Below are 114,346 nucleotides of genomic sequence, written 5' to 3'. Positions count from 1 at the left end.
TTTCCGTGGTACATCGACGAACCCTTGCAAACAACCCTATTGTCATCCCAACCTAATCCAACTCTTTTCGCCGACACAACCCAGCTGCCGCTGCGGGAAGACGAACGGCTGGATGATGCGTGGCATGGCCAGTTCTGGGCAGGAACACCGGGCTGGCATTCGCTTCAAACGGACGCGTCTTCGCTTCATTATTATGTGAGTGAAAAGGGAGGTTGGAATTCGCTGCGTCAAAATATACAGCGCGAGCAAAATCAGTTGGTGTCGAGCGCCAGCAATTCAAGTGGAGAGCCGGTGTTGGTGCAGAAGGAGCTCCCGGCGTTGTATTTCTTCCTGGCCTTCGTAGCGGCCGCTGGATTTTTGTGGTTCGCACCCAAACTTTAAGGAAACGCGACGTTTCCCCGAGAACAATTCTCAACCTGGTTCAACTATTTTTGAAACTTCAGTTCAGCTTTTTGGCTTCTTCGGTGCAGGTTTAGGATGCTGCTCGATGGTGTCTTCCAATTCCTTGTACCACGCCTCCCCGTATTTACGGACCAAGGGTCCCTTCAGAAACTTATAGACCGGCACCTGCAATTCTTTTCCCAGCGCACAGGCCGGCGAGCAGATGTGCCATTTATGATAGTTGAGCGCTTCGAAATTTTTCTTTTGCGTTACGCGGATGGGATAAAGATGACAGGAGATCGGTTTTTTCCAATCGACGACACCATCATTATAGGCCTCTTCGATGCCGCACTTTAGAATTCCTTTTTTGTCATAGATCGCATACACGCATTCGCGGCCGGCAATCACAGGCGTGCAAAGTTCACCTTCGTCATCGACCACGTGGGTGCCGTGTTTTTCTATTTCCTTGATGCCTTCCGGCGACAGGTACTTTTTGATCTTGGGATAAATTTCATCGAGAATGGGGATCTCCTCTTTCGACAGGGGGGCTCCAAAATCGCCCTCTACGCAGCAGGCACCTTTGCACTTCTCCAGGTTGCAGACAAACTCCTTGTCGCGGATGTCGTCTGAGACCAAAATTTCTCCAATTTTCATCATAATTCGTAAAGGTACGGACAATGCCGCGTATGTTCATCATTTTTTCAAGACATCCCCTTGGCCTTCATGGCAATACCCTCTCCTCAACCAAATAGGTCAAACTGCAAATGGTCGCTCACATTCACATCGCGCTGGATGGCTTGGGCGGAGAATTGCCGGGTGAAAAATCCCATGTAGAAGACGGGCAGGTTGATGAGATGTGACTCCAGTTTGTGCACCGACAACGCCGTGTTCATGCCCATCACCAGCATGTTGTTTTGATAGAGTCGCACCAAATGTTTGTAGAACTGGATGTTGCTGGTCACTTTCGACAGGCTGCCGAACCCCGTGCCGCCGATATATTTCCGCAACGTGTCGGGGTGGTCTTCGGTGTAGTGCTGGTAGGTGAGCCGGTCGTTGAGGACAAAGGTGAACGGCACCACAAAGCTAAAGCCCAACTCGGACCACTTCTCCATGAGGCCTAAGGGCATATCCAGCGAAAACGGGTCGACCAGGCAGAGGACTGCAACTTTATGACCTCGTTTTGGTGTTGGTAGCGTAGTTCTGAAGCGGTCGGTCAGCTCCGGCAGCGCGTCCGTAAAAACCGAGACGTTTTTTTCAGGCCCATATTTCTTTACGCGCGCCTGCAGGGCATAGGCCTGTTCCGGGTCGCGCTCACAAAATATCCACCGATGGATGGGAAGATCGCCGGCCAGTGTTGCGAGTGCAACGCTGGGAAAGATCGCTTTTTGGTGACCTGTCGAATACAGACCGCTACCGGAAAATGCATCGACAAAAATAATTTCATCGGCCTTGGCCGCGGCGTTCATGATGAAGGCCTGAAGGTAACGTTGAACAAGTTGAACCTTTACTTTAAACCAGGGTTCGGCGGCGGTGATGCTCAATCCATCGGCTTGAAAATTCAGCGGAACGACGGGCGTTTTTACGTTCAAAAAGTTTTATGTTTAGCGTTTTTCGTTATCAAAAATAAAGAGACAAAGCGGTCTGTGAAAGGCCGGCGGGAAGTATCTGAAAAACCGTGAGAAAAAAACACGGCATACCGGGCATTCCCAAATCTCTACTCTAACTTGCACCCAATATGACGACGGATTATCTCGATAGTTTAAATGAGCCCCAACGCGAAGGGGTTGTCAATACCGAAGGACCTTGCATGCTCATCGCCGGCGCCGGCTCGGGCAAAACCCGCGTGCTCACCTACCGCATCGCCCAACTGATGAACAAGGGGGTGGACGCGTTCAACATCATGTCCCTCACCTTCACCAACAAGGCTTCACGCGAAATGCGCGAGCGCATCGAAAAAGTGGTGGGCCACGATGCCCGCAACCTGTGGATGGGAACCTTCCACTCCGTGTTCGCCCGCATCCTCCGCGCCGAAGCCCATCACCTGGGTTACCCCAACAATTTCACCATCTACGATACCGACGATTCCAAAACCCTCATCAAGAACATCGTGAAGGAAATGGGACTGGACGACACGGCCTACAAGGCCAGCACCGTCTACAACCGCATCTCCGCCGCCAAGAACAGCCTCATCGGCTGGGAGGACTACCTGCAAAACGCCGAACTCATGGGCGACGACGCCGCCAACCTGCGTCCCGAGATCGGCAAGATCTACAAAGCCTATGCCCTGCGCACCTTCCGCGCCGGCTCCATGGACTTCGACGACCTGCTGTTCAACACCGACAAGCTTTTCAAGGAGCACCTGGAAGTGCTCAACAAATACCAACAACGGATTCACTACATCCTGGTGGACGAGTTCCAGGACACCAACCTGTGTCAATACTACATCATCCGTAAACTGGCCGCCGTGCGCCAAAACATCTGCGTGGTGGGCGACGACGCCCAAAGTATCTACGCTTTCCGCGGCGCGGACATCACCAACATCCTGAACTTCGAACGCGACTACCCCGATTTGAAGGTGATCAAGCTGGAGCAGAACTACCGCTCCACCCAAAACATCGTGGAAGCGGCAAACTCGGTCATCAAAAAGAACCGGGCGCAACTTCCCAAGAACGTATGGACAGCCAACGAACAGGGACCGCTCATCGAACTGATCAAGGCCGTATCCGACAACGAAGAGGGCCGGCTGGTGGCCGGTTCCATTTTCCAGGAGCGCATGCAGCACCAGCTCAAGTTCAGCGACTTTGCCATTCTCTACCGCACTAACAGCCAGTCGCGGGCCATTGAAGAGGCCCTGCGCCGTATGAACATCAAGTATAAAGTGGTGGGGGGCCTCTCGTTCTATCAACGCAAGGAGATCAAGGACCTGCTGGCCTATATGCGCTACGTCATGAACCAGCAGGACGAAGCCTCCTTCCGCCGGATCATCAATTTGCCCAAGCGGGGCATTGGCGATTCCACGGTAGATAAGATCGTGGTGGCCGCCAACGACCACAGCATGACCATCTGGGATGTATTGCAGAATGCCGGGCACTTTGTGGGTGGCCGGTCGGCAGCCCCCATCGAGGATTTTGTGGCCATGATCAAACGGTTCACCCTGGAGATCGAGCGAAAAGATGCCTATGACGCCGCCTTCGAGATCGCCAAGGGTTCGGGACTGCTCCGCGAACTTTATGAGGACAAGACCGTGGAAGGCCTGAGCCGCTACGAAAACGTCCAGGAATTGCTGAACGCCATCAAGGAATTTGTAGACGACCCCGAACGCCAGGAGAAAAGCCTCGGCTCCTTCCTCCAGGAGGTGTCGCTGGTCACGGGCCAGGACGAGGACAAGGACAAGGATCCCGACAAAGTAACGCTCATGACCATCCACATGGCCAAGGGCCTGGAGTTCCGGTACGTCTACATCGTGGGCCTGGAAGAAGACCTCTTCCCTTCCCAAATGATGCTGAGCAGCCGCGCCGAGTTGGAGGAAGAACGCCGCCTGTTTTATGTGGCCATCACCCGTGCCGAGAAGCGACTGTTCCTGTCTTACGCCCTCACCCGCTATCGCTTCGGACGACTAAAGAACTGTGAACCGAGTCGTTTTCTTGACGACGTGGATCAATCCTACATCAAGGTAAGCAGCAAGTTCGGTGGCCTCGAGTCTGCGCCGCCCACCAGTCAGTATGCCAAAACCCTGGTGAACGGCATAAAGAAAACCATTGCCTCCACCCCCGTGAGCAAGCCACCCTCGGGCTATAAACCACCGGCCGACTTCGCTCCCAGCGACACAGCTGCTCTCAAAGAAGGCATGAAAGTCGAGCATCCCAAGTTTGGGTTTGGCACCGTATTGCAGATGGACATGAGTGGCGCCGACCGAAAAGCGCGCATCAACTTTGGGTCCGCCGGAGAGAAGACGCTCTTGCTTAGTTTCGCGAAACTTCGAATTGTAGAGTAAAATCTTACATAAAACTTTTTCGCATCATTTTTTACAGCAACGCTCAAGAGGTGTAATGTACTTTTATAGCCTGCCAACCGTGGCAGGCAAAACCCTCTTGACTCTCAATGAAAAAAGCTGCCTTCTTCCTTTTCGGTTGTTTCCTGATCTCCTGTTCCGACGAAGAAAAGTCACCTTCTATCCTTACGATCACCCCGAACGTCGCCGACTTCGAGCAGACGGTCACGATCGCCGGTTCGAATTTCAGCACCAGCCTACTGGACAACGAAGTGAGCTTTAACGGCACACCCGCCACCGTGACGTCGGCCACGGCCACCGAACTGGTGGTAACTGTACCCATCAACAGCACCTCGGGAAAGATTTCCATTAAAAGCCAGGGACGCCAGGTGATCAGCGCCACGGATTTTACCGTGACCTGTGGAACCTGGGCTTCGCGCGCAGCACTTCCACAATTCGGAGAAGGCGACAATGCCGCCATCTTCACCACCCAGGGCAAGGCCTTTGTCATGCTCGGCCAGGTTAGCGTCGGCGGCGCCCTCCAGGATGCCGCGTTGTTCCAATTTGACCCGACCAGCAATAGCTGGACACCCAAAATCATTTACGATAAAGAGTTTTTCCCCAGCTCCTTTGCCAGTTGGGGATCGAACGCCGGGAAAGGCTTCGTGCTGGAACCCTATGGCGGCGACCTGCATGCCTACGACGTGGCTACCGATTCATGGTCGATAAAGAAAAGTCCCTATACGGTTGACAATGGCGACAAATACCCCGTGGTGGCCTTCAACATTGGCGACGATGGCTATGTCGTGCTTTCCGATAACAACGTCTGGAAATACAATATCACAAACGACAGCTGGACAACCCAGGGCGTATTCGCCGGTGAGCTCGATTTCTCCCAGGAAATTTACGGCCTGGCCACCAGCACCAAGGGTTATCTCGGCAACGGCTCCAACCTTTGGGAATTCGATCCCATCACCAAGCAATGGACCAAAAAAGCAAGTGTCTCCGCCCAAACATTTCTGATGTTTGCCACGAGTGACCATGTGTATGCGGCCGACTACACCGAAGGCAAAGGGCTTTGGGAGTTCAACGCCGGCAACAATGGCTGGACACGGAAGGCAACCTTGCTGGGCAATCAACGGTATTCGCCGCTGTTTTTCGGCTTGGGCAACAAAGGATATGTAGGCGCCGGCAGCCAGACCTCCAATGACCAGTTATTGAAGGATTTCTTTGAGTACACACCTAGCGGAGGTATAGACTGATCCCGGCCTGGTTAGGCTGATGCCGCGGGGAAAAATCACCCCAATCCTTTCCCTTCCAGAAGAAAAACTTCAATTTCATCCGGTTTAGACGATTTCGCGGCTGCCAGATTTTCGATTTTCGAACCGAAACAGTATACTTGCTGTTCCAAATCGTAGGTAATACGCGAATTACAAGTCCATTTTTAATAAGCCAACGCGTTTTTTTCGTCACATTAACGTCACGCTTTCACATTTTACGCTTAACACAATCATGATCGGAGAATACAATTCATCGCGCCCGCATATTATTCTGAAAGAATACGGTCGCAACGTCCAAAAGCTGGTAGAATACATCAGAAGCCTTCCCAGCATCGAAAAGCGCACCGAGCTCGCCTATACCCTGATCGAGCTCATCAAACAACTTACCCCCAGCATCAAAGAACAACCCGACAACCCCCAGCGGCTGTGGGATGATCTATACATCATCGCCGACTTTGACCTGAGCGTCAACAATCCCTATCCGGTTCCCGAACGCGAGATCCTGTTCAAGAAACCCATGCGGATGGAATATCCCAAAAACGATGTCCGCTTCCGTCACTATGGCAAGAACATCGAGAAGCTGGTGAAAGAAGCGTTGAAGAAGGACGATCCGCAAGAGCGCGAAGAGTCCATCATCTACCTGGGCAAGCTCATGAAAACGTTCTATGGCAACTGGAACAAAGAAACCCTGGACGACTCGGTGATCCTCCGCGATATCCAGGCCATGTCGGGTGGCGCATTGAACATGACCATCGAAAAAGTGCGCGACGAAAACCTGTTCGAGAAGCTTTACAAGGAACGCAAGAAAGTGCGTCCCCAACAAGGACAGGGACAAGGCAACAGCACGCATCAGCAACCCCGTCATTCCGGTGGTGGCGGTGGTGGCCATCGCCCCTTCAACAAGAACAACAACAAAGGCGGCAACAACAATTTCCGCAGAAGAAGAGATCAATAATAGCAGTCGGGCGCAGACCATTCGGTGTGCGCCTATTTTTTTTCTGCCGGTACGATACCCAGTACTAATTTTTTAAGTCACCCCATGAGCATCTTCAAGATCAAAGGAGGAAAAAAGCTGAAAGGCGAAATCATTCCGCAAGGCGCAAAAAATGAAGCGCTTCAAATCCTCAGTGCCACCCTGCTGTCGGCCGAGCCCATCACCATCCACAACGTGCCCAACATCGTGGACGTGAACAAGCTGATCGAACTCATCGGCGACCTGGGAAGTAAAGTGGAGAAACTGGGACCGGAATCGTATCGCTTCACCGCGTCGAACGTGGACATCAATTTCCTGGAGACAGACACCTACCGCAAGAAAGCCGCCGCCCTTCGCGGATCGGTCATGCTGCTGGGTCCCATCCTCGCCCGCTTTGGTAAGGCCACCATGCCCAAGCCCGGCGGCGACAAGATCGGAAGACGTCGTCTGGATACGCACTTCCTCGGCTTCCAGAAACTGGGCGCCAAATTCAACTTCGATTCGGAAGAGCACCTCTTTCATATCGATGCCTCGGAATTGAAAGGATGCTATATGCTGCTGGACGAAGCCTCCGTGACCGGCACTGCCAACATCGTGATGGCCGCCGTGCTGGCCAAAGGAACCACCACCATCTATTACGCGGCTTGCGAGCCCTACCTGCAACAGCTTTGCCTCATGCTCAACCGCATGGGTGCCAAGATCAGCGGCATCGGCTCCAACCTGCTCACCATCGAAGGCGTGGCAAAACTTGGAGGAACCGATCACACGTTGTTGCCCGACATGATCGAGATCGGCAGCTTTATCGGTTTAGCCGCCATGACGCAGTCGGAGATCACCATCAAGAATTGCCGCATCGACATGCTGGGCATCATCCCCGAGATCTTCAAACGCCTCGGCATCAAAATGGAATTCCGCGGCGACGATATCTACATTCCCTCACAGGAGCGCTATGAACTGGAAACGTTCATCGACGGCTCCATCCTCACCGTATCGGACGCTCCCTGGCCAGGCTTCACACCCGACCTGATCAGCATTGTGCTGGTCGTTGCCACGCAGGCCAAAGGCAGTGTGCTGATCCACCAGAAAATGTTTGAAAGCCGCCTCTTCTTTGTCGACAAATTGATCGACATGGGCGCACAGATCATACTTTGCGACCCACACCGCGCCAACGTGATCGGCCTGGACCGCAAGCAACAACTGAAAGGCATCAAGATGTCATCCCCCGACATACGCGCAGGGGTGGCGTTGTTGATTGCCGCACTGTCGGCCAGCGGCACCAGTGAAATTTCCAACATCGACCAAATCGACCGCGGCTATCAAAATATCGACCAGCGTTTGAAAGCGTTGGGAGCCGATATCGAGAGAATTGCCTAACCTGTTTTTCGTATAGCCATCGTTGCTTTTCATGAGATCTTCAAATACCCGCGAAGTCTTTCAACGCTGGTTTTAAATTTTAAGAACAAAACACTACAATCTCTCGGATGTGGCGCAATGCTGCCAGGGAAGTACTTCATTTGAAAAATTCCTTCATTCCGCGTCCATGCCACCCGTGATTTTATGAATTCGCATGCAAATCTTACACCGGCGACGAGTATTGCTGACACACCGGTTCGTTCTGCTATCTTTACCTCGCAAAGGAACCAACGATGTTAGCAACGCTATCCGACCCGATCGTTATTGGCCATTTTGTTGTTTACTATAACCTGTTCATGAAAAACGTTTTAATTATTTTCGTTGCGCTCTGCGCCATTCCCGCATTCGGTCAAAATTTCAAACCAGGCTACGTACTTCAGCAAGGTGACACCCTTCGCGGCTTAGTGTCATTCCGTGAAACAATCGCCCCACCGGAGCGATGCCTATTCCAAAAAGAAGGCCAGCCCGAAACTACCTTCTACCCCGACAATCTTGAAGGCTTCGGTTTTGATGGCCGACACTTCCGCACGCTCAAAAACAAAGGCGCCGCACACTTCGCCGAGGTGATCGTGGACGGAAAAGCAAAATTCTATCGCGAAGGATTGTCGTATTTCGTTCAAAAAGACACGGCACTCATACCCCTTTCGACGGTCACTCAAAAAATTACCGTATCGGGCCATGAATACACCAAAGAGGATAAGACCTATGCCATTCGCCTGAAAAGTATTTTCTCCGATTGTTCCTCACTACCATCGGCTTATGAGCAGACCGAGCTTTGGACACTAAGCCCCTCATCAATTGAGAAAAAATATTCAAAGGTGGTTGCCAAGTACAATGCCTGCTTTGGCGACTCGTCGTCACATTACACGGCCACGAAAGGCAAGCCCAGGCTTTCGTTCGGGGTGTTGGCAGGGATGATCAGCTCGCCCAATTCGGCCAACGGCAAAAACCAGGTTGTGCACAGCCTCGACTCCAGTTTCCCGGTAAGCTTCGCCGCGGGATTTTTCGTGGATCAGGTCAATCCCCGCATCAGCGACCATTGGCACGTCCGCCTGGAGGCCATGTATTTCCGCACAAAATTCACCAGCATCGTTGCAGCATCATATGACCCGGCAAAAGAGATCGAACTTCGTTACACAACGTTCAAATTTCCGGTTAGCGTAGCCTATCATTTTAACACCGGTCGCGCCTTCTCACCCTATGTGAGAGGCGGTCTCAATTTTCTTATTTTCACCCAAAGGTCGTTTGTAGAAACGACCGACTATGTCATGGGAGCCTATCAGAGTAAAGTGCTGGATTTGAAAATCAAGACCAATACGTTCCTCGCCGGTGTTGGCGTTGAATACAAAGTCGGACAAAAACATACGCTGTTTGCCGAGTTGCGATACGATACAGGCTTCAATATTTTGAGTAGCTCGACGAACGACAAACTCAAAGTTCGCAACATCGGCCTCAATGCCGGGTTCTGTTTCTAAAACTGTCCAAGCGGACCAGCGATCGCGAAGAGAATCTACTGACCTGACAAACAGTGCCTGCAGCTTCTTCGCTGGGTTGGGAATAGCGTTAAGATCTGCGCTTCTAAAATTCGATGTTCAACGCCACCGGGCAATGATCCGAACCCAGGTATTGATTGTAGATCAACGCATCTTTCACATTACCCATTAGCGATTCGCTCACGAGGAAATAATCGATTCGCCATCCCGCGTTCTTGGCCCGTGCGTTGGTCACAAAATTCCAGTAGGTATACTTTACTTCTTCGGGATAAAATCTGCGGAACGTGTCCACAAATCCCGCTTCCAATAGACGCGTGAAGCCGTCGATCTCGCGCTGCGTGTAGCCTGCCGACTTGTTATAATTTTCCTTTGGCCGGGCAATGTCGATCGGCTGATGCGCCACATTAAAATCGCCACAGGCAATAACGGGTTTGCGGCGACTGAGCCACTGCATGTACTCCATGAACTCGCGGTCCCAGCGCTCGCGGTAGTCCAGTCGTGCCAGGCCTTCGCCAGCATTCGGCGTGTATACCGTGACCACAAAAAATGTCGGGTACTCCGCCGTGATCACTCTCCCCTCCTGGTCATGTTCTTCCAAACCCATATCATACGTAACGGACATGGGTTCTGTCCTGGAAAGAATGGCCGTGCCGGAATAGCCTTTGCGGGCCTTGGAGGAGTTGATGTAAGTATGATAGCCCGGCAACTGCTCCAGTGCTCCGCGCGCGTCCTCCACACCCGCCTTGGTCTCCTGGAAACAGAGGATGTCGGGATTCATCTCCGCGATGTCCTTCAAGAAATCCTTTTTGATGATGGACCGTATTCCGTTCACATTCCAGTTGACGAGGTGCATGGGCAGGGGTTGATGTTAGAAGGCGTAAAATAAAAAAAGTCCCGCTCTGGCAGGACTTTTTCAATATTTTAAAAGGAGGAAAGATTAAGCTTTCTTCGCTTTGAATTCTTCTTTGATCTTTTCTACATCCACGTTCTTGATCACGGGCTTGAAGTTTTGATTCTTCAGCGACTGACGTCTTACTGCGGATACTGCCTTATCTTTGCGGCCTTTTCTCTTAAGTCTGGTTACTGCCATGATTGAAATTCTTTAAAAGGAGCGCAAAAATAACCGCTAATTCCGGTTTTGCAAAGGCCCTTCGCCTTTTTATTGAAGAAAATCCCGGAGAAGCCCCAAGGTCTCATCCCAATCCGGCCTCCGGCGTCGAAATACGCTTGTTTTCGAGCTCGATCCTGAAATTGATTTTGGCCTTCAGTGCATCAAATATCCGCAATACGGTACCTACAGTCACATTGGTGGCGTTTTTTTCCAGTTTTGAGATCTGTGCCTTCTGGACACCCACCAGCTTGCCCAATTGCTCCTGGGTTAGATGCCGCTGCTGGCGCGTGGTCTTGATCATCTCCCCCAGCAACTCGAGGGTGAGTTCAAATTCGTATTCGTCGCGCCGGGGTGTGCCCCGTTTGCCGATCATTTCGTCCTTGACCTGGTCGAGGGTGTAGGTTTTCAATTTCGATTTCATGTGTATTGTTCAATATAAAGCTGCCTTAGACTATTTGCCTTTTTTATCTCCTCACGGGCCACCTTGTCGGTCTTCTTCACAAATCCATGCGTGGCGACCACCAACGTTGGCTTTTGTTTTACGTCCCAGAAAGCCAGCAACCGGTATTGCAACCCCTGGTATAGTGTTTCTGAATTCCCAGATCTCCGGCGTCAGTTTCTTCAGGAGGCTGACATCGTTCAGAAATCTGGCTTTATCCATGTTATACAGGATCTTACGCTGCGCTTTTTCATTTATAGACCCTATAAATGAACGCGCTTCTTCCAGGAAAACAATGTCAATTTTGCCTCCATCTGGTCATAGCTAACGAACACCCAAACCTACAAAAAGTTTCCATAAATGGAAACTTTTTTCAATTTTTTTCTCCCGCTTTCCGAAAGTCCCCAATTCCCCCAAAACGTCGCGCAGGCCCCTTCAAATCCCCGATTTCCTTTTTAGCTTTGCGGCCATATTATGGAAAAACCCACCTTACCCAAAGGCACGCGCGATTTTGGCCCTGCCGTGATGGCCAAACGGCAATTTATTTTTGAGACCATTCGAAACGTATTCCAGAAATTCGGCTTCCAACCCCTGGAAACTCCCGCCATGGAAAACCTGTCCACGCTCACCGGGAAGTATGGAGAGGAAGGCGATCAGCTTCTTTTTAAGATCCTTAACTCGGGCGATTTCTTAAAGGACGCCGATGCCGAGTTGTTAAGTACTAAAAGCTCAAAACAGATCACGTCCAGCATCGCCGAAAAAGGCTTGCGCTATGACCTCACCGTTCCCTTTGCGCGCTTTGTGGTGATGAACCGGAACGAAATAACTTTTCCTTTCAAGCGCTACCAGATCCAGCCGGTCTGGCGTGCCGATCGTCCCCAAAAAGGACGGTACCGCGAATTTTACCAATGCGATGCCGACGTGGTCGGGACCGATTCATTGCTCTGCGAAGCGGAGATCATCCTCATGATCACCGAAGCCTTCAAAGGCCTGGGCATTGTCGACTACACCATCAAGATCAATCACCGCGGAATTCTTTCCGGCATTGCAGAAACCATCGGTGCAAAACAAAACGAGACCTCGTTGTTTGTGGCCATCGATAAGCTGGACAAGATTGGAGAGGAAAAAGTAAAAGAAGAGCTGCGCCCCAAGGGCTTCTCCGAAGAAAGCCTCACCACCTTGTTCGAAATCCTCCATGTAAAAGGCTCAAACACAAACAAGAGCGCCTTCCTGCAATCACGCTTCGACGCGAGCGAGAGCGGCCAGAAAGGTTTGCGCGACCTCCAGGAAGTTTTCAATTTGCTTAAGAACTATAACGCCTCCGACAATCACGTGGAGTTTGATGTCTCCCTCGCCCGGGGCCTCAGCTACTACACCGGGTGCATCTTCGAAGTGAAGATCAACAACGTAGCCATCGGAAGTGTCAGTGGCGGCGGCCGTTACGACAACCTGACCCAAGCGTTTGGTGATAAGGAGAATTTGTCCGGAGTAGGATTTTCATTTGGTGTCGACCGCATTTACGACGCCATGGAAGAATTGAATCTTTTCCCCAAAGGCGCCACGGCAACGTCGAAAGTATTGGTCTGTCATTTGGATGATGACAGTCTCTACTATGGCCTGGGTGTATTATCGGCACTCCGGGCAGAAGGCATTGCCTCCGAGATCTATCCCGACAACGCCAAGCTGAAAAAGCAGTTGGATTTTGCCAATAAAAAGGCCATCCCCTACACGATCGTGATTGGCCCGGATGAAGCACAAAGTGGGCTACTGGCCTTTAAGAATATGGACCGCGGCGAACAGGAAAAACTCCCGATCGAACGGATTATTGAAAAAATAAAACAACCTTAGCAGGCGCCGACAACGACTATGGTGCATTACATCTCCAGCGCGAAGCTAACCCTGCAAGATCTCTCCCGCCTGCACGAAGGCAAGCTCACCGTGCAACTCTCCGAAGAGGCACGCGACCGCATTGCCCGTTGCCGCGACTATCTCGATAAAAAATTGCAAGGCACCACCCAATCCATCTACGGCATCAACACCGGGTTTGGGTCTTTGTACAACAAAAACATCTCCGCCGATCAACTGGAGCAACTGCAGGAAAACCTGGTGAAGTCACACGCCTGTGGCACCGGCCCCGAGGTGCCCGAAGAGATCGTGAAGCTTATGTTGTTCCTCAAGATCCAGTCGCTGGCCTATGGCTATTCCGGTGTGCAGACCGAAACCGTAGACCGTCTGGCAACGATGTTCAATCGCGACGTGCTCCCGGTCATTTACGAGATGGGTTCGCTGGGTGCATCGGGCGACCTGGCACCGCTGGCACACCTGACGTTGCCCCTGATTGGGTTAGGCGAAGTACACCATGAAGGAAAGCGGATCACCGGCAACGCGCTGCAAAAAGCAATGCAATGGCCACCACTCCGTCTGCAGGCAAAAGAAGGCCTGGCGTTGCTCAACGGCACGCAGTTCATGAGCGCCTATGGTGTGTGGTGTACGCTTCACGCCCATCGCCTGTTGCAATTGGCCAACATCGTCGGGGCGCTTTCGTTGGATGCTTTTGATGGTCGCATCGAACCGTTCCTTCCCCAGGTGCATGCCATTCGTCCGCATGCTGGACAAATGAGGGTGGCCGCACAAGTAAAAGATATTTTAGCAAACAGTGAGTTGATCCTGCAGGCCAAGAAACATGTGCAGGACCCCTACTCCTTCCGTTGTATCCCGCAAGTGCACGGCGCGAGTGCGGACACGATCGACTATGTGACGAACGTCTTCCTGGTGGAGGTCAACAGCGTGACCGACAATCCCAATGTGTTCCCCGACGAAGACACCATCATTTCGGCGGGCAATTTCCACGGCCAGCCCCTGGCCCTGGCCCTCGATTTTCTGTCGATTGCCCTGGCGGAGTTGGGCAGCATTTCGGAGCGCCGAACGTACCAACTTATTGCAGGATTGCGCGACCTGCCCAATTACCTTGTGGCCACTCCCGGTATCCATTCCGGACTGATGATCCCGCAATACACAGCCGCCTCCCTGGTAAGCCAGAACAAACAGCTCTGCATGCCAGCCTCCGTCGACTCCATTGTCTCGTCGAACGGACAGGAGGACCACGTGAGCATGGGCGCCAATGCGGCCACGAAGGCGCTCAGGGTAGTGAACAATCTCTATTCCATCCTGGCCATCGAACTGCTCACGGCCGCCCAGGCGCTCACCTTCCGGCGGCCTTTGAAAACTTCTCCGTATCTTGAAGATTTTGTGGATACTTTCCGAAAGACGGTGCCGTTTATAGAGGAAGACCGCGTATTGCATGATGACATCAAAAAAGCAGAAGAATTTCTGAAACACTGGAGCCCCTCGCATGAATCGTAGATCCCTCATACTGCTTTTCTTCTTGTTCATGGGCATCCTGGTGGCACATGCACAATACGTCAGCAATGATGGCAACTTCACGGTGGATCAAATCAAGGGATGCGCGCCCCTCACAGTGAACGTGGTGAGTACCGTTCCGCCCTGCAATGCCACGACACCCTGCGACATGGACTATGAGGGAAATAACAACTTCCAATCCCTGGCGTTCAGCCACGTCTACACACAACCCGGCACGTACACATTGAAAGTTCTGTTCCAAACCCTGGGTTTCGATGAGATCACCATCACGGTGGTGCCCAACATACAACCGGCGTTTGACCTGTATACCTGCGGTGGCAATGAAGTGCAGGTAAAGGTCTCCGACACCAACTACAATCAGTATATCATCAGCTATAGCGACGGCGTCGTGATGCCCCCGGTTCCGTCGGGCAGCCTGGCGAAAGACACACACGCGTTTGCGTCGTCCGGCAATAAAAGTGTCAGCGTGAAGGGCGTGAACCTGGGTGCCGCCGACAATTGCAATGCCGCCGTCCAATCTGTCGATGTGGTGCCGACGCTGGCAACGCCAACCATCACGCAACTGACTGTTTTAAGCGCCGACCAGATTCAATTGGATTTTAACGACGTTCCCAACACCCTCTACAAACTGGACATCGCCACCAATGCCGGCAATTTCCAGCAGTTGCAAACCGTCTACAACGCCACGACGACCACGGTGAAGAACCTGATCGCCGATGACAACTACTATCGTTTTCGGATGGGTGTTTTCGATCCCTGTGTCAACACCACGGTTTACCCCACAGACGTGATTGCTAGCGCGAATTTTGACGTGTCGCCACAAAACAACGTCAACAAGGCCACGTGGACTACTTCGGCAACCGGCATTACCGGCTACTCACTCGCCAAAAGTACTACAGGCCCCATCGCGGTCGCCGCGGGCGCCACGTCCTATGACGACACGGCCATCACCTGCGGAACGGAATATTGCTACCAGCTCACATCAAACTACGCCAACGGCAGCAAAAGCATCTCGCTTCAAAAATGTGCCACGGCCATCTCCACCAATATCCCCACCGTTGTGGAGGATGTTTCCGCCGTCGTGAGCGACAATTCCGTCGCCCTTCAATGGACGCAAGACCCGGCCTTCAACGCCAAAACCTACACCATCACAAAAGGGACAAACGGGAACTACATCCCCCTGGGAACGTCGACCACGCCTTCATTTACCGATGACGCCTACGCCACCGACGCCACCATCTGTTACCGGATCGGCTACCAGGATGTTTGTGGCAACAGCAGTCCCGCAAGCCCGGATGTTTGTCCGATACAACTTTCCGGCACGGTGCAGTCCGACAACAGCATCAACCTTTCGTGGACGTCCTATGGCGGCTGGAAAAATGGTGTGGCCAACTATCACGTAGAAAAATTCGACGACCAGGGACAACTGCTCCAGACTTTCGACACCGGCACGGCCACCACGCTGCTGGACGATGCGGAGGATTTCACACACCAGGTATACGTTTATCGTGTCACGGCCACCGCGGTGGATGCGGGCATTCCCGTGTCGGTGTCCAATGTGATCACGCTCATCAAAGAACCGAACCTCTTCTATCCCTCTGCTTTCACACCCAATGGCGACGGGTTGAACGATATCTTCAAAGTGGTGGGGCAATACACGTCGCGGTTCGAATTCAAGATCTTCAACCGCTGGGGTGAACAGCTATTCTTTACCGACAATGCCACGCAGGGTTGGGATGGCACCTACCGGGGCAACATCATGCCGGAAGGCACCTATGTGTTCAAGGCAAAGATCACCGACCTCATCAACCGCACCTCCGAACGATCGGGCACCATCGTGCTATTCCGAAAGCAGTAAAATCAAGGTTCTCAGGGACCCGGCAGAATGTATTGGATTTTGCCCACACCATTTACCCACAATCCTTTACCTTTACCGGGAAGAAAGCCATTCACAAAACCGAAACGAGCAAGCTATGTTTGATATGATGAAAATGATGGGCAAGGTAAAAGAATTCCAAGCCCGTATGAAAGAAGTGCAGGACAACCTGGAGAAGCTCCAGGCGCAAGGCGAATCGGGTGCCGGCATGGTGAAAGCTACGGTTACCGGAAAAAAAACGCTGATCGCTCTCGACATCGACCCCGCTCTCCTCAAGGGTGAAGACAAAGTCATCCTGCAAGACCTCGTGGTGGCGGCCGTCAACAAAGCCATGGATGCGGCTGACGTTATGGCCAAAGAAGAAGTGCGCAAGAATACGGATGGGCTGTTGCCCAACATTCCGGGTATGGACCTCGGCAGTTTGATGGGATGAGCCAAACGGCAGTTGTCATTCTCAACTACAACGGCGCCGCGCTGTTACCGAAGTTCCTGCCCTCGGTGCTGCAGCATTCCGGAGGTGCCGAGATCGTCGTGGCCGACAACGCCTCCACCGACAACTCCCTGGCCATACTTCAAAAGGATTTCCCGTCGGTTAAACGCATTGTGCTGGATCAGAATTACGGCTACTGCGGCGGCTATAACCGGGCGCTGTTGCAAGTTCAGGCGGACCATTACGTGTTGTTGAACTCCGACATTGAAGTCACCCCCCACTGGTTGTCCCCCCTCACCCAACTCCTGGATTCGGATGAGACCATTGCTGCCGTGCAGCCCAAGATCCTGTCGTATCGCCAGCAGAACACCTTCGAACACGCCGGGGCCGGTGGCGGGCTGATCGACGCCCTGGGCTATCCGTTTTGCCGCGGGCGCTTGTTTGATGTGGTGGAGCAGGATACCGGGCAATACAACGATACCACTGATGTGTTCTGGGCCTCCGGCGCCTGCCTGGTGATCCGGGCCGATGCGTTCCACGACATGGGCGGTTTCGACGAAGACTTCTTCGCCCACATGGAAGAGATCGACCTGTGCTGGAAGCTGAACCGCGCGGGCCTCCGGGTTTGCTACTGTGGACAGAGCACCATCTTTCACCTGGGCGCGGGCACCCTGGGTTATGACAATCCCAGGAAAACGTATCTCAATTTCCGTAACGGACTCTCGCTGATCTATAAGCATTTCGATCGCGCGGAGTTGTTCTACAAACTTCCGCTCCGCCTCGTGTTGGACTGGCTGGCCGCGGTGGTCTTCTTGCTCAAGGGCCAACCGGGAAATTTTAACGCCGTAGGAAAGGCACATTTACATTTTATACGGCACTATGCCAGGGATAGACGGAAGCGTCGAGCGATTCACGAACAATACCCAACGTATCCCCGAAAGGTAGTTTACCCGGGCAGCATTGTGTTGGATTTCTATGTGAAAGGGAAGAGAAGGATGGGTCAATAATCCCACACGGGGGTGCGCTTACGAAGGTGCTTGCGCATGTTCATGATAAAGGCCAGCGACAGGTAGATGATGACCGGTGACCCGAACGTGATGAAGCTCGCATAGATGAAAAAGAGGCGAATGGAGGATGTTGCAACACCTAACTTCTCCCCCAGGTGTGTACACACTCCAAAGGCGTAGGTCTCAAAGAAAAGTTGGATTTTATCTGCTACACGGTCCATATATGCCCTTTAGTATACTTTCGACTTCCCAAAAAGTTGATTTGTCGACCAAAAGTTCGGCTCACAAATATAACGCGCCACCCCCCTCAAAATGTCGGGGTCCTTCATATTTTTTTGAGTATAATTGCAAAAAAATACACATAAGTATAGTTTTGCAAACCTGTTTAAATCAACCAATAAATCTAAATCCAATGAGAAAAGTAGTTTACTCATTTCTGATCTTCGCAGTACTTACCCTCGCGGGCTGTACCCTGCCCAAGATGGTGAAAATGTCAAAAGACCAGCAATTGACGGTTACTCCGAACCCGCTGGAGGTTCACAAGGATACGGTTGCCTTCGATATGGCGGCTAACCTTCCGGTTAAAATGTTGAAGAAAGGAACCGTCTACACGGTAAACACCTTCTACAAGTATGGCACCAACGAACTGGCGCTGGACCCCATCCCGTTCAAAGCTGAGGACTATCCTAACAGCAAGACCGAGCCTCCCCGTGTAACCAAAAGCTTCTCATTCCCTTATCAACCCGCATACAAAACAGGTACTGTGGAAGTTGAAGGCGTAGCTTCCAAAGGCGAAAAAGCCAAGAAAACTCCCCGTCTCCCGGTAGCTACCGGCATCATCACCACCTCTAAACTGGTGAAACCCGTATACTTCGCTGCTTTCGCAGAACATGGTTATAACAACCAGGAAGAACTTGTTCCTGTAGTGATCCCTGATTTCATCTTCGAACAAGGCAGATCCGTACTGAGACCTACCGAAATCAAGAGCACAAAAGGTAAACAACTGGATGCCTTCATCGCTTCCAAGAACGCTACCCGTACCGTTACCATCACCGGTACCCACTCCCCTGAAGGTGCTGAGCGTATCAACGCTAAATTGTCGCCCGATCGCGCTGCTGCCATCGAAAAATTCTATCGTGCTGAAATGAAGAAGTACGACTACAAAGGCAAAGCCGATTCGATCAACTTCATCCTGAAGCCTGTTATCCAGGACTGGAACGAATTCAAGAACACACTCTCTACTTACGAAGGCATCACTTCCGAAGAGAAAGCTGAATACCTGAACATCATCAACGCTGGCGGTTCTTTCGAAGATGTTGAAAAACAATTCAAGAAACTGAAGACCTACAAGAAAGTGTTCAAGGATGTATATCCTAAATTGAGAACTGCTAAGACCGAGATCCTGGTGGTGAAAGACAAGAAGACCGACGCTGAAATGTCTGTTCTCTCCAAGCAAGTAACACAAGGCGCGATCTCTGCCGACACCCTTTCTTTCGAAGAAATGATGTACGCCGCTACGTTGACTCCTTCCCTGGAAGAAAAAGCAGCGATCTACGAAGCCGCTACCAAGAAAGGCTCCAACTGGAATGCTCACAACAACCTCGGTGCCGTATACATTGCACAAGCTATCGAAAACCCCAGCAACGCTGCTGCCCTGGCCGACAAAGCTCAGGCACAATTGGAAATTGCTGCTAAGTTGAACGAAGCTCCCGAAGTACACGCCAACCTGGCTTCTGTAAGCATGATGAAAGGCAACGCTTATGCTGCCTACAACCACGCTACCAAAGCTCTCGGCGCTGGCCTGAAAGGCGACAATGCTGCCGGTGTGAACGGTGTGAAAGGTGCTGCTGAAATCGTAAAAGCTCAGTACGCTGCCGCCGTTAGCTCCGAATCTGCTGCTGCCGACAACGCCGACAACCTTTTCAACAAAGGCTTGGCTCAAGTGTTGAACAAAGACTACCAAAATGGTCTGACTTCCTTCAAGGAAGCCACTGCCAAGAACAGCAACCTGGCCATCGCTTACTATGGTGCCGCAGTAGCTTCTGCCCGCCTCGGCAACGCCGACGACGTGGTGAGCAACCTGAGCAGCGCTGTGAAAGCCGATCCTTCATTGAAAGAAGCCGCTTTGAGCGACCTGGAATTCTCGAAATTCGCCGCTACCGAAGCCTTCAGAAATGCATTGAAATAATCGATCTCATTGGTTAAACAGAGAAGCCCCGGCCAAAAGCCGGGGCTTTTTGTTTTGGGGCTCCCCAATAAAAAGTGGGGAATGCTTTTATCCTGTTTGTCCGGCCCCTATTTTTACGCACTTTCTGAAGAAATGCTATGAGAGAAATCCAGTTTAGAGAGGCCCTCCGCGAGGCCTTGAACGAAGAAATGCGCAGAGATCCCAGCGTTATATTGATGGGGGAAGAAGTGGCAGAATACAACGGCGCCTACAAAGTGAGCCAGGGTATGCTGGACGAATTTGGACCGGAACGCGTCCTGGATACACCCATTTCCGAACTGGGCTTTGCCGGCATCGGCGTGGGAGCGGCCATGAACGGCCTTCGCCCCGTGGTGGAGTTCATGACCTTCAACTTCTCGCTGGTGGCGATCGATCAGATCATCAACAGTGCTGCCAAGATCCTTTCCATGTCGGGCGGCCAATACAGTGCCCCCATGGTGTTCCGTGGCCCTACGGGCAACGCGGGCCAACTGGGTGCCCAACACTCCCAGAACTTCGAGAACTGGTTTGCCAACACCCCTGGATTGAAGGTGGTGGTGCCTTCCAACCCCTACGACGCAAAAGGCCTCCTGAAGTCGTCCATCCGCGACAATGACCCCGTGATCTTCATGGAGTCGGAAGTGATGTATGGCGACAAGATGGAAGTGCCCACAGAAGAATACCTCATTCCCCTTGGCGTGGCCGACATCAAGAAGCCCGGCACGGATGTGACCATCGTTTCGTTTGGCAAGATCATGAAAGTGGCCCTGGCCGCTGCTGCCGAGCTGGAAAAAGACGGCATCTCCGCCGAGGTGATCGACCTCCGCTCGGTGCGCCCCATCGACTATGCGGCCATCGTGGAGTCGGTGAAAAAGACCAATCGCCTGGTGATCGTGGAAGAGGCCTGGCCCCTGTCCTCCATCGCTACGGAGATCACCTACCACGTGCAAAAGCATGCCTTCGATTACCTGGACGCCCCCATCCAACGCGTGAACAGCTTCGACGTGCCCCTGCCCTACGCACCCACGCTCATTGAAGCCATCCTGCCCAACGTCAGCAAGACGATAAAGGCCGTGAAAGGCGTACTGTACAGAGATTAAGATTTACTTTGATTAGTTAACATATGAGAGGCTGCCCCAAAAAGGCAGCCTCTTCTCGTTCGTTCCAGATTTTGACCTGGAGTATACCCCAGCCGTTGCTGATGGGCGCCGAAAGAATACTCACCCGTATTTCTCAAGCTAACAGGATGCTCCACGCTTCCTCTACACGGCCTTGTTTCAAATACGCTTGTGCCAGCCGGTGAATCGCCTCCCCACCATTTGTCCGGGCTTGGAGAAAATCCGGTTGGTTTCGGATGGTCTGTAGAGACAACTCACCTGGCAATTTTTCAACGTTCCCCAGCATGCCGAGGTCATTTCCCGTGAGGACCTTACTGAGCCGGATATGTTCCGGGATTTGATCAACACCGATGCCAATGGTCTGCAAGGGCTTGGGCACTTTAAAAATAGATTCCGGTCCCACACGACAATACCAGTCGCCGCCCAGCCGGGCCACGGCGTCGAGCTTGAAGGGATCGATCTTTCCTTGTTCGTCGAGGATCTCCTCCTTGATGTGCATCAGCATCACCTGGCAGAGCACCAGGTTGCCGGCACCGGCCTGGTCGCCCGTGGCAATGACCTGTGTCACTTTACATTCAAACGACACGGGCGCTTCACCCACCCGTGGAGGCTTGACCAGGGTGGAAGCCACCGGCGTGAGACCAGCCTTCACAAATTCGTTGACCCCGCGTGGATATTCAACGCTGGCCAGGGAGGCTTGCTGCACCATGGCGTGGTTCACGATGTTGATGACCACTTCCGGCACCTCCAGTACGTTTTCATACGTGTCCTTGGTCGTGTTGTCGCGCCCTCTCCGGGAAGGCGAGAAGATCAGGAGGGGTGGATTGTAGCCAAAGCAATTGAAGAAGCTAAAGGGGCTCAGGTTCACGTTACCGCTTTTGTCGACCGTGCTGGCGAAAGCGATCGGCCGTGGGGTAACAGCCCCCAGCAAATATTGGTGGAGTTGAGGCAATGGTATTTTTGTGGGATCCAGGGTCAGCATAACATCAGGGCATGGGCGTGATATCTTTATTGGCCGGAACACCGGGGTTGAGCGGCGACTCCGGGAAGACTTCATCCGGTTTGGGGAGCTTCACCAGCGCATAGGTAAAAAGCACGATCAATAGTGTAGGCAACAGGTAGGCACCAAACCGAAAACGCAACCCCGTGTGACTGTAGGTCCAGGTCGAAAAATCCATACCTGTTTTGACAAGCGCGGCAAAAGAAACGGCTATGAGGAGGGCCAGCACGATGGTTCCCAACGCCCGCTTCAACGTTCTCCGTTTCACCAAAAAGCTGATCAGCTCGGCCAGAACAAAAGCGACGACCACCACGATAGACACCGTGAGCAACGTGCGGGGAAAGGTGCGCAGGTAGTGATACTTATAAATGATCAAGCCGATCTTGCCCAGCAAATTGGGCTTGGAAAGCAGAAAGCTGTCCACGATAACCAGGGCGATGAGGAAGAAATAAAATGACAGTTTACGCATACACGTTTCGTTTATAGCGAGGGAAGTATTTTGCCGCTGCACGCTCCAAAGCCAATGCGAACCCCGTCGCGTTCGGCGTAAGCGTGCAGCGTCACCGTGTCGCCGTCGCGCAGGAACGTGCGCTCGGTGCCATCGGCCATGTGAAGGGATTTTTGTCCATTCCAGGAGAGCTCCAGCAGCGAGCCGAACGAACCGGGCGACGGGCCGCTGATCGTGCCCGACGCATAGACATCGCCAACTTGTATGTTGCAGCCGTTCACGGTGTGATGGGCCAGCTGTTGATTTACATTCCAATACATGTACTTGAAATTCGTCCGGCACACCACGGATGCCTCCACGCCTTCGGGCTGGATGAGCGCCTCCATCACAATATCAAAATTCTTTTTCCCCGCATAAGAAAGATACGGAAGCACATGCGGATTTTGCGATGGCCCTTCCACCCGAAAGGGCTCCAAAGCATCCATCGTGACGATCCAGGGCGACAGGGTCGATCCAAAGTTCTTTCCTAAAAATGGCCCCAGCGGAACATATTCCCATTGCTGGATGTCGCGTGCAGACCAATCGTTGAACAGGGCAAAACCGGCGATATGTTCCTCGGCTTCGTGGGTATGAATGGGATGACCCAGCGCTGTTTCGCTGCAGGTGATAAAGGCCATCTCCACTTCAAAATCCAATTTATGCGAAGGGCAAAAAACGGGTGGCTCCTCTCCCATCTTCACCTGGCCGCGCGGCCGGCGAATGGGTGTGCCCGACACCACGATGGAAGAAGCGCGACCGTGGTAGCCCACGGGCAAATGTTTCCAGTTGGGGAGCAATGCATTTTTCGGATCGCGAAACATAGACCCCACGTTGGTGGCGTGTTCTTCGCTGCTGTAGAAGTCCGTGTAGTTCGGCACACGAACCGGCAAGAGCAAAGTCGCAACGTTTTGGGGGATCAATACCTTGTTTACACTTTCGTGTGATGATAGTTCTTTGTTGTCGTGACGCAGTAACTGCGAAATCCGCTCCCGCACATTGCGGATCGTTTTCTTTCCCAACGCAAAAAAGTCGTTGAGGGTAGATTGACTAAAAATGCCGGATGGCAAATTCAGCGTCTTGAAAAACCCAAGCTCCGCTAAAGCGGCCAGGTCCACGATCACGTCACCTATCGCCACGCCTGCCCGCGGCGAGGTGCTGGCCGTGCGGAAAATGCCGAAGGGCAGGTTTTGGATGGGGAAGTCGCTGTGCGGGGGCACAGGCACCCAGCTTTTAAGAATAGGGTCGTTTGGGTTGGTCATACAAAAGCCAAGTTAGCCATTTCTCAAAACTGATCTTCAACTCGTCGTGATCAAATCGATAAATCAAATGCAAAGCGCTAATTTGCCCCGCTAACAAAAGGAATGCGCCAGGCCGGCGTGCTCTCGCGACGTATCCAGACCCCTTAATTTTTTTCATGAGCGATACCCAATTTCCACCGTCATTTGAGCTGCGCATGCGCGAGCAATTGGGTATGCGCTGGGATGACTTCAGCGCAGCCCATCAGCAACCTTCGCCGGTGAGCATTCGACTCAATCCAGCCAAACTGCAACGTCCACCCGCCGGCGCCCTGCCCGTGCCCTGGACGACGTCGGGATATTATCTGAACGAACGGCCCTCCTTCACACTCGACCCGCACTTTCATGCGGGTGCCTATTATGTTCAGGAGGCCAGTTCCATGTTCCTGGAGCAGGCTTTCCGGCAGGTGGTTGACGCACAAAAAGCGATCAACGTGCTGGACCTTTGCGCGGCACCTGGTGGCAAGTCAACGCATTTGCTCAGCCTGATGAATGAACAGAGTCTGCTGGTGTCCAATGAAGTGATCCGGTCCCGGGCGAACGTGCTGGCCGAGAACATACAGAAGTGGGGATACGGAAATGCCGTGGTCGTGCACAATGATCCGCAGGATTTTCAGCGCCTCCCGGGTTTCTTTGATGTGATGGTGATCGATGCCCCCTGTTCGGGCGAGGGATTGTTTCGCAAAGACAAGCACGCCATGGAAGAATGGTCGCCCGACAACGTGGCCCTCTGCTCCAAACGGCAACGCCGCATCCTGAGCGACGTATGGCCCGCCCTGAAAACCGGCGGCCTCCTCTTCTACTCCACCTGCACCTACAACCCCGACGAAAACGAAGACAACCTGGAATGGCTTCGACAAGAACACGATGTGGAATTCGTACCGCTGATGGTGAATGAACAATGGGGCGTTGAGGCCGTCGACCACCATGGCATTCCCGGCTATCGGTTCTATCCGCACCGCGTAAAAGGCGAAGGCTTTTTTCTTTGCGTGATCCGCAAAACAGAGGAGGCGCGGGAAAGCCGGGTGAGACATAAAAATTCGTTCACCGGTCCTTCAAAAAAAATAATCGAACAACTAAGTGCCTGGGTAAAGAACGGCGCCGAAAAAACATTCATCCTCCGGCACGACCAGGTGCAATGCTTTCCCCAAAATAAAACGCCAGACATCGACTTCCTCGCTAAAAATCTCTACCTCATCACGGCCGGCATCGTCATGGCCACGGTGAAGCACGAAAAACTTATTCCCGAACATCCCCTGGCTTTGTCAATAGACCTGCAACCGGAAAACTTCCTCCGGCTTGACGTGGGCCTCCCGGAGGCGCTACAATATTTACGAAAAGAACCCTTGACGATCTCCACAGAAAAAAAGGGATTCACCCTAATCTATCACAACGACATCCCCCTGGGATGGGCAAACGTGCTGGATAATCGCATGAACAATCTTTATCCTTCTGATTGGAGGATCCGAAAAGGGTCGTGACAACCCGCTTCTTCGCAGAAGATTTTGTCGTGATCAGCTACTGTGGTGTCAACTAAAAAAGAATGGCCGGTCAGAAAACCCGACCGGCACATTCTCCATAAACCAACCGTTGTTTATATTTTAGAAAGCCTGAATAGATTCCAGAATACCATCCGGCAATGCCACTCCGCTAAAAAATATACCGACGCAAAAAACTTTATCGTGAAAGGAAGCCCGCTGGATCGCCATGGGCAGGGAACTCACCGACAGGGACGTGAAGGCAGCCGTAAACAGGAGCACCATCACAACCACCACGACCGTCGACTGAAAAACAAAGACTGACAACATACTGGCCATGATCAGCGCAAAGCTGATCCAGAAAGATCTTTCCAGGCCGTATTTGTTCACCAGGTTGCTCACAGGCCACGAGATGAGTGCGGAAAGAACCAGGATGTTCACCAGGATGATCTTGCCCTGCCAGCCATTGAACAACACGCCGATCTTGGCTTCCAGTATGTCCGGGAACAAGTTGAACAACACCGTGGTGGCCGTGCCGAGCACGACGCCCATAAAGAATATAAAACCGTAGCTGGACTTTTCCTCAACCGGTGCGGCCGCAGGAGCTTCGTCCTTCTTTTCTTCGTGCAGGGAGAACAGCGTAAGCGAATTCTTCTTTAGTGCCAATCCCGAAACAAAAACAACTGCGCCACCCGAAATGAAGGTGAGCGGGGCGCCGATGTAGTCGATGATGTCGACGATGACCGGTTCAACGGCATAGATGAGGTTGGCCACGATGGTGAGGATGGCCATGGCGCGGGGCAGTTTATCGACGGGCGAGAAAAGCTCCATCGTCGACAATGCCGGGCTGGTGAAGATGCTCATGGCGATGAGCCAGAAAATGATGAGCACCGGCAATATCCAGCGGAAGATCTCGCCGGGATTGGTGAACAGGGTGAACGCCACGGCCATAAAGACCATGGAAGCAAAGCTGATCCCCGCGGTGATCACAGGAATGCGGTGCCCCTGTTCGAACCGGTAGCGGTCGCCTATTTTGCCCGCCAGGGGTGGCGTGACCACCAGGATCACGGCTTGGGCCAGGGTGAGCAAGAACGTGAAATCATCGAAATGGAACTGGACCAGCAGTTTGGGCTGGTAGTTCTGATAGGCGATCCAGCCGATAACGATCGAGCCGTATAGCGCGGCCAGACTCAGCATTTGTTTCCATTGGATGGTCTCCTTTTCGGGAGCCAGCAGTACAGCTTCCATGAGCTTGGGTTCGTTTGACATGCGATATACGAGGTATTGTAAAGGCCGGGATTTCGGAGGGCGGAAATTCCGTATTCAGGCCAATTTCTTTATTTTTACGCCCATTTTGAATCATTTTCAACCAACTGTACCGCCGTCGCCCCATGCTATCAACCAAATACAACCCTTCTGAAGTAGAAAATAAGTGGTACAGCTACTGGATGGAGCACGGTTTCTTCCATTCCGAGCCCGATCCCTCCAAGGAACCGTATTGTATCGTCATACCCCCCCCAAATGTAACCGGTGTGCTTCACATGGGCCACATGTTGAACAATACCATCCAGGACATCCTGGTGCGAAAAGCCCGGATGCAGGGCAAAGAGGCCTGCTGGGTGCCCGGAACGGACCATGCCTCCATTGCGACAGAGGCCAAAGTAGTGGCCATGCTGCGCGAACGGGGCATAAAAAAATCGGACCTCACCCGCGAGGAGTTCCTGAAGTATGCCTGGGAATGGAAAGAAAAATATGGCGGCATCATCCTGGAGCAGCTCAAAAAGCTGGGCGCCTCCTGCGACTGGGAGCGCACCAAGTTCACGATGGACCCCGACTACTACGAGGCGGTGATCGATGTCTTTATCGACCTCTACAACAAGGGAAACATCTACCGCGGACTGCGCATGGTGAACTGGGACCCCGCCGGAAAGACCGCTTTGTCGGACGACGAAGTGATCCATCGCGACGTGCCTTCCAAATTGTATTACATCAACTATCCCATCGAAGGGAATCCCAACGAATTTGTTACCATCGCCACGGTTCGTCCCGAAACGATCATGGCCGACGCGGCCATCTGTGTGAACCCCAACGATGAACGCTATAAACATCTCAAAGGAAAAAAAGCCCTGATCCCGCTCATCAACCGGGCCATCCCCATCATCGAGGACGACTATGTGGCCATGGACTTCGGTACGGGCTGTCTGAAGGTGACGCCGGCGCACGACATGAACGACAACATGCTCGGATTGAAGCATAACCTGGAAGTGATCGATATCCTCAACGAAGACGGCACCTTGAACGACAAGGCACAGATCTTTGTAGGGGAAGACCGTTTCGTTGCCCGCAAAAAGATCGCCAAGGCCCTGGAGGAGAAAAGCTACCTGCAAAAGACGGAAGACTATACCAGCCACGTGGGCTTCTCCGAGCGCACCGACGCTGTGATCGAACCACGCCTCTCGCTGCAATGGTTCCTGAAAATGCAGGAGATCACCAAGCCGGCCTTGGAGCACGTGATGAATGATGACATTCAGCTCATTCCTTCCAAGTTCAAAAACACCTATCACCATTGGATGGCCAACGTTCGCGATTGGTGTATCTCGCGCCAGCTTTGGTGGGGCCATCGCATACCCGCGTGGTATGACGAGGAAGGTTTTTATGTAGTCGCGAAGACGGAAGAAGAAGCTCACAAAGTATATCAAACAAAGAAACCCGGAGCACCCAAACCCAAGCTGACCCAGGAAAGCGATGTGCTCGACACCTGGTTCTCCAGCTGGCTGTGGCCGATTGCTGTGTTTGATACATCCGTATTCAAAGGCGACGGAAACAAGGGCAACAAAGATTTAAATTATTACTATCCCACAAACGACCTGGTAACGGCCCCTGAAATTCTTTTCTTCTGGGTGGCCCGCATGATCATTGCCGGTTATGAATACCGGGACAACCTACCCTTCCGTAATGTTTACCTCACGGGGATCGTGCGCGACAAGCAAGGCAGGAAAATGTCGAAGTCGTTGGGGAACTCGCCCGATCCGCTGGACCTGATCAGTAACTTCGGTGCCGATGCAGTGCGTACGGGTATGCTGTTCAGTTCGCCGGCAGGCAATGACCTGCTGTATGACGAGAGGCTAATTGAGCAAGGCCGCAACTTTGCCAACAAGATCTGGAATGCCTTCCGCCTGGTGAAAGGTTGGACAACCGACAGTCTTCCACAACCAGAAGAAAACAAAGTAGCCATCGCCTGGTTCGAATCGAAATTCAATGCTTCGCTGACGGAGTTGAATGACCATTTCAGCAAGTTCCGCATGTCGGATGCGTTGATGACGGCGTATAAATTGATTTGGGATGACTTCTGTGCGTGGTACCTGGAGATGATCAAACCGGAGTTTGGCAAGCCCATCGACGAAGCCACTTACCTCACGACCGTCGATTTCTTCGAGCGTCTCATGAAAGTGCTTCACCCGTTCATGCCTTTCATCACCGAAGAGTTGTGGCACGAGCTAAAAGAGCGCGTTCAAAGCGAATGCATCATTGTAGCCCCCTGGCCCACACCGAACGACCAGAACGATATTCTGCTAGCGGATGGCGTTTTTGCTTTCGAGATCATTACGGAGATCCGGAATTTCCGGAATGGCAAAGGTCTTTCCCCGAAGGAAGCCTTAAAGTTGATTGTGAAAGCTCCTGAAGGATCGCTGGTAAAATCTTTCTGGCCTGTCATCAAAAAACTCTCTAACCTCAGCGAAGTTTCGTTCACGGCTGACAAGATCAATGCATCGGGCTTCGTGATCAAATCGACGGAGTTCTTCATTCCGGTGGAAGGTAAGATCGATGTCGCCAAAGAACGGGAGGCACTGTTAAAAGACCTGGAGTATCAACGTGGATTTATGATATCGGTAGACAAAAAACTGTCTAACGAAAAATTCGTAAACAGCGCGAAGCCAGAGGTTGTAGAAATAGAACGCAAAAAGAAAGCCGACGCCGAAGCAAAGATCCGGTCACTGGAAGAAAGCCTGGGCCGACTTTAATTCGCTGTGATCAAGCCATTGTAGTGATTGAAGATCGTGACCAGGTCTGCTTCGCGTGAGACCGTGAGGTTTTGATCCTGTATGAACTTCCCGATCGCCTCAGCTTTGTCGCCAAAGAGTGGCAGTAGCTTCTTTTTGGACGATGGAAGTTCCATAACTTGACCATCCCTCGCAAAATACAACTCTGTTTTTTTCAGGATCTTGTCATCGCGACTGCCCACATCGAACTGGACGCTGTAATCTGCTTTCTTAACGTACACGGTGGTCTGCTTCAGCAACGGCAGCGGCCCGTCCACGACTACCTGGAAAAATCCCGACAGCGTTGTTTGGTCTTTGTCTTTAAAATCTTTCGCGTTCACAAAGTAACTGGGCACGCGACTAACGGAATCGATCCAGATAAAGCTCTTCACTTTATCGCCACTCACGATTTTTATACCACTTTGCGTCTTTACTTCTATTTCGTTGGCGCGAATATCGTAGCGAGTCAGGAAACCCTCGACCATTTTTTCATCCTTGTACAAAAGAATTGTTGAGGCTTTCCATTGCGTGGAGAAGTACGTGTCGCCTACCACTTTCCCTTCCGGTTGAGGAATGCCATACAGCATGTCCGTGCGTCCCAATCCATCGGGATCATAGAGCTTTTCGAGTGTATTTACGGAGCGTATGTTATTTGGAACAACATTGGGCTGAGCCAGGACCAGCAGACCAAGTGAGAGACCCAGAAAAATGAGGACCGGCTTTTTCATAACCCATAGGTGACAACCAAACTTACAGGTTAAAAAAAGGAGATCAATACCCCGTATTACGGGTTATTCGCCAGTCAAAAAACTCGAAAGAAGTGCAGAAAAAATCAGAACCGGGCAGCCAAAAGCAACTCGATGTTCTTGTGCTTCAAGCCAAATTTTCGCGCCACATGCTCGTTTGTCAATCCACCCTTGTAGGTGTAGACGCCCTTCATAAACCACTTGTGCGAAAAGATCATCGCCTCCACGCCACCCTCTTCGGCAGCGCGCAAAATGGTAGGCGTAAAAATATTGCTCAATGCATTCGCCGCCGTGTGGGCCACCCGTGATGCCACGTTTGGCACACAATAATGAATCACACCGTGCTTGCGGAACACCGGCTTACTTAGCGTGGTGATCTCTGAAGTCTCCACACATCCGCCCTGGTCGATACTAAGGTCGATGATGAGCGAATCCACTTTCATCTGCGTGACCATCTCTTCCGTGATCACATGGCGAGGTCTTCCTTTTTCTGCGCGCAAGGCGCCTACAACCACATCGGCGGTCTTTAAGGTGTCGCTTAAGGTGATGGTATCGATGGTGGAGGTATAGATCTGTTGGCCCAGCAAATGTTTGATGCGGCGCAACTTATACAAATGATTATCGAACACCTGGACATCAGCGCCCAACCCCAGGGCCGCACGCACGGCATATTCTGCCACGGTGCCTGCACCAATGATCACTACTTTTGTCGGAGGCACACCGGTGATGCCGCCCAGAATAACACCTTTCCCATTGTTGGCCGTGCTCAAATATTCGGACGCAATCAAGAGCACGCTGCTGCCCGCAATCTCGCTCATGGCGCGAATGATGGGCATGCCGCCCACCTTATCTTCAATGAACTCGTACGCCAGCGCGGTGATTTTCTTTTTCATCAGGGCTTGCAGGCTCTCCACTTTCAGGTGGCCCAATTGCAACGCCGAGATCAGCGTCTGTCCGGCATGCATCAACTCGATCTCTTCGAGGGTGGGTGGTTCGATCTTGAGGATGACGTCGGCCTGGTATACTTCCTGGGGCGAGTACACGATCTTCGCGCCCGCGTCACTGTATTGTTTGTCGGAAAATTTCGAGCCGATGCCGGCCTTGGCTTCCACCCACACTTCGTGGCCGTTGTTCACCAGCAACGCGACGGCGTCGGGGGTGAGGCTGATGCGGTTTTCCTGCAGCGATATTTCTTTGGGCAAGCCAATAAAAAACGTGTGCCGTCTCTTTCGTACTTCAAGCAACTGCTCTTGCGTTTGCATGCTGGCTTTGGCTAGCGCCTCAAAGCCCGTTTTCTTCTTCTCGGTCATGGACTGAAATCACTATGGTTCGTTCTGTATTACTGTCTACCTGGATGGACACTTCCGCATATCGCGGGGGGATTAGGGAAGGGATCTTTTCCGGCCATTCTACAAAGCAAGGATAGCCCGAATAAAAATACTCCTCTGTTCCAATATCATATGCCTCCGCTTCGTGCTTTATCCTGTAAAAGTCAAAATGAAAAATCTTGGTATGCGCCAGTGTCTCATATTCGTTTACAATCGAAAAAGTGGGGCTGCTCATAGCATCCTGCACGCCGGCCAGCTTGCCGATCGCCTTGATCAGCGTCGTTTTGCCGGAGCCCATCTCACCATGAAATAACCATACCGGGAACGCCTCCAGGCGCCCGATCACGTTATGTGCCACTGCTTCTAAACCCGATTGTGTTACCGAACGGAACACGGCCTCCTCTACGATCATGACGCATTCTTCGAAGTTAAGAAAATTATGGGTATGATGATCTCCTCCATGCTCACCCCGCCGTGCTGAAAGGTGTCTTTATAGAAATTCACGTAGTAATTGTAGTTGTTCGGATAGGCGAAGAACTGGTCCTCGATGGCAAACACATAGGAGGACGACACGTTGAGTTTTGGCAAAAAGAGGCGCTCCGGCTTCAGCACGGTCATTACTTTCTCGCCTTCATATCCCAGGTTCTTGCCCTGTTTATAGCGCAGGTTGCTGTTCACACTCCGGTCGCCAATGATCTTGAAAGGGCGCTTGACGCGGATGGTGCCGTGGTCGGTGGTGATGACCACTTTCACATCTTTCTCTGCGATCTTTTTCAGAATGTCGATCAGGGGAGAGTGCAGGAACCATGATTTCGTGATAGAGCGGTAGGCCGATTCGTCCGGCGCCAACTCGCGCACCATCGCCATGTCGGTGCGGGCGTGCGAGAGCATATCCACGAAGTTGTAGACCACCACATTGAGGTCGTTCTGAAAAAGATTGTTCACCGTGTCGGCCAGGCTTCTGCCTTCCTCCAGGTTCTTGATCTTGTGGTACGACATCTTCACGTTCAGATTGTTCCGGCGAAGTTGTTTGGACAAAAATTCGGATTCAAAATTATTCTTGCCCTCATCTTCGTCCTCGCCTACCCACAGGTCGGGGTTGGTCTTTGCCATTTCGGAGGGCAGCTGTCCGGAAAAGATGGCGTTCCGGGCATAGGCCGTGGTGGTGGGCAGAATGGAATAGTAGGTTTCTTCGCTGGTTACGTTGAAATATTCCGTAAGCACGGGCTCGATCACTTTCCACTGATCGTAGCGCAGGTTATCGATCAGGATAACAAACACGGGTTTCTTACCAATCTCAGGGAATACTTTTTTCTTCATGAGCTGGTGCGACAGCAAGGGCTTTTCGGCCTTGGGGTCGTTGAGCCAGGAATCATAATTCCGGATGATGAACTTGGCGAAGTTGGCGTTGGCCTCCGTCTTTTGCATGTCGAGCACCTCGCCCATGTCCTGGTTGTCGGCGTGGTCCATTTGCAGCTCCCAGAACACCAGCTTCTTGTAGATGTCGGCCCACTCTTCGTGGTTCATATTTTCCTGGAAGGCCATGCTGATCTTGCGGAATTCCTGCTGATAGTTCAGGTTGGTCTTCTCGATGATCAGGCGCTTGTTGTCGAGTATTTTTTTTACGGCCAGCAGGATCTGGCTAGGGTTGAGCGGCTTGATGAGATAGTCGGCGATCTTCGAGCCGATGGCCTCTTCCATGATGTGCTCTTCCTCGTTCTTGGTGATCATCACCACGGGGAGGTTAGGCTTATTATTTTTGATCTGGGTGAGCGCTTCCAGGCCCGACATGCCGGGCATATTTTCGTCGAGGAAAACCACATCAAAGTGCTTGTCGTCTGTGAGCTCCACCGCCTCCGTGCCGTTGTTTACCGGCGTGATATCGTAGCCCCGTTGTTCGAGAAAAAGAATATGAGGCTTCAACAAATCAATTTCATCATCCGCCCACAAAATGCTATATCTTTGCATAGTTGAAAATTTCACCAATTTAACCATTAATCGTTATCCGCTGACACGATCATCAGATAAAGGATTGACGTAGAACCCTGAAGGATGAACAAAAAGAAGATCATTAACGATCCCGTGTATGGATTTATCACCATCCCGACGGAACTGATCTTCGACATCATCTCTCACCCCTATTTTCAACGGCTCCGCCATATTAAACAACTCGGTTTGACCGATTATGTTTACCCGGCCGCCCAGCATACCCGCTTTCAGCACGCGCTTGGCGCCCTTCACCTGATGGGACTGGCTTTGGACGCCCTCCGGCTGAAAGGCGTCGAGATCTCGGACGAGGAATACGAGGCCTCCCAGCTGGCCATCCTCCTCCACGACCTGGGTCATGGCCCTTTTTCGCATACGCTGGAGTACTCACTCCTGCCCGGCATCCGCCACGAAAGCCTGTCGTACCTGATGATGGACAAGTTGAATGCCGAATTCAACGGCGCATTGAACCTCACCCTGAGGATCTTTCGCAATAGCTACCGGCGCAAGTTCTTCCACCAACTCGTATCCAGCCAACTGGACATCGACCGCCTGGACTACCTGAAACGCGATAGTTTTTTCACTGGCGTGCAGGAGGGCTCTATTGGCGTGGACCGGATCCTGTCGATGCTCACCGTGCACCGCGACCAGGTGATGGTGGAGGAGAAAGGGATTTACAGCATCGAAAACTTTCTGAATGCCCGCCGCCTCATGTATTGGCAGGTGTATCTTCATAAAACCACCGTGAGCACGGAGCGCATGTTGGTGAACCTGATCCGCCGCGCCCAGGTGTTGGTGCGGGGAGGCGAGACGGTGCCGGCCAGCCGGCCGCTGATGTCCTTCCTGGAAAACGAGTTCACCCTGGCCGACTTCAAGGATACCAAGCTGCTGGACGCTTTTGGCCGTTTGGATGACAATGATATTTGGGGCGCGCTGAAGTTTTGGCGCGACCACAACGACCGGATCCTTTCGCTGCTTTCGGAGATGCTGATCGAACGGAAATTGTTCCGGATCAAGCTCAGCGCCGATCCGATCCGCAAAAGCCAGGTAGAAAAAATACGGGTGGCCGTCATGCGCAAATATGGAACCCTGCGCTCGGAGGCCGCCTATCTTTTTTCGCACGGCACGGTCAGCAACGAGGCTTACGCCGAAGGGCACCAGATCAATATCCTGATGCGCAGCGGCGAGGTGCTGGACATCGCCCAGGCGTCGGAGTTGCCCAACATCAAGGCGTTGAGCAAAATCGTCAAAAAAAACTATCTGTGCTGGCCTAAAAATGTATCTTTGTAGATTCGTTATGCTGTGACCCCGCACGCTTTAACCGATAGCACAAACTTGGCTTTTGTCTGAAATCTGAAAGAGGAATAACGTATCGACGAACGATTTAACCATTGAAGGAATGGAATTTACGGTCAATCAAATAGCCGCGATGCTCGGCGGAGAAGTTAGTGGTAATGGCAATGAAAAGATCAACATGCTGGCCAAGATCCAGGATGCCAAGCAGGGCCAGATCGCTTTTCTTTCCAACCCCAAATACGAACAATACATTTACACCACGCAGGCCACGGCCGTTATTGTAAAAAAAGACTTTGTCCCCAAAAAAGAGGTTGTTTCAACGCTCATCCTGGTGGAAGATCCCTACATCAGTTTCACACGTCTGCTGGAGGAATATCACAAGCTGATCAGCTTTCAGAAGAGCGGCGTGGAGCAACCCAGTTTTATGTCAGAAAGCGCGACCATCGGCAAGGACTTCTATCGCGGCGCCTTCTCTTATATCGGCAACAACGTGAAGATCGGCGACGGTGTAAAGATCTATCCCCATGCCTATGTTGGCGATAACGTGGTGATCGGCAACCATTGCATCCTGCACAGCGGCGTAAAGATCTATGCCGACACCAAGATCGGCAATCACTGCGTGATCCATTCCGGTTGTGTGATCGGCAGCGACGGTTTTGGATTTGCTCCCCAGGAAGACGGTTCTTATAAGACCATTCCTCAACTGGGCACCGTCATCATTGAAGACCACGTGGCCATTGGCGCCAACACCGTCATTGACTGCGCCACCTTGTTTGGCGACGCCACCATTGTCCACCAGGGTGTGAAGCTGGACAACCTGATCCAGGTTGCTCATAATGTAGAGATCGGCAAAAACACGGTCATCGCGGCCCAGGCGGGCGTGTCGGGTTCGACCAAAATCGGCGAAAATTGCATCATTGGCGGCCAGGTGGGCATTGCCGGGCACCTTGTCATTGCCAATCACACGGGTTTGGGCGCCCAAGCGGGCATTTCCAAATCCATTAAAGAAGAAGGTCAGAAACTCATGGGCTCTCCTGCCTACGACTACGGGGAGTACTATAAGTCCTATGCCGTCTTTAAAAAGCTTCCGGACTTCCAACATCGCCTCCGCGAGTTGGAAGACAAGGTCAAAAAGTCGGAAAACACTTCGCTTTCAGTGGATTAAGGGGCTTTTCAAGGGGCTGTAAAGGGGGTGTAAAGGCAAAATTGGATAATCTCCTGTTTGCAGTTAACTTTGCCCACTTTTGCAACACTAAATGCTCAATATCAAACAGCAAACTATCCAGAAATCCGTAGCCCTTTCGGGTGTCGGACTTCATAGCGGGGTGCAGACCAACATCACTTTTGTGCCCGCCAAACCCAACCACGGCATAAAATTCCAGCGCATTGACCTGCCCGGATCTCCCATCATCGAGGCCGATTGCGACAATGTGGTGGATGTCTCGCGTGGAACCACCATTGAGCAAAGCGGTGCCCGCGTAAGCACCATAGAACACACCCTGGCCGCCTGTACAGGCCTTGAAATCGACAACGTACTCATCCAACTGGACGGCCCCGAGTGCCCGATCATGGATGGCAGCTCCATCGAGTTTGTAGACGTGTTGAAAGCCGCCGGAACCGAAGAACAAAATGCCCTGCGCGACTTCTTTGAAGTGCAGGAACCCCTGTTCTACCGCGAAGCCGCCCGCAACGTAGAGATCGCCGCCCTTCCGCTGGACGACTACCGCGTGACGGTGATGATCGACTATAATTCCCCCGTGCTGGGCAGCCAGCACGCTTCGATTACCGACATCCGTCAATTCGAAAAAGAGATCGCCTCCTGCCGCACCTTCTGCTTTTTGCATGAGTTGGAGATGCTGTACAAGAACAACCTCATCCGCGGCGGCGACCTGAACAACGCCATCGTGATCGTGGATCGCGTGGTACAAGAGAACGAACTGGAAAACATTGCCAAAATGCTGGGCAAACCTAAAGTTGCCGTGAAGCAGGAAGGCATTCTCAATAACATCGAGCTTCGTTACAAGAACGAGCCGGCCCGGCACAAGCTGCTGGACATCGTGGGCGACCTCACGCTGGCCGGAAGACCTTTGAAGGCGCAGATCCTGGCCGCACGGCCCGGTCACGCGGCCAACGTAGCGTTCGCCAAGAAGCTGAAGAAGGCCATGCAGGAGTCGGACAAAAAGGGAAGACCCAAATACAATCCCAGCTTGCCCCCGGTGATGGACATCAACAAGGTGGCCGCCACCCTGCCCCACCGTTATCCCTTCCTGCTCATCGACAAGATCATTTACCTCGACAACGAAAGCGTGTCGGGCGTGAAGAATGTTACGGCCAACGAATATTTCTTCCAGGGGCACTTTCCTGGAAACCCCGTGATGCCCGGCGTGCTTCAGATCGAAGCCATGGCGCAGATCGGTGGGATCCTGGTGTTGAACACCGTGCCCGACCCGGAAAATTACTGGACGTATTTTCTGGGCATTGAAAATTTCAGATTCAGAAAAATGGTATTGCCCGGCGACACGCTCGTGATCCAGTGCGACTTGCTCGCACCCATCAAGCGCGGCATCGCCAAAATGACCGGCCGCGCCTACGTAGGCAACACGCTGGTGTGTGAAGGTACCATGACTGCTAGCATAGTTCGTAAAGACGCATGAGCCGATTCCCATTGACCAACGTACACCCCGACGCCATCATCGGCGAAAACGTGACCATCGAGCCGTTTGCCACCGTTCAAAAGAACGTCGTGATCGGTGACGGTTGCTGGATCGGACCCAACGTCACCATCATGGAAGGTGCACGCATCGGCAAGAACTGTAAAATATTTCCCGGCGCCGTCATCAGTGGTGTACCCCAGGATCTGAAATTCAGGGGCGAAGAAACCACAGCCGAGATCGGCGACAACACCACCGTACGCGAATGTGTGACCATCAACCGCGGCACGGTAGACAAATATAAAACCGTGATCGGCTCCGACTGTCTCATCATGGCCTATGCCCACATCGGGCACGACTGCATCATTGGCAACAATTGTATCCTGGGCAACACGGTACAGCTGGCGGGCCACGTGGTCATCGACGATTTCGCCATCTTTGGTGGGGCCTGTGCCGTGCAACAGTTCTCCAAGATCGGAGCGCATGCCTACATCGGCGGAGGCTCGCTGGTGCGCAAAGACATTCCCCCGTTTACAAAAGCAGCACGTGAGCCGCTTTCGTATGCCGGTATCAATACCGTGGGTTTGCGCCGCCGGGGCTATTCGTCGGAGAAGATCAACGAGATCCAGGAGATCTACCGCATGATCTTTATGAAGGGACTCAACAACTCCAAGGCCATCGAAATGGTGGAAAACGAGGTGCCCAGCAGTGAAGAGCGCGACTACATCCTCGATTTTATCCGCAATTCCGAGCGGGGCATCATGAAAGGTTACGAAGGCAACGACTAAGCCGTGACCCCCGTCAACACCCCGCTATCGATCCAGGTCCAGCAATTGGGGAAGAAATTTAACCGCGACTGGATCTTTCGCAAGTTCGACTACACCTTCCAATCCGGCCAAACGTACGCCATCACCGGTCCCAACGGATCGGGGAAGTCCACGCTTTTACAGGTACTTTGGGGACAAGTACCCCCCAGTGCCGGCACCGTTACCTATACCACGCACAACGGTAGCATACCCGCCGAAAGCATTTTTCAGCATCTTGCCATTGCCACCCCTTACCTGGACCTTATCGAAGAGTTCACCTTGCGGGAACAACTGCGTTTTCATTTTAAACTAAAACCCTGCCGCCAGGGATGGAGCGAGGCGGAAGTATTGGAAAAGATGTATCTCACGCACGCCCGCGACAAATACATTTCCAACTTTTCGTCGGGCATGAAGCAGCGTTTGAAGCTGGCCCTGGCCTTTTTTTCACAGGCGGACATCGTGTTTCTGGACGAGCCGGGCACCAACCTGGACCAGCAGGCATTCGACTGGTACCAGCAGCAATTGGCGGCCCTGCCCCCGCAATGCCTGGTGTTTATTGCCAGCAACCAGCCGTCGGAATACCCGGCCAGTGCTCAGAAAATCGACATCATGCGCTTCAAATAGCGGTTACAACCGGGGACCGGAAGCCATTAAGATATGTTTCATCCCCGCAAGGGGATACGGTTTGATTTTATTATTTTTACTGGCATCTTCGTAATATTAACAGTTAACGCATGAAACATTTGAACCGAGTATTTACCCTTTTGATCCTTGTTAGCGCAGCGCTCTCTTTCAATGGTTGCAAGAAGGACGAGAACAAGCAATCCGAAGAGGAAACGCAATTAAACAAGCTCAAATCCGATCAGTGGACGCTCACCTCAGCCGCAGATCCCTCGGACCGGACGGCAGAATATCCCGGCATGAAACTCACCATTTCTGGCAATTTCACCGAAGGCGGAACCTATCACTACACCAGCACGGCCACCTCATGGCCCAGTGTGAGCCCTTGGAAAAAAGAAGATGACTGGAAATTCCAGCCTGCCGCGATCAGTTCTGGTATCGTGCGCCAAAGCGATCTGCAGGCCATGGACTATACACTCTCCAACTCCGACAAAACCCTGACCATTCACTTCACCTACTCCGGCCCGGGCTTTAACAACGGCCGCACGGAGTCAGTGGAAGGCGATTGGACGTTTGTCTTCACAAGACCTTAAGGTTTTTATACCCTACAGAAAAGCTTCCTCGAAAGGGAAGCTTTTTTTGTGGATGGAGGCCATTTTGTTTATCGCAAAAAGGTCATGCCCTTACTGGCTAAACTATAACTTCTAACCCCACACGGGTTGTCTAAATGATATTATGAAAACATCCACGACGATCTGGATTATTGCTGCCGTGGCCTGCCTGGCATGGGCTTGCAGCGTTGTAAAAAAGGAAGCTTCAGAAAAAGAAATCCGCGTTTTTCTTTCGTCGTTCCAGGCGTCGCTCGGCCAGTCGGACGAGGTGATCCTGAAACAGTTCACCAACAAGCAATCGCGTGAGTCGATCCTGTCGGCGATTGGGATCCTGCAAAACAAGGAAAAGGAATATGTTACCTGCGAAGCCTTTTTTGACAATGCCGCCATCGAAGTTGTTGCCACGGGAACAAAAGTGACGGTGCCCGTAAAGCTTCATGCCAACTTCCCTCCCGGCGTCGACTTTGGCGATGAAGACGATGGTTCGTCCTCGTTGGTGCTTTGGCTTTCGCTCCGCAACGGCGCGATCGTGATCGATCAGTTGGATGGTGATGAATTCTACAGCGACTTCGCACGACTCAAGAATCAGATCGAATGGTCGGTCGACACTGAAAAGGAAATTGCAAAACGCGCACCGTTCTATGAACGCGCCAAGGCACTGCAGCAAAACTTCGATTCGGTGATCTGGTATGCCACGTATAAGGCCAAGAATTATTACTATGTCGTGCAAGGAAACTGGGTTCTCGCAGAAGATAAGGGCAAGCCCGCCACAACCGACTACACCATGGGATTGGTCGATGAAGCCGGAAGCACCATCATCCCGGTCGAATATGAATTGATCGGCACCCTCGGGTTCGACAGCCCGAACGTTGTGGAAGTAATAAAAGGTGGCAAGACCGGGTACTTCAACATTGAAACCAAACAACTGACCATACCCGCCACCCATGACATGATCATTCCCTATGGAAAGGACAATATCGCTTACCTCGTAAAACAGGATACAACCTATGGCTGGTATAACGACACCTTGGAGTACCAAGTGGGTTTTCCCAATGACACCCTCCAGACTTGGGTGAAAAGCTTCGGTTTTTTACCCCGTGAAATGCGCTTCGCCAATGGCAATCAAACGTTTTGCGAAATACCCAACCGGGCCCACGCGGGCAGCGGCATTCTGATGCTCCCGTCGTATCTGGTGACAACCGGATTGTTCGATAGGGTCATTTCCGGCATTTCCACCACTCCATTTGCCATGAACGGGTGGACCGACTACATCGAGACGAAAGGGTCGCTCTTCCAAACGGTAACCGACCAGGTTAGCGCACTGGTTTCCACCATCCGCAACAGCTACATCGAAGGGCGGGAAGAATTTTATACCGAAAACCGGCTTGTCTTATTCGATAACAAAAAAAATGATACCCTTACGGTTACTACTATTTCGGCAGAGTCGGTTGAACACATCAAACGGGTCAGCGATAATTTACTGGAGATAAAATACTTGCCGACCTACTGGTGGGAGGAAGAGTATGAAGAAGAGAACCTGCCGCAATATTCCTATTTCTCATTGAATGAGGATTTTTCCATCGCCGCGCTACCCAGCAACAGAACGTTTGCGCAGACGCAGTTCATCAAATTAGATAGCAGTTATGTATCCGGCAAATTCACGACCCGCGACAAAAGAAACCTGGATTTTATTTCATTGGAAACTGCCATGTACCTGTACGACGACATTTTGGCCAGCTACGGCCTCAGCTATCCCGAGGAACAACGATACAAATTCCCTCAAAGCTACAATCCGCGCTATTCGACAAAACAGGAGTTCGACGATCAACTTACCGAGATCGACCGGCACAATATTGCGTTTCTACAAAAAATCATCACAGCGCTGTTAAACGCAAAACCGGCGGCATAGAAGAATTTATTCATGAAACGCTTATTGTGGGTTCTGGCATTTTTCCTTACCATGCTGCTGGCCGGCAACGCCCTGACCTATCTTAATTTCGACCCAACGTACAGTTTTCTCCGTTTGAAACAGGCGGCCATTGCCACGGGCTGGTACTTGCCCGCCTACTACGCGCACGTGCTGGTGGGCGGCGTCATTTTAGTGGCCGGTCTTTTCCAACTCCATCCCAAATCCAACCAAAAATTCAAAAAGACCCATCGCTTTCTGGGATATGTCTACGTAATGGGCATCCTCTTTTTTGCCGCGCCGGGCGGCCTCGTCATGAGCCTGTTCATTCAACGTGGCCCCTGGGTGTTGACGAGCTTTCTTCTCCAGGCAAGCTTGTGGTTTGCCTTCACGGCGCTAGCGCTCAACCGCATCCGCAAGAAAGATATCGCCGGTCACCGTCGATGGATGATCCGAAGTTATGCTCTGACGTTTGCTGCCGTAACTTTGAGATTGTATGTGCTCATCAGCTCCTTTCATTACAGCCTGAATGTTCCAGAAGCCTATGCCACCATCGCCTGGCTGAGTTGGGTACCTAATCTCCTGATTGCCGAACTTGTGATCCACCAAACTATTCCGGCGAGTCATCGCACGCATCATCCATCGCATACGCACCGCACGAACTGATATCGATCTTTGATTTTAGTTCCATCGCTGCCGACCGTCTACGTGTAGGTCAAGCGTTATCGACGTATTTCATGCCCTGTTTTCTGCCAATTTTACAAACTGCAAAAATATTGCAGCGTGGAGATACATTTTTGATTCGCGCATAGGATTGCGCGCGATTTAAAGCCATGTAACCCCACTTGTATGAATTTTGACAATCTTATTACGAATGACCGGCGGCGAAAGATCTTCGATGCCGTGATGTCGCAACCCGGACCTTTTACCATCAAACAAATTCTAAGCTCTGTTCCCAACGAGGGCTTCAATTACTATATGGTCCGGGAGTTGCTTCAAGCGCTGACCTACCGCGGATTTTTGACGGAAGAATCAATTCGCACCAACAAATCGAAGGGCGGGCGCCCCACTACGCTTTACATTCTTTCAAAGGCCAGCCAGTAGCTTTTGCTTCGCGCGACGCATCGATGGAAATAATTTTTACGGGAGGTGTTACTTGACGGTGGCCATAAATGCGGGCTCATTTCAACACTACCACGGTAATACCATCCCCCCCTCTTTCGATGTGTTCGTCTTTGATGCTGGCCACTTGTTTGTAGGTTTTCAGGTGATCGCGCACCACTTTTCTTAAAACACCCTCACCCTTACCGTGCAGGATGCGAAGTTCGCCCTGGGCCAGCAAGATGGCCGTGTCCATGAATTGGTCGAGTATGCCAATGACCTCATCGACGCGCTTCCCACGGATGTCGAGGGTGCTGTTGAATTGTGTGCGCTTTTCGTGGACGTTGATACCGGCCGACCGGAGCTTGGCGGCGATTTCTTTTTCCACCGTGGCCGTGATCTTTTCGAGTTTGTCGAGTTTGGTGATGGACTTTAGCAAACCGAATTGCACGGTCGCGTTTTTTCCCTGGATGTTGAGGATCACGCCACTGCCCTCCTGGCCTGTGATTCGCACCCGGTCGCCTTCTTTCAGTTCTACCTCCGGCTTCTTTTCTTTTTTAGGAGCCTCGCCTACTTGTTGCGTGAGGGTCTCGAGGTTCTTTCGCACCTTGATTGTCTCCTTCTTTTCCGCTTTGTTCTCCTTGATGTGACGGATGGTCTTCTCGATCTCGCGGTTGGTGTTCTTCAGCAATTGGGCCGCGTCTTCTTTGGCGCGGTTGATGATCTCCTTCTTGCGTGTTTCCAGGTCGGTGGACAGCGTTTGATATTTGGCCAGCGATTGTTTCAATTCGGTTTCCTGGCGCTCCATGCGTTTTATTTTTTCGCTCAGCTCATGGCGTTCTTTTTCCAGCGAGCGCACCATGGTCTCGAATCCGGCCAGGTCCTTGCCCACGAGCTTTTCGGCCTCTAGCAGCGTCTGTTGTGGAAGGCCGGTTTTGCGGGCGATCTCCAGGGCGAACGAGCTTCCAGGCTTGCCGATGTCGAGAATGTAGAGGGGCTCCAGGTGCTGATCATCAAAGCGCATCGCAGCATTGCGAATGCCGGGTTGCTGGCCGGCAAATAATTTCAGGTTATAGTAGTGGGTGGTCGCCACACCCCACACGCGTTTCTGGAGCAAGGCGTCCAGGATGGCCTGCGCGATGGCACCACCAAAATCGGGGTCGGTGCCAGAGCCCATTTCGTCCAGCAACACGAGCGACTTATCGGCGGCCGACTGAATGAACACGTTCATGTTTCGCAGGTGACTGCTATAGGTGCTCAGGTCGTTTTCGATGGATTGCTGATCGCCAATATCCAGGAAGATGTCTTGAAAAATTCCCGCCCGCGAGCGGTCCGACACCGGTATGAGCATGCCGCATTGCAGCATGTATTGCAACAGTCCGACGGTTTTCAAACACACGGACTTCCCTCCGGCATTGGGACCAGACACCAGGAGCATCCGCTGTTGCGCATTGAGCTCGATGGTGAGTGGCACCACATCGCGTTTGCCTTTCAGACTGAGGTAGAGCAAGGGATGCCGGGCAACGTACCACACCATCTCGGGTTTTGTTTCCAGGATGGGCAGGTCGGCGTTGATCTCGACCGAGAATCTGGCCTTGGCGCGGATGAAGTCCAGTTGCGACAGGAAGCGGTAGGCGCTTTTCAGTACGGGCAGTTGTTCACGGAAGTCGTCGGTGAGGGCTTTCAGGATGCGGATCACTTCGCGTTTCTCGGCGTGTTCGAGGTCGCGGATCTCGTTGTTGGCATCCAGCATTTCGGCGGGTTCCATGAATACGGTTTGGCCGGTGGCCGACTCGTCGAGAATGAAGCCCTTCATGCGGCGTTTGTGTTCGGCCTGGATGGGGATGACCACCCGGCCATCGCGGATGGTGGGCAGGGCGCCTTCGGGCACCCAGTTTTCGCTCACGGCGGTGCGGAAAATCTGGTCGGCCAACTTTCGCAGGCGACCTTGTTCATCGCGAAGTTTCTTCCGGATGCGACCCAACTCGGCGCTGGCCGAGTCGCGCACCTGTGCTTTGTCGTCGACGGTTGAAAAAATAGATTGCACCAGCGCTCCCGTTACCCTGACGGGCTCGGTCATGCGAAACAGTTCGGGGTAGATTTCGGCGGCCTTGGTCAGGAAGTTCTTGCAGGCCATGATGGTCTCCAGCGAATAGGCCATGCGCAGGAATTCGTCGGCATCGAGCCAGTTGCCTTCCACGCTGATCTTCTGGATCCATTCGGTGGCATCGAGGAAATATTGTGTGGGGAAGGCCTCTGCTTTTTCGAGGATCTGGCGAAATTCCAGGTTCTGTTTTAGCAGCACGCGTATAAATTCGGGCTCGGAGCTAAAGCGCATCCGGTCCACCCACTCTTCGCCGGCGGGTGAATGGCAATAGCTCTTCAGCTTTGCGCGGATCTGGTTGAACCCCAGTTTTTCTTCGAACGACTCGGGATAGATCATTTGGGCTGGCCTGAAAGAATGCGTTGCTCCCGGAGGTTCATGGAGTCAACCAGTTGGGAATAGATGCCCTCCATGATCTTTGGGCGATCGATATAATAATCCATTGACAGGCGAAAAATGGAGTCGGTGGTGCCGGCCTTTTCGAAGACCTTGTCTTTCAGTTTTTCAAAGATCAGGTCGGCCGTATCGCGTTTCAGCCCCAGGCTGTTCACTTTTTGTTCCACCACATAAATATCCGACAGCAGTTCGAGCATTTTCTCCTCGGGGAGTACCCCCTGCGAGACGCCTCCCCCTTTTCCGCACGAAAACAGCACGGCCACCACCAGGGCAAAACACCAGGGTGTGATGGGCAGATGCAGCAGGCCTTTCGCAGATTTTCTCAACCTATATTCAATTTTGGATCGGCAAAATACTCATAATTGTTCTATTTTTGGCCAATTCCCTATTATGGAAGGGCCTTGGTGGGCGGAAACTTGTTTCTTCCTGCGGGGTTTTAATCAAATTCAGTACCAATCCGGTGAAAGCGCTTTTAAAAAAACTACGTCGCTACGAGATCCAGATCCGCAAGGCCATCAACAGCCAGATGCAGGGTGACTTCCACTCTGTGTTCAAAGGATCGGGCCTGGAGTTTGACGACGTCCGCCCGTACCAGTACGGCGACGACGTGCGCATCATCGATTGGAACGTTTCGGCCAAGGGGCACGGCACGTTCGTTAAAACCTTCCGCGAGGAAAAAGAACAAACGGTATTCTTCATCCTCGACGTGAGCGCTTCCGAAGACATTGGCAGCCCCGGCAACACCAAGGCCGACATCGGCAAGGAGATCTGTGGGGTGCTGGCCCTTTCGGCCTCCAAAGAATCGGCACACGTCGGACTCATTTGTTTTTCGGATGTAAAGGAAAAATATATCAAACCCAGCAAGGGTCACTCGCAGGCTTATGAGATCATCAGCACGCTGGTCAAGCTGCGACCCCAGTCGCTGAAAACGGATTTGAACAAGGCCATCGCTTTTTCCCTGAACGCCATCCGGCGTCGTAGCGTGGTCATTCTTATTTCGGATTTTATCGATGAGGGATATCAGAAAAATCTCAAGGCCCTGGCCCGTCGCCACGACCTGGTGGTCATTCACATCAGCGACAAGCGCGAGACGCGGCTGCCTAAACTGGGCATCATCCCGGTGATCGACAAGGAGACGCAAAAGACGTTGTGGATCAACACGTCGTTTGGCGACTTCCGCGAGAAGATCAGCAAGCGGCACGCGTCGCGCAAAGCGGAACTGGAGCAATTCAGCCGTAAGCATGAGATCAATTTTATTTCGCTCGATACCGACGAAGATTATGTGCCCAAGCTGCTGCGATTATTTAAAGTAAGAAACAAATCGCTAAAAACTTCGTGACCGGATGAACCTGAAGTATAAGCCCTGGTGCATAGCTTTATTTCTTCTTCTCTGTAGCGCAGGCCACCTCCGCGCGCAGGACGTGGCCGTGCGCAGTGGTTTCTTCAAGGACAGCGTGCGCGTGGGCGACGAAACCGGCTACTATCTCACAGCCCGCTATCCCAGCAAGCTCAACATCCTTTTCCCGGACTCCGCTTTCAATTTTGCGCCATTCGAATACGACCATAAAAAATACTTCCCCACCGAAACCAAAGATGGCAAGAGCTACGACAGCGTGGTATATTATTTATCGACGTTCGAGATCGACCGCATTCAAACGCTGAGCCTGCCCGTGTTCCAATTGAACCCGCGCGATTGCGTGACCTACACCTCCGCGAGCGACACCATCCTGTTCACATCGCTGGTACCGGATCTGCCCGACACACTTTCCATCCAAAACCTACCGCTCAAAGTCTCCATTGCACACCAGGATGTCCCCAAGGCGTTCAATTACGTCGTGTTACTGATCGTGCTCGGCGTGCTGCTGGTGTTGTCCATTATCGGGTGGTTTGTCTTTGGCAAGCGCATTCTCAAACACTATCGCCTGAAACGCCTGCAGCAGGCACATCAAAAATTCCTGGAGGCCTACACGCCGCAGGTCGACGCCTTGCGGGCGACCTTTTCGGCGCCCACCACGGAACGTGCGCTTTCGCAGTGGAAAAAATACATGGAACAACTGGAAGCACGGCCGTTTACCAAACTCACCTCGCGCGAAATTGCGCGCTTGGAAAACAACGAGGCCCTCGGCAAAACTTTGCACGCCGTAGATGGCGCCATCTACGGCCACGACACAGCCGTGGTCGATTCGCTGGAGACCTTGAAGACGATTGCCGGCCAACGCTTTTCAAAAAAACTGGAGGAGGTGAAACATGGATAATCCAACCGATCTCACCGCCTGGCTCTCGCTGGAATGGTTCATGCCTTCTTCGTGGAAGGCGTTTACCTGGGAGAATCCCGCTTTTCTCTGGGGCATCGGCGCTGTGCCGTTGCTGTTCTTGTTCCGCTGGCTGTGGCGCTATCGGTTCAATCAGAAATTGCCCGTGGCCATGACGCAGAAAGATCTGCACGTGTCGCCGCTCACCCTCTTCCGGCTGCTGCCTGAATTTTTACTCATGTTTGCGATGGTCTTTATCTGCGTGGCGTTGGCCCGCCCTCAAAGGACCAATGAAAAGGTGGAGCAATGGACGGAAGGGATCGACATCATGATCGGGTTGGACATTTCGCAGTCGATGGAGATTTCGGACCTCGTGCCGAACCGGCTTGAAGCGGCAAAAGATGTGGCGCGCAACTTTATCAGCGGCCGCCTACAAGATCGTATCGGTATTGTTGTTTTCTCGGGAGATGCTTTTTCCCTGGCACCGCTCACCACCGACTATGACCTGCTCAAATCGTATCTCAACGAGATCAACTTCGAAATGATCGAGACCCGCGGCACGGCCATTGGCAGCGCCCTGGGCGTGGTGACCAACCGGATGAGTGAATCGGAGGCCAAATCAAAAGTGTGTATCCTGTTGAGCGACGGTGACAACAACGGCGGCAACATCGACCCCATCACGGCGGCAGAACTCGCGGCAGCCTATGGCATCAAAATATACACGATCGTTGTGGGCAAGGAGGGACAAGTGCCTGCCGGAAAAGATTTCTTTGGCCGTCCTATCATGATGGACAACACGGTGGACGAAACCACGATGCGCAAGATCGCCAAGATCGGCGGTGGCGAATTTTTCCGGGCCACCGACAACAAGGCCCTGAGCCAGGTATTTACGCGGATCGACCAATTTGAAAAAGCCGAGATCAAAGAGACGCGGTTCAAGGATACATACGATTATTACTTCGTGTACCTGCAATGGGCCGTCCTCTGCTTCCTCCTGTGGCTGGCGATGAAGTCGACTTTCCTGAGCAACGTGCTGCAGGATTAATGCGGAATGGTGTTGGGGAAAAAGATGAGCTTACCCGCAAAAACAATCAGCACAATACCCAATATGATGTTCATGATCCGGATAGACCGGGGCGTGATGATCGTGCGAAGTTTGTCGGCAAGTTTTGCCTTGATCAGGTCGGTGGAGAATACAGTGCCGACGATAGACCCAAAAAATATAAATGCCTCGTTGGGCAACGTGTAGCCTAAGCGCGTGGTGGCCACACCAACTGTGGCGATCCAAAAGAAAAGCACCATGGGGCTGAGGCCGTTGATGATAAATCCTTTCAGCGCCAGCCTGATCCAACTTCTCTCAGCGATGTTCTTCGGATCGAAAACGACGAGTTTCCTGCTCTTGACGGCGAGATAGTAGACCCCAAAACCTAACAACACCAGTCCACCGCCGTAGGCCAGGTAATGCCGGAAACGTTCGGCTTGCATGAACTGGATCAACCCCAAATACGACACCAGGATGTAGAGGGCATCGCTACACGAAATGCCGACCGCTACCCAGAAGCCGCTCCAGAAGCCACGCTCGATACTGGTTTGCAGCAATGCGAAAAACACCGGCCCGATGAGAAAGGCCAGCACGATCCCGTAGAGAACACCGTCACGAACGATTGCCATTCGAATGGGTTTGAAGGAAATTTTTCCAATCGTCCAACTGGGCGTTTTTCATTACCCTTGGAAATTTATTCTGACCGCCAACTTTCCCCTTCGACTCCATCCAATCATAAAACGTTTTCACCGGCAGCACATCCACAAAGATCTCGCGCAGGGCGGCGCTGCGCTCTACGGCGTAGTCGTCGTTCAGCACTTTGAGGTGCTCGTCTATTTTCTCTTTCAGCAGTTTCTTGTCCACCTTGTCGTCGGTGCCCACAAACCAGTGGTGGGCAAACAAGGATTGATACGGGATCCCGGCCACGGCAAACTCGGGGATGTTGATATTAAAATCGTTTGACACCAGTTCGATGGCCTTGTTCATGTTGTCCACCGAAAGGTGTTCGCCGCAAAGGCTCAAAAAATGTTTGGTGCGTCCCGTGATCACGATCTCCGCTTCTTCCAGCGAGGTGAATTTGATCACATCGCCAATGATGTAACGCCACGCGCCCGCGCACGACGACAGCAGGATGGCATAGTCTTTTCCCTCCTCCACTTCATCGATCATGAGCGTTTCGGCGTCGGGTTTTATTTCACCGGCGGCGTCGAAGTTCTTTTCATCGAAGGGCACAAATTCATAGAAGATGCCGTTGTTCAACACCAGTCGCATGGTGCGGCGATTTGGGTAGGCCTGAAAAGCAATGAAGCCTTCCGATGCCAGGTAGGTCTCGATGTAACTGATGGGCCGGCCTAATAACTTCTCAAATCCTTTGCGATAGGGATCAAACGACACGCCCCCGTGCACATACACTTCGAGGTTGGGCCATATTTCGTGAATGTTCTTGATGCGGTGGAACTTGATGATCTTCTCCATGAGGATCTGGATCCACGCCGGCACGCCCACCACGATGCCGATGTCCCAGTCGCCGGCCTTGCGTGCGATCTCGTCCAGTTTGGTATCCCAGTCGCGGTTCTTGGCGATCTTCTTGCCGGGTTTATAAAAGTGCTGGAACCAGAATGGCAAACGGGCCGCCTGGATACCGCTGAGGTCACCTTCAAAGTAGCTGCCCCGCTTGTTCAGGTGGGTGCTGCCCCCCAGCATGAGAATGCCGGACTGAAAAATTTCAGGCTCCAGGTCATACTTGGAAAGCGACAGGATCTGGCGGACACTTGTTTTCTGGATCGCCTTGGTCATGTCCTTTGTCACGGGAATGTACTTGGACGATGCCTCGGAGGTGCCCGAGCTCAAGGCGAAATATTTTATGCGACCCGGCCAGCAGACATTGCGGGCGCCCTGCAAAGCCAGCTTCCACCAGTCGGCGTAGATTTTGTTATACGTATGCAGGGGGATCGATTTGCTAAAGCGTTTATAAAATTCCTTGTCGCCTTTGCGGAAGCCCTGCAACACGTGGCCAAAGTTATAGTGCTTCCCAAATTCGGTCTGGCTGGCGGTCATCAGCAGCTCCTTTAGCTCTTTCTTTTGCAGATCGAAGGGAGAGGTATACTCCTGCTCCATCATCTCACGGAGCCGGATCCCTTTTTTCAGCAATGTTCCAAGGAGTGCCATATTTGCGTAGCTTTGGTGGTTTAGGGGCTAAAAATAGGCATGAATATTAAGAATAACATCAACAATCTTCTCCAAAACTTACCCGCGGGTTGCGCCCTGGTGGCCGTGAGCAAGACCAAGCCCGTGGAGCAAATCGCTGAGGCATATGCCGCAGGGCAGCGCGTTTTTGGCGAGAACAAGGTACAGGAAATGGTGCCCAAACACGAGGCCCTGCCCAAAGATATTGCCTGGCATATGATCGGCCACTTGCAGTCCAACAAGGTAAAATATATCGCGCCCTTCGTTACCCTCATCCATTCCGTGGACAGCGCCCGCCTGCTGGAGGAGATCGACAAGCAAGCAGCCAAGGCCAACCGCATCATCCCCTGTTTGCTCCAGCTTCACATCGCGGAAGAAGACACCAAGTTCGGATTCTCCGAAGACGAGGTGTTGCAACTTTTTCAATCCACCGCTTTTGCCGGTCTGAAGCACATCCAGGTGCAGGGTCTCATGGGTATGGCCACGCTCACGGAAGATGAAGGGCAGATCCGCAAAGAATTTCACGGACTGAAGACCTTTTTTGAAAAATTAAAATCTTCCGCGTTGCCGTCGCATGCGATGATGAAAGAATTGTCGATGGGCATGAGCAGCGATTATAAAATTGCAGCCGAAGAAGGCAGCACGTTGGTGCGGGTGGGATCGGCTATCTTTGGAGAACGTCATTACGAAAATCAAAAATGAATCAACGAAACACACTTCTGAGCGCAGCCGTGATGGGATGCCTCGCCGTCATTGTGGGAGCTTTTGGCGCCCATGCGCTCAAACCCACCCTGACTGCCACGGGGCGGCTAGACACTTACGAGCTGGCCGTGCGCTACCAGTTTTACCACGCTTTGGCTATGCTGGCCGTGGGGGTGCTGATGGGCCAATTTTCCTCAAAGAAATTATATTATGCCGGCTTCTTTTTCCTTCTCGGCATCTTCCTTTTCAGCGGCAGCTTGTTCGCGCTTTGTTTCACCGGCCTGGGCGTGCTGGGGGCGGTGACGCCCTTGGGAGGCGTGTTGTTCATCCTCGGATGGGTGTTCCTTTTTCTTGGCGTTTACAAAAAATAATGGGCAACGCGGACTTGCCGGTCCGACCAAAGACAAATAAAAAAGCCATTCATGCGAATGGCTTTTTATATCTCTTTAGAAAAACAAAACTATTGGGGATTCGCTTTCTTTTCGATCACGTTGGCCGTGAAAGAGATCTGTGCACCCTCCGCGTTTACGGCGTTGGAGACGATCGTCACCACTTTATTTTGTTTGCCCATTTTACCGGCGCTGTTGAATGCGATGGGAATTTCACCTTTGCCACCGGGAGCGATCGGATCGCGCGGCCAGCCTTCCGGCGTGGTGCAACCACAGGTCACCGCAACGTTGGTGATGATCAAGGGTTCGTTTCCGGTATTGGTAAATTTCCATACATGTTGAACCTTGTCGCCTTGCACCATGTCACCGAAGTCATGCGACTTCTTTTCGAATGTGATCACAGGACCGTTCGCGGCGGCGGTTTGTGCGCTGGCTTGCAGTACAAGACCTTGTGCTGCTACGGCCAGGAAAATCATCAGGAACAAATTCTTCTTCATAACCTTTACTTTTTTTCAAATTTAAAACCTTCATTCAACAATTCTGCCAGAATATGAAAATTTCTACGCCGGAATCATCGAATTTACGGTCAATATCATTTTTGCCTTACCGGTAACCGAATGGATGCAAAAATCAGCGAAACCTATGGTCACAAAGTGCGGGTACGCGCCTGTGGTCTTTGCTGGCAGGGCGACCGGCTGCTGCTGGTGAACCACAAAATGCTACGACAGGGCGACTTCTGGGCGCCCCCAGGCGGTGGCGTAGAGCTGGGTGAGTCGCTGGAAGAGGCCCTAAAGCGCGAATATCGCGAGGAAACAGGCTTGTTTGTCGACGCTCCCCGGTTTCGCTTTGGCTGCGAGTTCATCCAACCTCCATTGCACGCGATCGAACTGTTCTTCGAAGTGACACAAACCGGCGGTGAATTGAAGGCGGGGCACGATCCGGAGCTCCAGTTGATCGCCGACGCGAAGTTCATGACCCCAGGCGAAATCCAACGGCTACCCGCCGGGGCACTCCACGGCATCTTCCGTCTTGCCCGCACGGCCGATGACCTGCGACGACTATCCGGATTTTATCGTATTTAATTGACGTTCCGCAAATTCCGCTTTGTGATTTCCCCTTTAAAATAATTATTATTGCACAACGTGAACCCTGACTGGATACCGGACGGTTTCGACCATCTTTCTCTGCTCAAGCGTTTGCGTCGGCTCATGCGGCAAACCATGATAACCCGGCACTAACTTTGGAGACTACGACGCTTACCTACAAATTGATCCGTAAAATCAAGGATGATCTTTTTGATGAAGAGTTTCTTCATCAATATCACCTGCTGATCAATATCGGTGCGCGCGATTTCCAGCTCTCCGTCATCCGCACCGAAGACGAAAAGGTATTGCTCCTGGAAGACTTTGTCCTCCCCAACCTTACCTCCAACGAAGAACTCATCCACATTCTCGACCAATTGTTCGATTCGCACGCGTTGCTGAAAGCGAATTTCTGGAAAAAGATAAAAGTTTCGATAAAGAACCCCAAGTTCGTGCAGGTGCCGCAGGCGTTGTTTGCCGAAGCGTCGATCGCCGACTATCTGAAATTCAATGCCCACATCGACCCCACGAAGGAAGATGTGCTGGCGTCGTTCAATGAACGTTCACAGGCCGTGACCGTGTTTGCCATGAGCAGCAGCCTGCGGGCGTGGCTCAACAGCGTGTATCCCAACAACCCGCCGGTCTACACGCACCAGTCGGCCGCCCTCATTGAAGGCACCATGCAGTTTGCTGAAAAGCGCAAAGACAACCCGTTGTACATCTACGTGGATCGCTTCAAGCTCCACATTTTGGCGTGCCGCGACAAAAAGTTGTTGTACTACAACCAGTTTGCGATCAAGCAATTTTCGGATTATATCAAATACATCATGCTGGTGATGAAGTCGCTGAACATGGATCAGCAAACCAGCCAGGTCATTTTGTGGGGCTATATCGGCAAGAATTCGCCTCACTACCACGAATTCTACAAATACATCAGCAACGTCACTTTCGGCGGCGAACCGGACGACCTCAACTTCAGCTACGCCTTCGATGAAGTGCCCGAGCACCATTACTTTGATCTCTACAGCATCCACCTGATCCATTGATTTGCCCATGCCACACGGGGGCAAATAAAAAATACGCGCTATCCCGACCTTAACGCTTCCACCCCATGGCCAAACGCATTGCCCTTTTTCCCGGATCGTTCGATCCCTTCACCAAAGGACACGAAGACATCGTGCTTCGCGGACTCCAGCTTTTTGACGAGATCATCATCGCCATCGGCTACAACAGCCAAAAGAGCACACGCTATTTCGAGATCGACTTCATGCTGGAGCGGATCCAGACGGCGTTTCAAAAATACCCCAACATCAGAGTGGTGAAGTTCTCCGAGCTGACGGCGGGATTTGCCCGAAAGAACGGCGCACGTTTCCTGTTAAGAGGCCTGCGCAACACGACCGACTTCGAATACGAAAACAGCATTTCACAGGTGAACCGGAAACTCTATGAGGAAATGGAGTCGGTATTCCTGATCACCACGCCACAACTGGCCTGGATCAGTTCGTCCATTATCCGCGAAGTGCATAAGTATGGCGGTGATGTATCGGAATTTATTCCCTACTCCTTAAAATGACAGGTAAGGTGTTGTTGGAGAAGAACTCCAACAACGGCGACAAGTGGATAAAAACTACTGGCTACTGACTACTGAATTCTGGCTGCTAACTTCCCCCTCCTCCACAAAACTATTTCGCCGGATTGATCTCCATCACCTCATAGTACTGCTCGAACACATAGTTGATCGATTTGTACGAATGTTCCAGGGCGTGATACACTTCCTTGCGGTTCATCCAACGGGTTTCCTCGATATCTTCGGTGGGTTGGGGTCTCATGCGTGTGTCGTCGACGACGTCCATCACATACCAGCGTGTTTTCTTGATCATGGCACGCTTGTTCATGGTGTAGGTGTGCCAGGTGGTACAGATCTTTTGGCCTAGTTTCACAGTCACGTTGCACTCCTCCTCCACTTCCCGCACGGCGGCTTGTTTGCTGGTTTCGTCCTTTTCGCGTTTGCCTTTTGGCAGGTCCCATTTTTTGAGACGGTAGATCATGAGGAATTTATCCTTTTTGCGCACGAGGCCTCCGGCGGCTTTCACCACCTTGAATTTGCTGCGGAGATATTGTTTGGTGATATCGTAGTCCTTCACGGAAACGCTTATGGACAGCACACTGGTAGGCACCTTGGCATCCAGAAAATTGAGCAGCGTGTTCAATTCCTGCTCCCCCACGTTTTGGATCCAGACGTGATAGATGAGTTTTGCCTGGGTGACAGGTTCCTGGGCTGCGTCAATGATGTGGTTTACACGGCCTTCGCCGGGTTGTTCATCTGCCTTGAGGATTCGGACGGGAATGTCGTTGATAAAAATGATCATGGGGCGATGAGTTTACAACTTCACCATGTTCGCAAAAGAGCGAATAATTCTCAAGGTGGCAAGTGGATTCGGGATTTTTTACCGCCGGCAAATAAGTTTTTTTTCTGCCGGCCGTTCGGGGTTGCCCAGGGCATTTACCGGAATGATTTTTAATTCTACCTTTCGGCATTATGCCGATCATCAAAGTCCAAGAAGAAACCGCCGCCAAGGTCGCGGCCATGTTGCTGCAAATCCAGGCCATCAAATTGAACACGGAGAAACCGTTTACGTGGAGTTCAGGCTGGAAATCGCCTATTTATTGCGATAACAGGCTTTCCCTTTCTTATCCTGAGATCCGGACCGCCATTAAGCATGCACTGGTGCAGGCCATTCGCGAAAATTTCTTTACCCTGGAGGCCGTTGCCGGTGTGGCCACGGCGGGGATCGCACAGGGCGCCCTCGTCGCCGAGGCATTGAACCTCCCCTTTCTGTATGTCCGACCAAAACCGAAGGATCATGGCATGGAAAACCTGATCGAAGGCCGGGTGGTGAAAGGCCAGAAGGTGGTGGTGGTGGAAGACCTGGTCTCTACCGGGGGCAGCTCGCTCAAGGCGGCACAAGCCCTGCGTGAGGCCGGCTTCGAAGTGTTGGGCATGGTCTCCATTTTCAACTATGGTTTCGACATTGCCACGCGCAACTTCTATGAAGCCAACACCTCCCTCATCACCCTGAGCGACTACGGCCACCTGCTGAAATATGCCCAGGAAGAAAAATACATCACCGAAGACCAGGTGACCTCCCTAAAAGCCTGGCGCGTCGATCCCGCCGGCTGGAAGAAATAATCACCCCCCATGACACCCCCTAACCTGAACACGTTTGCTCCCCGGACCCGCACCGAAACCAGGGCACAGAAGCGAAATCCCTCGCTCCCGCCAGGGTCATCTGTTGTGGTCGTGGGCGCCGGAGCGTTTGGCGGATGGTCGGCGCTCTACCTGTTGCGCAAGGGCTTCCGGGTGACGCTGGTCGATGCCTGGGGTGCCGGCAACGTGCGGTCCAGCTCCGGCGACGAGACCCGTGTGATCCGCTCCACCTATGGCGCGAACGAAACCTACTTCAACCTCAATGTGCGGGCGCTGGAACTCTGGAAGGAAAACCAGGCACGCTTTGATAAGAAATTGTTCTTCAACACGGGCGTGCTCTGGATGTGCTACACCCCTGAGACACCCCTGGTGGATGATTCCATCGCCTTCGCCCAACAGCACCGGATGGACTATGAATATTTATCGACCGAAGAACTGAACCGCCGCTACCCGGAGATCAACACACAGGATCTCCACCACGGCTATCTCGATCCCTATGGTGGCTATCTGAAAGCCCGCGAAGCCGTACAAGCTGTGCAGACGGCATTTGTGGAAGAAGGCGGCGAATTTATTCAAGCACACGTGGCTCCCCTCGCCGACGTCCACGGCGACGTTAACAGCTTGTCACTTTCCAATGGAGAAACGCTCCATGCCGACGCTTTTATTTTTGCTTGCGGATCCTGGCTGGGTGACCTGTTCCCTCAATTGCTTCGCGAACAAGTGAACTGCACCAAGCAAGAGGTCTATTATTTCGGCCCGCCCCCACAACATGCCGCGGCCTTCGAGCGGCTGCCGGTTTGGGTGGATGTGGATGGAAAAGATTTTTACTATGGCATACCCGGCAACGCCCACCGCGGTTTTAAGATCGGTGTCGACATTCGCGGCGAGATCTTCGACCCCACGAACGGCGATCACACGCTGACCCCGGTGGCGCTGCAACGCGCGCGTCAATTCCTGGCCCATCGTTTCCCGCTGCTCAAGGATGCGCCCCTCGGCGAAAGCCGTGTTTGTCCCTATGAAAACAGCACCGATGGCAATTTCATTTTCGATCTTCACCCGGAGACACAAAATCTCTTTTTGCTGGGCGGTGGTTCGGGCCATGGGTTCAAGCATGGGCCGGCGCTGGGCGAGTGGGTAGCGCAAACCTTGGCGGGAGAGAAAGAACTTTTCGAAATGTTCGCGTTGAATAAACGGGATTGATCCGTCTGCATGGTATGTTTGCTTTCTGAAACGTTGAAGCCGAATGAACGAACTTCGCATAGTCTTTATGGGCACCCCGGAATTTGCCGTGCCCAGCCTGGAGATCCTGGTTGAACATCACATCAACGTGGTGGCTGTGGTGACGGCCCCCGACAAACCGCAGGGACGCGGACAGAAAATCGTTTACTCGCCCGTGAAGGAGTGTGCGCTGAAACACCATCTCCCCGTTTTGCAGCCCACCAATCTGAAGGCTCCCGAATTCATAGAAGAACTAAAAAGCTATAACGCCAACCTGCAGATCGTGGTAGCGTTTCGCATGTTGCCGGAAGTAGTGTGGGCCATGCCCGCGATAGGCACTTTTAATCTCCACGCCTCGCTGTTGCCTGATTATCGCGGGGCGGCACCCATCAACTGGGCCATCATCAACGGCGAAAAAGAGACGGGGGTCACTACGTTTTTTCTGAAACAGGAGATCGATACCGGCAGCATCATCTTCCAGGAGAAAGAACCCGTCCATGACAACGACACGGTGGGCACGCTCTATGAACGGCTCATGAAACTTGGCTCAGGCTTGGTCTTGAAAACGGTGAAGGCGATCGGAACCGGGAATTATCCTTCTACGCCGCAGCCTCCGAACGCCGTCGTGAAGCATGCACCCAAGATCTTTAAAGAGACCTGCGAGATCCGTTGGGATCAGCCCGCGGGCGTAGTGAGAAACTTTGTGCGGGGATTAAGTCCCTACCCTGCGGCCTGGTGCACGCTGGCAGACAAGAACTATAAGATCTTTGCCGTTTCACTGGCCAGCAAACCCGCCGGACAAAATTCTCCCGGCACCCTTGACACCGACAACAAAAATTATCTTTACATTAAAGCATCCGACGGTTGGATTTCCATCGACGAGCTTCAGCCGGAAGGCAAGAAAAGAATGTCGGTCCAGGATTTTTTCCGGGGAAATAAAGTGTAATCAGTAATTCATAAAAATAACCCTTCATGCTTGAACTGGGATGGCGTTGGCGCCGGGCCGTATCGAGCCTGTAGAAAACCGAACAGCACATGATCATCTCGCTCATTGCGGCCTTGTCGCAAAACCGGGCCATTGGCAAGAACAACGACCTGCCCTGGCACTTACCCGACGACATGAAATATTTCATGGACACCACCAAGGGTCATCACACCATTATGGGTCGCAAGAACTACGATTCTATTCCCGACCGATACCGGCCCCTGCCCAATCGCACCAACATCGTGGTGACACGCCAGCTGGGCTTTAAGGCACCGGGATGCCTGGTGGTGCACACGCTCGACAAAGCCCTGAACATCGCCGAGAGCAACGGTGAGCGCGAGGCCTTTGTGATCGGTGGCGCCGAGATCTATGCCGCGAGCATGGGCGTTGCAGACCGGCTTTATCTCACCGAGATCCACGCCACCGTGCACGGGGACACGTTCTTCCCTGACGTCGATCCAAAAGCCTGGAAGGAAGTATCGCGAAAGCCGCATCCCGCCGACAACCGGCACCCGTATGCTTTTGATTTTGTCGTCTATGACCGCATACGGGCTTAAAATTCTGAAACGTTAACGAACCGCACAGTTGCAACATGTCGAACCTGAAGAACAAAGTCATTTGGCTAACCGGGGCATCGTCCGGGATCGGTGAAGCCCTTGCCTATGCGCTGGCAAAAAAAGGCGCGAAGCTTATTCTTTCCGCCCGGCGAAAAGAGGAGTTGGAGCGTGTGAAGGGCAACTGCGAAGCGTCGGCTCAACCGAACATCCGCACCCTGCCGCTGGACCTTTCGCAACCGGCCACGCTGAAGCTCTCCACGGAAGCCGCCATTCAACTTTTCGGACAGGTGGACGTGCTCATCAACAACGGGGGCATCAGCCAGCGAAGTTTTGTCAGCGACACCGATATGGACGTATACCGCCGTTTGATGGAGGTGAATTATTTTGGCGCCATCACGCTCACAAAATATTTGCTGCCCCATTTTACCGAACGCAAGCAAGGGCACTTTGTCACGCTGAGCAGCGTCGCCGGAAAATTCGGAACACCCTACCGGTCGGGCTATGCGGCGTCTAAACACGCCCTCCACGGTTTTTTTGATGCCTTGCGCGCAGAAAATTTCAAAGACAATATCGCCGTTACGATGATTTGTCCCGGTGTGATCCGCACGCCCATCTCCATGTCGGCGCTGACCGGCGACGGTACGCCGCTGAACAAAATGGACACCGCACAAGCCAAGGGAAAACCCGTCGACTGGGTTGCAAGCAAGATCGTGGGGGCCATCGAAGGGAAAAAGGAAGAGGTGTATTTTGGCGGTAAAGAAGTGCTGCTCGTATACATCAAACGATTCTTCCCGCCGCTGTTTTCAAAGATCATCCGGAACGTGACCGTGCGATAAACCGCCGCCTATGCGCGTTGCTTTTTTTCCATATCATGGCTACGGGCATATGCATCCCGCCCTGGGGCTGGCCACTCCGCTGAGAAACCGCGGCGATGAAATTTTGGTGGCCGGCGCAGCATTTTTTCAGGGCTATGTCAAGACGTTGGGATTTTCTTATCATCCGCTGAAATCCGTACCGTTTGGGATGGGCTTTGAGTATTGGGTTAGCGAGGTCCAAAAGAAAAGATTTCCCTATTGGTCTTCGTTGTATGCCCGGGTAACGGACCGCCTGTACGCCGACCGGGAGAAGGAGCTCCTTCAGGTGCTGGACACGTTCCGGCCCGACGCCGTCGTATTGGATTGCGCCCTCGCTACGGACTTCATCATTTTGTATCGCCACTTAAAATCGCGTGGCGTACGCATTGCGATGTTTCACGCCATATTCCCCTCCTATATCCTCCCCGGCCGGCCGCCGGTGAACAGCGATGTATTTCCCGCAGACGAAGAAGGCGTTGAGGAGGCGATGGAAAACCTGGAGCGGACACAATGGGATAAAGTGAAACATCAAAAACTGAAATATTTCGGATTTGACGACCGTCACCTCATCGCACGGCAGTTGCGCAAGAATGGCATCCCCGCGAAATATATCTCCACGCTCCCCAACCTGATGAATTTTTCTGTCGATCAAATCCCCCAATTCATTTGCACGCCACCCGAATTCGATTTCCCGGGTTTTGAACCGCCGCCCACGCATCACTACGTCGGGTTCAACCGCTGGACTAGGATGGTCAATGTTTCGCAGGAGTACACCGACCGGATGGCCGCCATCCTGAAACAAAAAGACACTCAAAAAGCGAAACTGATCTACTGCGCTTTCGGCACGCTGGAAGCCGACACCAAAGCGCGGGTGATGCGCATTTTGCGTACGCTTTTGGCTGCCCTAAAACACACCTCCCACATCCTGGTCGTTTCCACGAAATTAAAGAACGATCTTCCGGCAATTCCCCAGAATGTCCATGTCTTTGACTTCGTACCCCAGTTGGCCTTGTTGCAGCACGCCGACTTGTTTGTCAGTCATGGTGGATTCAATTCCGTGGTGGAATCGATCGAAGCGGAGGTCCCCCTCCTGCTCTATCCCGTGCACGACGACTTCGACCCCCGCGGAAACAGCACCCGGGCGGTCTATCACGGCTGGGGTCGCCGGGGATCGGAAGACGACACGGAAGCTGACATGCTGGAGAAGATCAGTGACTTGCTGGAGAATGGATTGTACAAAGCATGCCTCCGCAGCATGAAACAAAAAAATGCGCGTTATTCTGACGCGACCTTCATCGACGCCTTTCATCCCATCCTCATCGATTAGGATGGACCTTTTCCGGTGGGGCACGCCCATCCCTAAAAACTCACCCGGCTTTTGTATCTTTCCTTTCAAACGCACGACCATGACAAAGACCCTGTACCTCCTCCTTCCGCTCGCACTTTTATTTTCCTGTAAACAAAAGCCCTCGCCGGAAACAACGGCAAAGGAAACAGCACCTGTCCCCTATGAAGAAAAATATCGTCCGCAATATCACTTCTCGCCGGATCACAACTGGACCAACGACCCGAATGGTTTGATTTTTTATAAAGGTGAGTATCACCTCTTCTATCAATACAATCCTTATGGCAATACCTGGGGCCACATGAGTTGGGGACATGCGGTGAGCAAAGACCTGTTGCATTGGCAACACGTGCCCGTGGCCATCGACGAATATGCGAACGCAGGTGGCGCGGACTCCACCATGATCTTTTCCGGGAGTGCGGTAGCCGACGATCAAAACACCAGTGGATTCTTTCCGAAAGATTCCGGCGGGATCGTCTCCATTTACACGTCGCATGTTCACAGCAGGGGCCAGCAACTGCGGCAACACCAGAGCGTGGCCTACAGCAGCGACCTTGGCCGGACCTTCACACGTTATGAACACAATCCCGTATTGGATATTGGTTTGAAGGACTTCCGCGACCCAAAAGTGATGTGGTATGCCCCGGAAAAAAAATGGGTGATGACCGTCGTGATCCCTGACCAATTCAAAGCGCAGTTTTATACGTCCAAGAATTTAAGAGACTGGACCTTGCTCAGCACCTTCGGCCCCCTGGGCGACACGGCCAAGATCTGGGAATGCCCCGACCTGGTGCAAGTGCCCGATGTTGCCGATCCATCCAAAAAGAAATGGGTGTTGCTCATCTCCAATTCGCATCCGCAGGGTCCGAAATATGTGGGCATGCAATATTTCGTAGGCAACTTTGATGGTAAAAAATTTACGCCCGATCATCCTTCGCAGTACCCACTGTACCTGGAGTATGGAAAAGATTTTTATGCCGCGGTAACCTTCAGCAACCTTCCCGCTGCGGACGGCCGCACGATCCTCCTGGGCTGGGCCAACAACTGGGCCTATGGCAACCACATTCCCACGTCGCCCTGGCGCAGTGCCATGACGTTGCCCCGCGAACTGTACGTGGCCAACACGCCAAAAGGATATCGTATTCTTCAACGGCCCGTGCGCGAATTAGCGAACCTTCGGGGCGACAGCATTGCGTTTGATTCCGCGGGAGAGACCACGCTCGACAAAGCCAGCGTGATCGACTACGCGTTCAACGGCGGCTCCGCTACCGGTTTTGGGTTGACGCTTCACACGGGACCTAACGAAGAGACCCGCATCGGCTATGATAAAACCAAAGGCGAGGTCTTCGTGGACCGCGCCCACTCCGGTCCCGTTTTCGATGCCGGTTTCCCCAGCATCGAGCGTGCTCCTGTATCACTCCAAGATGGCAAGCTGAAACTTCAGATTTATGTCGACCATTCCATCGTCGAAGTGTATGTCAACGACGGTGAGCAGGTCATTACCGACCAGATCTTTCCTACGGGTGACTATGTTTTGAAAACCTGGAGTGAAGGGGGTGATGCCGCGGTGGACGTCAGGCTTTGGAAGATGCGATCGGTGTGGAAATAGATCGCATGAGACAGATACTTATTACAGGGGATGTTTTTTGTGTGGAGTGAGAAAGATGCTGGTTTCGAGAAGGGCAGTGGAAGCTGATCTTGTTGGTGAAGAACACCAACAAGGGCGACGGTTGGTGAAGAACACCAACAAGGGCGGTCAAAGATCGCCCAACTGCGGACGCATGATGATTTCCTCCACCACGCTTCTTCCCGAGAGTGCATAGGCTCCATAGATCGCATCGGCAACGTCTTCGACAGGCATGAAGCGTTCGTCGGGGAGCGCGGTGCCGTCCCAGCTTTCGGTGCGCGTGGCGCCGGGCATGACGGCGGTGACGCGGATGCCTTCCGTCTTTAACTCTTCGCGCAGGCATTTTGAAAATCCCAGCAACGCAAACTTGGAGATGGCATAGGAGCCGCCGTTGGGATAGGCCATAAAACTGGCGATCGAACACAGGTTGAAAATATGGGCTGCCGCGTGGCGCGGGATGAGCGGCACAAGGCCGCGGGTGGCGTGATAGGCACTGTAGAGATTGGCGTTGATCATTTGCTCCAGCGTGTCGTCGGCCTCGGAGAGCAGCTGGCCTGGGATGAAGAACCCGGCGTTATTGACCAGCACGTCGACGGGACGTTGCAGGGTGGTCACCCACACACAGAAGGCCTTCACCTGGGCTTTGACCGAGAGGTCGGCAACCTGCGTGTAGACCTTCACGCCGAATTTCTTTTCTACTTCGTCCTGCAATTGACCCAGGGCAGGCTTCTGGCGGGCACAGGTGGCGACATCAAAACCCTGGCCGGCAAACTTTTCGATCACCGCCCGTCCGATACCCCGCGTGCCACCGGTCACTACGATGAGTTTGTTCATGAATGTTAAATGTTAGATTTTTGGGTATCTTTCGCAAGGTAGTGATTGCCTTCGTTTATTGCATCTATGATCAAAGAGATTGGAAAGTATTTCATGTTTCTCGGCAACTTGTTTGTTAACCGTGAATCATTCAAAACGTATTACAAGCTCGTGCTGGAAGAGTGCATGAACATGGGCATTGGCACCGTCTTCCTGGTAGCCTTGGTGTCCACCTTCATCGGTGCGGTGACCACGGTGCAAACGGCCTACAACATGGTGAGCAGCTTCATTCCCGACTACGTTATTTCGCAGGTCGTGCGCGAAATGGTCATCCTGGAACTGGCCCCCACCATTATGGCCGTGATCTATGCCGGCAAGGTCGGCTCCAGCATCGCCAGCGGTCTGGGCACCATGCGCATCACCGAACAGGTCGATGCCCTGGAAGTGATGGGCATAAATTCCATCTCCTACCTGGTGTTGCCCAAGATCATAGCGTCCATCCTAATGTATCCCTTGTTAGTGATCACGGCAGGTGTATGCGCCCTTTTTGGCGGCTACCTGGTGGGCACTCTCACGGGCATCATCTCGCCGAATGATTTTGTGTATGGCTTGCGTTCCAGCTACAACGAATTCACCGTCGTGTTCGCACTCATTAAGTCGGTGGTGTTCGCCTTCCTGGTGGCGTCTATCTCCAGCTACAAAGGATACAACACACAAGGCGGTGCCCTGGAGGTTGGTGTTTCCAGTACCCAGGCCGTGACCAGCAGTGTGATCGCCGTGCTCATCGCAGATTATTTATTGGCCCAACTCCTCCTCGCAAAATGATAAAGATCCAAAGCATAACCAAGTCGTTTGGCGAACGGGTGATCCTCAACGAGATCAGCGGCAGCTTTGAAAAAGGGAAGCCCAACCTCATCATTGGCGCCAGCGGCACGGGCAAAAGCGTGTTGCTCAAATGCATCGTGGGATTGGCCCGCCCCGACTATGGCCAGGTGTTCTATGACGGCCGCGATTTCTATGGCAGCGACTCGGAAGAAAGAGTGGAGATCCGTCGCGAGATGGGCATGCTCTTTCAGGGTGGCGCCCTGTTCGATTCCAAGAATGTCGAGCAAAACGTGATGTTTCCCCTGGACGTACTCACCAAGATGCCCCTGAACGAAAAGCTGGACCGCGTGAACTTTTGCCTCCAGCGCGTAGGCCTCGAAAACGTGAACACCAAAATGCCTTCCGAAATCAGCGGCGGGATGAAAAAACGTGTCGGCATTGCCCGCGCTATTGTGAACACCCCTAACTACCTGTTTTGTGACGAACCCAACTCCGGTCTCGACCCGCAAACTTCTATTCTTATCGACGAACTTATCCAGGACCTGTCGGAGGACCTTGACATCACCACCATCGTGGTGACGCACGACATGAACTCAGTGATGGGTATTGGCGAGAAGATCATGTTTCTCTACAAAGGCCATAAGTTGTGGGAGGGCACCAACAAAGACATCACGCACTCGGGTGTGAAGGAGCTTGATGATTTTGTGTTTGCAAACAAAGTGATGAACAGCCTGCGAAGTAAGTAGCGCAGGAGTCAGAATCCAGGAGCCAGGAACCAGAATTAAAAAAATGTAGCTGCATCTTTACGACATGAACAGCGTCGAAAAAATGCAGCTCATCGCTGGAGAATTGTTCCAGTGAAATTACTTATTACTCTCAGGAAATTTTTCTAAACACAGCCGTAGCGTTGTGTCCGCCAAAACCGAATGTATTGCTCATCGCCACATTCACCGGCTTCACTACTTTTTCTTTCAGCACGATGTTCAAACCCTGCGGCAGATCCGGATCCAGGTGTTCTGTGTTGATCGTCGGAGGAATCACCCCCTCGTGGACGGCTTTGATGGCGATGATGGATTCTATCGCACCTGCGCCGCCCAGGAGGTGGCCGGTGGCCGACTTGGTGGCGCTGATGTGCATTTTGGAGGCGTGGTCGCCAAAGAATTTTTTCACCGCTCTCATCTCACTTTCGTCACCGACCGGTGTGGAGGTAGCGTGCGGATTCAGGTAGTCTACGTCTTCGGGTTTGAGGTCGGCATCTTCCAGGGCCCACTTCATGCCCAACAGCGCACCGGCGCCTTCGGGATGGGTGGCCGTTAAGTGATAGGCATCGCCCGACATGCCGCCGCCGGCTACCTCGGCATATATTCTCGCGCCCCGACGTTTGGCGTGTTCGTATTCCTCCAGGATCAGCGCGCCGGCGCCTTCGCCCATCACAAATCCATCGCGCCCCACATCGAAGGGGCGTGACGCGGTCTGGGGGTCGTCGTTGCGTGTGGAGAGCGCTTTCATGGCACCAAAACCGCCAATGCCGGCTTCGTTTATGGCCGCTTCCGAGCCGCCGGTTACGAAGATGTCGGCTTTGTTCCAGCGGATATAATTCATGGCATCGATGATGGCCGTGGTGGAGGTGGCGCAAGCCGACACGGTGCTGAAGTTGGGGCCCATAAAACCATACTTGATGGAGATCCATCCCGAGGCGATGTCCACGATCACTTTGGGGATGAAGTAGGGGTTGATGCGTGGCGTGCCGTCGCCGCGGCCATATTCGATCATTTCCTGTTGAAAGGTGTAGAAGCCTCCGTTGCCGGACCCCCATATAACGCCCACGCGAGTTTTGTCCACTTTGTCGAGATCGAGGCCGGAGTCTTTCAGGGCTTCGGCACTCGACACCAGGGCGTATTGGGTGAAGGGGTCCATCTTGCGTATTTCGGTCTTCTCGAAGTGATCTTTGGGATCATAGCCTTTGATCTCGCAGGCAAACTTTGTCTTGAACTTCGATGTGTCGAACCGGGTGATGAGGGCCGCACCGCTTTTGCCGGCAATCAGATTGTTCCAGAACTCCGGAATGGAATTACCCAGGGGTGCCAGGGCGCCCAGCCCGGTAACGACTACTCTTCGTGGTTGCATGTTCTTCATTTTGTTACAAGTCTACTTTTTTAGTTAGGGCATGGCGGCTCTCACCAAATGCCCCGCGAAACTACAATGGCGTTTTTTCCGGCGCAAAAAAATATAGTAGGCCCACGGCGCCTCCCTCCCCTGCCGGAAAGGGGGCGGTCGGCCCTGCGTTGTGAAAACTGCGGTAAAGATACGTGATTTTTAATAATTATACCGATCGGTATAATTATTTACAAAAAAAGCGGGCTTGATTATCTCAAGCCCGCAGAGCCCAACATGAGGTTTTTTTTTAGGGAGAACTAGCACACAACCGATTTCTTAGCAGTAAACGTTAAGATTCTTCAGCTAACGGTCAGATTAAAGTTTTCCGGATTAAAGCCATTTAAACCAGTTCTTTTTCTAGACAGTAATCATTTGTTGCGCATAAGCCTTCTGTATCAACTGCGCTGAATTTTTGGCTTCGCTTTTTCTCAGCAGGTTCTTGCGATGGGTTTCCACCGTGTGGTGGCTGATGCTCAGGTGCGCTGCAATTTCTTTCGTCGTAAGTCCGGCAGAGATGAGGGCCAAAACTTCTTTTTCTTTCATGGTGAGGGAGCTCATAACATTAAATGGTTAGGTGTTTTGCCTCTTCATGATAAACCACCCCGGATGTAACCCATGCGTTCAGATTTTTTTTATTTTTTTTCCAAACGCGTCTCAAAATCGTGCCCTGAAACATCCTGCAACCGCCTTTTGGTGCGACCGGCGTCTTTCTGGTCGCGTGGTTCCGCGGGAGAAAAGCGGCGGTCTCTGGTTTGCCCGGCGGTTGCCGGGTTGGCCTTGGGTGGTCCTTTATAGAGCGGTCGCCTTTTTTCCCGGCAACCCTCCTAAACTTTTGCAATTCAATCACATTCCTTGAAAATTGCTATATTAATTGTTTCAAATTTTAGTTCTTTTGAGCCATGGAGTGAAAAAAATACATTAACCTGGGTTACAAATCCGTTTGCTCCACATTAAGTGCGCTAAAGATGATGCAAAGTGAAATCATAGAAAAAATACGGTCCGGGGGTCAAGCCGAGCTAGCATGGATCTATGAGGAATACCGGCAGGAATTCCTTCAATGGATCGGCAAGGAATACCGTTGTTCATCAGACGACTGTAAGGACATCTATCAACTCACCATTCTCATCTTTCATGACAACATCAAGCAGGGGAAGCTGGAGCACCTGGTCAGCAGTGTGAAGACCTACTTGTTCGGGATCGGTAAAAACATAGCCCTCGAAAATATGCGCAAGGAAAAACGATACACCCCCATCAACCAGGAAAAATGGCTGAAGGAATATCTCATCGACGATACTTCCCAGGGCACAGACGAATCTGTTTTCGAACTGGCCAAGACCGCGCTGGAGAAACTGGGCCAGCCTTGCCAGAAACTGGTGGAGATGTTCTACTACGAAAAGAAAACCATCACCGAGATCGCCACGGCCATGCAATACAAGAACCCGGAAACGGCCAAAAATCAGAAGTGCAAATGCATGGCACGGCTGCGCAAGATCTTTGATATAGAAATGACAAAACCTCAAAACGTTGTTCCGCATGGATACCAATGAAAACGACATCTTGTTGCTCGAAAAGTTCTTCGATGAAGAAATGAACGCGACCGAGCGCGAGCAACTGATGCAGCGCGTCAAAGACGACGAACCGTTTAAGGCTTTGTATGAACGGGAGAAACTCCTGATCATGGCCATACGCCACGACGGTCTGAAAAACAACCTGGGCTACCTGCAATCGTTAGAGGCAGCCATGGAGCGCGAGCCCATAGCCACTACGTCGCGAAAATGGTATTACCTGTCGGCCGCCGCCATCACGGGAGTGCTCATTACCCTTGCCGTCATGCTCTCGCGGCCCAACGACCCCGAGCAACTCTTTCAGAGTTACTTCACCCCCTACCCCAACGTGTTCGACCCCACGGTGCGCGGCGAACAAACCACGCCCCGTCATTCAGAGGCCTTCCAGGACTATGAGCAAGGGAACTATAGCAAGGCCGCCGACGAACTGGGGACCTTATATAAAGAGCATCCCGACCCCGGCGTGTTGATGTTGTTGGGCAATGCCAATTTAATGGTGGGCCGGGTGGAGGAAGCTAAACAGAATTTTATTACCTTAAACGACAAATTCGACTCGCTGGACCTTCAGGCCAAGTGGTACCTGAGCCTGTGCTACCTGAAAACCGGCGACATGGAGCAAGCACGGAAAATATTAAGGGAATTAGGAGAGACTGATATTTCGTATGCGTCGAAAGCCCGGGAATTATTGGAGAAAGTAAAGTAAACCTATAGCCCACTTTTAACTATTTCTGTATCATGACTCTCACAAAACAAGACATCTCGCATGCCAAGAACTTCATCGAGTTCAATCTGAAGGTGAATGCACACAAGAAAAGCAACGAGGCCCTCAGAAAAGCCAAAAAAGAAAATCCCGGGGCTGTATTGTATCACAAGGCCACCGCGGCACACGCCAAGAGCGACAAGCCCATGATCTACGACGAATGCCTGGAGATCGAACTGGATCTCAATCCCTACGGACGGATCTTCGACAAAGGCGAGGCAATATTGAAGCCGAAAGAATTGAAAGCCTTCTTTCAGTATATGATCAGCTTTATCGACCGGCTGGAGAAAGTAAAGAAGAAAGATGCCCGCACCATCACCAAAGTATCGTTCAAACAGAACAGTCCGGCCGTCTTCAATATCAGCTACGCCACTTCCCTGAACGGCGACGCGCCGCCCCCGAAAGTAAAACAAGCACTCTAATAGCGCGACCTGAATTTCCGGAACGCCGCGTACCCCACGAGCAGGACCATGAATGCGCCCAGCACGGCGAACAGGGTCCTGCTCCTGTCTTTTTGAAAGACCGGTTCCAGGTTTCCATAAGCGACGAGTGGCGCCCATATTTTGGGATCCGCCGTAATTTCATCGGCATGATCCACGTAGTCCAGCTTGGCTTGGGCCAGGGCCTCATCGATGCGTTCTCCCGTCAGCAGCCCGCCGTAAAAATTATCCATCAGCGAAACGGCCGCCTGGTCGTTCACCTTCCACAAGCTCATCAAAATGTTCTGACACCCGGAGAACACGAAGGCGCTGGCCATGCTGATCATGCCTTCGCCTTTGTAGGCCCTCCCCAATCCTGATTCACAGGAACTGAGCACAGCCAGGTTTGCTTTCAGTTTTAGCCCATACAATTCATAGGCATGCAGCTCGCCATCTTCCAGCGAATCGGACTTCGTTCGGAAAAATAAACTGGACGAATAGTTTTGTTCTGCGTCTCCCTTTCCGTGAATGGCGAGGTGAATGATGTCATACGCGGGCGCGAGCGTTTTGAAGTTTGCCTCGGTCACTTCCGGGCCCGACAAAAATTTTCCCGTGTTGAAACGCCGCTCCAATGCTTCCAGTTCTTTCTCGGCGCCTTCGATCTCTGTTAGCGGCTCCGCTGCCGCCCGTAGGCGCTTGCCGCCCGTAAAGCCCATGGCCAGGATGGCAGGGTTGGGCGTGTGGCGTTTGGTTTTGTTCAACAGGGTTGAAGAGGAGTACGCATAGCCCACCCGGTGGGATCGGATGAGGTAATGTGCCGCGCGGTAGTTGACCGGGCTGGGTTGGGATGGTTCGGTGAGCAGTACTTCAAAAGGGATCTGGCTGATGAGGCCGTCGGGAATGATCTGCAGCCGCTGGTTGGGTTGGATCATTTTTCCAAAGGGCGCCACCAGGCGTTGGTGCAAGGCATAAGCGTTCACCGAAAAATTTGTGAACACTTCCTGGCTGATGCTGGAATGCTCGTCGGCAAAATGTTGCAGCAGGTTTTGGACGTTCGTCTGCAGGCTATCGACACGGCCCAGTCGTTTGAAGGAGGCGTGGTCTTTCTCGAGCGCGAGGCCGTAGACCCACCGGTTGCCCCAAAAATATTCGATGATGACGTCGTTCTCTTTTTCCAGGAAGTTCTTCATCTGTTGAATGGAGGGGACGGGTGGTTCGCTGGTCACCGTGAAATAGCCGGGATATTTTTCTTCCAGTTGGGGTTTGATGGCCTGTATGTTGCGGTCGAGACGCACCACCTCCTGGCGCATGGCGTCGATGCTCTTTTCGTCGGGGTGATCCTTATCCTTTTCGCGGCTCAGCTTATCTTGGGCGGTGAACAGGTCACGGGTGAGGGCATTGTATTTTTGGAAGGTGGCGTCGTTCACATTGATCTTGCGGTCGCGTTCGGCTTTGCCCAGAGCGCTGTTGAGGGTATAGGATTTGCTGCGCTCGAAATAGTGAAAGGCAAGGTCCAGCAACGAGTCGTTGGGTTGCAGGGTCATCATCGTGTGGAGGGTGGACACGATCTGTTCGTAGAGATGGAAGTTGGAGTCGAGGAATTTCCATTTGGACTCTTCGATGTCGAGCGCGTTGCGTCCTTGCGTCATTAATTTTTCGGAAAGCATGAGGCATGCGAGGGCCTGGCGCAGGTAGCGCGCATCCTTTTTTGTTTCATACAGGGCGGTGAGGGTCTCGGCTTTTTTGCTCAAGATCCAGTAAACGAAATAGTGGAGGCCAACCTGCTCCAGGGTTGGGTTGACGTCGTAGCGCATGGAGGTAAACCCGGTGGCGGAGACGGTCAGGGCTTTCTGATAATAAAAAATGGAGGAGTCGGTGTTGTGGGTTGCCCTGAAATAGTCGCCCAACCCAACGTAGGATTCGGCCATGATCCGCTCCTTCCCCATGTTCATGTGCTTTACGGAAAGAATGCGCTGCCGATACATATCCAGTGCGCGCGCGTTATCGCCACGATGCTGGTAGGCCAGGGCCGTGTTGAAGAGACATTCCGAATAGAGCAGGATGTTGTCGTTGTGGGTTTTCCGGTAGATGTCAAGTGCCTTGGAGAAGTTGACGATGGCCGCATCGAACAGGGAGTCTTCGTCAAACGACTTCGCCAGTCCTTGGTAATGCCAAGCCAGCTGCCAGGTCTGCTGCTGAGGGCTGTTACGATTTTTCGGGTTCAGGCTGATGGCCTGCTGATAATAGACGCGCGCTTGTTTGGTCTCGCCCATGTCGCGGTAAATGTTGGCAACGATGTCGTAGCATCGTTCCAGGAACACGGGGTTGTTTATCCGCTTCACCATTTCGATCGTTTTGATGCCATAGGCGATGGCCTTTTCGTAGTCCTGCTGCGAACGGTTGGTGGTGGCCAGGTTATAATAAAGCTGGGCAAAGGTGGCCTCCTTTTTCCAGTGGATGTGTTCCCGGATCTGCAGCGATTTTTCGTAGAGTGCCTCGGCTTTTTCGTAGTCGAATAAGTAGTACTTATACATGTCCGCGCGCCCATGATAGCATGCGGCCACGAGGTCGTTCCATTCTCCGTACAGCGTGGTCAGGATCTTTTGGGCGAACTCGTAGTGGTAAAGCGTGGAGTCGTAGAAATGGTTGGCCTCATTTTGCAGCAAGGCGGCCGACATGTGCAAGAGCGCTATGTTTCTTTGTTGACGTAGTGCTGTTGCTTCTTTTAATGCCTGGTCGATCCACGTGAGGATGTGGCGTTGGCGTTCCGGGTTGCCTTCAAAATCCAGTTTAGACAGGGTGATCACACACAGAATATGAAATTCCGTTTCCTGGCGGTCCTGCGCCTGGTGCATGGCCTTCTCCAGCAGGCGAAAGCTTTTTTCTTCATCGCGCTCAGCCCAAGCCCTGCCCTCTTTGTACAAAGTGGAGTCGACGGAGTTTGCCAGGGCGGTAAAACCGGTGGCCATCCCGAACAGGAGAATAACGGTGTATTTGAAAACGGTACCCTTCACATCCCTGAAGATAGGGATAGATCGATCATTTTCTATATTATTATTCCCCCTCTAAAATAAGCGTTTGAGTGGCAGGCAATTACTTTACCACCACCATTCCACTTTATATCCACGGAGACCAAACAAGAAGATCACGCCAAAAGCAAAGAGCGGAATATACAACGCGTGCTGCATGTTGCCTTGCGACAACAGGCCCGTGAGCGGTGGCAACACGGCACCTCCCACAATCGCCATGATGACCAGCGCCGCACCCAACTTCACCTGGTCGCCCAGATTCTTAATAGACAACGCGAAGATGGTGGGGAACATGATGGACATAAAGAAATAGGCACAGGTGATGGCGATAATGGCGGAAAGCCCCTCGCCTACCAAAGCGTAGCCGATCAGTACCATGCACGCTGCGGCATAGGCAGCCAGTAGGTTATGTGCCTTGAATTTGGTGAGCAGCCAGGTGCCCACAAATCGTCCCGCCATAAACAATGCCAGTGCAAACGAGGCATGGAAACTAGCAATCGCCGTGGATGTGGACTCGGTGGTGATCGGGTAGAGCCATTCCACCAGCGGAATATTGTGCAGCTTTGACAATCCCAGTTTCAGATCCACAAAATAGCCCCACAGGGAAGCTTGTGCTCCCACATAAAAGAACTGTGCTATCACACCAAACACGAGGTGGCGATGACGAAAAATGCCTTTGAACGAAGCGTTCTTTTCTCCGTCGGATGATATTTCGGGCATCTTGGTGAAGGCAAATAAGATCGCCACGAACAACACGATGCCGCCCAGCACGAGGTAGGGCATCTGCACGGATTGCGCTTCGGCGATGCGGATAGCCTCCGCGTGTTCGAAAGGCATTTCATTCAACATGTCGTTGTTGTATTCCTTTGTTGAATAGATGAAAAGGCTGCCGATGATGGGACCGAGGATGATACTCAACCCATTGAACGACTGTGAGAAATTTATGCGACTATCTGCCGTGGCCGGGTTTCCAAGCACGGTAACGTAGGGGTTAGCCGCCGTTTCCAGAAAAGCCAACCCGCAAGCGATGATGAACAGGGCAAAGAGGAACAGGCTGTACACCCTGATCTCGGCTGCCGGGTAGAAGATGAACGCACCGATGGCGTAGAGAAACAATCCAATCAATATACCTTTTTTATAGCCGATGCGGTTCATGAGAAAACCTGCAGGCAAGGCCATCACAAAATAGCCGATGTAGAACGCCGAGTCCACGATGCCGGCCTGCGCCCGGTTCAGGTTCAGGGCCGTTTGAAAGTGTTTGATGAGCGTCCCGTTCAGGCTGTTGGCCAGGCCCCAGAGAAAAAACAGGCTGGTCACCAGGATAAAAGGGACGAGGTAGGACTTGGTCGACGTTCCGTTTTGCTCTACACGCACGGTGTCTGTGTTCAGGATCGGCATATTCGGTTAAGGTTTTTGGTTGTAGTGGCGGGTTTGATGGATTAGCCGCGGGCGGTTTGTTTTTGATCGCCCAGGCCTTCGATGCCCAGTTCGACAACGTCGCCGGGTTTCAGATAAATGGGTGGCTTGAAGCCGAGGCCGACGCCTGCGGGTGTGCCAGTGGAGATCACATCGCCGGGCAGCAGGGTCATGAACTGGCTGAGGTAGCTCACCAGGAAGGGTACTTTGAAGACCATGTCGTCGGTGTTGCCGTCTTGCATGGTTTTGCCGTTCACTTTCAGCCACATGCGGAGGCTATCCACATTGCCCACGTCGTCGGGTGTGACGAGGTAGGGGCCGAGGGGCGCGAAGGTGTCGCAGCTTTTGCCTTTCACCCATTGACCGTTGCGCTCCAGTTGATATTCGCGTTCGCTGTAGTCGTTGTGGAGGCAATAGCCGGCAACATAGTTGAGCGCGTCGCTTTCTTTTACATAGGATGCTTTCTTGCCGATGACCACGGCCAGTTCCACTTCCCAGTCGGTCTTCACGCTTTTGGGCGGAATGACCACGTCGTCGTTGGGACCGGCGATGGCGGTGGTGGCTTTGAAGAAGATGATGGGTTCTACCGGCAGTGGCATGTTGGATTCGGCTGCGTGTTTGGCAAAGTTCAGTCCGATGCAAATGATCTTCGAGGGCCGGGTGAACGGGGGGCCTAGGCGCACACCCGGTTTTACTTTGGGAAGGGAACCCTGGTTTTGTTTTAACCAGGTGGAAAAACGTTGCAGGCCATTGGTTTCAAAGAAGGTCTCGCCAAAGTCTTCGCCAAACGAAGAGGCATCGAGTATGTCATTGTTCACCAACACGCCGGGCTTCTCTTTTCCCGGCTCTCCAAATCTTAAAAGTTTCATGTCTTAAATTTTATAAGCTATTTCTTTTCACTGTCGCGCAGGCTCCGTGTGCGTGCGATCAGGTATTCAATTTTATGAACCCGCCGTCGATCGGGTAGTCGGTGCCGGTCACAAATGACGCTTCATCCGAACATAAATACAAGGCCAGGGCGGCAATCTCATCGGGACGGCCCATGCGGCCGATGGGCTGGGTCTTGGAGAGCTTGTCGAACATTTCGGTTTCCTGCCCGGGATAGTTCTTGGCCAGGAAATTGTCGACAAAGGCCGTGTGCACGCGCGCCGGCGAGATGGCGTTGCAGCGGATGTTGTCTTTGATGTAGTCCTTCGCCACCGACAGGGTCATGCTCAATACGGCGCCTTTGCTCATGGAATAGGCAAACCGGTCGGATAACCCCAGGCCTGATGCCACCGAGGCCAGGTTGAGGATAACGCCGCCACCTTGTCTTTTCATTTGGTGGATCACGGCATACATGGCGTTGTACACCCCCTTGATGTTGACCTGGAAGATGCGATCCATGTCTTCGGGCGACGTGGTTTCCAGTTTGCCGATGTGGGAAATGCCGGCGCTGTTCACCAGGATGTCGATGCGTCCGGCTTCCTGGCTGATGACGGCGATGGTATTTTTCAGTTGATCCTGGTCGGCCACGTTCACGGCGAATGCGGTGGCTTTGCCGCCGGCGGCTTCGATGATTTTTACGGTTTCGTCGGCGGTGGATTTATTCAGTTCGAGAATAAAAACACGGGCTCCCTGGGCGGCAAATAATTTGGCGATCGCCTGACCGATGCCGCTCCCTCCTCCTGTAATGACTGCAGTTTTGCGTTGAAGATTAAACATGATGGTTGAAAAATGTCAATGACTATGATGGCCGTTTAAAAAAGTATCCCACTCCCCGGCCTGACCATTCATGTGGTCTTTGAGGAAGATGGCGTAAGAAGGTTTATACGGTTTTTTGCGCAGGGGCATCTCGGCGTCTTCCGGGGTGTAGTCGCCTTTTTTGGCATTGCATCTTTTGCAGGCCGTCACCAGGTTGGTCCAGGTGTCGGTGCCGCCTTTGGCGCGGGGTTGCACGTGATCGATGGTGAGATCGCGACGGGTGCCGCAATACTGGCACTCGAAGTTGTCGCGCTTGAATATGTTTTGCCGGGTAAGATTAACGCCCTTGTAGGGGGCGTTTACGTAGCGGTTTAACCGGATCACAGAGGGCATGGGAAAGCTTTGGGTCACCGAATGCAAACGGTGCCCGTTTGCTGGGCGCACCATTTCGCTTTTGTTGAGGAACACGAGAATAAAGGCCCGTTCCACCGAGCAAACCATCAGCGGACTGTTATCTTGATTCAGCACCAATACCCTACTGTTCATTTGAAAAAAAGTTTAGTAGAGACTTCCCGATACGGCGGAAAACGTGTGTTTTACGTTGTTTCGCGATGGTAAGATAAAACCAATCTAGCTACCAAACAACGCGCCCATGCGAAGTTTAACCCGCCGGCAACCGGATTGCACCGCAAATGGAAGGTACCCGCCGATGAACGTCCAGGCAAGCTCCACGGGTTGCCCGAGGCAGCTTTAATCGGTGAGGATGCGGCGGATGTGCGAGAACTGGTGGGTATAGATCTTTGTCTCCACGTTCAAGATTCCCTCGTCGTTCAGGTGATCGATCCGCACACGCCCGGAGGCGTGGATGATCTTGTCTTCTTCCAGCAAAATGCCGACGTGGTGGATCTTGTCTTCCTTGTTCTTGAAAAAGACCAGGTCGCCCGGCCGGCTGTCGCCGAATTGCTTTACGGACTTGCCCTGGTTGGCCTGCTGACTGCTGTCGCGGAAAAGCCGGAAGCCGCAGACCTTGAAAACCATCTGCACAAAGCCGGAGCAGTCTATACCGAACGGGCTTTTGCCACCCCACTGGTAGGGGGCGTTCAGGTATTTCATGGCGGCGCTTCTCATGAATTCGAACTCGCGCTTTTGGCCCAGGTTTTTGGCCTCGCCGTTGAAGGCAAACTGTTCCTCCATTTTGAAAAGCTCCGAACTGGAGATGGGGATCATGCTGCCCATCAGGATGATCTGCGGGCTTTTGTTGTAGAGGATGCTGGTGGTGATATCGGTGGTGATCTTGAACTCGGCGCGGTTCAGATACTCGAAATAGTCGTGCGAGATGGTGTGATGTTGGCGGGCATCGATCCACCCTTCGTATTGATCGAAGTGGACGCGAATGCGGATCCATTTTTTGTCGTCGGCCTGCGACAGCACTTCGTAGTGGTCGCCAAAGAGAAGCTGTGTCACCTGTTCCGACTGGTCGGCAGCGCCCGCCCGTACGGGCACGACACTGAGACGGCACACGCCATAATCCTGAATTTCCATGTATCGAGAGAGTCTACGTTTTGTCTTTATTTGAGCTTCAGGCGGTCCAGTTCGCGTTTGGCGTCCCGTTCCCTGATGTTGTCGCGCTTATCGTGCACTTTCTTTCCTTTGGCCACGGCGATCTCCAATTTCGCCAGGCCACGATCATTGATAAACAGCCGGGTGGGCACGAGTGTTAACCCCTTTTCCTCCACCTTGCCTTCCAATTTTTTCAATTCCGACCGCTTCAGCAGCAATTTGCGTTCGCGGGTCGCTTCGTGATTATAGTGCGTGCCCTGGGCATAGGGCGTTATGTTTATGCCTTTCACAAACAATTCATTGTTGCTAAGGTAGCAATATCCATCCTGAAGATTGGCCTTGCCTTCGCGAATGGATTTTATTTCTGTACCGGTCAGCACCATGCCGGCCACGTACTTGTCCATCAACTCGTATTCGAAGCCGGCCTGCCGGTTCCTGATATTGATATCGTTGGAGAATCTTGATTTCTTCATTTTCCTTTGTTTACGCCGGGCGTTCTTCTTTCCGGAACAACGCCGCGATCTTGTCGCGTTTCAGGATCTTTTGTCCTGTTTCGCCGGTGGCTATTAAACGGCTGCCCACCTTGGCCTCGTATGTACACACCAATTCGTTTCCCTGCAGGAGCCGGACGGTGGCGGTAAAAACAATTTCCTCGCCTTCGAACGCGGGGCCCTGGTGGCGGATGGTCAGTTCGGTGCCCACCCCCTCCTCGTCCGCGTCGCGCAGTTGCAGCACAAACTGGCGCGAGGTCCATTCGGCGTCGCGCGCCAGGGCAAAAGTGGCGTAGACCGGGTGCACCACCTCGCCCTGAAAAGCAGCCACGTCGGCCGCGGCGATCACTTTCCGGTACTGCAAGGTATCGCCAATCTTAAAAAGGTTCTTCATCCGGGGTGCTAAATGGGCATGCGGGCCAGGGGCGTTACATCCAGCGCGCTGAACTCTCCTTTTAAAAATTTATAGTGCGCCGCCATGGCGATCATACCGGCATTGTCGGTGCAATATTCAAACGCCGGAATAAAAATACGCCAACCTTTCTTTTCTCCCACCGCTTTTAGCGAATTCCGCAGCCCCGAATTGGCCGATACGCCCCCGGCGATGGCGATGTCGCGGATGCCGGTTTGTTCGCTGGCCTGTATGAGCCTCGTCAACAGCATGTTCACCAGGTGCTGCTGCAGGCTGGCGCTGATGTCGGCCACGTTTTCCTCCACAAAGTTGGGGTTCTTCAGCTTCTCGTCGCGCAGGAAGTACAGGAACTGGGTTTTGATGCCGCTAAACGAAAAGTCCAGGCCCGGCATGCTGGTTTGGGAGAACTTGTATGCGTTTGCATTGCCCTGTTGGGCATACTTGTCGATTAACGGGCCGCCGGGATAGGGCAAGCCCATAACTTTGGCGGCCTTGTCGAATGCCTCGCCCACGGCGTCGTCCTGGGTTTGGCCGATCACCTCCATGTCCAGGTAGTCTTTTACCAACACGATCTGGGTGTGCCCTCCACTGACGGTGAGGCAAAGGAACGGGAAGCTGGGTTGGGATGGTCCTATAAAGTGGGCCAGCACGTGAGCCTGCATGTGGTTCACCTCGATCAGGGGTATGTCCAGCGCCAGGGCGAGCCCCTTAGCAAAGGAAACCCCTACCAACAACGCTCCCATCAACCCCGGTCCGCGGGTGAAGGCCACCGCGTCGAGATCGGTTTTGTTAAGGCCCGATTTTTGGAGTGCTTCGTCCACCACGGCCACGATATTTTGCTGGTGTGCACGCGACGCCAGCTCGGGCACCACACCGCCGTATTTTTGGTGCACTGCCTGGGTGGCGATAATATTATTAAGTACCTTGCCGTTTGTTATGACGGAGGCGGATGTCTCATCGCACGAAGACTCGATGGCAAGGATAACGGGACGCATATGTTGACAAATGAACTTGCAAGGTATCAAAAATAGGGTTAAGAAAATACTGGCCTACACCGTCACGGCCATCCTTTTCTTTGTCATCTCCTCCTTCCTGATCCTGCAAATGCCGCCCGTTCAAAACTATCTCATCGGGCGGTTCCTGGCCGACTTCACCAAGATGACCGGGTTCAAGACCACCATCGAGAACTTCCACATGCTGTGGTTCGACCGGCTGGAACTGGAAAACGTGTCGGTCTACGACCCGGCCGGCAACAAAATGATCGGCGCCAAGCAGATCCTCATCAACTTCAAACTGAGCCAGCTCATTGAAAAGAAGAACGTCAACATCGACGGCATCTACCTGGACAGCGCGCACGTATACCTCACCAAAATAAACGAGTCCGACACCTCGCGCGACCTGAACATCAACGTGTTCATCGCCAACATCAACGCCCACTATGCGGGCAGTGGCGGCTCCGGCAAGTCGCCCAAGATCAACATCGGCGAAGCGTTTGTGAATGCCAGCCAGTTCACCTACGTGAACCAGGACCGCGACAGCATCAAATACGGATTCGACTACAACCACTTCTCCCTCGGGGTGGATGAAGGTCAGCTGGATGGCTTTTTTATTTTGGGCGACACCACAGAATTCAAGCTCCAGACCCTCATTGCCCAGGACCTGGAAAGCAAGTTTACGGTGAAGCAGATCTCGACCTACTTCCGGATCTGTCAAACGTCGATGGAGTTTTTAAACCTGAATTTGCAAACCGGCCGAAGTACCGTGTCCGACACGGTGATCTTCTCCTATAAGCAACTGCGAGACCTGAACGACGTCATCGAAAAGCCAAAGGTCCACGCCAGGCTGAACAACACGCTCATCGATCCCCGGGACCTTTCCCTGTTTATGCCGGGGGTGGAAAAGATCGAACAACCCTTCCGGCTCGACGGCGTCTTTAACGGGCGCATCAACAAATTCAAATTCACCGACATGAAGGTGGACATCGGCAAGTCGCACCTGGCCGGGTCGCTGGATATGGATGGACTGCCCAACATCATGGAAACGTTCATGATCGTGAACCTGAAAAATTCCGTGGTGGATCCACACGATCTCGCCTTTCTCTTTAACGACAATACGTACAACCGCATTCTTCCCCTGGGAAGGCTGGTCATGGATGGACAATTTCTGGGTTATCCCAACGACTTTGTGGCCAAGGGGCAATTCTCCAGCCGCCTGGGCGACATCACTTCCGACATCAACTTTAAAGTGAACGAAGCCGACATCGACCAGTCGGTCTACAGCGGCCGGCTTTCGCTGGATAAATTCAAGTTGGGTACCTATGTGAACGACACCGTGACCTATCAAACCATCAGCATGAATGGTCAGGTGCGTGGCAAGGGCATGTCGCAACACTCGGCCGATTTCAAACTCGACGGAAAAGTGTACCAGCTCGGGTTCAAAGGCTACAATTACACCAACATCCAGACCAACGCCCGCTTTGCTTCCGAACGCTTTAATGGATTTGTGGAGATCGACGACCCGAACCTGCAGATCCGCGCCCGTGGTTCGGTGGATTTGCGTGAAGGCAAAAATCAAATCAACGTACAGGCAGAGCTCGACACCGCTTACCTCCACAAGCTGAAACTTACCCGCGACAGCATCTTCCTCCACGCCAACTTCGTAGCCGACATCCAGGGCCTTACGCTCGACTCCTTGCGGGGTCAGGCCGACCTCAGCGATTTTCACATTGACTACAACCACGAGTCGCTGCACCTCGACACGATCCACCTCAACGCCCAGCGCGACAAACGCCAACGCTCCCTGCTGATCGAAACCTCGCTGGCCAATGCCAATGTGACGGGTGATTATTATTTCAGCGATCTGTATCGCGATATCCAAACCTTGTCGAAAGAAATTTCACTCAACATCAAAAACAACGACAAGGTGCGGTCGGCCTATTACCGGGCGAAGACCTATAAACCCAAAACCTACCAGGCGAAGATCAACGTAAAACTAAAAGACATCAGACCGCTGGTTCCGTTGTTGCGATTGGACATGGACCTGTCGCGCAACACCGTGATTGAAGGAACCTTCACCAGCGGGTACACCACGATCTTCCAGGCCTATACGCACTTTGATTCATTGAAATATAACGACATGCTGTTCCTGCATTCGGATGTGGACCTCACCGCCTCGAAGATCGCCGACAGCACCAGCATACTGGCCATGACCACCATCAACTCACAGCGCCAGGAGCTGAACAAAAATCTCAAAACCAAGAGTCTGTTGTTTGAAGGCATCTGGAACAAGAGCCACATCGATTTTGGCCTGGACATGGACCAGGAAGGACAGACCAACAACGTGCGACTGAAAGGCACCGTCGACTTTTTGCTGGACAGCACGCGGCTTTCCATGAGCCCTTCGGTGGTGAAGGTGCTGGAGCGCGAGTGGCACTTTGCTCCGAACAACTACGTGATGGTAAAAGACAAAGATTGGGCCTTTCACGACCTGGCGCTGACCAACGAAGAACAATCTGTCGACCTGAATGGGAAATTATCGGAAGACCCGTCCAAACTGCTTTCACTCCGCGTAGACAAGCTCGACCTCTCGCTGCTGAATGCGCTCACCGACAAACAATTTACGGGCGTGATGGACGCCGAGGTGGACATGAGCAACTTCTACCGGAACCCCTCGCTGCAAAACAGCATCAGCATCCATGACCTCACCATCAACAAATTTCTGATCGGCGACATCACCGGCCGCAACCAGTGGGACACGACACAAAACAAGTTCGACATCAACCTGTTTATCGACCGGCTTGACAATCGTATTCTCAACGTTGCCGGCGACTACACGCCCTCGCGCACAAATTCACCTCTCAACATCAAGGCATCGCTGGAGAATGCCAACCTGAAAATTGTGGAGCCCTTCCTGGAAGACATTTTCAGCAACATCGGCGGCACCATCACCGGCGACTTCATGATCACCGGCCATTTGGAGGCGCCACAGATCGAGGGCGAAGGCACGATGCACGACGGGCAGATCATGATCAACTACCTGAAGACCCTCTATGCCATGTCGGGACACATCGGGTTGACCCCCACGTCGATCTATTTCAAGGACATCGAGCTGACGGACGCGTTCAAAAACAAAAGCAAACTGAATGGCGCCATTAAACACCACGACTTCAACAGCATGTCGATCGATCTGGATGGGACGTTCAAAAACTTCCAGGTGCTCAACACCACGGCCAAGGACAACAGCTTGTTCTACGGCCAGGCCTATGCCACGGGTGACATCAATTTCACCGGGCCGCTATCGAATTTGAAGATCACCTCCTCGGCGCGCACCGAAAAGAACACGAAGACCTATATCCCCATCGGCGGGGCCTCGTCGACTGACCAGAAAGAGTTTATCAACTTTGTAAACTTCACCGACACCACGTTCATCAAAACGATCGAGAAACATGTGAGCAAGAAAGTGAACCTCACGGGCCTCACCTTTGACCTGAACCTGGACGTGACGCCGGATGCCTATTGCGAGATCATCTTCGACATGAAAGCGGGCGATATTATCCGCGGCCGCGGCAAAGGCGATCTGCACATGCAAATGGACACGAAAGGTGATTTCAACATGTACGGCCCCTTCGAGTTCACGGAAGGCTGGTATAACTTCACGCTCTACGACATCATCAACAAAGAATTCGATATCCAGAAGGGCAGCCGCATCACGTGGTTTGGCGATCCTTACCAGGCCATCATGGACATCAACGCATCGTATAACCAATTGGCCTCTTTGTTGCCGATCGTGAACGATCCCGCAACCGCCAACGCACCACAGTTGAAAAGAAAATATCCCGTGCAGGTGTTGCTGGCGCTGACCGGCCCCATGCTGTCGCCCCTGATCAACTTCGACATTGTGGCCAAAGACCTGCCCACGAACGTGACGACCGAGAGCGGGTCGGTGAACCTGCAACTCGCGTTCACAGCCTTCAAGAACAAGCTCGACGAACAAGAATTGAAGCGCCAGGTGTTTAGCCTCATCGTGTTGCGCCGCTTCTCGCCACCGGATGCGTTCAACACCAGCGGCACCGTGGTGAGCAGCTTGAGCGAATTGCTCTCGAACCAGCTCAGCTACTGGATGAGCCAGGTGGACGAAAATCTTCAGATCGACGTGGACATTGCCTCGATGGACCAGGAGTCGTTCAACACCTTCCAACTTCGCTTTTCCTACACCTTCATGCACGGCCGGCTGCGGGTCACGGGCGACGGCACGTTCAACAACACCAGCGGCCAGACCACAGCAGGCACTCAACCCAATCCATCTACTGTGGCGGGTGACTGGACCGTTGATTACAAACTGACGGCCGATGGCAAGCTGCGCGTAAAGATGTACAGCCGCACCAACGTGAACCCTATCCTCGCGTCTGTGAACACCCAAACCGCGATGACCACCGGCGCCAGCCTCATCCATACCCAAAGCTTTGATGAACTGCGCGACTTGTTCCGCTCTTCGCGCAACCGCAAGAAAAAAGACAAGGAAGAGGCCGCCGCCCTGAACAAGGACGCCCTAAAACCCGAAGATGGTACGGAATAGTATAACTCTCTTCGTGCTGCTCTTCCTCTTCACCCTGTCTCAGGCCCAGGTGGCCGACTCTACGCAGGTAAACAAAAAAAGACTTCGCACGTTTGTGATCGGCTCCACCGTAGGCTACAGCATCACTCTGGCAGGGCTGAATGAACTATGGTACAAAGACGCCGGCCACCAATCGTTCCGATTCTTTAACGACGACGACGAATGGAAACAGGTGGATAAGACAGGCCATTTCCTTTCGGCCTTCTATCTCAGCTATGGCACTTCACGCGCGCTGCAATGGTGCAATGTGAAACCAAAGAAGTCGGACTTGGTTGGTGCCCTCGTGGGCTTTGGCGTGATGGTGCCCATCGAGATCTTTGACGGCTTTTCGCAAGCCTATGGCGCCTCCGCAGGCGACCTGGTGGCCGACGCTGCCGGTGCCGCCTTCTACCTGGGCCAGGCCCGCCTTTGGAAAGAACCCCGCATCTTTCCCAAGTTCTCCTTCCACCGCACCGACTACGCCCCGCTTCGCCCCAACACGCTGGGCGACGGCATGCCCGGCGAGATCTTCAAAGACTATAACGGCCAAACCTACTGGCTTTCGGTGGACATGGACAAATTCATGCGCTTTCCACGCTGGCTCAACATCGTGGTGGGTCATGGCGCCGAAGGCATGGTGTATGCACGGGTGAATGAGAACCTCGCCGCCGGCTACCCCGCCCCCTACCGCCAGTTCTACATTGGGTTGGACTTTGACCTCCGGGCGATCAAGTCGCGCTCCAAAGTGCTCAATACCCTAATTTTCGTTGCCAATATGATCAAGTTGCCAGCCCCCACATTCGAGTTCTCCTCCAAGGGTACCCGTTTTCATGCCTTCTATTTCTAAGGAACCGCAGTGTTACCGTAAAGCGTGGTAAATTTAATGTTGTCGCGTGTTCAGGATGCGCTTCAATTTTCCTATCTTCCTAGGCACTTAAATTACAGAGCCAAATGAACATCATGAACTACGTTCAGCAATACGCTGAACAGATCGGCGGTCAGTTCACAGACTACGATCATTCGAAATCCGTAGTAGTTGTTCCCCTCAATGGCAGCCGCTACCAGACCGTGCTGGCCATCACCCAGACCAGCGCTGTTTCCGGTCGCGACCAAGCTGTTTTCACGTCTAAGGTTTGCGAGTTTGCGCCCAACATCGATTTGAAAAATTTGCTGGAGCAGAACGCCAATTTCGACTTCAGCAAGTTTGTGCTGGAGGAAGGTTATTTGAAAGTGGAGGCGTCTTGCCTCGCGGCCAGCGTGTCGCAAGAACAGATCAAGGAAATGATCCAGGAAGTGGCGCAGTTGGCGGATCATTATGAATTTAAATTAACGGGGAAAGATATTCACTGATTCTACGCTCTTCAAAGCATTTCTTTCTGGGTCGCACAAGTGTGCAGGGGCTATGGCACCAGTGAAAACCTTTGGTAAGGTCATTGGCATGCTTGTTTTTGTCAGCTTGGACACTGACGATGGTATGCGCATGAGAACGATGTTCCTGTTGAACAATTCTAACCCGTCTCGAATCAAATCGCGCTGCCGTCAATTCGCATGCGCCGATCGATCAGGCCTCATACCGCCAATCTGATCACTGCCACCGGATGGTCACAAAATAACATTCCTACGCTATTGCTTGATGATACTTATCGCCATCGACTTTTTGTTAACCACAATCACACATTCGTAAGAACCCGCAGCAAGATCGCGAACATCGATAAGCTCGCCTGGTTCAATTTTGCCTTGCTTTACCGGCCTTGCGTTCGCATCATAGAAAATATAGCTAGCGGTAACCGCGCCATCCCATTCCAGTTTTAGAAAATCGGATACCGGGTTGGGATACACGGGGAAACGCACGGCGTTGGCCGCTTCTGTCGCCGTAATGATCACACTGACTACATCGCTAAATGGGCTATAGAGGTCGTAGTTGTCATAGGCTTTTACCCAATAAAAGCCTTCCCCTTTTAGTCCATCAACGTCGGTGAATGTCCTGCCCGGGGTGACGCCCAGTAGTACCACGCTCAATGAATCGCTTGTCTTGCTTCTATAGACAGCGTAGCCTTTTATATCAACCTCTTGATTGGCCTGCCATTGTATCGTGCTACTTTTACCACTCGTGCTGACCAACACGCCCGTTGGCTTCGCGGGGGGGTCATTAACAGGCATTCCCGACACTATTGCCGAGAATTGACTTTTATTACCTTGGATATCTACGGCGCGGATCTCATAATAATAGGTTTGTTGATATTCAACCTGTTGATCTTCGACCGTTGTGGTCTTCACGGTTTGATACAATATCGGGTCGCTAAATAAAGCGGTCGTACTCTTGAAAATTTCGTAAGAAGAAATGTCTGATTCGCTATTGGCCTGCCACGTTAGTGTGATGTATTTGTCAGCGGCCGAAAGCCTGAGACCTTTGGGTGCACCCGGAGGCGAATTCACGGGAGAACCGCTGTAGACCTGACTTACAGCACTTTGATGGCCGGCTTTATCCACGGCCTGAAGCCAAAAGTAGTATACGCTACCGTAGTCCACCTGGTCATCGCGAAGTTGGTTAACCGTGGGCGACGAATACAATGTCGCTGTGTTCCAATCCGGGCTCGTGTTTCTATAGACCCGGTACCCGGCCAGGTCAGATTCAACGTTGGCATTCCACGTCAACGAGATGTATTTGTCGGCGGTCTTTAAGTTCACTCCCGATGGCACTGTGGGTGGCCCGTCGATGGCCTTGCCGGAAACCACCAGACTCATCGCGCTTGTCAGTGATCTGGTATCATTCGCTACAACCCAGTAATAGTAAACTTTGTCATAGTCCACGGAAGCGTCCGTATATGTGGTCGACGTTGTCGTGGCCAGCACACTAGACGACGAGGATGAGTTGACCAGGGCACGATATACCGTATAGTTTTTCAAATCATCTTCCGTGTTTGCGGACCAGCTTATTTTTAAAAACTTGTCACCGGCTTGTAAGGCAGCATTTTTGGGGACACCGGGGGGCAGGTCGCTTGGCGTAGCGTTTGCAGGAAGCGAAAATGTACTGGTCGATCCCTCCGCAGTAGCGGTAACCCAATAGTAAGCGGTCGTGTATGGGGGCACCCCCGTATCCACGAAGGTCGAAGCTGCCGTTTGAGCGATCTCTGTGGCCCGGTTCGGTGTCCACGGAGCAGTGGTCAACCGATAGATATGATAGACAGCGCCTGGCGCGGCAATGGGTTCCCAAGACACGGTAACTCGTCTATCGCCGCCTTGGGCGGTCACTTTTTGGGGCGGGGCAGGCGGGAATTTATCTTCGTACGAGTAAACCCAAACGCCCTGTTGCTGGCGACCTGCGTAGACCAGATTCGAATTGGCGGGCAATAGAAATGCCTCCCCTTCCGACACGGATCCTTCCGACCAATGCGATCCCCCTACTTTTTGTTGTGTGCCCACGTAGGCTATCGAGCCATTCGTCATCAATTCGTAGAACGCCGATGTGTGTGCCGAATTTAAGATGAGGTAAGCCCCGGACGGCGTGATGTAACCAGCGCCGAAATCTTCGGCAGTCTTTACACGGCAAATCATGTCTCCAATCTTTCCCGTGGCGGGATCCCAGGTATAGGATTGCAGGTTACCGTCGCCATATCTCGCGTTGGCAAGATAGAGCATCTTACTCTGGTCGCTCAAAAATATATCGAGATAGTCACCAAATCCATAGGTCTGCAAGCTAGTGCTCTCCTGAAACTGAAGCAGCCCGGTGGTGTTGTCGCGTTGGAAAGTTATCAGGTTGTTGTTCCCGTCTCTCTCCGACACCACATATACGTACCGACCGTCGGGCGAAGGTATCATATCATAAGGCAACCAATAGGGCAGCTTGGTGAGGCTACTGGCCGTTAAGGTATTGATCAAAGTAAGATCGCCAGCACTGCTGCAACTGTAGGTGCGTAACGAATTATTCTCGTCGGTAACATAAAGGAACTTGCCATCGCTGCTCGACAATAGGTGGCGCAGCGACTTGACCGACGGTATTTGCGACTGGTATTTGATTGCCCCCGAAGCATCGATGGCAAATACCAAGACTATCCCGCCAGCAACCGCCGCGTTTGTGGTCGCAGCGGCAATCAAAAATTTCTTATCCTGCGTCACCCGCATCTCTTTAATCCCGATGATATTGGTGCCTCCAAAGCTTTCAAATGTGACCCGGTTGATCTCCTCCATCACACCCCCATTCGACAAACCTGACCGGAAAGCCGTTAAGAATTTCGAGTCATTGCCCCACAGACTTGTACCTCCACTGACATAGATCAGTTGGCCGTCGCTGCTCATGACCAGCGATGAAATGTCTGTCAGCCCCCTGTCCAGCGATTGAGTATACCAGAACGCCCCTACCGAATCGAGTTTGTTGTTTGTTTCGGTGAAATATTTCCCTTTCAATTCACCTTCATTCGATCCGAATTCATAAATAAACTTACCGTCATTGCTTAAGTACAAACCGTACGGGCCTTCTTTATAATCTTTTCTATCCAACAGCGTCAGCGAGCCATCCGTGCCTACAGCATAGGAAGTCACGTCGCCGTTACCCGCGGCACAGGCATAAAGACGCGTGCCCGTGGGATTCATTTTCAACGTCCTAATACCCAGGGGACCCAGCGGATTGTATTTGTTTTCGGGAGTAGGATATGTCATTTTACCAAGATAGGTGAGGAATCCGTTTACCGGATTCCTTTCAAAACGAAAAATCCCAGCGGGATCAGCACCCGTAAATAAATACTTTTCATCAGGCGTTACCGCCAAGCCGCCCGTGGGTTGCAGGTTGGGCGTAATCGGTTGTTCTTGCACAACCGTGAGATCACCCGTGCTTTGGTTCCGCAGGTATACGCGCATGTATCGGCCAAGTTGATATACATAGTCTCCATTGTTGCTAATGTATATCCCACCGCCTCCGGTATAAACGTGTGCTGTCTGTGTAAGGGATCCGTCACTCGTGTTGCGTTTGTAGATCTCGGTGTAAGCATCTTTTTGTACGTAGAGAAACTTATCATCGGGACTTATGGTCATGTCCGGGCCCGCGTAGATTTTGGTGGTCAAAGAAATGTTGCTGGAATAAGTAAGCAAGCCCGTAGCAACGTCGCGGGTAAAGATGGACACGTAAGGGCTGCCAACGACCGACGCATAGACAAACCGACCGTCGTTGCTGAAAACGAAATTGCCGATCGAGCTATCCTCACCAAATCCATACATCTCCATATAATGTACGTCCTTCACAACCATGGCGCCCGTCGTGGCGTTGTAGTCAAATATTGTCAAGCCCGTGCCGCTCCCGGTATAGGCAAACTTATTGTCCGGCGATATCCAAAAGCGATCGACATACTCGAAACCCTCTTGCATGCCACGGTTCACATATTTGTACTTAAGAAATTGCGCCAATGAGGGAGGAAAAAAGGTAACCAGTAAAACAAAGGCGAGAAACAGCTTAATTTGCAATTTACCGGCACGCGTTGTGCAACAAAACATCATAGCTTCAGGAAACGAATAAAACCGGGCGAAGAAACGTAAAATATCTGGCAAATTTCACTATCCAGTCCGTTAGCACGGGATGTTGTAAGAAAATATGAGTTTTAGCAAAAAAAACTAAAAGTCAACGTGTTGTATTGCTCAATAGGGGCACTGCTCAACGCCGATGGTTTGCCCCTGTCCCCGCAACCCACGGGCCGGGGTTCAAAAGGTGTTTTTTAAACCCCGTACCAAAGGAAAGCCTCCTCGTGTCGCTCACCTTCTGGCATGGGGCCCAATGACCATGCATCACGTGAATTTGCGTGTTCGCCATATTTTTTAAATGCTTTTTTCTCTGCACAACGGTATCGAAGACAAAACATTTATTTTTGACGATGAGATATTTCCTACAAATACTGACCATCACCACCGCGTTCATCCTGTTCTCGTGCGGGAGTGATTCACCCGAGGGAACCGTGAAACAGTTCTTAAAGAACATCGACAATTTTGAACATGACAAAGCGGAGGCATGCATTACCGAAAATTACCGGGAGTCGCTTGATAACGTCAAAAAAGCCTCGGCCGGCTGGAGCGAAAGCAAAAAGGAGACGTACAAAAAAGTAGCCAAGCCTTACAACATTCTCTTAAAGGAAAAAACCGATTCAACAGCATCTGTTTTTGTCGGCTTGGACACTGACGGCGGTATGCCCATGAGGACGATGTTCTTGTTGAAGAAAAGAAATGGGAGATGGTTGATCGACAAAAGCGAGGAGCAATTCTGAGCAACCTCGAATCACACCCCGTTGTTTTATGCCATCGAAGCGGCTGTAGTATTAGCAACGGAATCCAGGAGCGGGCGCCCGAATCAAATCCTGAATTTAGTTGCTAGTAGCCTATCCGGGTGGGCGGTCATTTGATGAAGAAATTCCGGATCGACTGTATGAATGCCTGATCGCCATGGTTCATCTTGGTATCGATGTAGAATTGAGCATCATTGCCGATTACATAACGTAATTGTGCTTTGCCGTCGGTGGCTGCTGTGTAGATCGTATGGGCAACATCTTCAGCTGTAGCTTTGGAGAGATGTTCGGTTGGCTTCGTGTAGTTTGCAAAAAACGACGCCATCAGCGGGTTGTATTCAGGGATTTCGTTCTTGATCATATCGAGTCCCGCGCGAAAATTGGTGTGGACACCGCCCGGCTCCACGATCTTCACGGCAATGTTGAATTTGAAAAGCTCATGCGAAAGCGACTCGGAAAATCCCTCCACAGCGAACTTTGTGCTGTTGTATAGACTTCCAAAAGGCAATCCCACAACACCACCAAAAGACGACACGTTGATGATGACACCTTCCCCCTGGCTGCGCAAGTGCGGCAACACTTCCTTCGTGACGTCCATCAAACCGAACAGATTGACATCGAATTGCCTCTTGATTTGCTCCCTGGTTGACGACTCGAACACACCCATCAGGCCATAGCCGGCATTGTTCACGACAACGTCGATCCGGCCAACCTTATCGATGGCGGTGCACACGGCCGCCTTGATCGACCCTGCATCCTGGACGTCCAACTTTGTGACCCACACATTCTCCAAGGTTGAAAGTTCCGCCTCCTTTTCCGGTGAGCGCATGGTTGCCACCACGTTCCAGCCATTTCTTTGAAACAACTTCGCGATCTCTCTGCCAAAACCAGAGGAAGCACCCGTAACCAATACTGTCTTTTTCATCGTTTTGTTTTTCGTTGTGATATTAACGATGTAAAAGTCTCAGATTGGCTGGTCATTGATTTATACATTTTCGGGTATCCCTTATACATTTTCATTGAAATGGCCAATTGACGCTTTCCCCATTTGTAGAAATAAAACCCCACCCCCGGCCGACCGCAACAACTCGTATGGAAACAAATACCCATAGAATCACTGTGGCATATTTCTTGGCCTATACAAGGAAATGACACGGTATGAAAACCCTATTGATTATTTGCACCATTTTGTTGCCGCTCTCCGGAGTTGTTGCACAAAATAAATACACGAGCACCAAGGGATTTGTCTCATTCTTCGCAAAAGCGCCAGTGGCCGATGTTGACGCGAAAAACAACAAGGTTAAAGTGGCACTAAATCCTTCCGATGGTGAGGTGACTTTCGACATGGCCATGAAAGATTTCGAGTTTAAGAATGGAAAAATGGGCAGGGATGCCGAGAAGAAATATCTGGAAACGGAAAAATATACGACGGCCGGTTTTAAAGGAAAAATCCTAGGAAAAATCGACTATGACAAACCCGGCTCTTATCCTGTTACAGCAAAAGGCAAACTAAAGATCCACGGCGTCGAAAAGGAAGTCTCCGAAAAGGGAACTGTTGTTGTCGACAAGGAAGGCGTCAAGCTTCTGAGTGATTTCACCGTCGCGCTGGCAGACTACAAAATCGAAACGCCGAAAATATTAGGTCAGAAAATGACGGCGGAAAAAATTCAAGTGAAAATTGATGCCAAGTTGATGAAGGGCGCAAAGGAGGTAGCTTCAAAAAAGAAAGATTAAATAGCCAAAGTCGAGAAGATGAAACGCCGCCTAGTGGATTCCTTGTTGCGAACTTCCTTAGGACAGTATCAACGCGGTAAATAAATAACGCAGCGCGGCTTTTCAAAGTCAACGAACAAGGCTCACCGCTTCCGGTGCGCCATCAAACCGGCGGTGTTTTCCGGCGAGCTTACCCAGCAGCAGTATGATGGGAAATATCACCTTCTTCACCAACGTGGGTATTTCGATGACATCAAATTCGGTTTTGTATTTCGTTTGAAGGAAGGCGCCGTCAAACGCCGAGGGTTCTTTCCCGCCATTGGCTTTTGTGGAGCGGTAGATCTCCGTGAGGAAATACTCCATGTTGTACGCCGGGCTGGCCCATCCCTTGCAGATGAGAACGTCGTCGCCTGCATTCCAAAACCGGTGTGCGACACCGCGCAGGAACGTGACGGTTTCGCCCGGACCGTGAAACGTTGGCTCCTGTCCGGCAACCTGCGCACCAATCCTGCCCTCTACCACCGTGAGGCTTTCATCCTGCAGGTGGTGAACGTGCATCGGAGGGCCCGCACCCGGGTGAACCCGGTTCTCTATTTCCAGCATGCCGCCTTTTTCATTCTCTTTGAGCCGGACGAAAGTGATCTGTTCTCCTGCGCCGTTTTCGATGGTGTGGGGATACGTATATCTCATTGCGCTGATTTTTTTGACGTTGTTATCAGTATCACAAATGCCAGAACCGTGTTGGCCGCACACAGGACGCTTCGAAGCCAATTCATCGTCGACCATTCTTGCCACGCCTGCCGGACGGTATCCACACCGGCTTCTATCGGCGCGACAAAGAGGATCTCATTTCGCGGATAGAAATAACCAAACGTAAACGCATCGGCCAGGACGGCTAGCACCAGCGACCCGAGAGCAATATAACGCGCGTTGCCGGACTTCCAGCAGGCGATCACGGCAATCAGGGCCAGCACCTGGTTGAGGGGGGAAACTACCCTAAAGAAATTGCCTGGGTTGGCAACCGTAAAGTAGTGCCGGGCCGCCACCAGGGAGTTGGGAATGTCTGCGCCCCAATTGGGGGCGTCGACCGTGGAATTGTAGAGATTGACAAAGAGGATCCCGGCCGCCGTTGCTGCCGAGAGTGCCAATAAAATCGAACGAATCATGGTTTTGTATAAGTTTTATATGATATTTGGACAATGACCTAATATACGGAGGCTTTCTCAAAAGGTTAGGACATTGACCAAATTTTTATGGAAAGTAAATCACCTACCGAAAAAAAGATCGTAGAAATGGCGCTGAAGATGTTCAATGCGTCGGGCATTGAATACGTGGGCATGCGCGAACTGGCCGCGGCCTTGAAGATGAGGGTCGGGAACCTCACCTACTATTTCCCTACAAAAGACGACCTGGTGAACCGCCTTTCGCTCGACCTGGCGGAAGAGAACAACCGAACCATCGTTCCCGTGGAGCACGTGACTTTAAAAGCTTTTTTTGATATGCTGCACCAGGTGTTTCGAAACCATATCCGCTACCGCTGCCTCATGCTCAGCTTTGTCCATATAATGGAACGAAACCCCATCGTGGCAAAACGTTATAGCAAGATCCAGTCCACCCGGAACGACACTTGGTCCACCAACATTCAAGCGCTTCAAAAAGGGAAATATATTTCTGCCGATGCCACTGAAGTTAATTTCCTGGTCTCCACCATTGCGCTGATCGCGCGGTTTTGGATCTCGGAGGCGGCTATCTCCTTTAAGCAACAGACCGAGGAGCAGCAAATGGAACACTACAGCAAAATGATCGCTCGCATCTTTCTGCCCTTCGCCACGGCCAAGGGAAAACGCGAGCTTGAAGAGTTGCTGAAGGCATAAGCCGTACACTCGATTCAAAATGTACGCTTGGATATTCCAAAGAAACAACAAAGGCTGCGTTCGCGCAGCTCTTATTATTCTAATCATTTTTCAGCGGAGGATCTGTGTTCCCTCCATCTTGTCTTCCAATTGCGCTGGCTGTTGGAAATGGTATCCTCAGCCTACACCGCCCTGGATTGTCTTATTGATGAGATCGTCAATCGAATGGACTTCGCCGTCAAGTTGTTTTGCTTTTTTAAATAGTTCCAGTGCTTTGGAATATTCGCCCTGGTCGAGATGGTAAATGCCCAGGTTGCGATAGGCATAGGCATTATTCTTGTCGAGCTCGAATGAATGATTTATATCTCCAAGTCCCTCTTCCTTTTTTCCAATCTTGATTTTCGCAAGTCCTCTGTTATTATAGGAATATGCAAGTAATTTATCAACTTCAATCGCCTTATCAAATAGAGGGATAGCTTCTTCAAATCTGCAGAGTATGTTTAAAGTAAATCCCATGTTATTCAACGCAAATTTATTGTCGGGATTCAATTCTAATGACTTTTCGTAAAACGCTAACGCCTCGTCATGCTGGTCGAAACGTGAATAGGAGATGCCTACGTTCGTAAAATCGTCAGAATCCATTTTACCGTAGAGGATGAACTGGTCAGAAATATCTTTCGCTTCTTTATAATTTTTCGCTTGCAGGAAGGAGCTGACGGCCAGCTTGTAGATATGTTCATTCTCGAATCCGTCCGTTAGCAAGGCTTTAAAACCAGTAGCCGCCTCCGCAAATTTCTCCTCGTTGCAAAGTTCGACTGCTCGCTCAAGCGCTTTTGGTATTCTCTTATAATGGAACAGTCGCTTCAATTGAGCGCCGTCGTTGTAGACCAAACTGCCATCATATAGTTTTACGGGAGTGCCACGCGGAATGAGATTTATAAATAAATCAAAGATCGATGAACCCAGAAAGATGATAAGAACGAGTTTGATCGCACCGTGAAGATCATAAGCAAAGGTGAAATAACAAGCTACGGATGCCACTACAACGGATGTCAAAGGCCCTGTTAATGTGTAAATAATTTGTTTGTTTATAGAAATGTGTTTTGCCGATGGAACACAAAGGCCAAGTTTCCACGAAAACGGATTATATTTAAACCAAACATCCAGTAGTCCAACGCTAAAATGCAGGCTCTTGTTTGGGTCACCATAAGAGCCTATGTAAATGGAAACCGATTTTCCGGTCAACAGAATTGCCGGAATGGCATGACCAAGCTCATGAAATAAAACTGTAAAGGGTCTTGTCGCCAGAGCAATCAAAGCAAAGAAAAGCATGGCGACTGCAAAGTATCCCATCATTTGTCAGATGTGTTATTTGAATGGCAAAATACAAAGTAATATTGGGTGCCTCAAAACACGTAGCATAGCACCATTGATGTCTCTCACCTTGAGGGTCCGGCTTTTTGAATAGCCCTTACCCAGAGCGCTAACACCGGCTGACCTTTCCTATAATCTTATTTCATTTAAGAGTATAGATCACTATATTCCTTCTGGATTTAACCTAACCAGACGAAATTTATGCTAGTCGTAGCCCTATTGTTCATCGCCTTTTCTGCCGGCACGGGTTTTACCGTGGCCTATGCTATTTTGACCAAGCGACTCCCCACACCAAAAGTGCCGGTTTTTATGCATGGCGTGATGGCCTCGGTGGGCCTCACGCTGTTTATCGTCTACGCTTTCAACAACGCCGATAATTTCCCGAAAGCAAGCCTGTATTTCTTCCTCATCACGGCCCTCCTGGGGCTGTATCTCTTCCGAAACGATCTCTGGAAAAAGAAACCGGGCCCAGCCCTGATCGTGGTGCTCCACGCCCTTTGTGCCGTCACCGCCGTGGTGCTTTTGATCTTGTTTATTTTCTATTGACGGGCATCTTAAAAAAAAAACGCAGGCTTTTTGTAACCCTTCCCAACGTCGCCCACTCTATTGGTTCGTAACCAAAACTTACGAACATGCTCTATCTTGCCATTGCTTTATTTGCCGTCGCGGCGGTTTTGGGTCTGACCATTCTTGTGAAATGGCTCACCCATAAAAATGCGCCCCGGGGCGTGGTCTATTCTCACGGTCTTGTTGCCGCCACAGGCCTGGTGCTGCTGGCTGTTTTTGCGCTGCAACATCCGGACAACTTTCCCAAAGTCAGCCTCATCCTGTTTGTGATCGCCGCGTTGGGAGGTTTCTATTTGTTCTTCCAGGACACGATAAAGAAATCCAACCCGGTGGCCATCGCCCTGGTTCATGCGCTGCTGGCCGTGAGCGGGTTTGTGGCTTTATTGTTGTTTGCCTTTGCCTGACGCCGGCATGAAGATTTTTGGACACCCGGTGCATGTGATGCTCGTCCATTTTCCTTCGGCGCTTTTCCCCATGGACCTGGTCTGCTCGATCATTGCCTATGCTTATGATATCAACTCGTTTGTCTATGCTTCGTTCTATGCCATGGCCGGCGGCGTTGTCCTGGGAGGTATGGCGATACTGGCGGGCGGCATCGACCTGCTCGGTGTCGCAAAAGACAAACCGCGATTGGTTGTGAAAGTGTTGATCCACGGAAGCATCAACACCACGGTGGTGATTGGCTACAGCGTGATTGCCTTCCTGGCCTACAAAAATTATCCGCAGCTGCTGCCCGATTCGTTGCTGATGATAGCAGGGAAAGGTGCGCTGGTAACGTTTATGATCGTGGGCAATTATTTTGGCGGCAACCTGGTTTTGAAAGAGAAGATCGGTGTCGATTAATGCGTAAATTCACTTCGTGAAAAATCAAACAGAGCAATATACCGACCAGGAAATCATCGAGAAGATCGTGCATGGAGAGGAAGCGATCTATGAGATGCTGATCCGCCGGTACAACGCTTTCCTTTACAAGATCGGCCGTACGTACCGGTATAATCACCAGGATACCGAAGACCTGATGCAGGAAACCTACATCAGCGCCTATATGAACCTGGCCAAATTTGAAAAGCGGTCGTCGTTCAAGACTGGCTCACCCGCATCATGCTCAACCACTGCTTTCAGAAAAAACAAAAGTTCAGTTTCCAAAACGAGATCACCGCCGACACCACCCCACCTGCCACCCCTATGTTTCAACAGCCCGCGAACACCGAAAAAAGTCTTGTCAACAAGGAGCTTGGTCGGGTGTTAGAAAATGCGCTGAGCCGGATCGACGAAGAGTACCGGATCGTTTTCACCCTCCGCACCCTAAACGAACTGAGCGTTGCCGAAACCATGGAAGTCCTCGACCTGTCGGAGAGCAATGTGAAAGTGCGACTGAACCGGGCCAAGAAAATGCTGCGATCGGAGATCGAGAAGATGTATTCGCCCGAGGATATTTTTGAGTTCAATCTTGTTTATTGCGATGGCATGGTGTCGCGGGTGATGATGGCGCTAGACCGGCTCCGTCACCCTGAATAGTCTCTCCTATTCAAATCAGCAAAGTCCCCGAGACGGGAGACTATGCAGGCCACCCTTTACTCATTCATCATTCATCATTCATCATGATGAACTGAAAGCTTATACCAATAACCTAGTTGCGACTTGGCGTGGTACTTTCTCCATAGCTGATCAAAACGAGATTCCGGGAATCGTTATTTTTTTTGCCAAACGCAATGCCCGCATGACACCGAAGGCCACCGACGTGTAGCGTTCGTTCGTTAAAGTTTTCGGCATACAGATAAGCCACACCGGCACCGACAACAAGACCTATGCGTGAGTTTTGATTGTTGCCGGCAGCCGATCCGATATGAAGATCGACCATGGCCGGAAGGTCAAGATCAGCAAAAGCTTTTGTCCGCGACCACCCCAGGGTGATTGGGAAACTAAGCGTGAGTGCGGCATCTCTATTTTGCAGCATCCTGATGCCGGGCGCGACAGTCACTCCCGGCGCATAGAGCATGATGGTTTGCGTTGGGTTGTAGGCCATGAAAAAACTCACTCCTGCCCGGGCATAGAATACGGATCGCCTCCCATGCGAAGGCTGCACCACCGGGGCGGGTGAAGTTATTGTCGTGGTGTCGGGCAGGGGCGGCAAAACGGGAACGTCCTGGGCCCACGATAACAGGCACGCGTGTATGCAGGCAAAAATGATCAGGACGTTCTTTTTCATCGCATGCATAGACGAAGGAATGCCATTCCCAGGCTCACCGTTGGCCGTTGGGATTGACCTAAGTAAAGATAGAATACAAAATGACTGCCTGTATTTCTATTTCTGCAAAATCGCATCCTGATCTTCGCGATAAATGCAACACCAACTGTCCCCCTCCGTCTCCGGCATAGTCCCCGAGGCAGGAGACTATGCTGATGGCAATGACCACCCTGCTATGAGATGAACCCCGGATGCCCTACCTTTACCGGCAACAAGCCGCCTTATCGCCTCCGAGCTTGCTGGGGGGAGGAAAGTCCGGGCAACACAGGGTAGCGTACTTCCTAACGGGAAGGGGCTTCGGGCAACCGGGGTCACAGACAGTGCCACAGAAAACAAACTACCCGTTCCGACTTGTCGGGACAGGAAAAGGTGAAAAGGTGAGGTAAGAGCTCACCGGCCGGCTGGCGACAGACGGTGCAGGGTAAACCTTACGCGTTGAAAGGTCAAATAGGCCATGGTTGGAATTGCCCGTTCCTTCGTGCGGCGCAAGCCGTATGTAACCGTGGCGGGTAGACTGATTGATCATGGTGGCGACGCCATGACCAGATAAATGATAGGGATCCGCTTCGGCGGAAACAGAACCCGGCTTACAGGCTTGCTATTTTTAAAACCTGCCCGTTTCAAAAAAGCGGGCAGGTTTTTCTATTTTTAACCTTTTAACACTAGCGCAACCATGTCGAAAATCCTCATCATTGAAGACGACCAGAAAATACGGGCCATCCTGAAAGAGATCCTCGAAGAAAAAGACCACGACGTTGAAGAAGCCGGCGACGGCCAGGAGGGCTATAAGAAACTGGAACAGGGCCAGTTCGACCTCTGCATCTGTGACATCAAAATGCCCAAAATGGACGGGCTCGAAGTGTTGGAAAAGGCCAAGGAAAACGGCATCGGCGCCAACTTCATTGTCATCTCCGCTCACGGCACGATCGATGTGGCGGTGGAGGCCGTTAAGAAAGGCGCGTTCGATTTTTTACAAAAACCCTTTGACCTTGGACGGCTGGAGATCACGCTGCGCAACGCGCTGGACAAATCGTCGCTGGTGAAGGAAACCAAAACGCTGAAGAAGAAAATCTCGCGACGCTTCGAAATGATCGGTGAGTCGGCTCCCATTGTTCACGTGAAGGAAATGATCGAAAAGGTGGCGCAGACGGATGCGCGGGTTTTGGTGACGGGCCCCAACGGCTCGGGCAAAGAACTGGTGTCGCGCTGGATCCATGAGAAAAGTAAGCGCGCCAATGGGCCGCTGGTGGAGGTGAACTGTGCGGCGATCCCCTCCGAGCTTATCGAAAGCGAATTGTTTGGCCACGAGAAAGGTTCGTTCACGTCGGCCATCAAACAACGGCTTGGCAAATTCGAGCTCGCCGAAGGAGGCACGCTTTTTCTCGACGAGATTGGTGATATGAGTTTATCGGCGCAAGCCAAAGTGTTGCGCGCCCTGCAAGAGAATAAGATCACCCGTGTGGGTGGCGACAAAGAGATCAGCGTGAACGTGCGCGTTATTGCTGCCACGAATAAAGACCTGCGCAAAGAAATTGACGCCAACCAATTTCGCGAAGACCTCTATCATCGTTTGAGTGTGATTGTGATCAAGGTGCCTGCCCTCAACGAGCGCAAAGAAGACATCGGCCTGCTTTCTGACAAATTCCTGGACGATATTGCCGAAGAATACGGCGCCCGCAGAAAAAGCATACAGCCCGCGGCGTTGGAGAAATTAAAAGAACATAACTGGACGGGTAATATTCGCGAATTGCGCAACGTGATCGAGCGACTCGTGATCATGAGTGGCGATGAGGTCACCGCCGCGGATGTGGCAAAGTATCTGTAAGCTAATCCCCCTTCGCAAAATGAAGAATTTAGGCCTTCCTTATTTAATCAATACGAAGATATACAGCATCAGCCAACTGGTTTTCAAGGAAAGCAATGGCATTGAATTCAACATGGGTGACACCTTTATTTTAGAGAACAGCAAAGGCCTGCTGCAAATTTTAAATGACTACAACAAGATTTACATCTTTAGCATTGCATCCGTCAAATCCGCCAAGATTCTGGGAGAATTTGAGACAGATCAGGCTGAGATTTATCTGAATAATACAAAAGAGGTTGCCAACGGTGGCGCCATTCAATCCATCCACAACTACACCCAGGCGTCGACTTATCTCTTTGGCTCAAAGTTTCTCGACAACAACGAAGCGTTTGTCCTGGGATTTTGCTACGGGTTCGACGAGATCATCAGCCTGTCTGCGCCTGCGTTTGAATCTTTGCTATCCGACTACAGTGATCGCAATGTCAGCGTGATTGCGGCGTCATGAACATGGGCCCATTTCTTCAATTGGTTTCACCGGCGCGCATCGTTATTGCAACCAAAATACGCGCTTCCCCTTCATCACCATCGCGCAGGATTTAATACCATGATCTCCCACCAGCAAATAGGTGGTGTCTGATTTAATCTTGCCGTTAAAGATTATCCTGTAGACCTCTCTTTCGGTTATCGATTCACCAAAATCCAATTCCGTATCGGCCGCCCTCACCTCCTCAACCACCAAGCTTACTCCTTCGTCCATTCTTTTCCGGCAAACCGAAGAAAAAAATACCAGGGCGTTACAACTTCCAAACTGGTCCCGAACGCCTTTGTCTACAAAGGGCTGACGACAGACCTCCTCATCTACCTCATTAGATTTTCGAACATAATTAACGTAGCTGTTCAAATGTTCAATTTTGTTATTCATCGACCGACAGGCGACCATCGTCATGACGAAGACAAGCACGAGGGCGTAGCCGTTGCCGAACTGCATTATTGTTGACTTCACTTCTGAACTGCTCACGCCCGGCCCCGATAAATCGACCCGCCACAAATTAAACCAGCTTTTCCATGTAAAATGAACCCGGTTCTCTTTCCGGAGTCAACCTCGGACATTTCCCCTTCAACTTTTCGTAGTGGTTATGATGGAGAAAGTTTACAGCCCCAATTATTTTCCAGTCGTTGTTAGACGTTAAGAATGCTTCCAATAAATATTGTTCATTCCAGAACTTTGCTTCCTCAAAGATCCAGCTCTCCGGATAATCTTTGGGCGAAAAAATATCGTGGATGTGAACGATTACACCTTTATTCAGGATGGGCAGCAATTCGAGGTATTCAAAAAGGACATCGCCTTGAGGACGTATCATGTGAGATGAGTCGATAAAGAGAATGTCACCACTTCCAAGACTTTGAAAAAGCATTTTATCCACATTCTCAACACGGTCTCGAATGATCTTGATACCCAGCTTTTCCAACCAAGGCGCCTCGAAGGGCTCGATACAAATATGTTCACATCGATAATCGGCACTCTCTTTTTTGTTATTTTCTATCGCCAAGCGAGCCAATCTCGTTGAATTACCACTTCCAATTTCAATTATTCTTTTGGGTTTTTTTAGACGAATTATATTATACCAATACTCCGCATCACCAGACTCAAAAGCGTTATTGTTGAAGTGGAATGTTAAATCATTGCTGTACTGTGTTCCAATATTTTGAAATTCGCCGTTGTAATGAAAACTATTTAAAATTGACAGTTGCTCCTCAACGTTCCAGGCAATGCCAGGCAATGTTCTGTCGTCCGAAAGCGGCTTGATCAGATGTTTTTTGTTAAAGAGGGGCTCATAATAATGGTCTCTGATGGGCATAATGCCAACGCTTACCATAACGCGTCGAGATATCGGAAGCTTAGCTATCCCAATTGACCGGGCTATTTTCAAAACAACAACGGAGACGAATACAAAAGGGACCATTAAAAGATCAACTATTGGATTCTGTAAAATCAGTTTTGCGATTTTCTTTGACAATGTTTCCATGAATCTTCTTCGTTAACAACCTAAACGGTAGCGAATATATTGTTTTATTAGCGAGCAAATCTAATCGCCTTCTGTGTTTTTGATTTTTATTGTCCTGTAAAGACGGGCTTTCGTTTTTCAATAAATGCCTGCACACCGGCCTTATGATCAGCACTATTGCCGGCTATTTCCTGACAATACGCCTCGTAATTAAGCATGTCCTCCAGCGATGATGTGGCTGATTTGTTGAGCATCTTTTTGATCAGGCCAATGGCTTTGGTGGGGGCGTTGGCGTAGTATTGGGCATATCCTTTTACGGCTTCGGCAAGGTCTTTTTGGGGTACGACCTTGTTTACCAATCCCATGACCAGTGCTTCTTTTGCCGACACGCGCGAGCCCATGCTGCACAGCTCGAAGGCTTTGGCCGCGCCTACCAGACGCGGCAAGAAGAATGAAGAGCCTGAGTCGGGGACGAGCCCTATTTGCACGAACACTTCGATGAGCACGGCTTCTTCTGCGGCTACGATGATGTCGCACGCAAGGGCTATGGAACAGCCTGCTCCGGCGGCGACGCCGTTCAGTTGGCAAATGATCGGCTTGGGCAACTGGCGCATAGCGCGGATAATCGGGTTGTAGCGTTTCTCCAACGACTCCTTAAACGAGCGATCCGGCTGCGACGCCGAGGCTTTCAGATCCTGCCCGGAACAAAACGCTTTGCCCTCCCCTGCCAACACGATCACTCTCACGCTTTGATCTTTTCCAACGGCTTTAAAAGCATCCTGCAGCTCGAACGTGATCTCATCGTTCAAAGCATTGTAAACTTCAGGGCGGTTCAGCGTAATGGTGGCGATGCCGCCTTCCAGGGTGTAGCGGATAAATTTATAGTCCATAAAAAGAAATTTATCAAAACAAGAGCACGATGCATCCGAAGCTGGTCACCAGACCGAGAATGCTTCCGATCATCACTTCACGCGGCGTATGCGCGTTCAACTGCAACCGCGACGTCATCACCACGCCGGCAACGACAATGCTGGCCAGCATGGGATAGAACAAGGTACCATCTTCAACCACCTTATTCAACGGCAGGAGAATCCCCACGATTCCCCAGGCGCCCATGGCGTGCACGCTCACTTTGTAGAACATCGTGACCACGGTGGCCACCACCACCAGCACATCGATGATGAGCAGGAACTTCAGGAGGTTGTCGTGAATGCCGATGCGGGTGCGGGTATAAAACAAATAGGTGATGGCACAGTACAATACCGCCATGAATACAAACGGGATCACACGGTCGCGGCGGTCGTCCATGGTATAGGTTTTGATGGCCCCGAAGGCTTTGAACAAACCGATGTTGAGCGCGGGCAACAAAAAGGTGACGCAGAAAATGAGCAGGACAAACTTGAGATGCCCATCCTCTTTCAAAGGCGAAAAGGCCTGGGGCAACGTAAAGGCAAACAACCCGAACAGGTAGGTCGCCAGCAACAACGGATGGAAGAGAAACGAGACAATACGCGCTACGCCATTCACCACTTACATCTCCTTTCTTAACCGGGCCACGGGTATGTTCAATTGCTCGCGGTACTTGGCCACGGTGCGGCGGGCAATGTTGTAGCCCTTCTCGTTGAGGATGGTCTCCAGTTTGTCGTCGGAGAACGGCTTGTCTTTGTCTTCGCTTTCGATGATGTCTTTGATGATCTGTTTCACTTCGCGGCTGCTCACTTCCTCGCCCGAATCGGTGGTGATGCCTTCGGAGAAAAAGTATTTCAGCGGGAAGATGCCAAACTCGGTCTGGATGGCTTTGCTGCTGGCCACGCGCGACACGGTGGAGATGTCCATGTTGATCATGCCGGCAATGTCTTTCAGGATCATGGGCTTCAGCTTCGTCTCGTCGCCTTCGAGGAAGAAGTCGTATTGAAAGTCGATGATGGCCTTCATGGTGCGCAGCAAGGTCTGCTGGCGTTGCTTGATGGCGTCGATGAACCACTTGGCGGCGTCCAGCTTTTGTTTCACGAACGTGACGGCTTCCTTCAGCTTCTTATCTTTCTTGTTGCTCTTGTCGTAGGCCTTGAACATGTCGGTATACGACCGGCTGATGCGCAGCTCGGGCGCATTGCGGCTGTTCAACGTCAGTTCGAGCTTGCCGTTGTTGTTGGTGAGGATATAGTCGGGGATGATGTATTGGTTCTTCACCACGGAGTTGGTGCTCTCCCCGCCCGGCTTGGGATTCAATTTTACGATCAGCTCCATGGCGTCGCGCACGAAGTCTTCGTCTTCGGTGTCGAGCTTTTTCTGGATCTTCTGATAATGCTTTTTGGTGAACTCTTCGTAGCACTCGGCAATGATCTTCTTGGCCACGGCCACGTCGATGTCGTGTCCGTTGTCCATGCGCTCCAGTTGCAGCAGCAGGCATTCCTGCAGGTTGCGTGCACCGATGCCGGGGGGATCGAAGGTCTGGATCTTTTTCAATACGGCCTCCACTTCTTCGGCTGTGGTCTCGATGCCTTGCGAGAAGGCCATGTCGTTCACGATGGCGTCGAGGTCGCGGCGGATGTAGCCGTCGCTTTCGATGCTGCCGATGAGTTGTTTGCCGATGTTGTATTGGCGTTCATCCAAGCCCAGGAAATCGAGCTGGCTCATGAGCTGCTCGTGGAGGGAGGATGACATGGGGATGGGCATTTCGCGATTGTCTTCATCGTCGTCGCCATCGCCTTGCATTTTGTAGCCGCTGTAGTCGTCGTCACCCAGGTAATCCTTGATGTCGACGTCGTCGCTGGTGGAAGCCGGTTCGGGGATCTCTTCCGTTTCCGTTTCGTTGCTGGATTCTTCCGTCTTCTCCTGTTCCTCGCCTTCTTCCAGCGCAGGGTTGATCTCAAGCTCCTCCTCGATCCTTCCTTCAAGCTCAGCGGTAGGCACCTGCAGCAGTTTGATAAACTGGATCTGCTGTGGTGACAGCTTTTGTTGTAATGACTGGTTTAACCCAAGCTTTTGCATGAATAGAAATTCCTTTTGTCGTTAGCGTTTAAGAACAGGTACAAAGTTAGAAAAATACTCCACAGTCAGGCGAATGTCGTGCCAGAGTTTCCGACGAACGGAAGTCTATGAAAATCAATCGTTTTTTCGTTTTTTTGCAACCCTTTACATAACGTCTTATTATACTTTTCCCCATGAAGCGCATCAAGATCAAGGAATTACTGGCCACGGCACCCACCGGCCAACCGGTGGCGGTACACGGGTGGGTCCGCAGTTTTCGCAACAGTCAGTTCATCAGCATAAACGATGGATCGACCCTCCAAAACCTGCAAGCCGTGGTGGAGCTTAACGCGCTGGGCGAAGACACCCTGAAACGCATCACCACAGGCGCCTGCATTTCCGTTTCCGGCGACCTGGTAGCCTCCCTGGGCAAAGGCCAGGCCGTGGAAGTGAAGGTGAAAAACCTCGAAATCCTCGGCGACTGCGACCCGGAGGCCTACCCCCTGCAGTTAAAGAACCGCCCAAGCCTGGAATATTTGCGCGAGATCGCCCATTTGCGGTCGCGCACCAACACCTTCAGCGCCGTCATGCGCGTGCGCCATGCCATGGCTTTTGCCGTTCATAAATTTTTTAACGACCGAGGTTTCTATTATATCCACACCCCGGTCATCACCGGTTCGGATGCCGAAGGCGCCGGCGCCATGTTCCGCGTCACCACCCTGGACCCCGCCAAACCTCCGTTGGACGACCAGGGCCACATCGACTATAAAGAAGATTTCTTTGGACGCGAAACCAACCTCACGGTTTCCGGCCAGCTGGAAGGCGAGACCTATGCGCTGGCCTTGGGTGAGATCTACACATTTGGCCCCACGTTCCGCGCCGAAAACTCCAACACCACGCGCCACCTGGCCGAGTTCTGGATGATTGAACCCGAAATGGCGTTCTACGATATCCAGGACAACATGCAGCTGGCCCAGGACTTCCTCCAGTTCCTGACACGCTATGCGCTGGACAACTGCGCCGAAGACCTGGAGTTCCTCAACAAGCGCGCCCTGGAAGAAGACCAGGCCAAACCCCAGGAGCAACGCAGCGAACTGACGCTGATCGACCGCCTGAAATTTGTGGCCGAAAACGATTTCCAACGGTTGTCCTACACCGAGGCCATCGACATCCTGCGCAACAGCAACCCCAACAAGAAAAAGAAATTCCAATTCCTCATCGACGAGTGGGGCACCGACCTCCAGTCGGAGCATGAGCGCTACCTGGTGGAGAAACATTTCAAAAAGCCGGTCATTCTTTACAACTACCCGGCTAACATCAAATCGTTCTACATGCGTCAGAACGAGGACGGCAAGACCGTGGCTGCCATGGACGTGTTGTTCCCCGGCATCGGCGAGATCATCGGTGGCTCGCAACGCGAAGAGCGCTACGACCGGTTGGTAAAACGTGTGAAAGAATTGGGGCTGCCCGAAAAAGACCTGTGGTGGTACCTGGAGTTGCGCAAATATGGATCGGCACCCCACAGCGGGTTTGGGTTGGGCTTCGAGCGTCTCATCCTGTTTGTGACGGGCATGACCAACATCCGCGACGTGATCCCTTTCCCGCGCTACCCCGGCAACGCTGAATTTTAATTTTCTAAGAACAAACCACCTTGGAACACAAGAAACCAACTTTCGCCAGCGACAACTACTCCGGCGTTCATCCCGAAATCATGAACGCATTGCAACGCGCCAACCAAGGGCATGTCGGGTCGTACGGAGCCGACCCGTTCACGGAAACGGCCGTTCAAAAATTCAAGTCATTTCTAGGTGACGATATCGAGGTATTCTTTGCTTATAACGGCACCGGCGCTAACGTGCTGGGGTTAAGCGCCATGACGCGCTGCTTTGATTCGATCATCTGCTCCGACCTGGCCCACATCAACGTGGACGAGTCCACGGCGCCGGAACGGTTCACGGGCTGTAAGCTGGTGACCATCCCCACCAGGGATGGCAAGATCTATCCTCAGGAGATCGAAGAGAAAATCCAACGCGTCGACGACCAGCACCATCCGCAGGTGCGCGTGATTTCCATTTCGCAAACCACGGAATATGGCACGGTCTATTCCATCGAAGAACTGAAAGCGATATCGGCGGTAGCCAAAAAACACAATCTGCTTTTCCACATGGATGGCTCGCGCATCTCTAACGCCGCGGTGAGTCTGAAAGCCGAGTTCAGAGCATTTACCCGTGACGCCGGAGTGGACGTGCTTTCTTTTGGAGGAACAAAGAATGGGATGATGTTTGGCGAGGCCGTCGTGTTCTTCAACACCGAACTGGCCAAGAATTTTAAATACATCCGCAAACAAGGCATGCAACTGCACTCGAAGATGCGCTTTATCAGTGCCCAGTTCGATGCGTTGCTCACGAATGACCTGTGGCGTCGGAATGCCAGTCACTCCAACGGCATGGCCAAGTTGCTGGAGGCCGAAATACGGCAATCGCCAAAGGCAAAGATCACCCAGAAGGTAGACGCCAACGGGATCTTCGTGATCCTTCCCGCGGAGATCATCCCCGCTTTACAAGAGGAACATTTCTTCTACGTATGGAACGACAAATTATCAGAAGCACGGTTGATGTGTTCCTTCGATACGACGGAGGAAGATGTTCGGAGCTTCGGTAGAAAATTGCGGGAATTGCTGAAGTAAACCTGATCAGGAAGTCTTTTTGATCAGTCCTTAAAATCTTTATGAATTTAGATGTGCCCTACCCATTTTTGGATCTGGATTGGTTCTTTATAGATATAGAAGGGCGGATCGCTCATGCCGCCTCCGGTGGTGGAAAATTACCCGTTTCGATTAGCCAGAATTATCCCTATGATTTTTTGCTCACCTTTTTCAAAAGTTTACCCTCTCTTGGTGACCCCGAGGTTAATCCTCGCTTGGAAAAGTATGTTACGTTTAGGAATGACAAAGAGCGTAAGCAGTATTTAGCCAGCTTTATTCAAATGGCACAACGAGGACTATATTCATTTGACAAAAGTGATGTGACGCGTACACTAGACGGTCGATATCATTTGGTTGCTTCGCCAAAAATCAAACTAAGTATAGCGATGTTGCCGCCAGAAGTGGCTTCGCAACTATCGATAACTAAGATCAACAGAAGAATTGAGGAGATTAACTCACTAGAGGTGTCCGAGGTCGCTTAGCAACGTCGTCCCTAGCGTTTCAGAAATTTATACGTGCCTTGCAATTTGGCGTGATCATCTTTTAACGCCAGCAGGTAGTAGCCGGTGTCGAGGTCTTTCACTTTGATGCGAATCTCGTGTTCGTCGATCAATTCGGACTCGAATTGCATTTGATTGCCGATGATATTGTGGAGACTAACCTTTACGTCGTTGAAATTGACATTCTCCAACCGCACGTGGATGTAGTCCATTGCCGGATTGGGAAAAATCTGTACGTGTTTGGCAATTTCCTGGCGTTCCTGAACGGGACCGCCATCGAAACTGGCTTGGGCATGCCCAAAAAAGGAGCCCACCAGCAGGGAGAGTACGATGAAGGCGGTAAAAACGCGCATTTTCTTTATTTATTTCTTATGTATACGACAATTTTCGGACCAAAGTTACCCGCGCAACGGGGCGATCTTCGGTTTATTATGCTTTAGATGCAGAAGGGTATCGAAAAGTTTAAAGCCAACGATAAAAAAGTTTTGCAAACGATTTCTAAAACCGCAAAGACGCTGAGGCGCAGGGAAAGGCGCAAAAGGGCTTTTGTCGAAACTCTTCTTTGACGACAAACACAGCATCCTCTGCGACTTCGCGGTTTATCCCCCCAATCGCGCGAACGCCCCACTCAGAAATTCGACAATGTCGCTGGCAATGAGGCTGTCCATGCCCTTCTCCCACGCGCCCAGGTCGCCTGCAAAACCATGCAGGTACACGCCGAGCAACGCTCCCTCTAAAGTATCATACCGCTGCGCCAAAAGCCCAGTTAATATACCAGTGAGCACATCTCCGCTACCACCGGTCGCCATTCCGGGATTACCCGTAGGATTAAAAAACGTTTTTCCATCCGGGGCAGCAATGGAAGTGAAGGCGCCCTTGAGCACCACCACCGACTGGAGCTGTGCCGCCAGTCCCTTTTGTTTCTCCAACCGCTCAAAATCATTTTGCCACGGCCCTACCAGGCGTTCGAACTCTTTCGGATGTGGGGTGAGTATGCTTCCCTTCGGAACGAGGTGGAGCAATTCGCGATTTTCGCCGAGTATGTTCAGGGCATCGGCGTCGATGACCATGGGGTGTGGAAAATTTTCCAACAGTTTGTGGAACGCCTTCACGGTTTCGGGCGCCTTACCCAACCCGGGGCCTATGCCGATGGTGGTGTAACGTTCCGGCTGCACTGCGCCGGCGAACACCGACGCATGCCCGTCGATGCTGAGCATGGCCTCGGGAACGGCCGTTTGAACAATGGAGATCCCGGCCTGGGGCGTGTGCACCGTGAGCAACCCCACCCCCGAACGAAGCGTGGCGCGTGCCGACAAAACCGCAGCACCCATCTTTCCAAGTGAGCCGGCCACGAGCAAGGCATGGCCAAAATTGCCCTTGTGATCGAACTTCGAACGCCGCCTCAACAAGCTGCGGGCGGTGTTCCGGTCCATAAAAAAATGCGACGTCTGCGCCTGGCGGATGAAGGCCTTGTTCAAACTAATGTCCACCACGGCCCACTCGCCAACGTACTGGAACGACGACGGGAAGAAAAATGCCAGCTTGGGCAGCTGGAATGAAACGGTATAGCGCGCTTCCACGGAAGGCCCGGTGGTGGGCTCGTCGGCCATGAAACCCGAGGGGAGGTCGACCGCCACGCGCGTTCCCCTGGCGGTGTTCATGCAAGCGATGACGTCAGTATAAACGCCCTCGACGGGACGCGACAGGCCGGTACCGAAAATGGCATCGATCAGGATGTCTTCGTCGGAGAAGATGGAACATTCCGGCGCCGCGGTGATCTCATCAATCTGCACGCCACCCAAATGCTTGAGCCGGTCGAGGTTGATCTTGAAATCGATAGACTCGGGGGCACCACCCTTTACCAACCAGACACGCACGGGGTAACCCCACTCCTTCAACAAGCGCGCGATGCCCAGGCCATCGCCACCGTTGTTGCCTGTGCCGCAGACGATGCCCACGGTGAAGCTGTTGTTGAAGCGCTCGGTGAACCACGCCACAAAGGCGCGACAGGCGCGCTCCATCAAATCGATGGAAACGATGGGTTCGTGCGCAATGGTATAGGCATCCAGGGCCTTGATTTGCGAGGCGGTTAGGATCGGTTGCATGGAGCGTTTTTTTTATCGGTCCACTTCCCCCATCACCACATCAATGGAGCCGATGATGGCGATGAGGTCGGCTATTAAAATTCCTTTGGAGATTTCGGGCAGGATGCTCAGGTTCACAAAGCTGCACGAGCGGCACTTGCAGCGCAAAGCAATGTCGTTCCGTCCATCGGCGCGGAAGAAAAATCCCAGCTCGCCTTTGGGGATCTCTGCCCTCACATAGAGGTCTTGTGCCTTGGGGCGGATCTTTTTGGGCACCAACGCTTGTGGGTCGAAGTCGCGCGTGCGCTTGTGTTCGCCGGTGAGTTTGGTCACACATTGCTCCAGGATCTTTAATGATTCGTGAATTTCCTGCACACGCACGCTGGTGCGATCCCAGCAATCGCCCACGGCGCCCATCTTGCCTTCGCCGATGGGCACGTCAAAGTCCAACTCCGGATAAACCGAGTAGCCGTCAACCCGGCGGAGATCGAAACGAAGACCCGAGGCCCGCAGCATCGGGCCTGTGATGCCACCGTTGATGGCGAGATCCAAGGGAAGCACGCCCACGTTGGCGGTGCGTTGAACAAAGATCTTGTTTTGCAAAAGCACCGTGTCCAATTCGGCAAGCTTGGGACGGATGTAGGTGATGAATTGCTGGCAGCGTTCTTCGAAGCCGATGGGCAAGTCGTAAAACAATCCCCCAATCCAAATATAATTGTAGAGCAAACGGGCACCCGAGGCCCATTCGAGCATGCGCAAAATATGTTCGCGGTCGCGCATGAGCCAGAAGAAGGGCGTGAACGCCCCGATGTCCATACCGTAGGTGCCGATGGCGATGAAGTGCGACGCGATGCGGTTCAGTTCGGCCACCATCACGCGCACATACTCCACGCGTTTGGGTATTTGATGTTCGATGCCCAACATGCGCTCCACGCCCATGGCATAGGCATGCTCGCTGTTCATGGACGCGACATAGTCGAGACGATCCACAAAGGGGATCACCTGATTAAACGGCAAGTTCTCTGCGTGCTTCTCGAAGCAACGGTGCAGGTAGCCGATATGGGGGGCGACCTCTCTTACAATCTCTCCTTCCATCAACACCTCGAGCCGAAGCACGCCGTGGGTGGACGGGTGTTGCGGCCCCAGGTTCACGATCATTTCCTCCGAACGCAGTTGCGCTGCGTCGAACTTATAGGGAACCGAGCGCGTGAGGTTGTCGGGGTGCGATTTATATTGGATGTGGTCGGTGGGCATGGCTAGTAGGCTACTTTGATATCGCGGTAATAGCCCTGGTGCGTATAGTCTTTGCGCAGCGGGTGGCCTTCCCAATCTTCGGGCATCAATATCCTTCTCAGGTCGGGGTGGCCGGTGAAATGGATACCGTACATGTCGAATATTTCGCGCTCCTGCCAGTTGGCCGTTTTCCAAAGGCCACTCAGGGAAGGCACTTCGGGCTTTTCGCGCGACACCTTTACTTTCAGCATGAGGTGCGTGTGAAACGGTATCGAATACAAGTTATATGCAACTTCCATCGTATTTGCCGGGGGGCCGTTGTCAATGCCCGTCACACAAGAGAGCATGTCGAAGTAGGTTTCGGGGGAGGTGAACAGTTGCTGTGCAACCGCCAAGAGATCCTCTGCTGCTACCACAATAGCTTTGGGCGACGCGCTGTCGTCCACCACGGGGGGTGTGTGGGTGCAGGTGTTTTGCACGAGGGTTAGTATCGACTCAAAGGCTGGCATGGGTTTCTTTTTTCTTCAATAGTTTTTCGATGGCCGTGGGCGCCATCATGCTTTCGTTCCGGATCTTTTCCTGGAGTTTGAGAAATCCGCCGATGAGGGCTTCGGGACGTGGCGGGCAGCCCGGAACATAAACGTCGACGGGAATGATGCGGTCCACGCCTTTCACCACGTGGTAGCCATGCTGCCAATACGGGCCGCCGCAGTTGGCACACGAGCCCATGGAGATGACATAGCGCGGTTCGGCCATTTGTTCGTAGAGGCGCTTGATGCGGTCGGCCATTTTGAAGGTGACGGTGCCGGCGATGATCATGACGTCGGCCTGGCGTGGGCTGGAACGTGGGGCCATGCCAAAGCGGTCCATATCATAGACCGTCGTACCCGTGCTCATGAACTCGATGGCACAACACGCCAGCCCGAACGTCATCGGAAACATGGACGACAGGCGCGCCCAGTTGAGGAGGTCGTCGAGGCGGGTCACGATGACGCCGCCGTGTTCAAAGCGTTGATCCAAGAGTCCACCCATAGCGTTCGTTATCCGTTGCCTTGTTCAGGTTTCTGATGCGTTTTATATTTTTCGTTGATGTTGTCGTACAAACTTTTTGGCACCTGCGACTTGAAGTCCGGCGGTTCCGGATGCGGCTTGATCCAATCCAAATGGTCGTTCACCCAGGCATAGGCCAGCCCCAGGGCGAGCACACCGATGAAGACCAACATCTCTGTCATGGAAAACCATCCCCAGGCGCCGTTTGTTGCTGCCTGCAGCTTTTTGTTGGCGAAAATGGTGGACCAGGGAAAGAGAAAAACGATCTCCACTTCGAACAGCAGGAAGATGAGCGCCACAACATAGAAGCGCAGGTTGAACTGCGACCAGGCGGAGCTCACCGGCTCCTCGCCGCTTTCGTAGGTGGAAAGTTTTTCGGGATTGGGTCGGTCGGGGCGTATGGCCTTGGAAATCAGCAGGGTGACGAGGATGAAAAGAACTCCTGCGAGCATGTAGAGGAGAATTTCACCAAAAGCCGAGAAATAGGGTTGCTGATCCATGAGATCAAAGATAATACTTTGCGTTGCACCGTTGGACAGAAGGAAAAAAACATTAGTTCTGAACGTTCCGTGAGATAGAAAGACTTTATGCGCAAGTTCCTTGCAGCATTTCATAGCCCCGCTCCGGGGCCGCGGGGCCCCGCATGTTTACATCAGGGCTTAACCCTATCCGCGCATGCCACTGCCAGGCCAAAGATAGGCTTAGGCCCTGATGTAAACATGCTGGAAGAGGTGTGGGTGTGAGGGTTTAGGGGTGTGGGGCAGTTTGTTATTTCATATATTGGGGAATTGATATTTCTAGTCCATAAGACTAAAAAAGACTGAACCAAATCCTGCATTTTGTGAGACGTTGTTTTGTTTTCCTGGCCCTTCTTTTTGGATGTTCGTTTCATTCGAAAAACGAAAAAAATACGTCCCAAATCAGCGCGCTTACTCCAGCTTTTACAACGTATTTGTCGCTGTACTTGCCGGCTGGCCAGACGATATCTCATTCTCGGATTGACGAGCTGGCAAAACAATCATTAAAATCTTTTGTCAAGGCTCTTCCGTCGGACTCCCTGTCTATGCTGGTCGATAGCTTCTATTTTACAGAAACGCAAAAAAACGACGCCGACTTCAGCCTTCCCAACGTCTCAGATATGCCGGCCTCATTTTTCCATCTGACGGATGCTGAACTTGAAGAATTTTCCCGTTCCCAGAAAAGCATTGATATGGTGTTCGCCGGCACTGGCGACAACGTGGTCGCCAAACGAAAACAGATCACCGACTTCATCCATTCTCTCACCCAAGACATTAAAGTTGTCATCGCCGATTACTCCACCCTCGAGTTTTACAGTTCCGCCACCTGGCGAGAGTTTCGGGTCGACGCCTTCCTAGACAACACCATAGACATTAGAGGTCACGTGACCATACACACCTATCGTGATGGCGAATTTTGTCGCGCCGTAACCTTAGGGATGACCGGATTTTCTTTGCCCGAAATTTCAGTTGCCCGTTTCCCCTGCTCGGACCAAAATGCATTTGCTAATCTGGTGAATACCGTGGCACAAACCTTGGTCGAGAATCCCGTCATGGGCAACGACTCCACATTGATAATCTCGCTAAAGAAAATCAAAAACAAAAAACTCCGGGAGTTCCTGCTCACGACCACGAAAGACAACGCTTTGTTGACAGCTTCCGTGAAACTGAAAGCGGTCCGGCCAGAAGAAGGCGACAATTCCTGGTCTCAGCTGCTGATCGCCTTTGAAAGCCCGGACTATTCTTCGCCGCAGGAACAAGCCAATAAGACCGTCGCCGATCTCTTTGGCGCCGAGGAATCCTATACCATAGCCAAACACGACGATGAGCTTTTGCAGGCCAGCGAAAATGCGAAGCGGCGACTTCCTACACTCAGGACCCTCTTCAACAAAGGCCTGGCGCCCGGGTATTCGATCATGGTAAAGAAACCTTTTGAAACGGCCAATGGCAACGAGTGGATGTGGATAGAAGTGACACAATGGGAAGGCGAGCAAATGACCGGTATCCTTCAAAACGATCCTTATGAAATTCCCGATCTGAAAGCCGGCGCCGTGGTGATCTTCAGCGAATCAGAAGTGTTTGACTATATTCTGAATAAACCGGACGGAACCTCGGAAGGAAATGAGACGGGGAAGATATTGGAAAGAAGGGAGTGATTTAAACGGTTAGGATTATTGTATTAGCCTTCGTTGTTGGCCCTGAACGCTTTGTGAGATAGGGAGACTTGTTTTAAATTCTTATGGGCCTTGACAGCCTGAAAAGCTATAGTAAAAATGACGTTGACGGGTGCTTTTACGACAAAAAAAAACGCAATGTGGGGCCGCTCGATAGAAGCGGAAAGAATTACAACGGTGTGGCTGAGTAAAATTAGGAGATCGTCGTCGTACAGACTTTGTTATACGTATGATTATGTATATATTTAGAATATCAACCATCACGATATGAAAAATTTTGCCAACATAATTCCCATTGTTACCGATATGATATCGGGGGCATTTGGGGGCGCCGTTATTGGCGATTGCATTGGAGGATTCCGTGGTGCAATATTAGCTGCAAGTTTAGGGGCAATCTACATGCTGTTCTATGGCATACATGTTATGCGACAACAAAGGATTCATGAAAAATCAACCAAAGTTTTACCGGATTGACTTTTGATCAAATTCTGAGCAACTCGCTCTACATCGGAATTGCTGTCGCCATTATTCCTTGTGCGATCTATATGTGGAATCATCGGTCAAAGGCCGTTTTTTTTAATGTGGCGAGCATCGTTCTTATTTCACAGGCGGTTGTTGGCGGACCTTTTCTTTGCCTGAAGGCATTATTCCTGCCCAACTGCGAC

113 protein-coding genes, 1 other RNA gene and 1 pseudogene (2 of these 115 only partly in view) are annotated in these 114,346 nt (G+C 52.0%); 64 read left to right on the top strand and 51 right to left on the bottom strand.

The features are described 5' to 3' along the window. On the top strand, positions 1-381 hold the 3' portion of the coding sequence (locus BUB30_RS22750) for a hypothetical protein (protein ID WP_143165041.1). Its footprint begins 1,362 nt before the window's first position; only the last 381 of its 1,743 coding nucleotides appear in the window; its start codon lies off the left edge, out of view; its stop codon occupies positions 379-381. A 63-nt stretch (positions 382-444) separates the two neighbouring features. On the opposite strand, the gene BUB30_RS22745 is transcribed toward BUB30_RS22750, so the two are convergent. Continuing rightward, positions 445-1,038 (bottom strand): DUF3109 family protein, encoded by a 594-nt coding sequence (locus BUB30_RS22745; protein ID WP_073138504.1) that lies wholly within the window; start codon positions 1,036-1,038, stop codon positions 445-447. Between the two features lie 83 nt (positions 1,039-1,121). After that, entirely contained in the window at positions 1,122-1,970 is an 849-nt protein-coding gene (gene tcmP, locus BUB30_RS22740) for a three-Cys-motif partner protein TcmP (protein ID WP_073138502.1), read from the bottom strand. Positions 1,971-2,116: 146 nt separating this feature from the next. On the opposite strand from tcmP, the gene BUB30_RS22735 reads away from it, so the two are divergent. The 5 genes from BUB30_RS22735 to BUB30_RS22715 all read left to right on the top strand — a co-directional run bounded on the left by BUB30_RS22735 (position 2,117) and on the right by BUB30_RS22715 (position 9,513). Then, complete coding sequence (locus tag BUB30_RS22735; protein WP_073138500.1) at positions 2,117-4,375, top strand: ATP-dependent helicase; 2,259 nt, start codon at positions 2,117-2,119, stop codon at positions 4,373-4,375. Between the two features lie 107 nt (positions 4,376-4,482). After that, positions 4,483-5,634, top strand: a complete 1,152-nt coding sequence (locus tag BUB30_RS22730) for an IPT/TIG domain-containing protein (protein WP_073138498.1) — start codon at positions 4,483-4,485, stop codon at positions 5,632-5,634. A gap of 250 nt (positions 5,635-5,884) precedes the next feature. Further along, a complete protein-coding gene (locus tag BUB30_RS22725) occupies positions 5,885-6,607 on the top strand; it encodes a DUF4290 domain-containing protein (protein ID WP_073138497.1) in 723 nt (240 codons plus the stop codon). A gap of 84 nt (positions 6,608-6,691) precedes the next feature. Further along, a complete protein-coding gene (gene murA, locus BUB30_RS22720) occupies positions 6,692-7,999 on the top strand; it encodes a UDP-N-acetylglucosamine 1-carboxyvinyltransferase (RefSeq protein WP_073138495.1) in 1,308 nt (435 codons plus the stop codon). A gap of 335 nt (positions 8,000-8,334) precedes the next feature. Beyond that, on the top strand, positions 8,335-9,513 hold the full coding sequence (locus tag BUB30_RS22715) for a porin family protein (RefSeq protein ID WP_178377173.1): 1,179 nt from the start codon (positions 8,335-8,337) through the stop codon (positions 9,511-9,513). Between the two features lie 103 nt (positions 9,514-9,616). Here BUB30_RS22715 and BUB30_RS22710 read toward each other — a convergent pair whose 3' ends face one another. The 5 genes from BUB30_RS22710 to BUB30_RS22700 all read right to left on the bottom strand — a co-directional run bounded on the left by BUB30_RS22710 (position 9,617) and on the right by BUB30_RS22700 (position 11,303). Next, positions 9,617-10,384 carry an exodeoxyribonuclease III gene (locus BUB30_RS22710; protein ID WP_073138491.1) on the bottom strand — a complete coding sequence of 256 codons (768 nt, stop codon included), beginning with the start codon at positions 10,382-10,384 and terminating at the stop codon, positions 9,617-9,619. Positions 10,385-10,468: 84 nt separating this feature from the next. After that, positions 10,469-10,621 carry a hypothetical protein gene (locus BUB30_RS35250; protein WP_174236162.1) on the bottom strand — a complete coding sequence of 51 codons (153 nt, stop codon included), beginning with the start codon at positions 10,619-10,621 and terminating at the stop codon, positions 10,469-10,471. Positions 10,622-10,724: 103 nt separating this feature from the next. Next, on the bottom strand, positions 10,725-11,063 hold the full coding sequence (locus tag BUB30_RS22705) for a helix-turn-helix domain-containing protein (protein WP_073138489.1): 339 nt from the start codon (positions 11,061-11,063) through the stop codon (positions 10,725-10,727). After that, positions 11,060-11,164 (bottom strand): type II toxin-antitoxin system RelE/ParE family toxin, encoded by a 105-nt coding sequence (locus BUB30_RS35675; RefSeq protein ID WP_245804166.1) that lies wholly within the window; start codon positions 11,162-11,164, stop codon positions 11,060-11,062. Before BUB30_RS35675 ends, BUB30_RS22705 begins: the two co-directional genes overlap by 4 nt. Further along, a complete protein-coding gene (locus BUB30_RS22700) occupies positions 11,115-11,303 on the bottom strand; it encodes a hypothetical protein (RefSeq protein WP_245804167.1) in 189 nt (62 codons plus the stop codon). Before BUB30_RS22700 ends, BUB30_RS35675 begins: the two co-directional genes overlap by 50 nt. 252 nt (positions 11,304-11,555) lie before the next feature. On the opposite strand from BUB30_RS22700, the gene hisS reads away from it, so the two are divergent. The 5 genes from hisS (at position 11,556) to BUB30_RS22675 (ending at position 17,775) form a co-directional block, all read left to right on the top strand. After that, complete coding sequence (gene hisS / locus BUB30_RS22695; protein WP_073138487.1) at positions 11,556-12,929, top strand: histidine--tRNA ligase; 1,374 nt, start codon at positions 11,556-11,558, stop codon at positions 12,927-12,929. A gap of 18 nt (positions 12,930-12,947) precedes the next feature. After that, positions 12,948-14,444, top strand: coding sequence for a histidine ammonia-lyase (gene hutH, locus BUB30_RS22690; protein WP_073138485.1), 1,497 nt, complete (start codon positions 12,948-12,950; stop codon positions 14,442-14,444). Continuing rightward, the gene (locus BUB30_RS22685; RefSeq protein WP_073138483.1) at positions 14,434-16,320 is read left to right on the top strand and encodes a T9SS type B sorting domain-containing protein; all 1,887 of its coding nucleotides are present in this window, start codon (positions 14,434-14,436) and stop codon (positions 16,318-16,320) included. Before hutH ends, BUB30_RS22685 begins: the two co-directional genes overlap by 11 nt. A 115-nt stretch (positions 16,321-16,435) precedes the next feature. Next, the gene (locus BUB30_RS22680; protein WP_073138481.1) at positions 16,436-16,771 is read left to right on the top strand and encodes a YbaB/EbfC family nucleoid-associated protein; all 336 of its coding nucleotides are present in this window, start codon (positions 16,436-16,438) and stop codon (positions 16,769-16,771) included. Beyond that, positions 16,768-17,775, top strand: a complete 1,008-nt coding sequence (locus BUB30_RS22675; protein ID WP_073138479.1) for a glycosyltransferase family 2 protein — start codon at positions 16,768-16,770, stop codon at positions 17,773-17,775. Before BUB30_RS22680 ends, BUB30_RS22675 begins: the two co-directional genes overlap by 4 nt. Here the strand turns inward: BUB30_RS22675 and BUB30_RS22670 are convergent. Then, positions 17,769-17,996, bottom strand: coding sequence for a PspC domain-containing protein (locus BUB30_RS22670; RefSeq protein WP_073138477.1), 228 nt, complete (start codon positions 17,994-17,996; stop codon positions 17,769-17,771). The two genes, BUB30_RS22675 and BUB30_RS22670, sit on opposite strands and share 7 nt — an antisense overlap. A gap of 191 nt (positions 17,997-18,187) precedes the next feature. On the opposite strand from BUB30_RS22670, the gene BUB30_RS22665 reads away from it, so the two are divergent. Then, positions 18,188-19,963, top strand: a complete 1,776-nt coding sequence (locus tag BUB30_RS22665; RefSeq protein WP_073138475.1) for a TPR end-of-group domain-containing protein — start codon at positions 18,188-18,190, stop codon at positions 19,961-19,963. Between the two features lie 137 nt (positions 19,964-20,100). Then, on the top strand, positions 20,101-21,081 hold the full coding sequence (locus tag BUB30_RS22660; RefSeq protein ID WP_073138473.1) for a pyruvate dehydrogenase complex E1 component subunit beta: 981 nt from the start codon (positions 20,101-20,103) through the stop codon (positions 21,079-21,081). A 133-nt stretch (positions 21,082-21,214) separates the two neighbouring features. Here the strand turns inward: BUB30_RS22660 and BUB30_RS22655 are convergent, their stop codons facing one another. Genes BUB30_RS22655 through fahA form a run of 3 tightly spaced genes read right to left on the bottom strand, consistent with a single transcriptional unit; the run spans position 21,215 to position 23,845 of the window. Continuing rightward, positions 21,215-22,081 (bottom strand): flavin reductase family protein, encoded by an 867-nt coding sequence (locus tag BUB30_RS22655; protein ID WP_073138471.1) that lies wholly within the window; start codon positions 22,079-22,081, stop codon positions 21,215-21,217. 4 nt (positions 22,082-22,085) lie between these two features. Next, a complete protein-coding gene (locus tag BUB30_RS22650) occupies positions 22,086-22,568 on the bottom strand; it encodes a hypothetical protein (protein WP_073138469.1) in 483 nt (160 codons plus the stop codon). A gap of 11 nt (positions 22,569-22,579) precedes the next feature. After that, entirely contained in the window at positions 22,580-23,845 is a 1,266-nt protein-coding gene (gene fahA / locus BUB30_RS22645; protein WP_073138467.1) for a fumarylacetoacetase, read from the bottom strand. A gap of 155 nt (positions 23,846-24,000) precedes the next feature. Here fahA and BUB30_RS22640 point away from each other — a divergent pair, with 155 nt between their 5' ends. Next, positions 24,001-25,362 (top strand): methyltransferase RsmF C-terminal domain-like protein, encoded by a 1,362-nt coding sequence (locus tag BUB30_RS22640; protein WP_073138465.1) that lies wholly within the window; start codon positions 24,001-24,003, stop codon positions 25,360-25,362. Positions 25,363-25,482: 120 nt separating this feature from the next. On the opposite strand, the gene BUB30_RS22635 is transcribed toward BUB30_RS22640, so the two are convergent. Further along, positions 25,483-26,628: an MFS transporter gene (locus BUB30_RS22635; protein WP_073138464.1), complete on the bottom strand. Its 1,146-nt coding sequence runs from the start codon at positions 26,626-26,628 to the stop codon at positions 25,483-25,485. Between the two features lie 122 nt (positions 26,629-26,750). Between BUB30_RS22635 and BUB30_RS22630 the strand changes: the two genes are divergently transcribed. Further along, positions 26,751-29,381 carry a valine--tRNA ligase gene (locus tag BUB30_RS22630; protein WP_073138462.1) on the top strand — a complete coding sequence of 877 codons (2,631 nt, stop codon included), beginning with the start codon at positions 26,751-26,753 and terminating at the stop codon, positions 29,379-29,381. Here BUB30_RS22630 and BUB30_RS22625 read toward each other — a convergent pair. The 4 genes from BUB30_RS22625 to porX all read right to left on the bottom strand — a co-directional run bounded on the left by BUB30_RS22625 (position 29,378) and on the right by porX (position 33,441). Further along, complete coding sequence (locus BUB30_RS22625) at positions 29,378-30,127, bottom strand: hypothetical protein (RefSeq protein ID WP_073138460.1); 750 nt, start codon at positions 30,125-30,127, stop codon at positions 29,378-29,380. The two genes, BUB30_RS22630 and BUB30_RS22625, sit on opposite strands and share 4 nt — an antisense overlap. Positions 30,128-30,231: 104 nt before the next feature. Further along, the gene (locus BUB30_RS22620) at positions 30,232-31,455 is read right to left on the bottom strand and encodes an alanine dehydrogenase (RefSeq protein ID WP_073138458.1); all 1,224 of its coding nucleotides are present in this window, start codon (positions 31,453-31,455) and stop codon (positions 30,232-30,234) included. Next, positions 31,427-31,885: a tRNA (adenosine(37)-N6)-threonylcarbamoyltransferase complex ATPase subunit type 1 TsaE gene (tsaE, locus tag BUB30_RS22615; RefSeq protein WP_073138456.1), complete on the bottom strand. Its 459-nt coding sequence runs from the start codon at positions 31,883-31,885 to the stop codon at positions 31,427-31,429. Before tsaE ends, BUB30_RS22620 begins: the two co-directional genes overlap by 29 nt. Next, the gene (gene porX, locus BUB30_RS22610) at positions 31,882-33,441 is read right to left on the bottom strand and encodes a T9SS response regulator signal transducer PorX (RefSeq protein WP_073139644.1); all 1,560 of its coding nucleotides are present in this window, start codon (positions 33,439-33,441) and stop codon (positions 31,882-31,884) included. Before porX ends, tsaE begins: the two co-directional genes overlap by 4 nt. Positions 33,442-33,525: 84 nt before the next feature. Here porX and BUB30_RS22605 point away from each other — a divergent pair, with 84 nt between their 5' ends. The 9 genes from BUB30_RS22605 to BUB30_RS22565 all read left to right on the top strand — a co-directional run bounded on the left by BUB30_RS22605 (position 33,526) and on the right by BUB30_RS22565 (position 42,454). Next, complete coding sequence (locus BUB30_RS22605; RefSeq protein WP_073138454.1) at positions 33,526-34,749, top strand: HD domain-containing protein; 1,224 nt, start codon at positions 33,526-33,528, stop codon at positions 34,747-34,749. Positions 34,750-34,858: 109 nt separating this feature from the next. Next, complete coding sequence (lpxD, locus tag BUB30_RS22600) at positions 34,859-35,920, top strand: UDP-3-O-(3-hydroxymyristoyl)glucosamine N-acyltransferase (RefSeq protein WP_073138452.1); 1,062 nt, start codon at positions 34,859-34,861, stop codon at positions 35,918-35,920. Between the two features lie 91 nt (positions 35,921-36,011). Beyond that, a complete protein-coding gene (locus BUB30_RS22595; protein WP_073138450.1) occupies positions 36,012-37,409 on the top strand; it encodes a bifunctional UDP-3-O-[3-hydroxymyristoyl] N-acetylglucosamine deacetylase/3-hydroxyacyl-ACP dehydratase in 1,398 nt (465 codons plus the stop codon). Beyond that, positions 37,406-38,194 carry an acyl-ACP--UDP-N-acetylglucosamine O-acyltransferase gene (gene lpxA, locus BUB30_RS22590; RefSeq protein ID WP_073138449.1) on the top strand — a complete coding sequence of 263 codons (789 nt, stop codon included), beginning with the start codon at positions 37,406-37,408 and terminating at the stop codon, positions 38,192-38,194. Before BUB30_RS22595 ends, lpxA begins: the two co-directional genes overlap by 4 nt. A gap of 3 nt (positions 38,195-38,197) precedes the next feature. Next, positions 38,198-38,836: an ABC transporter ATP-binding protein gene (locus tag BUB30_RS22585; protein WP_073138447.1), complete on the top strand. Its 639-nt coding sequence runs from the start codon at positions 38,198-38,200 to the stop codon at positions 38,834-38,836. Between the two features lie 110 nt (positions 38,837-38,946). Next, positions 38,947-39,426 (top strand): hypothetical protein, encoded by a 480-nt coding sequence (locus tag BUB30_RS22580; RefSeq protein ID WP_073138445.1) that lies wholly within the window; start codon positions 38,947-38,949, stop codon positions 39,424-39,426. 142 nt (positions 39,427-39,568) lie between these two features. Further along, on the top strand, positions 39,569-41,353 hold the full coding sequence (locus tag BUB30_RS22575; RefSeq protein WP_073138443.1) for a hypothetical protein: 1,785 nt from the start codon (positions 39,569-39,571) through the stop codon (positions 41,351-41,353). A 12-nt stretch (positions 41,354-41,365) separates the two neighbouring features. Further along, positions 41,366-42,016, top strand: a complete 651-nt coding sequence (locus tag BUB30_RS22570; protein ID WP_073138441.1) for a DUF2306 domain-containing protein — start codon at positions 41,366-41,368, stop codon at positions 42,014-42,016. A 183-nt stretch (positions 42,017-42,199) separates the two neighbouring features. Next, positions 42,200-42,454 (top strand): hypothetical protein, encoded by a 255-nt coding sequence (locus BUB30_RS22565; RefSeq protein ID WP_073138439.1) that lies wholly within the window; start codon positions 42,200-42,202, stop codon positions 42,452-42,454. A gap of 76 nt (positions 42,455-42,530) precedes the next feature. On the opposite strand, the gene BUB30_RS22560 is transcribed toward BUB30_RS22565, so the two are convergent. Together BUB30_RS22560 and BUB30_RS22555 are read right to left on the bottom strand one after the other, a co-directional pair. Continuing rightward, entirely contained in the window at positions 42,531-44,894 is a 2,364-nt protein-coding gene (locus tag BUB30_RS22560) for an endonuclease MutS2 (protein ID WP_073138437.1), read from the bottom strand. After that, positions 44,891-45,277: a DUF4296 domain-containing protein gene (locus BUB30_RS22555; RefSeq protein WP_073138435.1), complete on the bottom strand. Its 387-nt coding sequence runs from the start codon at positions 45,275-45,277 to the stop codon at positions 44,891-44,893. Before BUB30_RS22555 ends, BUB30_RS22560 begins: the two co-directional genes overlap by 4 nt. A 134-nt stretch (positions 45,278-45,411) precedes the next feature. Here BUB30_RS22555 and BUB30_RS22550 point away from each other — a divergent pair, with 134 nt between their 5' ends. Genes BUB30_RS22550 through BUB30_RS22540 form a run of 3 tightly spaced genes read left to right on the top strand, consistent with a single transcriptional unit; the run spans position 45,412 to position 48,248 of the window. Beyond that, positions 45,412-46,290 (top strand): DUF58 domain-containing protein, encoded by an 879-nt coding sequence (locus BUB30_RS22550; RefSeq protein ID WP_073139641.1) that lies wholly within the window; start codon positions 45,412-45,414, stop codon positions 46,288-46,290. A gap of 4 nt (positions 46,291-46,294) precedes the next feature. Continuing rightward, positions 46,295-47,206: a hypothetical protein gene (locus BUB30_RS22545; protein WP_073138433.1), complete on the top strand. Its 912-nt coding sequence runs from the start codon at positions 46,295-46,297 to the stop codon at positions 47,204-47,206. Then, positions 47,199-48,248 carry a vWA domain-containing protein gene (locus BUB30_RS22540; RefSeq protein WP_073138431.1) on the top strand — a complete coding sequence of 350 codons (1,050 nt, stop codon included), beginning with the start codon at positions 47,199-47,201 and terminating at the stop codon, positions 48,246-48,248. The genes BUB30_RS22545 and BUB30_RS22540 overlap by 8 nt, the downstream gene beginning before the upstream one ends. Here BUB30_RS22540 and BUB30_RS22535 read toward each other — a convergent pair. Continuing rightward, a complete protein-coding gene (locus tag BUB30_RS22535; protein ID WP_073138429.1) occupies positions 48,245-48,874 on the bottom strand; it encodes a LysE family translocator in 630 nt (209 codons plus the stop codon). The two genes, BUB30_RS22540 and BUB30_RS22535, sit on opposite strands and share 4 nt — an antisense overlap. Beyond that, entirely contained in the window at positions 48,858-50,414 is a 1,557-nt protein-coding gene (locus BUB30_RS22530; protein ID WP_073138427.1) for a GH3 family acyl-acid amido synthetase, read from the bottom strand. Before BUB30_RS22530 ends, BUB30_RS22535 begins: the two co-directional genes overlap by 17 nt. A gap of 39 nt (positions 50,415-50,453) precedes the next feature. Between BUB30_RS22530 and BUB30_RS22525 the strand changes: the two genes are divergently transcribed. Together BUB30_RS22525 and BUB30_RS22520 are read left to right on the top strand one after the other, a co-directional pair. Then, positions 50,454-51,134: a YggS family pyridoxal phosphate-dependent enzyme gene (locus tag BUB30_RS22525; protein ID WP_073138425.1), complete on the top strand. Its 681-nt coding sequence runs from the start codon at positions 50,454-50,456 to the stop codon at positions 51,132-51,134. After that, positions 51,131-51,505, top strand: a complete 375-nt coding sequence (locus BUB30_RS22520) for a DUF423 domain-containing protein (RefSeq protein WP_073138423.1) — start codon at positions 51,131-51,133, stop codon at positions 51,503-51,505. The genes BUB30_RS22525 and BUB30_RS22520 overlap by 4 nt, the downstream gene beginning before the upstream one ends. Positions 51,506-51,594: 89 nt before the next feature. Here BUB30_RS22520 and BUB30_RS22515 read toward each other — a convergent pair whose 3' ends face one another. Beyond that, the gene (locus BUB30_RS22515) at positions 51,595-52,020 is read right to left on the bottom strand and encodes a DUF1573 domain-containing protein (RefSeq protein WP_073138421.1); all 426 of its coding nucleotides are present in this window, start codon (positions 52,018-52,020) and stop codon (positions 51,595-51,597) included. Between the two features lie 120 nt (positions 52,021-52,140). Between BUB30_RS22515 and BUB30_RS22510 the strand changes: the two genes are divergently transcribed. The 3 genes from BUB30_RS22510 to coaD all read left to right on the top strand — a co-directional run bounded on the left by BUB30_RS22510 (position 52,141) and on the right by coaD (position 54,178). Continuing rightward, a complete protein-coding gene (locus tag BUB30_RS22510; protein WP_073138419.1) occupies positions 52,141-52,605 on the top strand; it encodes an NUDIX domain-containing protein in 465 nt (154 codons plus the stop codon). A 158-nt stretch (positions 52,606-52,763) separates the two neighbouring features. Next, positions 52,764-53,651: a DUF3822 family protein gene (locus BUB30_RS22505; protein WP_178377172.1), complete on the top strand. Its 888-nt coding sequence runs from the start codon at positions 52,764-52,766 to the stop codon at positions 53,649-53,651. A gap of 65 nt (positions 53,652-53,716) precedes the next feature. Continuing rightward, positions 53,717-54,178, top strand: coding sequence for a pantetheine-phosphate adenylyltransferase (gene coaD / locus BUB30_RS22500; RefSeq protein WP_073138415.1), 462 nt, complete (start codon positions 53,717-53,719; stop codon positions 54,176-54,178). Between the two features lie 109 nt (positions 54,179-54,287). On the opposite strand, the gene BUB30_RS22495 is transcribed toward coaD, so the two are convergent. Further along, a complete protein-coding gene (locus BUB30_RS22495; RefSeq protein WP_073138413.1) occupies positions 54,288-54,974 on the bottom strand; it encodes an NUDIX hydrolase in 687 nt (228 codons plus the stop codon). Between the two features lie 170 nt (positions 54,975-55,144). Here BUB30_RS22495 and pyrE point away from each other — a divergent pair, with 170 nt between their 5' ends. The 7 genes from pyrE to BUB30_RS22460 all read left to right on the top strand — a co-directional run bounded on the left by pyrE (position 55,145) and on the right by BUB30_RS22460 (position 62,381). Continuing rightward, positions 55,145-55,795 (top strand): orotate phosphoribosyltransferase, encoded by a 651-nt coding sequence (gene pyrE, locus BUB30_RS22490; protein WP_073138411.1) that lies wholly within the window; start codon positions 55,145-55,147, stop codon positions 55,793-55,795. Between the two features lie 9 nt (positions 55,796-55,804). After that, positions 55,805-57,013 carry an NAD(P)/FAD-dependent oxidoreductase gene (locus BUB30_RS22485; protein WP_084138315.1) on the top strand — a complete coding sequence of 403 codons (1,209 nt, stop codon included), beginning with the start codon at positions 55,805-55,807 and terminating at the stop codon, positions 57,011-57,013. Positions 57,014-57,056: 43 nt separating this feature from the next. Beyond that, positions 57,057-57,977 carry a methionyl-tRNA formyltransferase gene (gene fmt, locus BUB30_RS22480; RefSeq protein ID WP_073138408.1) on the top strand — a complete coding sequence of 307 codons (921 nt, stop codon included), beginning with the start codon at positions 57,057-57,059 and terminating at the stop codon, positions 57,975-57,977. 89 nt (positions 57,978-58,066) lie between these two features. Next, a complete protein-coding gene (locus BUB30_RS22475; RefSeq protein WP_073138407.1) occupies positions 58,067-58,573 on the top strand; it encodes a dihydrofolate reductase in 507 nt (168 codons plus the stop codon). A gap of 35 nt (positions 58,574-58,608) precedes the next feature. Continuing rightward, complete coding sequence (locus BUB30_RS22470; RefSeq protein ID WP_073138405.1) at positions 58,609-59,409, top strand: SDR family oxidoreductase; 801 nt, start codon at positions 58,609-58,611, stop codon at positions 59,407-59,409. Positions 59,410-59,419: 10 nt separating this feature from the next. Beyond that, the gene (locus BUB30_RS22465) at positions 59,420-60,754 is read left to right on the top strand and encodes a glycosyltransferase (protein WP_084138314.1); all 1,335 of its coding nucleotides are present in this window, start codon (positions 59,420-59,422) and stop codon (positions 60,752-60,754) included. Positions 60,755-60,833: 79 nt separating this feature from the next. Further along, entirely contained in the window at positions 60,834-62,381 is a 1,548-nt protein-coding gene (locus BUB30_RS22460) for a glycoside hydrolase family 32 protein (protein WP_073139638.1), read from the top strand. Between the two features lie 147 nt (positions 62,382-62,528). Here the strand turns inward: BUB30_RS22460 and BUB30_RS22455 are convergent, their stop codons facing one another. Then, entirely contained in the window at positions 62,529-63,233 is a 705-nt protein-coding gene (locus BUB30_RS22455) for an SDR family NAD(P)-dependent oxidoreductase (protein ID WP_073138401.1), read from the bottom strand. Positions 63,234-63,302: 69 nt separating this feature from the next. On the opposite strand from BUB30_RS22455, the gene BUB30_RS22450 reads away from it, so the two are divergent. After that, positions 63,303-64,037, top strand: a complete 735-nt coding sequence (locus BUB30_RS22450) for an MlaE family ABC transporter permease (RefSeq protein ID WP_143165071.1) — start codon at positions 63,303-63,305, stop codon at positions 64,035-64,037. Further along, entirely contained in the window at positions 64,034-64,783 is a 750-nt protein-coding gene (locus BUB30_RS22445; protein WP_073138397.1) for an ABC transporter ATP-binding protein, read from the top strand. Before BUB30_RS22450 ends, BUB30_RS22445 begins: the two co-directional genes overlap by 4 nt. 130 nt (positions 64,784-64,913) lie before the next feature. Here the strand turns inward: BUB30_RS22445 and fabF are convergent, their stop codons facing one another. Next, the gene (gene fabF, locus BUB30_RS22440; protein WP_073139635.1) at positions 64,914-66,164 is read right to left on the bottom strand and encodes a beta-ketoacyl-ACP synthase II; all 1,251 of its coding nucleotides are present in this window, start codon (positions 66,162-66,164) and stop codon (positions 64,914-64,916) included. A 387-nt stretch (positions 66,165-66,551) separates the two neighbouring features. Next, positions 66,552-66,752: a LuxR C-terminal-related transcriptional regulator gene (locus BUB30_RS22435; RefSeq protein ID WP_073138395.1), complete on the bottom strand. Its 201-nt coding sequence runs from the start codon at positions 66,750-66,752 to the stop codon at positions 66,552-66,554. A gap of 407 nt (positions 66,753-67,159) precedes the next feature. Here BUB30_RS22435 and BUB30_RS22425 point away from each other — a divergent pair, with 407 nt between their 5' ends. Genes BUB30_RS22425 through BUB30_RS22415 form a run of 3 tightly spaced genes read left to right on the top strand, consistent with a single transcriptional unit; the run spans position 67,160 to position 68,941 of the window. Continuing rightward, positions 67,160-67,741 (top strand): RNA polymerase sigma factor, encoded by a 582-nt coding sequence (locus tag BUB30_RS22425; RefSeq protein ID WP_073138391.1) that lies wholly within the window; start codon positions 67,160-67,162, stop codon positions 67,739-67,741. Continuing rightward, a complete protein-coding gene (locus BUB30_RS22420) occupies positions 67,728-68,462 on the top strand; it encodes a tetratricopeptide repeat protein (protein WP_073138389.1) in 735 nt (244 codons plus the stop codon). The genes BUB30_RS22425 and BUB30_RS22420 overlap by 14 nt, the downstream gene beginning before the upstream one ends. 32 nt (positions 68,463-68,494) lie before the next feature. After that, entirely contained in the window at positions 68,495-68,941 is a 447-nt protein-coding gene (locus tag BUB30_RS22415) for a hypothetical protein (protein WP_073138387.1), read from the top strand. On the opposite strand, the gene BUB30_RS22410 is transcribed toward BUB30_RS22415, so the two are convergent. The 9 genes from BUB30_RS22410 to tsaD all read right to left on the bottom strand — a co-directional run bounded on the left by BUB30_RS22410 (position 68,938) and on the right by tsaD (position 78,524). Beyond that, positions 68,938-71,952, bottom strand: coding sequence for a CHAT domain-containing tetratricopeptide repeat protein (locus BUB30_RS22410; protein WP_073138385.1), 3,015 nt, complete (start codon positions 71,950-71,952; stop codon positions 68,938-68,940). The genes BUB30_RS22415 and BUB30_RS22410 overlap by 4 nt on opposite strands. Before the next feature lie 84 nt (positions 71,953-72,036). Further along, the gene (gene fucP, locus BUB30_RS22405) at positions 72,037-73,365 is read right to left on the bottom strand and encodes an L-fucose:H+ symporter permease (RefSeq protein WP_073138384.1); all 1,329 of its coding nucleotides are present in this window, start codon (positions 73,363-73,365) and stop codon (positions 72,037-72,039) included. 41 nt (positions 73,366-73,406) lie between these two features. Then, on the bottom strand, positions 73,407-74,252 hold the full coding sequence (locus BUB30_RS22400) for a fumarylacetoacetate hydrolase family protein (protein ID WP_073138383.1): 846 nt from the start codon (positions 74,250-74,252) through the stop codon (positions 73,407-73,409). Positions 74,253-74,310: 58 nt separating this feature from the next. Next, positions 74,311-75,087, bottom strand: coding sequence for an SDR family NAD(P)-dependent oxidoreductase (locus BUB30_RS22395; protein ID WP_073138381.1), 777 nt, complete (start codon positions 75,085-75,087; stop codon positions 74,311-74,313). 15 nt (positions 75,088-75,102) lie between these two features. After that, positions 75,103-75,612, bottom strand: a complete 510-nt coding sequence (locus BUB30_RS22390) for an HNH endonuclease (RefSeq protein WP_073138380.1) — start codon at positions 75,610-75,612, stop codon at positions 75,103-75,105. 204 nt (positions 75,613-75,816) lie between these two features. Then, positions 75,817-76,608 carry a C40 family peptidase gene (locus BUB30_RS22385; RefSeq protein ID WP_073138379.1) on the bottom strand — a complete coding sequence of 264 codons (792 nt, stop codon included), beginning with the start codon at positions 76,606-76,608 and terminating at the stop codon, positions 75,817-75,819. 26 nt (positions 76,609-76,634) lie between these two features. Further along, positions 76,635-77,099 carry an SsrA-binding protein SmpB gene (smpB, locus tag BUB30_RS22380; RefSeq protein ID WP_073138377.1) on the bottom strand — a complete coding sequence of 155 codons (465 nt, stop codon included), beginning with the start codon at positions 77,097-77,099 and terminating at the stop codon, positions 76,635-76,637. 10 nt (positions 77,100-77,109) lie between these two features. After that, a complete protein-coding gene (locus BUB30_RS22375) occupies positions 77,110-77,511 on the bottom strand; it encodes a thioesterase family protein (protein ID WP_073138375.1) in 402 nt (133 codons plus the stop codon). 8 nt (positions 77,512-77,519) lie between these two features. After that, complete coding sequence (gene tsaD, locus BUB30_RS22370; protein WP_073138373.1) at positions 77,520-78,524, bottom strand: tRNA (adenosine(37)-N6)-threonylcarbamoyltransferase complex transferase subunit TsaD; 1,005 nt, start codon at positions 78,522-78,524, stop codon at positions 77,520-77,522. Between the two features lie 10 nt (positions 78,525-78,534). Here tsaD and BUB30_RS22365 point away from each other — a divergent pair, with 10 nt between their 5' ends. The 3 genes from BUB30_RS22365 to BUB30_RS22355 all read left to right on the top strand — a co-directional run bounded on the left by BUB30_RS22365 (position 78,535) and on the right by BUB30_RS22355 (position 84,471). Further along, positions 78,535-83,103: a translocation/assembly module TamB domain-containing protein gene (locus tag BUB30_RS22365; RefSeq protein WP_073138371.1), complete on the top strand. Its 4,569-nt coding sequence runs from the start codon at positions 78,535-78,537 to the stop codon at positions 83,101-83,103. Then, positions 83,090-83,968: a DUF2279 domain-containing protein gene (locus BUB30_RS22360; protein WP_073138369.1), complete on the top strand. Its 879-nt coding sequence runs from the start codon at positions 83,090-83,092 to the stop codon at positions 83,966-83,968. The genes BUB30_RS22365 and BUB30_RS22360 overlap by 14 nt, the downstream gene beginning before the upstream one ends. A gap of 104 nt (positions 83,969-84,072) precedes the next feature. After that, positions 84,073-84,471 (top strand): type III secretion system chaperone family protein, encoded by a 399-nt coding sequence (locus BUB30_RS22355; RefSeq protein ID WP_073138367.1) that lies wholly within the window; start codon positions 84,073-84,075, stop codon positions 84,469-84,471. 273 nt (positions 84,472-84,744) lie between these two features. On the opposite strand, the gene BUB30_RS22350 is transcribed toward BUB30_RS22355, so the two are convergent. Continuing rightward, positions 84,745-88,479, bottom strand: a complete 3,735-nt coding sequence (locus BUB30_RS22350) for a beta-propeller fold lactonase family protein (RefSeq protein WP_221408778.1) — start codon at positions 88,477-88,479, stop codon at positions 84,745-84,747. A gap of 500 nt (positions 88,480-88,979) precedes the next feature. Between BUB30_RS22350 and BUB30_RS22345 the strand changes: the two genes are divergently transcribed. Then, complete coding sequence (locus BUB30_RS22345) at positions 88,980-89,366, top strand: DUF4878 domain-containing protein (RefSeq protein ID WP_073138363.1); 387 nt, start codon at positions 88,980-88,982, stop codon at positions 89,364-89,366. Positions 89,367-89,493: 127 nt separating this feature from the next. Here BUB30_RS22345 and BUB30_RS22340 read toward each other — a convergent pair whose 3' ends face one another. Next, on the bottom strand, positions 89,494-90,309 hold the full coding sequence (locus tag BUB30_RS22340; protein ID WP_073138361.1) for an SDR family oxidoreductase: 816 nt from the start codon (positions 90,307-90,309) through the stop codon (positions 89,494-89,496). Positions 90,310-90,542: 233 nt separating this feature from the next. Between BUB30_RS22340 and BUB30_RS22335 the strand changes: the two genes are divergently transcribed. After that, positions 90,543-91,118 carry a YceI family protein gene (locus BUB30_RS22335; protein WP_073138359.1) on the top strand — a complete coding sequence of 192 codons (576 nt, stop codon included), beginning with the start codon at positions 90,543-90,545 and terminating at the stop codon, positions 91,116-91,118. A gap of 108 nt (positions 91,119-91,226) precedes the next feature. On the opposite strand, the gene BUB30_RS22330 is transcribed toward BUB30_RS22335, so the two are convergent. Further along, the gene (locus BUB30_RS22330; RefSeq protein WP_073138357.1) at positions 91,227-91,787 is read right to left on the bottom strand and encodes a cupin domain-containing protein; all 561 of its coding nucleotides are present in this window, start codon (positions 91,785-91,787) and stop codon (positions 91,227-91,229) included. Next, positions 91,784-92,263: an anthrone oxygenase family protein gene (locus BUB30_RS22325; protein ID WP_073138355.1), complete on the bottom strand. Its 480-nt coding sequence runs from the start codon at positions 92,261-92,263 to the stop codon at positions 91,784-91,786. The genes BUB30_RS22330 and BUB30_RS22325 overlap by 4 nt, the downstream gene beginning before the upstream one ends. A gap of 87 nt (positions 92,264-92,350) precedes the next feature. Between BUB30_RS22325 and BUB30_RS22320 the strand changes: the two genes are divergently transcribed. Beyond that, positions 92,351-92,971: a TetR/AcrR family transcriptional regulator gene (locus tag BUB30_RS22320; RefSeq protein ID WP_084138313.1), complete on the top strand. Its 621-nt coding sequence runs from the start codon at positions 92,351-92,353 to the stop codon at positions 92,969-92,971. A gap of 156 nt (positions 92,972-93,127) precedes the next feature. Here the strand turns inward: BUB30_RS22320 and BUB30_RS22315 are convergent, their stop codons facing one another. Beyond that, positions 93,128-94,306, bottom strand: a complete 1,179-nt coding sequence (locus tag BUB30_RS22315) for a tetratricopeptide repeat protein (RefSeq protein WP_073138353.1) — start codon at positions 94,304-94,306, stop codon at positions 93,128-93,130. Between the two features lie 219 nt (positions 94,307-94,525). Here BUB30_RS22315 and BUB30_RS22310 point away from each other — a divergent pair, with 219 nt between their 5' ends. The 5 genes and pseudogenes from BUB30_RS22310 (at position 94,526) to BUB30_RS35485 (ending at position 96,409) form a co-directional block, all read left to right on the top strand. Next, a complete protein-coding gene (locus tag BUB30_RS22310) occupies positions 94,526-94,870 on the top strand; it encodes a hypothetical protein (RefSeq protein ID WP_143165039.1) in 345 nt (114 codons plus the stop codon). Between the two features lie 86 nt (positions 94,871-94,956). Further along, a complete protein-coding gene (locus tag BUB30_RS22305) occupies positions 94,957-95,295 on the top strand; it encodes a hypothetical protein (RefSeq protein ID WP_073138349.1) in 339 nt (112 codons plus the stop codon). A 7-nt stretch (positions 95,296-95,302) separates the two neighbouring features. After that, entirely contained in the window at positions 95,303-95,734 is a 432-nt protein-coding gene (locus BUB30_RS22300; RefSeq protein ID WP_073138347.1) for a DUF2231 domain-containing protein, read from the top strand. 94 nt (positions 95,735-95,828) lie between these two features. Beyond that, positions 95,829-95,918 (top strand): annotated as a pseudogene (locus BUB30_RS35670) (sigma-70 family RNA polymerase sigma factor); the annotation flags it as partial. Between the two features lie 74 nt (positions 95,919-95,992). Then, on the top strand, positions 95,993-96,409 hold the full coding sequence (locus tag BUB30_RS35485; protein ID WP_245804151.1) for a sigma-70 family RNA polymerase sigma factor: 417 nt from the start codon (positions 95,993-95,995) through the stop codon (positions 96,407-96,409). A 112-nt stretch (positions 96,410-96,521) separates the two neighbouring features. Here the strand turns inward: BUB30_RS35485 and BUB30_RS22290 are convergent, their stop codons facing one another. Continuing rightward, complete coding sequence (locus tag BUB30_RS22290; RefSeq protein WP_143165038.1) at positions 96,522-97,100, bottom strand: hypothetical protein; 579 nt, start codon at positions 97,098-97,100, stop codon at positions 96,522-96,524. A gap of 247 nt (positions 97,101-97,347) precedes the next feature. Here BUB30_RS22290 and rnpB point away from each other — a divergent pair. The 3 genes from rnpB to BUB30_RS22275 all read left to right on the top strand — a co-directional run bounded on the left by rnpB (position 97,348) and on the right by BUB30_RS22275 (position 99,448). Then, positions 97,348-97,745: RNase P RNA component class A (rnpB, locus tag BUB30_RS22285), an RNA gene on the top strand. 67 nt (positions 97,746-97,812) lie between these two features. Continuing rightward, positions 97,813-98,964 (top strand): sigma-54-dependent transcriptional regulator, encoded by a 1,152-nt coding sequence (locus BUB30_RS22280; RefSeq protein ID WP_073138343.1) that lies wholly within the window; start codon positions 97,813-97,815, stop codon positions 98,962-98,964. A gap of 19 nt (positions 98,965-98,983) precedes the next feature. After that, positions 98,984-99,448, top strand: a complete 465-nt coding sequence (locus BUB30_RS22275; RefSeq protein ID WP_073138341.1) for a hypothetical protein — start codon at positions 98,984-98,986, stop codon at positions 99,446-99,448. A 42-nt stretch (positions 99,449-99,490) separates the two neighbouring features. Here BUB30_RS22275 and BUB30_RS22270 read toward each other — a convergent pair whose 3' ends face one another. From BUB30_RS22270 to rpoN, 5 genes are all read right to left on the bottom strand, one after another. Further along, positions 99,491-99,961, bottom strand: coding sequence for a hypothetical protein (locus tag BUB30_RS22270; RefSeq protein ID WP_143165037.1), 471 nt, complete (start codon positions 99,959-99,961; stop codon positions 99,491-99,493). A gap of 31 nt (positions 99,962-99,992) precedes the next feature. Then, a complete protein-coding gene (locus BUB30_RS22265) occupies positions 99,993-100,970 on the bottom strand; it encodes a class I SAM-dependent methyltransferase (RefSeq protein WP_073138337.1) in 978 nt (325 codons plus the stop codon). 86 nt (positions 100,971-101,056) lie between these two features. Then, on the bottom strand, positions 101,057-101,839 hold the full coding sequence (locus BUB30_RS22260; RefSeq protein WP_073138334.1) for an enoyl-CoA hydratase-related protein: 783 nt from the start codon (positions 101,837-101,839) through the stop codon (positions 101,057-101,059). Between the two features lie 13 nt (positions 101,840-101,852). Further along, the gene (locus BUB30_RS22255; protein WP_143165036.1) at positions 101,853-102,479 is read right to left on the bottom strand and encodes a hypothetical protein; all 627 of its coding nucleotides are present in this window, start codon (positions 102,477-102,479) and stop codon (positions 101,853-101,855) included. Next, positions 102,480-103,940, bottom strand: coding sequence for an RNA polymerase factor sigma-54 (rpoN, locus tag BUB30_RS22250; protein WP_073138330.1), 1,461 nt, complete (start codon positions 103,938-103,940; stop codon positions 102,480-102,482). Between the two features lie 173 nt (positions 103,941-104,113). Here rpoN and asnS point away from each other — a divergent pair, with 173 nt between their 5' ends. Genes asnS through BUB30_RS22235 form a run of 3 tightly spaced genes read left to right on the top strand, consistent with a single transcriptional unit; the run spans position 104,114 to position 107,105 of the window. Next, complete coding sequence (gene asnS, locus BUB30_RS22245) at positions 104,114-105,550, top strand: asparagine--tRNA ligase (protein ID WP_073138328.1); 1,437 nt, start codon at positions 104,114-104,116, stop codon at positions 105,548-105,550. A gap of 20 nt (positions 105,551-105,570) precedes the next feature. Then, on the top strand, positions 105,571-106,605 hold the full coding sequence (locus tag BUB30_RS22240; RefSeq protein WP_073138326.1) for a threonine aldolase family protein: 1,035 nt from the start codon (positions 105,571-105,573) through the stop codon (positions 106,603-106,605). 41 nt (positions 106,606-106,646) lie between these two features. Continuing rightward, the gene (locus BUB30_RS22235; protein WP_073138324.1) at positions 106,647-107,105 is read left to right on the top strand and encodes a hypothetical protein; all 459 of its coding nucleotides are present in this window, start codon (positions 106,647-106,649) and stop codon (positions 107,103-107,105) included. Positions 107,106-107,116: 11 nt separating this feature from the next. Here the strand turns inward: BUB30_RS22235 and BUB30_RS22230 are convergent, their stop codons facing one another. From BUB30_RS22230 to BUB30_RS22205, 6 genes are all read right to left on the bottom strand, one after another. After that, the gene (locus BUB30_RS22230) at positions 107,117-107,476 is read right to left on the bottom strand and encodes a T9SS type A sorting domain-containing protein (RefSeq protein WP_073138322.1); all 360 of its coding nucleotides are present in this window, start codon (positions 107,474-107,476) and stop codon (positions 107,117-107,119) included. A 246-nt stretch (positions 107,477-107,722) separates the two neighbouring features. After that, a complete protein-coding gene (locus tag BUB30_RS22225; protein WP_073138320.1) occupies positions 107,723-109,228 on the bottom strand; it encodes a bifunctional ADP-dependent NAD(P)H-hydrate dehydratase/NAD(P)H-hydrate epimerase in 1,506 nt (501 codons plus the stop codon). A gap of 12 nt (positions 109,229-109,240) precedes the next feature. Beyond that, positions 109,241-110,461 (bottom strand): NADH-quinone oxidoreductase subunit D, encoded by a 1,221-nt coding sequence (locus BUB30_RS22220; protein ID WP_073138318.1) that lies wholly within the window; start codon positions 110,459-110,461, stop codon positions 109,241-109,243. Between the two features lie 2 nt (positions 110,462-110,463). Continuing rightward, complete coding sequence (locus BUB30_RS22215; RefSeq protein WP_073138316.1) at positions 110,464-110,949, bottom strand: NADH-quinone oxidoreductase subunit C; 486 nt, start codon at positions 110,947-110,949, stop codon at positions 110,464-110,466. Continuing rightward, positions 110,936-111,472, bottom strand: coding sequence for an NADH-quinone oxidoreductase subunit B (locus tag BUB30_RS22210; protein WP_073138314.1), 537 nt, complete (start codon positions 111,470-111,472; stop codon positions 110,936-110,938). The genes BUB30_RS22215 and BUB30_RS22210 overlap by 14 nt, the downstream gene beginning before the upstream one ends. Before the next feature lie 8 nt (positions 111,473-111,480). Beyond that, the gene (locus BUB30_RS22205) at positions 111,481-111,990 is read right to left on the bottom strand and encodes an NADH-quinone oxidoreductase subunit A (RefSeq protein ID WP_073138312.1); all 510 of its coding nucleotides are present in this window, start codon (positions 111,988-111,990) and stop codon (positions 111,481-111,483) included. Positions 111,991-112,553: 563 nt separating this feature from the next. On the opposite strand from BUB30_RS22205, the gene BUB30_RS22200 reads away from it, so the two are divergent. The 3 genes from BUB30_RS22200 to BUB30_RS22190 form a co-directional block, all read left to right on the top strand. Continuing rightward, the gene (locus BUB30_RS22200; protein WP_073138310.1) at positions 112,554-113,663 is read left to right on the top strand and encodes a DUF2314 domain-containing protein; all 1,110 of its coding nucleotides are present in this window, start codon (positions 112,554-112,556) and stop codon (positions 113,661-113,663) included. A 285-nt stretch (positions 113,664-113,948) separates the two neighbouring features. Further along, positions 113,949-114,155 (top strand): hypothetical protein, encoded by a 207-nt coding sequence (locus tag BUB30_RS22195; RefSeq protein WP_073138308.1) that lies wholly within the window; start codon positions 113,949-113,951, stop codon positions 114,153-114,155. Beyond that, a protein-coding gene (locus BUB30_RS22190) for a hypothetical protein (protein WP_073138306.1) crosses the window boundary here: on the top strand, positions 114,152-114,346 show its 5' portion. Its footprint extends 108 nt past the window's final position; the window shows 195 of its 303 coding nt (coding positions 1-195); the start codon lies at positions 114,152-114,154; its stop codon lies off the right edge, out of view. The genes BUB30_RS22195 and BUB30_RS22190 overlap by 4 nt, the downstream gene beginning before the upstream one ends.

The organism is Chryseolinea serpens, from assembly GCF_900129725.1.
GTDB classification, from domain to species: Bacteria; Bacteroidota; Bacteroidia; order Cytophagales; family Cyclobacteriaceae; genus Chryseolinea; species Chryseolinea serpens.
This window is presented reverse-complemented; position numbering and strand designations above follow the sequence as displayed.

Bases quoted from the DNA above. Each gene is read 5' to 3' on its own strand.
- BUB30_RS22745 (WP_073138504.1), bottom strand. From the start codon at position 1,038: ATGATGAAAATTGGAGAAATTTTGGTCTCAGACGACATCCGCGACAAG.
- BUB30_RS22735 (WP_073138500.1), top strand. From the start codon at position 2,117: ATGACGACGGATTATCTCGATAGTTTAAATGAGCCCCAACGCGAAGGG.
- BUB30_RS22730 (WP_073138498.1), top strand. From the start codon at position 4,483: ATGAAAAAAGCTGCCTTCTTCCTTTTCGGTTGTTTCCTGATCTCCTGT.
- BUB30_RS22725 (WP_073138497.1), top strand. From the start codon at position 5,885: ATGATCGGAGAATACAATTCATCGCGCCCGCATATTATTCTGAAAGAA.
- murA (WP_073138495.1), top strand. From the start codon at position 6,692: ATGAGCATCTTCAAGATCAAAGGAGGAAAAAAGCTGAAAGGCGAAATC.
- BUB30_RS22715 (WP_178377173.1), top strand. From the start codon at position 8,335: ATGAAAAACGTTTTAATTATTTTCGTTGCGCTCTGCGCCATTCCCGCA.
- BUB30_RS22710 (WP_073138491.1), bottom strand. From the start codon at position 10,384: ATGCACCTCGTCAACTGGAATGTGAACGGAATACGGTCCATCATCAAA.
- BUB30_RS35250 (WP_174236162.1), bottom strand. From the start codon at position 10,621: ATGGCAGTAACCAGACTTAAGAGAAAAGGCCGCAAAGATAAGGCAGTA.
- BUB30_RS22705 (WP_073138489.1), bottom strand. From the start codon at position 11,063: ATGAAATCGAAATTGAAAACCTACACCCTCGACCAGGTCAAGGACGAA.
- BUB30_RS22700 (WP_245804167.1), bottom strand. From the start codon at position 11,303: ATGGATAAAGCCAGATTTCTGAACGATGTCAGCCTCCTGAAGAAACTG.
- hisS (WP_073138487.1), top strand. From the start codon at position 11,556: ATGGAAAAACCCACCTTACCCAAAGGCACGCGCGATTTTGGCCCTGCC.
- hutH (WP_073138485.1), top strand. From the start codon at position 12,948: ATGGTGCATTACATCTCCAGCGCGAAGCTAACCCTGCAAGATCTCTCC.
- BUB30_RS22685 (WP_073138483.1), top strand. From the start codon at position 14,434: ATGAATCGTAGATCCCTCATACTGCTTTTCTTCTTGTTCATGGGCATC.
- BUB30_RS22680 (WP_073138481.1), top strand. From the start codon at position 16,436: ATGTTTGATATGATGAAAATGATGGGCAAGGTAAAAGAATTCCAAGCC.
- BUB30_RS22675 (WP_073138479.1), top strand. From the start codon at position 16,768: ATGAGCCAAACGGCAGTTGTCATTCTCAACTACAACGGCGCCGCGCTG.
- BUB30_RS22670 (WP_073138477.1), bottom strand. From the start codon at position 17,996: ATGGACCGTGTAGCAGATAAAATCCAACTTTTCTTTGAGACCTACGCC.
- BUB30_RS22665 (WP_073138475.1), top strand. From the start codon at position 18,188: ATGAGAAAAGTAGTTTACTCATTTCTGATCTTCGCAGTACTTACCCTC.
- BUB30_RS22660 (WP_073138473.1), top strand. From the start codon at position 20,101: ATGAGAGAAATCCAGTTTAGAGAGGCCCTCCGCGAGGCCTTGAACGAA.
- BUB30_RS22655 (WP_073138471.1), bottom strand. From the start codon at position 22,081: ATGCTGACCCTGGATCCCACAAAAATACCATTGCCTCAACTCCACCAA.
- BUB30_RS22650 (WP_073138469.1), bottom strand. From the start codon at position 22,568: ATGCGTAAACTGTCATTTTATTTCTTCCTCATCGCCCTGGTTATCGTG.
- fahA (WP_073138467.1), bottom strand. From the start codon at position 23,845: ATGACCAACCCAAACGACCCTATTCTTAAAAGCTGGGTGCCTGTGCCC.
- BUB30_RS22640 (WP_073138465.1), top strand. From the start codon at position 24,001: ATGAGCGATACCCAATTTCCACCGTCATTTGAGCTGCGCATGCGCGAG.
- BUB30_RS22635 (WP_073138464.1), bottom strand. From the start codon at position 26,628: ATGTCAAACGAACCCAAGCTCATGGAAGCTGTACTGCTGGCTCCCGAA.
- BUB30_RS22630 (WP_073138462.1), top strand. From the start codon at position 26,751: ATGCTATCAACCAAATACAACCCTTCTGAAGTAGAAAATAAGTGGTAC.
- BUB30_RS22625 (WP_073138460.1), bottom strand. From the start codon at position 30,127: ATGAAAAAGCCGGTCCTCATTTTTCTGGGTCTCTCACTTGGTCTGCTG.
- BUB30_RS22620 (WP_073138458.1), bottom strand. From the start codon at position 31,455: ATGACCGAGAAGAAGAAAACGGGCTTTGAGGCGCTAGCCAAAGCCAGC.
- tsaE (WP_073138456.1), bottom strand. From the start codon at position 31,885: ATGATCGTAGAGGAGGCCGTGTTCCGTTCGGTAACACAATCGGGTTTA.
- porX (WP_073139644.1), bottom strand. From the start codon at position 33,441: ATGCAAAGATATAGCATTTTGTGGGCGGATGATGAAATTGATTTGTTG.
- BUB30_RS22605 (WP_073138454.1), top strand. From the start codon at position 33,526: ATGAACAAAAAGAAGATCATTAACGATCCCGTGTATGGATTTATCACC.
- lpxD (WP_073138452.1), top strand. From the start codon at position 34,859: ATGGAATTTACGGTCAATCAAATAGCCGCGATGCTCGGCGGAGAAGTT.
- BUB30_RS22595 (WP_073138450.1), top strand. From the start codon at position 36,012: ATGCTCAATATCAAACAGCAAACTATCCAGAAATCCGTAGCCCTTTCG.
- lpxA (WP_073138449.1), top strand. From the start codon at position 37,406: ATGAGCCGATTCCCATTGACCAACGTACACCCCGACGCCATCATCGGC.
- BUB30_RS22580 (WP_073138445.1), top strand. From the start codon at position 38,947: ATGAAACATTTGAACCGAGTATTTACCCTTTTGATCCTTGTTAGCGCA.
- BUB30_RS22575 (WP_073138443.1), top strand. From the start codon at position 39,569: ATGAAAACATCCACGACGATCTGGATTATTGCTGCCGTGGCCTGCCTG.
- BUB30_RS22570 (WP_073138441.1), top strand. From the start codon at position 41,366: ATGAAACGCTTATTGTGGGTTCTGGCATTTTTCCTTACCATGCTGCTG.
- BUB30_RS22565 (WP_073138439.1), top strand. From the start codon at position 42,200: ATGAATTTTGACAATCTTATTACGAATGACCGGCGGCGAAAGATCTTC.
- BUB30_RS22560 (WP_073138437.1), bottom strand. From the start codon at position 44,894: ATGATCTATCCCGAGTCGTTCGAAGAAAAACTGGGGTTCAACCAGATC.
- BUB30_RS22545 (WP_073138433.1), top strand. From the start codon at position 46,295: ATGAACCTGAAGTATAAGCCCTGGTGCATAGCTTTATTTCTTCTTCTC.
- BUB30_RS22540 (WP_073138431.1), top strand. From the start codon at position 47,199: ATGGATAATCCAACCGATCTCACCGCCTGGCTCTCGCTGGAATGGTTC.
- BUB30_RS22535 (WP_073138429.1), bottom strand. From the start codon at position 48,874: ATGGCAATCGTTCGTGACGGTGTTCTCTACGGGATCGTGCTGGCCTTT.
- BUB30_RS22530 (WP_073138427.1), bottom strand. From the start codon at position 50,414: ATGGCACTCCTTGGAACATTGCTGAAAAAAGGGATCCGGCTCCGTGAG.
- BUB30_RS22525 (WP_073138425.1), top strand. From the start codon at position 50,454: ATGAATATTAAGAATAACATCAACAATCTTCTCCAAAACTTACCCGCG.
- BUB30_RS22520 (WP_073138423.1), top strand. From the start codon at position 51,131: ATGAATCAACGAAACACACTTCTGAGCGCAGCCGTGATGGGATGCCTC.
- BUB30_RS22515 (WP_073138421.1), bottom strand. From the start codon at position 52,020: ATGAAGAAGAATTTGTTCCTGATGATTTTCCTGGCCGTAGCAGCACAA.
- BUB30_RS22510 (WP_073138419.1), top strand. From the start codon at position 52,141: ATGGATGCAAAAATCAGCGAAACCTATGGTCACAAAGTGCGGGTACGC.
- coaD (WP_073138415.1), top strand. From the start codon at position 53,717: ATGGCCAAACGCATTGCCCTTTTTCCCGGATCGTTCGATCCCTTCACC.
- BUB30_RS22495 (WP_073138413.1), bottom strand. From the start codon at position 54,974: ATGATCATTTTTATCAACGACATTCCCGTCCGAATCCTCAAGGCAGAT.
- pyrE (WP_073138411.1), top strand. From the start codon at position 55,145: ATGCCGATCATCAAAGTCCAAGAAGAAACCGCCGCCAAGGTCGCGGCC.
- BUB30_RS22485 (WP_084138315.1), top strand. From the start codon at position 55,805: ATGACACCCCCTAACCTGAACACGTTTGCTCCCCGGACCCGCACCGAA.
- fmt (WP_073138408.1), top strand. From the start codon at position 57,057: ATGAACGAACTTCGCATAGTCTTTATGGGCACCCCGGAATTTGCCGTG.
- BUB30_RS22475 (WP_073138407.1), top strand. From the start codon at position 58,067: ATGATCATCTCGCTCATTGCGGCCTTGTCGCAAAACCGGGCCATTGGC.
- BUB30_RS22470 (WP_073138405.1), top strand. From the start codon at position 58,609: ATGTCGAACCTGAAGAACAAAGTCATTTGGCTAACCGGGGCATCGTCC.
- BUB30_RS22465 (WP_084138314.1), top strand. From the start codon at position 59,420: ATGCGCGTTGCTTTTTTTCCATATCATGGCTACGGGCATATGCATCCC.
- BUB30_RS22460 (WP_073139638.1), top strand. From the start codon at position 60,834: ATGACAAAGACCCTGTACCTCCTCCTTCCGCTCGCACTTTTATTTTCC.
- BUB30_RS22455 (WP_073138401.1), bottom strand. From the start codon at position 63,233: ATGAACAAACTCATCGTAGTGACCGGTGGCACGCGGGGTATCGGACGG.
- BUB30_RS22445 (WP_073138397.1), top strand. From the start codon at position 64,034: ATGATAAAGATCCAAAGCATAACCAAGTCGTTTGGCGAACGGGTGATC.
- fabF (WP_073139635.1), bottom strand. From the start codon at position 66,164: ATGCAACCACGAAGAGTAGTCGTTACCGGGCTGGGCGCCCTGGCACCC.
- BUB30_RS22435 (WP_073138395.1), bottom strand. From the start codon at position 66,752: ATGAGCTCCCTCACCATGAAAGAAAAAGAAGTTTTGGCCCTCATCTCT.
- BUB30_RS22425 (WP_073138391.1), top strand. From the start codon at position 67,160: ATGATGCAAAGTGAAATCATAGAAAAAATACGGTCCGGGGGTCAAGCC.
- BUB30_RS22420 (WP_073138389.1), top strand. From the start codon at position 67,728: ATGGATACCAATGAAAACGACATCTTGTTGCTCGAAAAGTTCTTCGAT.
- BUB30_RS22415 (WP_073138387.1), top strand. From the start codon at position 68,495: ATGACTCTCACAAAACAAGACATCTCGCATGCCAAGAACTTCATCGAG.
- fucP (WP_073138384.1), bottom strand. From the start codon at position 73,365: ATGCCGATCCTGAACACAGACACCGTGCGTGTAGAGCAAAACGGAACG.
- BUB30_RS22400 (WP_073138383.1), bottom strand. From the start codon at position 74,252: ATGAAACTTTTAAGATTTGGAGAGCCGGGAAAAGAGAAGCCCGGCGTG.
- BUB30_RS22395 (WP_073138381.1), bottom strand. From the start codon at position 75,087: ATGTTTAATCTTCAACGCAAAACTGCAGTCATTACAGGAGGAGGGAGC.
- BUB30_RS22390 (WP_073138380.1), bottom strand. From the start codon at position 75,612: ATGAACAGTAGGGTATTGGTGCTGAATCAAGATAACAGTCCGCTGATG.
- BUB30_RS22385 (WP_073138379.1), bottom strand. From the start codon at position 76,608: ATGGAAATTCAGGATTATGGCGTGTGCCGTCTCAGTGTCGTGCCCGTA.
- smpB (WP_073138377.1), bottom strand. From the start codon at position 77,099: ATGAAGAAATCAAGATTCTCCAACGATATCAATATCAGGAACCGGCAG.
- BUB30_RS22375 (WP_073138375.1), bottom strand. From the start codon at position 77,511: ATGAAGAACCTTTTTAAGATTGGCGATACCTTGCAGTACCGGAAAGTG.
- tsaD (WP_073138373.1), bottom strand. From the start codon at position 78,524: ATGCGTCCCGTTATCCTTGCCATCGAGTCTTCGTGCGATGAGACATCC.
- BUB30_RS22365 (WP_073138371.1), top strand. From the start codon at position 78,535: ATGAACTTGCAAGGTATCAAAAATAGGGTTAAGAAAATACTGGCCTAC.
- BUB30_RS22360 (WP_073138369.1), top strand. From the start codon at position 83,090: ATGGTACGGAATAGTATAACTCTCTTCGTGCTGCTCTTCCTCTTCACC.
- BUB30_RS22355 (WP_073138367.1), top strand. From the start codon at position 84,073: ATGAACATCATGAACTACGTTCAGCAATACGCTGAACAGATCGGCGGT.
- BUB30_RS22350 (WP_221408778.1), bottom strand. From the start codon at position 88,479: ATGCAAGAGGGTTTCGAGTATGTCGATCGCTTTTGGATATCGCCGGAC.
- BUB30_RS22345 (WP_073138363.1), top strand. From the start codon at position 88,980: ATGAGATATTTCCTACAAATACTGACCATCACCACCGCGTTCATCCTG.
- BUB30_RS22340 (WP_073138361.1), bottom strand. From the start codon at position 90,309: ATGAAAAAGACAGTATTGGTTACGGGTGCTTCCTCTGGTTTTGGCAGA.
- BUB30_RS22335 (WP_073138359.1), top strand. From the start codon at position 90,543: ATGAAAACCCTATTGATTATTTGCACCATTTTGTTGCCGCTCTCCGGA.
- BUB30_RS22330 (WP_073138357.1), bottom strand. From the start codon at position 91,787: ATGAGATATACGTATCCCCACACCATCGAAAACGGCGCAGGAGAACAG.
- BUB30_RS22325 (WP_073138355.1), bottom strand. From the start codon at position 92,263: ATGATTCGTTCGATTTTATTGGCACTCTCGGCAGCAACGGCGGCCGGG.
- BUB30_RS22320 (WP_084138313.1), top strand. From the start codon at position 92,351: ATGGAAAGTAAATCACCTACCGAAAAAAAGATCGTAGAAATGGCGCTG.
- BUB30_RS22315 (WP_073138353.1), bottom strand. From the start codon at position 94,306: ATGATGGGATACTTTGCAGTCGCCATGCTTTTCTTTGCTTTGATTGCT.
- BUB30_RS22310 (WP_143165039.1), top strand. From the start codon at position 94,526: ATGCTAGTCGTAGCCCTATTGTTCATCGCCTTTTCTGCCGGCACGGGT.
- BUB30_RS22305 (WP_073138349.1), top strand. From the start codon at position 94,957: ATGCTCTATCTTGCCATTGCTTTATTTGCCGTCGCGGCGGTTTTGGGT.
- BUB30_RS22300 (WP_073138347.1), top strand. From the start codon at position 95,303: ATGAAGATTTTTGGACACCCGGTGCATGTGATGCTCGTCCATTTTCCT.
- BUB30_RS35485 (WP_245804151.1), top strand. From the start codon at position 95,993: ATGCTCAACCACTGCTTTCAGAAAAAACAAAAGTTCAGTTTCCAAAAC.
- BUB30_RS22290 (WP_143165038.1), bottom strand. From the start codon at position 97,100: ATGAAAAAGAACGTCCTGATCATTTTTGCCTGCATACACGCGTGCCTG.
- BUB30_RS22280 (WP_073138343.1), top strand. From the start codon at position 97,813: ATGTCGAAAATCCTCATCATTGAAGACGACCAGAAAATACGGGCCATC.
- BUB30_RS22275 (WP_073138341.1), top strand. From the start codon at position 98,984: ATGAAGAATTTAGGCCTTCCTTATTTAATCAATACGAAGATATACAGC.
- BUB30_RS22265 (WP_073138337.1), bottom strand. From the start codon at position 100,970: ATGGAAACATTGTCAAAGAAAATCGCAAAACTGATTTTACAGAATCCA.
- BUB30_RS22260 (WP_073138334.1), bottom strand. From the start codon at position 101,839: ATGGACTATAAATTTATCCGCTACACCCTGGAAGGCGGCATCGCCACC.
- rpoN (WP_073138330.1), bottom strand. From the start codon at position 103,940: ATGCAAAAGCTTGGGTTAAACCAGTCATTACAACAAAAGCTGTCACCA.
- asnS (WP_073138328.1), top strand. From the start codon at position 104,114: ATGAAGCGCATCAAGATCAAGGAATTACTGGCCACGGCACCCACCGGC.
- BUB30_RS22235 (WP_073138324.1), top strand. From the start codon at position 106,647: ATGAATTTAGATGTGCCCTACCCATTTTTGGATCTGGATTGGTTCTTT.
- BUB30_RS22230 (WP_073138322.1), bottom strand. From the start codon at position 107,476: ATGCGCGTTTTTACCGCCTTCATCGTACTCTCCCTGCTGGTGGGCTCC.
- BUB30_RS22225 (WP_073138320.1), bottom strand. From the start codon at position 109,228: ATGCAACCGATCCTAACCGCCTCGCAAATCAAGGCCCTGGATGCCTAT.
- BUB30_RS22220 (WP_073138318.1), bottom strand. From the start codon at position 110,461: ATGCCCACCGACCACATCCAATATAAATCGCACCCCGACAACCTCACG.
- BUB30_RS22215 (WP_073138316.1), bottom strand. From the start codon at position 110,949: ATGCCAGCCTTTGAGTCGATACTAACCCTCGTGCAAAACACCTGCACC.
- BUB30_RS22210 (WP_073138314.1), bottom strand. From the start codon at position 111,472: ATGGGTGGACTCTTGGATCAACGCTTTGAACACGGCGGCGTCATCGTG.
- BUB30_RS22205 (WP_073138312.1), bottom strand. From the start codon at position 111,990: ATGGATCAGCAACCCTATTTCTCGGCTTTTGGTGAAATTCTCCTCTAC.
- BUB30_RS22200 (WP_073138310.1), top strand. From the start codon at position 112,554: ATGCTGGTCGATAGCTTCTATTTTACAGAAACGCAAAAAAACGACGCC.
- BUB30_RS22195 (WP_073138308.1), top strand. From the start codon at position 113,949: ATGAAAAATTTTGCCAACATAATTCCCATTGTTACCGATATGATATCG.